The sequence below is a fragment of the Hymenobacter frigidus genome (genome assembly GCF_014640435.1).
In the GTDB taxonomy this organism is placed as follows: domain Bacteria; phylum Bacteroidota; class Bacteroidia; order Cytophagales; family Hymenobacteraceae; genus Hymenobacter; species Hymenobacter frigidus.
Window position 1 is genome coordinate 1 of sequence record NZ_BMGY01000019.1, and the last position, 83,896, is coordinate 83,896.

Sequence of the window (83,896 nt, forward strand, 5' to 3'; positions counted from 1 at the left end):
TCCGACTTTTTTGGGAGTCTTTTTGCTGCCCACTCTGCCCGCCGCCAAAAACCCTAAACAGGCTCGTTGCCAGCAGATTCGAGCATGGCGCGTTCTTCTTTCCAAAAAAGCTTGATGCCGGCGCGGCACAGCACCAGCCACGCGGCGCCACCGGCAAAGCCCGCGAGCACATCGGTGGCGTAATGGGCATGCAGATACACCCGCGTGATGCCGATGAGCCCCGCCCATAGCAGCAGCGGCACGGCCCAGCGCGCGTGGCCCAGGTGCCGCGCCAGTAGCCACGCCAGGCAGCCATAGAACGTGACCCCCAGCATGGCGTGGCCGCTGGGAAAGCTGAGTCCCAGCGTTTGGAGCAGCGCGTTGCTGGGCCGGGGACGGTTGAAATAAAACTTGAGCAGCTGGTTGAGGAGGATGCCACCGCCCATGGCCACCAGCAATTCCCAGCTTTCGCGCGGGTGGCTGGCCCGGCGCAGCAGCAGCACGCCCGCGACGCTGGCCGGCAGCAAAAATGGGAGCGCGGCGAAGAACGTCACGAAACGAACCGGCCCGGTAAGGCCCGGCTCTGCCGCCCGCCACCCGTCGACAACACCCGAAGCCCAGGTATCGAGGGCCAGCGAGTGGTGCACGAAAACCACCCGCGCCAAGTAGAAGAACACGCCAAAAGCGGCCACGAACAACACCATGGCCAGCACCACTTCCACGGTGAGCAGCCCTGCCAACGCCAGCAAACGAGCGGTGAAACGATTCATAAAGCACGGTCCGGGCAAGGGTGATTAACCATCGAAAACAAGTCAACCCCTGGTCCCAATACTTACAAACGAAAAAAGCCAGCCCGGGTGGGGCTGGCTTTTTAAAAACGTGCGCTCGGGGAGACTCGAACTCCCACACCTTGCGGAACTGCCGCCTGAAGACAGCGCGTCTACCAATTTCGCCACAAGCGCATCACTAGGTTAAAAGTTGCTTTTCTCGTTAGAACCGCGCCTTTTGGTCCTGCAAAGATACAGTCTCATTTTGCAGCGGCGCAATACCAAGGCCTTTTTTTTCGCAATTGGACCAGGCAGTAACCCTCCGAAGATTGTTTTTCAGTTACTTGCCACCATGTTTTTTTTCTATTTACCGCCCATTCTCACATGTCTAACCCGCTAGCGGCCCCATTTTCGCCCGTGGCAGCCGGCACGCGTCCCACCGGATTCGACCGCGTGGCGTGGTGCTACGATGTGTTGGCCGGGCTCGTGTTTGGGCCGGCGCAGCGGCGGGCGCAGCAGGCGGCGCTAGTGGGCTTGCCGGCGGGGGCCCCGCACGTGCTCATACTGGGCGGCGGCACCGGCTGGGTTTTGCTGGAAGTGCTGCGCTGCCGGCCTCAGGCCACGGTACTGTACCTGGAGGCTTCGCCAAAAATGCTGGCTCGTGCCCGCACACGGCTGGCGCGGGTCTGCCCCGCTGCCACCACCCAGGTTGAGTTTCGGCACGGCACCCAAGCCGCGCTCACCCCCACCGAGCAGTTTGATTCGGTGGTCACCTTTTTTGTACTCGATTGCCTTGCGCTGCCGGAGCTTGCCGGGGCATTAGCGCAGCTGCGGAAGGCCCAGCGGCCGGGGGCTACCTGGTTGCTAGCCGACTTTCGGCCCGCTCGGCGGGGCTGGCGGCGGGCGCTGCTCACGCTCATGTATACTTTTTTTCGGCTGACCACCGGGCTGCGGGCCACCGAGCTACCGGCCCTGCGCCCCGCCCTGGCGAGCCTGGGATTACAGGCGGTTGACCACGGCACTTTTTTTGGCGGAGCCATTGAGGCAGTGGTTTTCAGTGAAAATCCCACGAAGCCAAGCCTTTGATATTTAATAACAGGGCCTCACGCGGTCAAAACATAATTTTAACATTATTCACACCGTTGATTGGGGTAAAACTCCCCGTTTGGTTGTAAATTTCCCACATCTTTGTATTCCTGTTTACTCTGGAGGCTTCAGCCTGTTCCTTAATTTCTTTATTATTCTGCCCATGAAAAACATTGCTACTATTTTATTCGCGCTAGCCTTGGGCTCATTCGGTGCGCAAGCCCAAACCAAAGCCGATACGGGGCCGGCTGTTCGCTACGCCGTGTCGTTTCCAAATGCGGTGCACCACGAGGCGCGGGTTTCGGCCACTTTCTCGGGGCTGCCGGGCGGACCGCTGCACGTGCGCATGGCCCGCAGCTCGCCCGGCCGCTACGCCCTGCATGATTTTGCCAAAAACGTGTACTACGTAGTGGCTACCGACGGCGGCAACCATCCCCTGCCCCTCAACCGCCCCGACCCTTATGGCTGGGATGTGAACCCGGCCGCCGACGGCACGGTTATTTTCAGCTACACGCTCTACGGCGACCTGACCGATGGTACCAACGTGGGCATCGACCAACAGCATGCCCACCTCAACCTGCCCGCCGCCCTGTGCTACGCCACCGGCCTGGAGGGCCGCCAAACCGAGATAAAGTTTGACCTGCCGGCCAGCTGGAAAGCGGCCACGCAGCTGCGTCCGGGAGCCGAAAAAAACACGTTCACGGCGCCCAACATGCAGTACATGATGGACAGCCCGGTTTCGCTGGGTGCCCAGCAGGTGCGGAGCTGGACCGAGGGCGACCAGACCATTGAGCTGGCCACGCTGTATATGGGCCCGGCCGCCGAGCTCGACGGCTACGCCAAGAAAATTCAGAAAGTGGTGAAAGAGGAAAAAGCCATTTTCGGTGAGCTGCCCACTTTTGACTTTGCCCGCTATACGTTCATCGCCAATTACTTGTCGCAGGCCACGGCCGACGGCATGGAGCACCGCAACTCGACGTCGCTCACCAGCCCCCGCCCGCTGAAGGACGAGAGCGAGCTGCAAAACCTGGGCACGGTGGCCCACGAGTTCATTCACGCCTGGAACGTGGAGCGACTGCGCCCGAGCGACCTGGAGCCCTTCGATTTTCAGCGGGTGAACATGAGCGACGCGCTCTGGTTCGCCGAAGGCTTCACGCAGTACTATGGCCGTCTGGCCCTGCGCCGAGCCAAGCTGATTGATGACGAGGCGTTTTTCGAAGACATCAGCCGCTGGGTAAACCTGCGCCAGAACAGTCCCGGCGCCCGCTACGCCTCGGCCATCGACATGAGCCGCCAGGCCGCCTTCACCGACCATGCGGGCACCACTGCCCCCATGAACCTGGTAAACACCAACCTTTCGTACTACGACCAGGGGGCCGGCATTGCTCTGGTTCTCGATTTGCAGCTGCGCCAGCATCACCGCTCCTCGCTCGATAAGCTCATGCAGGCCATGTGGCAGCAGTACGGTAAAAAGCAGAACGGCTACGCCCCCGCCGCGCCCTACAACGTGCGCGATTTGCAGCGCGTGCTGGGCGAAGTGAGCAAAGACACCGTGTTTGCCAACCGCTTCTTCCGCCAGTATGTGTACGGCCGCGAGCAGCCCCGCTTCAGCGAAAACCTGACGGTGGCCGGACTGGCCGTGATTCCGACCCGGGCATTGGGCGCGGCCCTGCCGAGCCAGGTGGAGTTTGACGAGGAGGGCCGCTGCCTGGTGGCCTACAATACCCAAATTGGCTCGGGCCTGTACAAAGCCGGCATCGACCGGGGCGACCAGATTGTGGTGCTGGATGGCAAGGAAATCAAAAGCGCCGGCGACCTTGATGGCGTGTTGCGCAAGCATTCGCCCAGCGACGTGGTATTTGTGAAGGTAAAGACCCGGGGCGGCGTAGAAAAAACCACCCAGCTCATCCTCGCCGAAGACCCCAACGTGCAGGTGAAGCCCATGGAAAGCGTGGAGAAGATGGTGTACACTCCCGCCCAAAAGGTGCTGCGCGAGGCTTGGTTGGCCAGCCAGGCTTCGAACTAGGCAGCCTGGCTACGGCCTGACTCTAAGTCACGAAAAGTGAAAACCCTGCTGGTTGTTCCAGCGGGGTTTTTTTGGTGCGGCTGAAATAACCGCGACATTCCCTAATACCTTTACCTTTGAACGGTTGCGGGGTCGTTTTATAAACGATAAGCGCCCAGCCAACTTTGCTACCAGCTTCTTCTTCCGCCTTTTTTATCCTTTCCCATGGAAATTTTCGACAAGCTCACGAACGCGGCCAAGGATTTTTTTATTGAGCCCGAGGACGAGGCCAAAGCCCTCAATAACCCATCCACGGCCCAGTTTGGGGCATCTGGTCCCGGTGCCGTTTCCGCGGTGCCCTCCCCTTTTGCCGCGCCCGCCGTGACGCAGGCCGAACAGCGCCACCTCGACCACATTGCCAGCCTGCTGGCCGGCGACGGCAAGGATTTCGGAGCCTACATGAAAATGGTGAAGAGCATGACCGCCGCCGGCATGAGCGGCCCCTTGCTCTACCAAACGGCGTTTAATGCCTTTTCGGCGGTGAATGGCAGTACCGTGCCGGGCCTGCTGGCCTCAGCTTCGCAATTTGAGCAAGCCCTGACCACCGACCGCGACAAGGTGCTGGCCCGGCACCGCGAGAAAATGGGCGAAGCCAACGCTCCGGGAGGTACTCCGAGTGCTGTGGTGCAACTCACGGCCCAGGAGAAAAAACTGGCCGCCGACCTGGCCGACCTCACCCGCCAGCTCCAGACCAAGCAGCAGCTGCTGCTGCAAACCCAGCAGCAGCTGGCCGACGAGCGCCAAAAAACCCAGGCCGCGCTGAGTTCCTACGAGCTGGCCAACTCGGCGGCCCTGACCGACCTGCAAGCGCATTACAAGGCAGCGGAAGCTTTTCTGAGCACTGGCGGCGCAGCCAGATAGACTGGCTTGCCGCCGGTATTGCTAATTCGACCACCTGAACAACGCACCCTTTTTTTCTGCTTGATGAACACACCATTACTTGGACCGCCCTCGCCCGCTGATGGCCTGCCTTCGTGGCAAAAGCCCGAAAAAGCAGCCGCTTGGGCGTTCGTGGCACTGCTCGCCGGCATGGGCGTGTACTACTGGGGCCAGATACTGCCGTACCTGATTGATATTGTGTTTGATACCGTGAAGCTGGGCATTGGCCTGGGCGTGCTGTTCGTGCTGTTTTTGCTGGCTACCAACAAGCGGATTCAGGCGGGGCTGTGGTACCTGGGGCAACGCATTTTCCGGACTGCGGCGGGCCTGTTCGTCAATACCGACCCCATCGGCATCATGGAGGATTACATACGGAATACGGAAAAGGAAGCCCGCAACATGGAGGAAGAGGTGGGCCACATCGAAGGAGCCAACGAGCTGGTGAAGCGCAAGGTGGATGCCAACCGCACCCAGATGCAGGAGTATTTGGCCCTGGCCGATTCGGCCCTGCGCCAGGGCGAGAAAGACAGCGCCGACAACTACGCCAGTCGCGCCGCTCAGCTCGAAGACTACAACCGCCGCCTGCAACCCATGGCCACCACCACGGCCAACGTGAGCCTGGTAATGCGCCAGATTCTAAAGGCCGCCCTGCGCCAGATTGACAACAGCAAGTTCAAAGTCAGCTTGTTGAAGGATGAGTACGAGCTGGTGAAGCGCACCAGCTCGGGGATGCGCGCCGCCATGAACATCCTGCGCGGCGACCCCGACAAGAAGTACTTCTTCGACCTAGCCACCGACCGCGTGGCCCAGGATATGGCCCAGCAGCTCGGCCAAATCAAGCAGGCCATGCGCTACTCGCAGGAGTTCGTGAAGGAAATGGACATCCAGAACGGCGTGATGAGCGAGAAGGGCCAGCGCCTGCTCGACAAGTACCAAAAGGGTGAGTTTAGCGCCATTATGGACAATGAGCCGCCGGTACGCCTGAACGTGGCCGCTACCCGGCAAGCCACCGATGATGCCTACGGCAAGCTACTTGATTAATTGAAGCGCTGATTCCTGGGTGAGTTGGTGTGCTGATTATGAAGCATAGCTACCCTGGCACTCAACTAATCAGAATTTTATTTCCCAAGAACTTCGCCGGCCAACTCAGCAAAGCACATCAGCACATTCCAAAATCAACACATTACTAAATGACCACTCGCGGTAAAATTCTCATTGCCATCATTGTCCTGGCGGGCTTATACTTTGGCATTAATAAACTCACTTCCAGTAATCTGCTATTTAAAAAAGCCGCCACGGAATCCGTTCTGCTGAACTCGATTGAGCTGCCGGCCGCCACGGGTGGCAGTGGCGTAAACACGGTGGTGCCGCTGGCCGCGCTACCTGGCACGGCCCCAGCCGACAAGGGCACGCCCGTGGTGTGGGAGGTGATGGCCTGGAACAGCCAGATGGCCGGCATGCTGGCCAACGGCGGCCCCCGCACCACCACGGGCTCTGCCATGGCCAGCAACGGCCTGGACATGCAAATTGTGCGGCAGGACGACGTGAGCAAGATGCAGGCCGATTTGGTGAAAAACGCCGTCGACCTGGCCGCCAACCCCGCCACGCCGGGCCTGATTGTGAGCATCATGGGCGACGGCCTGCCCGGCTTCTCGGCGGTGCAGGAGCAGCTCAAAAAGGCCGGCACGCAGCTGCAAATCATCCCCTACAGCATGGGCAAATCCTTCGGCGAAGACAAGCTGATGGGCCCGAAAGAATGGCTGGATAACCCCAAGCTGGCCCTGGGCAAAACCGTGGCCTGCTACCTGCGCGACGGCGACCAGAACATCGCCCTGAAGTGGTGCGCCGACAACGGGCTGAAAGTCAACCCCGACGAAACCACTTACGACCCGCAGGCCGTAAACTTCATGGCCGCCAGCGACTTCCTGGTGGCCGCCGAAAAGTACATCCTGAGCAAGCCTGAAAGCCGCGACAAAATCGTGGACGGCAAAAACACCGGCGTGAAAGTGGACGTGGTGGCCGATGCCGTGGCCACCTGGACCCCCGGCGACGTGAACATCGCCAAGCAAAAAGGCGGTTTGGTGAGCATCGTGTCGACCAAAGAGTACTCGAACCAGATGCCCAACATTATGGTGACCACCAAGCGCTGGTACGATGCCCATCAGAAGGAAGTAGAAGGCATTATGCTAGCCCACGCCATGGCCGGCGACCAAGTGAAATCGCACCCCGAAGCGCTGGCCCGCGCCGCCGATATCTCGGCCGAAGTGTACGGCGACAAAGACAAGCCCGGCGCATACTGGCTGAAGTATTACAAAGGCGTGAGCGAGGCCGACCGCAACGGCGACGTGGTGGAGCTGGGCGGCAGCAAAGTCTTCAATTTCAGCGATAATTTGAGCCTGTTCGGTCTGAACGAAGGCGGCACCAACATTTATGCTTCGGTGTACAAGGCGTTTGGCGACGTGCAGAGCAAGCTCTACCCCAAGGAGCTGCCCAGCTATGTGCCCCTGAACGACATGCTGGACCTCACGCTGCTGCGCAACCTGCAGGTCCGCTACAAAGGCAAAACGGTGGCTCCGGCCGAAACTCAAAAATTTGCGGCGGGCGACGAAATTCGCCGCAACGTGAGCAAGCGGGCCTGGAACATCGAGTTCAATTCGGCCAAAAGCACGTTCACGCCTTCGGCAGAAAAAGAGCTAAACCAGCTATTTGATGACCTGGTGGTGGCTGGCAACCTGAAAGTGGCGGTGCACGGCCACACCGACAACGCCGGCGACCCGCAAGCCAACCAGCAGCTTTCGGAAGACCGCGCCATGGCCGTGCGCCAGTGGCTGGAACGCAAAAGCAGCAGTGCCTTCCCCAACGGCCGGATTCAGGTGTACGCCCATGGCCCTACCGAACCGGTGGCCAGCAACGGAACACTCGTCGGCAAAGCCAAAAACCGCCGCGTAGAAATTGTATTGGGCAACTAAGCAGTAGCGTGGACTCTGCGAGTCCGCGAAACGAGCGCAGCGAGTGTCGCCGCCTGGATTTCCGAACAACATTACCTTTAAAACAGGCGCAGCCGACGGTACTCGCTGCGCTCGTTACGCGAGGACTCGCAGAGTCCCCGCCACACGCCATGAAAGACTTATTCGTTCCCAACGCCAAGCCCCGGACCCCGGTTTTTCTGACCATGGTGGCGTGCCAGGTGCTACTGCTGCTGCTGCTGTGGCTGTTTTATCCCTTGCAGCTGTTCCCTACTTTGGGGGAAGTTCTGGCTTCTTTCAAAGACTTGGTGACGACGCAGGGGCTGATTCAAGAACTGTGGGCCAGCCTGACCACGGCACTCGGGGCGCTGGGTATTGCCACGGTGCTGGCGCTGGGGATTTCCTACCTCACGGCGCTGCCTTTTTTTCGGCCCATCGCCTACGCGGCCTCCAAGATGCGCTACCTCACCCTCACCGGCCTCACCTTTTTTATGGCCCTCATGGTGAGCTCCGGCCACCAGGTGAAGCTCTCGGTGCTCATTTTCGGGGCCACCGTGTACCTGGTCACGGGCATGACGAGCGTGATTCTGAGCACCTCGCAGGAAGAAATGGACCACGCCCGCACCCTGGGCATGAGCGAGTGGCGCAGCTTCTACGAGGTAGTGGTGCTGGGCAAGTTGGACGATATGCTCGAAGTCGTGCGCCAAAACTTCGCCATCATCTGGACCATGATTACGCTGGTCGAAACGCTGTATCAGTCCGAGGGCGGCATTGGCCTGCTGCTCTACAAGCAGAACCGGTATTTGCATTTGGATGGCGTTGTCGCTATTCAACTGGTGATTCTGACCACGGGCGCGGCGCAGGACTACTTGTTTGAATTGCTGCGCCGGGTATTCTTTCCTTACTCCGCGCTGAAGGCAGCAAAATAATGCCAGACCATTCCTACAATGAGCCCATTCTGACGCTGCGAGATATTTCGATGCAGTTCGGGGGCGAGGTCATCTTGCGCGACATCAGCCTCGACGTGCTCAACGTAGTACGCCCCGGCGTGCGACAGGGGCAAGTGGTGGGGTTTTATGGCCGCTCGGGCATCGGCAAGTCGGTGCTGTGCCGCATCATTGCGGGCTTGCTGCCGCCCAGCACCGGCACCGTGCAGGTGGCCAACCCTCAACGGCCCGTGTGCCCCGGCGACGTGGGCTTCGTGCAACAGCGCTACCCCTTGTTCGACCACCGCACGCTGCTTGACAACCTGCTGGTAGCCGCGCGCCGCAAACATGCCCTTGCCGATGCCATCGCCCGAACCGAAGACATGCTGAGTCGCTTCGATTTGGCCCCGCACCGCCGCAAGTACCCGGCTCAGCTTTCGGGGGGGCAGCGCCAGCGGGCGGCCATTGCCCAGCAGCTGCTGTGCTCGGAACACCTCATTATTCTGGATGAGCCGTTTTCCGGCCTCGACGTTTCGATGATTGACGAAGTGAAGAGGGTCATCATCGAAGTAACAACTTCGGACGAGCTGAATACCGTCGTCATCGTGTCGCACGACCTGGCCACTACCACGGCCCTTTCGGACACACTCTGGCTGCTGGGGCCCGAGCGCGATGCCGCCGGACTATGCCTTGCCGGTGCCACCATTAGCAAAAAGCACCAATACAACCTGGCCGAAATGGGCCTGGCCTGGCAGCATGGCATTCAGGCCAAACCGGAATTTGTGCAGCTGATTGAACACCTGAAAGACGAGATTCGGAAGACGTAGGCTACTGCTTGGCAAGGACAGTAACCGCGTCCAGTGGTAATGAATAGTGCCGTATTCGCAGACGGAGATGCCCCATCGGTTGTCGGTGGGGCGTTTTGAATGATGACGCGCTGCGATTATTCGGCGTCCAGCATTCCTTATCAATCGAAACAGTTCGCGGGTTCACCCGTTTCTCTGGGCTCTGTGGTTCCCAATTTTTGCTCATGGCCAAACGTATTTCCTTTCTTCGCAACGACGCCCTACCGACCGTGCGGCCCGGCTACCCTGGCAATAAGCTTTTCGGTAACGAATTCGCCAACGGCGAGGAGCTGTTCGCGCCCAACCTGGCGACGGTGCTCAAGTGGCAGCTCTCAGCCAACCCGCAGAAGGAGGAGAAGAAGCGCGATACCTGGGTGCCGAACGTGGTGGATGGCAGCGCCGCTTTCTCATCGACGGAGGACATGCTGGTCTGGCTGGGCCACTCCAGCTTTCTGCTGCGCGTGGCGGGCGTGTCGCTGCTCTTCGACCCCGTGCTGTTCAATTCGCTGGGCCTGCGCCGCCGCCACGCCCTCCCCTGCCCGCCCGAAGCCATTCGGAGCATCGATTATCTGCTGCTCTCGCACGGGCACCGCGACCATCTCGACGAGCAATCCATAAAGCTGCTGGCCCGGCAAAACCCGCAGCTGCGGGTGCTCTCGTCGCTCCGCATGGCACCGGTGCTGCGCGGCATGGCTCCCGGCTTGCCGGTGCAAGAGGCCGGCTGGTGGCAGCAGTACGACCTCGGCCCGGACTCCCCGCTGGAAATCACCTACCTGCCCGCCGCCCACTGGCACCGCCGGGGCGTGACCGATGCTAACCAGGTGCTGTGGGGCAGCTTCATGATTCGCACCGCCGGCAAGCTCATCTACTTCGCCGGTGATACGGCCTACGCCGACCATTTTGAGGCCATTGAAGCACGCTTCGGCCCGCTCGACATCGTGCTGATGCCCATCGGGGCGTATAAGCCGGCCTACATGATGGCCAAAAGCCACGTGAACCCGCACGAGGCCGCCAAGGCCGTGAACGTGCTGCGGGCCGGCCACATCGTGCCGATGCACTACGGCACTTTCGACTTAAGCGACGAGCCGGCGGCGGAGCCGCTACGGCAGCTGACGGAGGTGGCGGCCGGCGGCATGCTGCGCGGCGAGTTGCACACGCCCGCCGTGGGCGAGGTGCTGCGCTGGCAGGATTGGGAATAAGGGAATAGCGCACCAGTGACGGAGGCGCTACCTTTGCCCCCTATGTCGCCAACTTTAGTATTAAGCCTCGTTGCGGGTTACTTCGCTGTTCTCATCGTTATTGCCATCCTCACGTCGCGCGGGGCCACGAGTGAGAGCTTCTTCGTGGCCAACCGCAACGCGCCGTGGTACATGGTGGCCTTTGCCATGATTGGCACCTCGCTCTCGGGCGTCACGTTTATCTCGGTGCCGGGCAACGTGTACGGCAAAAGCTGGAGCTACCTGGCCGTGGCCCTGGGCTTCGTGGCCGGCTACGTGGTGATTGGCACCGTGCTGCTGCCGCTGTATTACCGGCTGCGGCTGGTAAGCATCTATTCGTACCTCGAGCAGCGGTTCGGCTATTGGAGCTACAAAACGGGCGCGCTGTTTTTCCTGATTTCGAGGTCGCTGGGCTCGGCCCTGCGGCTGTACCTGGTGGCGGGCGTGCTGCAGCTGGCGGTGTTCGACTCGATGGGCGTGCCCTTCACCGTGACGGTGATGGTCAGCATTTTCTTCATCTACCTCTACACCTTCAAGGGTGGGCTCAAGACTATTCTCTGGACCGATACGTTTCAGACGCTGGCCATGCTAACCTGCGTGGGCCTGAGCATATACTTCATGGCCGATGCGCTGAACTACTCGTTCAAGCAGCTGGTGAGCTCGGTGCAGGACAGCCCCATGTCGCAAATGTATTTTTCGGATTTCCGGGATGATAAGTTTTTCTGGAAGCAGTTCGCCTCGGGCATGTTCATCACCATCGTGATGACGGGCCTCGACCAGGACCTGATGCAGAAGAACCTGAGCTGCCGCAGCCTCGGCGAAGCCCAGAAGAACCTGTTCTGGTTCACCCCCGTTATCGTGAGCGTCAACATCCTGTTCCTGACCCTGGGCGTGCTGATGTACCAATACGCCACCGCCCGGGGCCTGACCCTGACCGAGCTGCCGCAGCTGCTCAAGCTCAACGGCACCCTCGACACCGACAAGGTATTCCCCTTTCTGGCCACCACGCAGTTCTCGCTCACGGCCGGCATCATCTTCATTCTGGGCATCATTGCCGTCACCTACGCCTCGGCCGATTCGGCCCTCACGGCCCTGACCACCTCGTTTTGCGTCGATTTCCTGAACATTCAGCAGTACCCCGAAGCCCGGCAGACGCGGCTGCGGCAGCTCACGCACCTGGGCTGGTCGGTGGTACTCATCGTCATCATCCTCATCTTCCGGGTGCTCAACGAGCAGAGCCTGATTGATGCCGTTTACAAGGCGGCAGGCTTCACCTACGGGCCGCTGCTGGGCCTGTTTGCCTTCGGTATTCTTACCAGGCGGCAGCTGCGCGACCGGCTGGTGCTGCCCACCTGCGTGGCGGCGGTGCTGCTCACGCTGCTCATCGTATCCAATTCGGTGGAGTGGCTGAACGGCTACAAGTTCGGCTTCGAAATCCTGCTGCTCAACGGCACGCTGGTGTACCTGGGCCTGCTCGCCATTTCGCGCCCCGCCGATGCGGCCCCCGCCAACGCTGCCTTGGCGCTGTAGCACGCGTTTGAGGCAAGTACCCCGCGGGAACGTCTGCGGGTTTATCGGCATTCTACTTGTCCGGGCGGCTGTCCGGGTCTTATCCGTTTATTCTATGAAAATCTTATTCCTTACCCTGGCCCTGCTGGGCCCGGCGGCCGGCTTTGCGCAGCAACCCACGCCCGCTCCAGGCACCGGCCAGCAACCCATCGTGCTGCGGCCGGGCCACATGCAGGTGCAGGCCCACCCCGATGCCAACCGCCCCGACCGCGCCCCCGTGTACCCGGGCGGGGCCGAAGGGCTGGGCTTGTTTTTTCTCGAACACATTAAGTACCCGGCTGCCGCCCAGGCCAAACAGCTGAGCGGCAGCGTCCTCGTTACGGCTACCCTGAACGCCGACGGCAGCGTGACCGACCCCAAAGTGGCCCGGTCGCTCTCGCCCGAGTGCGATGCCGAGGCCCTGCGCGTGGTGCCGCTGCTCACGGGCTGGCAGCCAGCCATGCGCCGGGGCCGGCCCATCGCCATGCTCATCCAGCTGCCCGTGCCTTTCGGTGGGGCTGGTGAAATTAAAGTGGAGCAGGTGCGCCGACAGCCCAAGCGCCGGTAAATTTTTCTGGCGCAGCCAAAGTAGCCAAACCGACAGCCCGTTTCGGTGCTTATTAAGCAAAGCTCCCCTTGTTACCCCGCTTCATGCGGCCCTCATGCCGGCAGGTGTTCTTGCCGCGTCACAATTAGCAGATTAGCCTACCCCCGATGGCCCGTAGTGGAATGAATACCAGCGGCTCCGACCTTGCGCCGGACGCCCCGAAACCTAAGCTTACCAAAGAAGCCTTTCAGCGCGGACTGCGGATTTTCCGCTACGTGCTGCCGTACCGCAGCAAGTTCATCGTCGGCATGGCGCTGCTGGCCCTGAGCAGCGCCACCTTCATGGCCTTTCCGTGGGTGGCCGGCAAGCTCGTGGACGCAGCCAATGGCAAGGACGTGCAGCTGCCCGGCGGGGTGGGGCTCAACATCAACCGGATTGCGCTGCTGCTCTTTGCCGTTATCGTGTTCCAGGGGTTCTTTTCGTTCGGCCGCATCTGGTTTTTCACGCAGGTGAGCGAGTTCACGGTGCGCGACATTCGCCAGGCGCTCTACGCCAAGTTCGTGAGCCTGCCGATTCCGTTTTTCGAGAAAAACCGGGTTGGAGCCATCACCTCACGCATCACCTCCGACGTGGGCATGATTCAGGACACGTTTTCGCTCACGCTAGCGGAGCTATTCCGGCAGGTTTTTACCCTGATTGTGAGCACGGTGCTCATCATGGTGACGTCGGTGAAGCTCTCGCTGTTCATGCTGGCCACGTTTCCGGTGCTGGTGCTGGCCGCATTTGTATTCGGCAAGAAGATTCGCAAGCAGTCGAAAATAACGCAGGAGGAGCTGGCCAAAACCAACGTCATTGTGGAGGAAACCCTGCAGGCCATCAACACGGTGAAGGCGTTTACCAACGAGCTGTTTGAAATCGGGCGCTACAATTTCTCCCTGAATAAGGCCGTGAGCGCTGCTCTCAAGAGTAATTTATACCGCGGCTCGTTCGTGTCGTTCGTGATTATCGGCTTGTTTGGCGGCATCATTCTGGTGCTGTGGCGCGGGGCCACGCTGGTCCACACGCCCATCACCGACCCCGACCACCTCGAAATCGGGCAGCTGGTTTCGTTCATCATCTACACGGCCTTCGTGGGCGCGTCGGTGGGCGGCCTGGGCGAGATGTACGGCAAAGTGCAAAGCACGCTGGGCGCCTCCGAGCGCATCCTCGAAATCCTGGACGAGCACACCGAGCCCACGCACCTGGCCCTCCCGGCCGGACAGGTGCCGCTGGCCATTCAGGGTAATATTGAGTACCGCAACGTGGTCTTCCGCTACCCCACCCGGCCCGATTTACCGGTGCTGCAGGACATTTCTTTCGACATCGCGGCCGGCGAGAAAATTGCGCTGGTGGGCCCCAGCGGCGCGGGCAAAAGCACTATTGTATCGTTGCTGATGCAGTTTTATGAGCTGAGCGGCGGCGAAATCCTCATCGACGGCCGCCCCATCACCAGCTACGACCTCACCGAATTGCGCCGCCACGTGGGCATTGTGCCGCAGGAAACGCTGCTCTTCGGCGGCAGCATCCGCGAGAACATCGCCTATGGCAAAATCACGGCCACCGACGAGGAAATCATCGCCGCCGCCCGCAAGGCCAACGCCTGGCAGTTCATCGCCTCCTTCCCCGAAGGCCTCGACACGGTGGTGGGCGAGCGCGGCATCAAGCTCTCGGGTGGGCAGCGCCAGCGTGTGGCCATTGCCCGCGCCATCCTGAAAAACCCGGCCATCCTGCTGCTCGACGAAGCCACTTCGGCCCTCGACAGCGAGAGCGAAAAGCTGGTGCAGGGCGCTATGGATGAGTTGATGAAAAACCGCACGTCCATCATCATCGCCCACCGCCTGAGCACGATTCGCAAAGTCGATAAAATCCTGGTCATTGACGGCGGCCGCATCGTGGAGCAAGGCTCGCACGAGCAACTGGCCGACAACGAGAACGGCCTGTACGCGAACCTGCTCAAGCTGCAGTTTGAGTTGAGCTAGGGAGCAAGCAAATCGTTTCCCGCCCCCCTCGCAGCAATCCCCGGCCTGACTAATGCGTTTCCCGACCTGACCAATGCATTTCCCGGCGCTAATTAGACCTTATTGAGCAAGCCGGACGCTTATTCGGACCTGCTGGCTGGCTGACTGACTGGCTGACTGACACGAAACCCGCGCTTCCAGTGCGGGTTTCGTATTTTTAGCCCTACCCCATCAGTTCCCGTACCCACATATACCAAAAAGTCTCAAGCAATGGACCTGCGCACCCTTATCACTACCGACCCCGACATTTTGGGCGGTCAGCCCGTATTTGCCGGCACTCGGGTTCCTATCGAGACCTTGTTCGACCACTTAGAAGCGGGTGTTTCATTGGATGAATTTCTGGCTGATTTCCCCACCGTCTCTAAAGCGCAGGCCGTCGCGCTGCTCGAAACCGCGAACAAGCTGCTTACCTCAACCAATGCAGCCCAACTCTGTGCGGCTGCTGCTTGACGAGAACCTGCCGAAACGCCTAAAACAGGACTTTCCGGCCCACGAAATTTTTACTGTTCGGGACAAGCTGTGGAACGGTATTAACAACGGCGAACTGCTGAAGCTGATGCTGGCTGAGGGTTTCCACGCCCTGTTGACATTTGATAAAAACCTGCAACACCAGCAGAATTTTGGCCGGTACACCCTGACCGTACTCGTACTCAATGCTCCGATAAACACTTACGCCGAACTGACGAAACTATCCAGCCAAATCAATGCATTTTTAGCAACTGGCCTTTTGTCCCCCGGCCCGGTCGTTATCAAAACCGCGTAATTACTCGCTCTGTTGGTTTCAAAATCTGCGTCCCCAGCGCGGGTTTCGTATTTTTAGCCCCACAATCACACCACCAACTTCTTCCCTTACTGATGAGCAAGCATTTGCTGAGTTTCTCCACGGTCGTTGCTACGGCCGTTGCCCTGCTGGCCGTCCCGGCCGCCCACGCCCAAATCTCCACGCCCCAGGCCAGCCCCAAAAGCACGGTCATGCAGCGCGTGGGCCTCACCGACATCACGGTAGTGTACTCGCGCCCCAGCGCAAAGACGCGCGCTATTTTCGGCACCGTGGTGCCGTTTGGCAAGCGCTGGCGCACGGGTGCCAACGCCACCACCAGCATCAAGTTCTCGGACGATGTGACGATTGAGGGCAAGAAAGTGCCGGCCGGCGAGTACGGCATCTACACCATCCCCAACAAGGCCGAATGGCTGGTGGTGCTGAACAAAAACACCAAGCTGGGAGCCGACGTGGACGGCTTCAAGGACGACCAGGACGTGGCCCGCTTCAGCGTGAAGCCCTACAAAGTGGCCAGCAAGGTGGAAACCTTCACCATCGGCTTCACCGACATCACCCCCGCCACCGCCAACGTGGCCATGGAGTGGGAAATGACCGGTGCCAAATTCAAGGTGACCGCCGATGTGGAAAGCAAGGTGATGGCCCAGATTGACGAGAAAATCACCAAAAACGCCACTCCCGCTTCCGGCGACCTCGCCTCGGCCGCCGTGTACTACTACGACAACAACAAGGACCTGAAGCAAGCCCTGGCCTGGATGGAAAAAGCCAACGCCGCCGAGCCTACCAAGTTCTGGAACCTGAACACGGAAGCCAAAATCCGCCTCAAGATGAAGGACTACGCCGGCGCCACCAAAGCCGCCGAAGCTTCGAAAAAAGCGGCCTTGGCCGCCACGCCGCCCAATGGCGAGTACGTGAAGATGAACGAGGAGCTGATGGCGGAAGCCAAAAAGATGGGCAAGTAGGGCGCGGCCGGCGGAACCTCACCCCCGGCCCCTCTCCAAAAGAGAGGGGAGCCTGACGAAACCAACGAAAAGTCCCGGCTCGAAACTGAGCCGGGACTTTTTTATTTCACCAGTAAGCACATCGCAATACCCGGTCGCCTTAGCTCCCCTCTCTTTTGGAGAGGGGCCGGGGGTGAGGTTCCGCCGTGGCCGAATCGTTAAGGCAGCACCTTCATCACCAGCTGCGAGGCCTGCGCCGGCGAGTGATACAGCCGGTGGGTAGCCGTTTGGAAATCCGCTTCGCTGGCTTCGTAGATGTTATCCACGTACTTCTGCGGGTTGCGGTCGACAAGCGGAAACCAGGTGCTTTGCACCTGCACCATGAGGCGGTGGCCGGGCCGAAAGGTGTGCATGAGGTCTTGCACGGTGAAGGGCACGGGCGTGACCTGGCCGGGCACGAACGGCTCGGGCTTGCTGAAGCTGTTGCGGAAGCGGCCGCGCATCACCTCGGAGCGCACCAGCTGCTGGTAGCCGCCGAGGCGCACGGCCGGGTTCAGGCGCGGGTTGTCGGGGGCATCGTCGGGGTACACGTCGATGATTTTCACCACCCAATCGGCATCCGAGCCGGTGGTAGCCACTTGCAGCAGGGCCTCAATGGGGCCGGCCAGGGTGAGCGGGGCGGTGAGGGCGTCGGTTTGGTAGGTGAGCACGTCGGGGCGGCGGCTGGCGAAGCGCTGGTCGTCGGTCATGTACTCGCGGGTCATGCCCGTGGCGGTGGCTTCGGTGAAGGGCACGGGATGAGCCGGGTCGCTCAGGAACTGGTCGAATTCGGTTCCGGAGGTGGGCTTCTCGAAGGAAATTTTGCCGCCGGGCTGGAAGTAGAGCACCTTGTCCTGGGCCGGCTTGGGGGGCCAGGCATCGAAGGTGCGCCACTGGTTGGTGCCACCTTCAAACACGGTGGCTTCGGGCAGGGCGGCGGGCTTGTTGTCTTTCAGGTAAGCCTTGAAGAACGGGGCTTCGATTTCCTGCTGGTAGTGGAGCGAGGGCGCGGGGCCGTAGGCCACGTTGCCCACCAGCTCGCCGGTGCCGCGCGCCCAGCCGCCGTGCACCCAGGGACCCATCACAAGGCCGTTGCGCAGGCCGGGGTTTTGCTTCTCGATGCTCTTATAGATGTTGAGCGCCCCGAACAGGTCCTCGGCGTCGTTGAAACCGCCCACGGTGAGCACGGCGGTGCCGCGTTGCAGGTTTTTGAGGTGGGGGCGCAGGTCGCGGGCCTTCCAGTAGTCGTCGTAGTTGGGGTGCTGCATCATCTCATTCCAGAGCGTGACCTGTCCTTTGTAGTAGCGGGCGTCAGCGTTTTTCAACGGGCCCATCTTCATAAAGAAATCGTAACCGTCGGGGGTGCCGTGCTTGAAGCTGGGGTTACCGGTGGGCGTGGGCTGCGGCCGGGGCAGGCCGAAGGAGGCCAGGAAGTTGAACGCGTGGGGCAGAAAAAACGCGCCGTTGTGGTGAAAGTCGTCCCAGAACCAGTCGGCAATAGGGGCCTGGGGCGAGGCCGCTTTCAGGGCCGGGTGGCGGGCCAGCAGGCCGGTGGCGGTGTAGTAGCCAGGGTAGCTGATACCCCACTGGCCGATGCGGCCATTGTTCTTGGGAGCCTGCTTATTCTTGAGCAGCCACTCGATGGTGTCGAAGGTGTCGGTGCTTTCGTCGATGTCGGTTTTACCGGTATGAGTGTCTTTTTCGGGGCGCACGTCCACAAACTGGCCTTCACTCATGTAGCGGCCGCGCACGTCCTGGTAGGCGAAGATGTAGCCTTCGTGCAGCATGGTGCTGCTCGGGCCCAGGTTCTTCTTCATCTTATCCGACTTGTACGGGCCGATGGCGTAGGGCGTGCGGTTCAGCATCACGGGGTAGCGCACCTTGTCCGCGTCAAGGGGCGCGTAAATGATGGTGTACAGCTTCACCCCATCACGCATGGCAATTTGAAACTCCGACTTTTTGTAGTGTTGCTGAATGTAGAGCGTATCGGCCATGGTGATGGCTAATTGCGCCCGGTCGGCTTCGGAGGGCAGCGGGTAGGATGCCGGAGTTTGGGCGTGGGCCGGGCTGGCCGCAGCAGCAGCACCCAGCAGCGCCGCCAGCAGTAAGGTTAATTTCATGGGGTTGATTAAGGGGCGGTTGTTCCGGCGAAGATATGCAGTGGGCACGAAGCGTTATTTGAGTTCATCATTAACTGCCGGTCATGCCGAGCGCAGCCGAGGCATCTCGCTCGGGGCAGTAATCATTACCGTTCAACGATTGAGTCACTACCCCACGCGAGATGCCTCGGCTGCGCTCGGCATGACCGTTTCTTTCTCATTTCCCACGGCCCTACTTCCCTCAACTCTACTTTCCCCGGCCCTGCATAATGAGCAGGCGCTTCACGTTATCGGCTTCAATCTCATCGGGTTGGCTGGCCAGTATTCGACGGATGTCCTTGGCTGAACGGCCGCCGAACACCACCACCGTGAGGCCGGCCGCGTGAGCCTGGGCTGTTTGCTCGGGCGTCACCCGGTCGGCATCGAGCACTACGGTGCGCACCCGCTCGGTTTTGGCCACTTTCAGGCCGAAGGCAAATTCATCGGAGGCGATTTCGAGGCCGATGCGCACGCCCGGCAGCGCGGCGCGGGCCAGGCGCACGGTGCTGGGCTCCTGGGTCACGAGCAGTACGTTGGAGGGTGGCACGCGGTAGCGGGCGAGGCTGCGGGCAATCTGGCGGATGAGCAGCGGCACCCGCTCGTGCTGGCGACCAACGGGCAGGCACTGGTCATCCTCGTGCAAGTCGAGGTGAATATTGGGGAAGTTGGGAAGGCGGCCGAAGCGGGCCAGCACCGTATCGAAGGTGATGGGCCGCTCCTTCTGAATCCAGTCGTAGGGCCAGCCGCCGCGGTAGCGCAGCGCAGTAAGCTCGGCGGCGGTGCGCTCGCTCACGCAACCGGTGCCGGTGCTGCTGTTTTCCAACTGCTGGTCGTGGTAGAGCATCACCACGCTGTCGCGGGCTAGCTGCAGGTCGATTTCAACGCCATCGGCCCCGCGCAATAATGCCCGCCGGATGCCGCGCCAGCTGCTCGGCGGCCGGAAATTGAAGGGGCTAATGGGCGTGAAAAACCCGGAGCCGGCGTGGCCCAGCACCAGCAGCTTGGGGTTGGCTACGGGTTTGGTGGCCGTGCAGGCCCCGATTAGAACAATGACGAACAGAGCCAACGCGGCCCGAAATAGTGAGGAGATTTTTCTCATAAAAAAGCAGAACGGGAAACGTTGGGCGGGGTTGAGCTGCCCGCTGTAGAGACGCAATATTTTACGTCTCTACAGCAGTATTTCGGCCTCTTTCAGCGGCCGAGGCCGGTCAAGCTGGCTGAACAGGAAGGTGAGCGCCACCACCAGCCAAAGCGAGAACCAGACGTCGCTCAGGTAGTGCATGCCCAGCACCAGCCGGCCCAGCGCAACCAGGCCCGGCAGCACCAGCAGCGGCACCCGCCAGCGCGGAAACGCCAGCGCCAGCGGCCAGCACAAGCTGAAATAGGTAGCGGTGTGCGACGACGGAAACGAGTCGTTGTGCGGCCCACTGGCCCACAGCCCCGTGCCCACGTAGCCGGTGCCGAACTGCACCTCGGGCCGCAGGCGGTGCACGCTGCCCTTCAATACATTGGCCAGCACCATGCTGAACTCGTGGGTGAGCAGCAGGATGAGAAACAGCGTGGCCCCGCGCCGTTTCAGGGCGTAGCGGCCGATGGCGAAGGCCAGCCCCAGGGCCAAAAAGATGACGGGCAGGCCCAGTACGTGCGTCATCAGGGCCTCGTGCGCGGCATCGGCGGCGGCGGTAAGGGCGGCAAAAAACGGCGCAGCCCCGCCGAAATGCCCATGGATGAACTGGGCCAGCGGATGGTCAAGAAACAGGATAAGCAGGGCGCAGGCCGGCAGCGTGAGGGCCGTGAAGTAGAGAAACTGGCGGAGCGTCATGGCTGTAGCGTGGACTCTGAGAGTCCGCGGGTAGGTTGTGTGAAATCAACTATTCAACGCACGGACTCTCAGAGTCCACGCTACATTCCGCGCTACGGCCCTAGCCCAGCGCCTGGTTCAGCGCCACGATGGCATCCTGGTAGTCCTCGCGCCCCACGATAAACTGAATGTTTACTTTACGCAGCGCAAAGCCCGCGCTGCGGATATTAATCCCGGCATCGGCCAAGGCGCTGGCGGCGCGGGCCAGCAAGCCGGGCTCGTCGATGTTGGAGCCGATGAGGCAGACCAGGGCGGCATCTTCCACGGTGATGTTCTCATACTTAGCCTCCAGCGCCACCATGAGCTGGGGCCGGAGGTCCTTGGCCCAGATGACCAGCGAAATGCTATTGGCGCTGGTGGCCTTGAAAATATAGCTCACGCCAAGGTCGTAAAACACCTGCATGAGGTGCAAATCGAAGCCGGCCGCGCCCACCATCAACGGGTCGTGAATGTCGATTATCACCACCTTATCGGTGCCAGTGATGATTTCGACGTGCTTGGTTTTCGCCACGAAGTCGCGGGTAATGAGCGTGCCGGGGTGCTTGGGCTCAAACGTGTTTTTGATGCGCAGGTCGATGGCGTTTATCTCCAGCGGCTTCGAGGCTTTAGGGTGAATGGCCTCCATGCCCACGTCGGCCAGCTGGTCAGCCACGTCGTAGTTGGTGAAGCCCACGGGGCGGCACTGGTCCACGCCCACCAGGTTGGGGTCGGCGGAGCAGAGGTGGTATTCTTTGTGAATAATGGCCTCCTGGGGCCGCACGGCCACGGCAATTTTGCTGAACGTGACTTCAGAGTAACCCCGGTCAAACTCGCGCATGATGCCCTCAGTACCCTTGGTGTAGCCGGTGGCGACGCAGATGGTATTGGCAAAATCAATATCGGTAAAGGCCTGCCGGATGCGCTCATCGATGGTGAGCGCGTGCGCGTCGTCGAAGCCGCTCAGGTCGATGAGGGTGGCATTCAAGCCCCGGTTTTGGAGGATGTTGACGGAGTTGAAAGCCGAGTGGGCCTCCCCTATCGAAGCCAGGATTTCGCGGGCCGCCTGCAGGATATTCGTGCTGTTGACGTAGCCGGAGGCCAGCACGGTGGTCAGACTTTGGAGGTAGGTCTGGGCCTGGTCGATGCGCTGCTGGATGAAGGCATCGGCCACGGCCAGGTCGAGGCCCAGGGGCGCGTAGTCCTGGTTTAGCTCCTGGAGCTTGGTGGCTACTTCCTGCAGCGGCTGCCGAAACTCCTGGTTCTGGGTGATGTGGTGGTAGACGCCGGGCGCGCCGGTTTTCTTGTTTTCGAGCAACCAGTTGGTGACGTTGGCGTAGGCCGACACCACGAAAATGCGGTTGTATAGTTCCCGGCCCTGGCGGCCGTGGAAAATGATGTTGTCCAGAACATCGGCGAAGGCGGTCATCGAGGTGCCGCCGATTTTTTCTACTGTGAGCACGGGTATTTTTGGGGTCGCCCTCCGTCAACCTCACCCCCCGGCCCCCTCTCCAAAAAAGAGGGGGAGCCACGGCGACAAGGATTGGGATAGTTTGATTTGTGGATAATTTAAGAAAGCTGCCGTGGCTCCCCCTCTTTTTTGGAGAGGGGGTTGGGGGGTGAGGTAACGCTACTGCGCTTTTTCCTTGCCGTAGGAAATCATGTTCGTAATCAGCCGGTATGCGCCGGGCACGCCGGCGGGCAGCTCCCGAAACAGCGACAGGCCAGTGTAGATGTAATGCCCCTTGCCGTAGTCGGCCACTAGAATTGCGCTTTCCTTGGCCTTCTCGCCGGGGTCGCTGCTGCTGATGACGGTTTGGTACTTGGGGTCCCAGGAGCTGGGGTAGTAGAGGCCCTGCTCCTGCACCCAACCCTGGAAATCCTGGGCCGTGATTTTGTTGGGCGCGTTCAGGAGCGGGTGCTTGGTGAGGGTGACAGGGGCGTCCTCCACGGTCACCCGGTCGTTGCTGAGCTTCATCGGGTACGGGCCGATTTCGGGCAGCACCATACCGCGGTTCACCACGTACTGCACCACCACGTTGCCGCCGGCTTCGATGTAGCGAAGGATTTCGGGCTGCTGGGTTTTGAGGCGGTCCACGATGTTGTAGGCGCGGATGCCCACCACCAGCGCGTCATATTTCTTCAGGCTGGCGGCGGTGAGGTCCTCAGGCTTCACCAGCGTCACGGTGTAGCCGATTTGGCGCAGGGCGTCGGGCACTTCGTCGCCGGCACCCATGAGGTAGGCCACGTTCTGGCCGCGCCGCTTCAACTCCAGCTTCACCAGCGGGGCCACGGCCTCGGGAAAAAGGAACTGCGTGGGGATGTGCGGGTACTCAATCTTCTGCAAGCCCCGGCTGTAGGCCTGACCGGCTACGGTGGCCGTGGCGCGCAGCTCGGAATGGCCGGCGGCGGCCCCGGCGCTGGGCTGCACCTGGAAGTTCACGGTTAGCTCCTCGTCTTTGGCGGCCAGGGCGAAAGGGACGGTGGCGGGCTCGCACTGCCAGCCGGTGGGCAGGGCTAGGGCCAGGCTGCCGCTCACCCCGGCGCGCCCGGCCCGCAGCGTGACGGGCACCGTCTTGGGCTGGACATCAGCGAAGACGTAGGAACGGGCGGGCGGCAGGTTCACCAGCACGGGCGGCACCACGGCCAGCGGCTGGTAGAGTTCGCCCAGCACGGGGTCGGTGTGCTTGTATTGAACGGGGACACCCATCGCCCAAGAGTCAGCACCAACTTTAAAAGTGAGTCTGATGGTTGCTACAGCTGGATTTTCGGGAATACCACTTAAGCTGCTTTGAGCAATTCCGGTTCCCGTTTTCGCGGTCGAGAATTCATCAATAGCCTGAATGAGGGCTATGCTTCCTGAACCAGCGGGAATGCTAGCCACTGGCAAAGACACCGGAATTGCATACATGCCAGTTGTGCCTGTTTCTCGCAACCAATACGGCTGTGTATTGATAACAAATTCAGGCATTTTCCAATTTCGAACAACTAGTCGAAACGGTTTATCGAGTGAATAAGCACTATTGAATACAGAGTCCCGTGCTATGCCATTTATTTGGCTTACGCTAACTATTTGAACAGGAATAGGAGTGCGCTTAACAGCCTCCAAGGTTATGTTCATCAACTGTCCAGAAGCCACCGAACTCTCGCTAGAAACAGCTTCTACATACAAGCCAAGCGCACTCTGAATCAGTTTATCTAATTGTCCTACCTTTTCATCTTTCCAATAATTCCCCCTTGCAGGTTGCAGCTTGTTGAGCTGTTCTCGCACCTTCAGCAGCCCCGCCACGCTGGCGCTCGGGTTGCTCGGGTCATACTTGCGAATCACCTCCTCGATGAGCTTGCCCACGGCCGCGCCGCCGGGTAACCGGTTCCAGGTCTGGTCCACGCCTTCGAACAGGTCCTTGGTGGCCTTATCGCCTTTCACGGGCTGGAAATACTCCAGCGCCTCGCCCCGCTGGGCGGCCGAGCCGAAACCCTGGCTGCGGTGGTTGCTGCGGCTGCGGGCCGCGATTTCGCCGTAGCTCTGGCCCAGCAGGGGGTTGTAGCCGCCGGCGTCGAGCTTGAGGTAGCCGTCCATGTTTTCGCCGGGCTTCACGAAGAAGCTGCCGGTGTTCCAGAGCAGGCGCTTGGGCTGCCAGGCCTGCACGTATTGCAGCTGCTCGGGGAAGCGCTTGGGGTCGCCGGCGGCGTCGAAGGCTTCGGCGGCCAGGATGGCGCTGGCGGTGTGGTGGCCGTGGCCGCCGCGGCCGTCGGTGGGGAAGCGGGTGATGAGTACATCGGGCCGGCGCTGACGGATGACCCACACCATGTCGGCCAGCACCTGCTCCTTGTCCCAGATGCGGAAGGTTTCCTCCGGCGTTTTGGAGAAGCCGAAGTCGTTGGCGCGGGTGAAGAACTGCCGGCCGCCGTCGGTGCGCCGGGCCGCGAGCAGCTCCTGCGTGCGAATCACGCCGAGGCCCTCGCGTAGCTCGGGGCCGACGAGGTTCTGGCCGCCGTCGCCGCGGGTGCAGCTCAGGTAGCCGGTTTCGAGCAGGCGCTCGTTGGCCATATAGGCGATGAGGCGGGTGTTTTCGTCGTCGGGATGGGCGGCGATGTAGAGCACCGAGCCCAGCACGTTGAGCTTCTTCAGGCCCAGCAGAATTTCAGAGGAAGTGTAGGTTTTGGGGGTTTGGGCTTTTGTTTCGGTTAACAGAAATCCGTTAACGATGAACAGCAGCAGGGCCGCGAAGAGCGGGCGGAGGAAACAAATCATGCGCGGGAAACCGGGATTGAGGCCGCGAAGTTACCAGCCGAAACCCCAGCCGGTGAGGCAGGCCCCAGCGGCCCTCTGCGTACCGGGCACGCCGCCTCTTCCGGTGGCCCAACCTTATGCTTGCGAACCACCCGGGGTGGGCAGACCAGCACACGGGGCGCAACATCGGGGCGGGGCGCACGTCTTTGGTCCGGGTGAAATTCATTTACCCAGATGTTGGTTTACTTCGCACACTGGTCGCAGCGTAGCGGCTACTTTTCTTGCTTATGACGATTTCCCCTTTCCGCCGCTGGTGGTTTTCACTGGCTTTGCTTACGCTGCCAACCCTGGGCCTGGCGCAATCGGTGGCCCCGCCCGCCCCCGCTCCGGCCGCTGACCAAAGCGCCGCCCAATGGTACCTCAAAGACCCACAGCTCGACAACGTGCCGGGCATCGGGGCCACCCGCGCTTACGCCGAGCTGCTGAAAAACCTGGTGCCCACGCCCGTTATCGTGGCCGTGATTGACTCGGGCATCGACACGGCGCACGTGGACCTGAAGCCCGTGCTGTGGGTGAACCGGGGCGAGATTCCCCGCAACGGCATCGACGACGACAAGAACGGCTACATCGACGACGTGCACGGCTGGAACTTTCTGGGCGGCAAAGACGGCCGAAACATCAACGCCGAAACCCTGGAAATGACGCGCATCGTGGCCGCCGGCCGCAAGCGTTTCAAGGGCACCACGGCCAAAACCGTGAAGGTGGCCGACAAGGCTGATTTCGCGCTGTATCAGAAAGCGGAGAAGGTGTACAAGACGCGCCTGGCCGAAGAAACCGAGCGCGCCGGGCAGGTCGAGAGCATGGCCGGCCCCATCACCGAGATGGTGGCCAAAATGAAGCAGGCCCTGGGCACCGACAAGCTCGACACCATCGCCCTGCGCAATGCCCGCCCCGAAGACCCCAACCTGAAGCGCGCCGTGGCCGGCATGCTGGAAATGATGCGCCAGACCGGCTCCGCCGACGCTGACGCCCTGCTCAAGGAGCTGAACGCCGGCCTGCAGCAGGAGCGCAGCCTACTCGATAACTCGCTGAACCTGAATTTCGACCCGCGCACCGACATCGTGAAGGACAACCCCAACGACCTGACCGACCGCAACTACGGCAACAACGACCTGCACGGCCCCGACCCGTTGCACGGCACCCACGTGGCCGGCATCATCGCGGCCGTGCGCGACAACAAAATCGGCGTGCAGGGCATCGCCGCCGACCCGGTAAGCATCATGGTGGTACGGGCCGTGCCCGACGGCGACGAACGCGACAAGGACATTGCCAACGCCATCCGCTACGCCGTGGACAACGGCGCGCAGATTATCAACATGAGCTTCGGCAAGGAATTCTCGCCCCAGCGCGCCGCCGTGGAAGCCGCCTACAAGTACGCCGCCACCAAAAACGTGCTGCTGGTGCACGCCGCCGGCAACGAAAATCACAACCTCGACGTGGCCGACAACTACCCGGCCTCGTTCTATATGAACAACACGACCGTGCCCAACCTGCTCACCGTGGGCGCGTCGGGCCCGAAAGACAACGCCGCCCTCACGGCCAACTTCTCAAACTACAGCAAAAAAGGGGTTGATGTGTTCGCGCCCGGCGTGGGCATTTTCAGCACCCTGCCCGGCAGCATCTACGGCAACGAGAGCGGCACCAGCATGGCCTCGCCCGTCACGGCCGGCGTAGCGGCGGTGCTCAAATCGTACTTCCCCAAGCTCACGGCCACCGATTTGAAGCGCATCATCATGCAGTCGGCCCGGGTGCACCACACCAAGGTAATGGTGCCCGGCGGCGAAAAAACGGTCGATTTCTCCACGCTGTCAGTCACCGGCGGCGTAGTGGATTTGTACGAAGCCGTGAAGCTGGCGCAGAAGGCTTCTTTGTAAGTTTTCGCACAGAGTTTAAAAAGGGAAAAAGGGAGTTTCACAGAGTTGGTATTCTCTGTGAAACTCCCTTTTTCCCTTTTTAAACTCTGTGCGAATTTTATAATACGCCCTTCTCTTCTTTGCGAAAGTGCCCTAGCACCAGCTTATCCGTAATCCCCGGAAACAGCTTGTTGAGCAACACCGTGAGCTTGCCCTGGCCGGTGAGTACCAGCGTGCGGCGCCGCTGCCGCACGGCTTTGAGGATTTCGTCGGCCACGGCTTCGCTACTCATCATTGCGCCCTCATCACGCGGCGACTCGCCCTGGGCCGAGCCATCGGCGGCCAGCGCCACCTGCCGGATATTGGAGGCCGTGAAACCGGGCGCGGCCGTGAGCACGTGCACGCCCTGGTCGAGCAATTCCGTGCGCAGGGCTTCGAGAAAGCCGTTCATGGCAAACTTAGAAGCCGAGTAGCCGGTGCGGCCCGGCAGGCCCCGGTAGCCGGCAATGCTGCTCACGCCCACGATGCTGCCCTTGCTTTTGAGCAGGTGCGGCAGGGCAAACTTGGTGGTGAAAACCGTACCGAAGAAATTGGTTTGCATGAGCTGCTTGATGACCTCCAGGTCGGCATCCTGAAAGCGGGCGCGCATGGAAATACCGGCGTTGTTGAGCAGCACATTGAGGCCCCCGAACCGAGCCACGGTTTCCTGCACCGCGCGCTCAGAAGCGGCCTCGTCGCCCACATCGGCCCGGATGGGCAGGTGGGCCACCCCCGCGGCGGCGAGCGCGGCGGCCGTGTCGGCGAGTTTGGCTTCATCGCGCCCGGTGAAGGCCACCTGGTAGCCGGCCCGGCCAAACGCCAGGGCGCAGGCCCGGCCAATACCCGAGGTGCCGCCGGTGATGAGAACGGTGGAAGTTGCCATGGCTTATCAACTAATAAAGAATATCCCAATTGAACCAATGGGATTCGAAGGGAAAATAATCCCGGCAAACTTACGGCTGGGTGGTGCGATTTTTGTGCCGCCGATTAAACCCTGGGGTTCGCCCCTGGCCCGCCAATCAGCGGGCTGGTTGAACGCAACGCCCGGCTTTCTAATGATGGGCAGGGCCGGTTGAAACCCGGCAACCGTTGATTTCACCCGTCCTGTCCCGGTTTTGTGCTTACATTTAACCACCAAATTCTATTGTTTCTCCTTTTCTTTTCTTATGCTTCCACTCCTACGTTTCTGGTCCCGGCTTGCCCCGGGTTTTGTGGCTGCCTTGCTGGCGTTGAGCGCGTCGTCGGCCCAGGCCCAGACTTGTCCCGTGGCGGCGGCCTGCACCCCCGGCCGGGCCAGTAGCGCCCAGGCCAGTGCCTTCAACATGGGCATTCTCAACGTGACGGTGGGCAACAACCTCATCAACCGGAATTCGGTGGGCCAGTCGGAAGGCTACCAGGACCTGAGCTGCACCACCAACGCGGCCCTGGTGGTGGGCCAGAGCTACGCCATCAGCGTGCGCACCAATGCCAGTACGCCCGAAAACGTACGGGTCTGGATTGACTACAACAACGACGGCGCTTTTACGGGTAACAACGAGCTGGCCTTCAGCTCCAACAACGCCACGCTGCACACGGGTACCATTACGGCGCCCGCCACGGCTGTGCTGGCAACCCGCCTGCGCCTGCGCGTTGCCGCTGATTACGGCCTGGGCACGGTGCCCACCTCGTGCTCCACGCCCGTGTACTCGCAGGATGAGGACTACAGCGTGACGCTTACTGCCAACGTGAGCCCGCCGGTAGCGGCCTTCACCACCAACGGCACTACCACCTGCTCGGGCTGCGTGCAATTCACCGATGCCAGCCAGAATCTGCCCACGGCCTGGCTCTGGACGTTTGGCGATGGCACCACCAGCACCCTGCAAAACCCCAACCGCTGCTACACCACGGCCGGCACCTACGCCGTGACGCTACGCGCCACCAACGCCGCCGGCGTGAACACCAGCGCCGCCACCAGCATTATTTATAGCACTACGGTGCCGGTAGCGGCCAGCTGCTCGCCGCCCACCATCAACTTCTTCGCCAACTACGGCATCACGCGCTTCCGGCTAGGCACCATCGACAACACGTCGGCCGATGGCAGCGCCGGCTACCAGGATTTCACCTGCCCGCAGCGCACCGACCTGACGGTAGGCGTGAACTACACCATGACCATCACCACGGGTGGCGTGAACCCGCACGACATTCGGGTGTACCTCGATAAGGACAATAACGGCATCCTGACCACCGCTGAGCAGGTATACCAGAGCCTGGGTACCCCCTCCCCCGGAGCCACCGCCACCCTGAATCTGCCCGCGGGTGCGGTGCTGAACCTGCCCTTACGCCTGCGCGTGGTGGCCGATGCCGTGGGTAACCCCCCCGGCCCCTGCACCAGCCCCGTGAGCGGCCAGGTGGAAGACTATACGGTGGTGCTGCGGCCCAACACCACGCCTCCCGTGGTCAGCTTCACGACCAATTACGTACCCGGCAACTGTGTGAACCCCATTCGGTTCACCGACACCAGCCAGAACCTGCCCACATCGTGGCTGTGGAACTTTGGTGATGGCACCACCAGTACCCTGCAAAACCCGCTGCACACGTACGCGGCCACGGGTACCTTTTCCATTACCCTCACGGCTAGCAATGCCAATGGCTCGGCCGCCATCACCCGGCTCAATGTGGTGAGCGTGACGGTACCCTGCCTTAGTTACTGCGCTTCGAACGGCACGGGCGGCATCGGGCCGGGCGGCACCCAACAGGCCAGCCCGTTCTTCATCACCAACGTGAGCGTATCCAATGGCCAACCGGCCTACAACAACTTCAGCAACGTGGCGGCTGGTGGCTACGCCAACTACACCACGCTGCCCGTTACCATCAACAGCGGCCAGCTGATAAACCTGACGGTCGTTTCGAACCTGAACATCGTGCACCGCACGGCCGTGTGGGTCGATGTTAACATAAACGGGGTGTTTGAAACCAGCGAGCTGCTGACCAACGGCGTGACGAATGCCGGACCGAACGCCGCTACGTTTGCCACCAGCTTCACGGTTCCCGCGGGCGCGGGGGGGCTCAATACCCGCATGCGCATCCTGGCCGTGGCCAACACCAATGCTGCGCCCTCGCCCTGCGCCGTGAACGTGCTAAATGCCGAGGTAGAGGACTACCAGCTGATTGTGCGCCCGCTGGCCACCCTGGCGGCCCAGGCGCTGCCCGCGCTCAGCCTGTTCCCCAACCCCACCCTGGACGGCCGGTTGCGCCTGCGCCTGCCCGACGCGGCCGCCGCGGGCACCTACCGCGCCGAAGTGCAAAACGTGTTGGGTGCCACCGTACTACGCACCATCCTGCGCCTGGGCCCCGCCGCCGATGCTGAGCTGGACCTGAGCGCCCTGGCCCCGGGCGTGTACGTGCTGCGCCTGCGCGACGCCAAGGGCCAACTGGCGCTGCGCCGCGTGGTGCGCGAATAAACCCCCGGTGTTTTCCAGCAGCAACGATAATGATTGGTGATTAAGCAGCAAACGGCCAACCCGCCTGGTGCTGCTTAATCACCAATTGAATTGTCCTTCGCCATTGGGTTAAAACTTAAACCTTCTGATTTCCACAACTGATAAATTCCTGCCCTTTACTTTTTTTATGTCACAACCCTTACTTCGACGCTTTTACGGGTCGCTTCTGCTGTTGGTCCTGCTGGTGCTGGGCGCACGGCCGGCGCAGGCATCCCACTTCCTCGGTGGCGAGATGAACTACCGGTACCTCGATGCCAATGGCCCGGTTGGCAATCCGTTCCGCTACGAAATCACGGTCACAGTTTACATCAACGCCCTGCCAGGTACGCCCGGCCAGCCGGTGCGGAACCAAAACATTTTCGTATTCAACCGCACCACCGGAGCACGCACGAACGTGAACCTGACCGGAACGATTTCGCCCGTCATCACCGGGCCAAAAATCCCGGCGGGCTGCAGCATTGTGCCCCCCAACCAACCCTTCGTCATCAATCGCTTCGTGGGCACGGTCAACCTGCCGGTTTCTTTTGATGGCTACTACGCCGTGTTTTCGGTGGCGGCACGCAACGCCGGCATTGCCAACCTCGCCAATTCGGACAGCCAACCCCTGACGCTGTACGTGAGCATGGCCCCGCCGCTGATTCCGAACCGCTCGCCGGTATTCTCCGATACGGCCGTGGCCATCGTGTGCCAGAACGACACCACCATTTCCCTCAACAACGCCTTCGACCCGGACGGCGACCGGCTGGTGTACTCGTTTGGGGCTCCCTTTGGCACCTCGCCCAATAACTTCACCGCCTTTCCTCCCCTACCCAACACCATTCCTTACCGGTCGACGAACTTCAGCGCGGCGGCTCCGTTTGGAACCGGGCCCGGCAACTTCGCTACCATCAATGCCAGTACCGGCATTGCCAAGTACGGGGCCACGTCCATCGGCCAGTACGTGGTGGCCGTAGATGTGTCCGAGTACCGCAACATCAACGGCAACGAGGTGCTTATTGGCACCACCCGCCGCGACTTGCAGCTGCTGGTTACGACCTGCCCGCCCACGCCGCCGCCCGTGCTGCCGCCGGCCCTGACCATGCCCCGCGACTACACCATAGAAGAAGGCCAGTCGCTGAGCATTGCACTATCGGCCTCCCAGGCCAGCGGCAACCACCCGCTGGTACTCACCCTGAACAGCGCCTTGCTGGACGGCAGCGGGCCATTCAACACTACTTTCAACGGCAGCACCGGCACCGTGCAGCCCGGCAACCTCACCGGTACGGCCTCGGTTTCAGGCGTGAACACGGTGTCGGGCACGTTCGTGTTCAACTCCGCCTGCGGCAATGCCCGCACCGCACCCTACGACCTGGGCGTGACCGTGAAGGACAACGGCTGCGGCGGCAAGCAGGTTTCCGACATCTTCCGCATCACCGTGCGGCGGGCTTTGGGGCCCAACGCCATCAATGGCCCGGCCCTGGTGTGCGACCCGGCCACGGTGCGCACCTACACGGCCGCCGGCCCGGTACCGGCCTCGTACAATTGGCGCGCAGTGGGCGGCGCCATCACCAGCGGCCAGGGCACCAGCACAGTGCAGGTAACCTGGGGCAATGCCAACACCACCGGCACGCTGGTCCTGAAAGGCATTTCGTCGCGCGGCTGCCCCACCGACTCGGTGCTGAAAACCGTTGACATCCGCCCCCTGCCCCCGCTCACCGTCACGCCCGCAGCCACCAGCATTTGCCAGGGCACGTCGACCACGCTGAGCGTGAGCGGCGGCCAGGCAGGCCTTACCTACGCCTGGACTGGCGGCGGCATCAGCTCGACCACCACGACGGTGACGGTATCGCCTACGACAACGACGACCTATACCATAACGGGCTCCGACGGCACCTGCACCACTTCGGCCACCGTAACCGTGACCGTGACGCCCCCGCCCGTGGCCAATGCCGGCCCCGACCGCAGCGTGTGTCCCGGCGTGACGTCCACACTCCTCGGCATGCCCCCGGTAGCCGGCCTCACCTACGCCTGGAGCCCGGCCACGGGCCTGAGCAGCACCACCGTGGCGCAGCCCACCGTGACCCTGCCCAACGCCACCGGAGCTCCCATTGTGCTGAAATACGCCCTCACGGCCAGCTCGGGCGTAAATTGCCTGAGCATTGATTCCGTATTCGTCACGGTGAATCCAGCGGCCATTGCCAATGCCGGCCCGGCCCGCGCAACCTGTGCGGGGGTGGCTTCAGTTGCCTTGGGCACGCCCGCCCTGCCGGGTTACACCTATAGCTGGAGCCCCGCCATCGGCTTGAGCAGCACCAACGCCGCCCAGCCCACCGCCACGCTGCCTAACACCACGGGCACGGACATCACCACTAGCTACACCCTGACCGCCACCAGCCCCCAAGGTTGCACGGCCACGTCGACGGTGATTCTCACGGTGAATCCGGCCGCCGTGGCCACGCCCGGCCCCGGCATCAGCTTCTGCTCGGGCACGGTTTCGGCCCCACTGGGCGGCACGGCCGTACCCGGCACCACGTATAGCTGGAGCCCGACTACTGGACTGAGCAACCCCACCATCCTGAACCCGACGGTGACCGGCACCAACACCACCGGCGCGCCCATCATCGTGACCTACACCCTCACGGCTACCACGGCCAACGGCTGCGTGGTCACCGCCACCGTGGACGTGACCATCAACCCGGCCGCCGTAGCCGATGCCGGCGCGGCGCGCGCCACCTGCTCGAACGTGGGCGTCGTTATCGGCGGCACGCCGGTAGCCGGCACCACCTACGCCTGGAGCCCGGCCCTCGGCCTGAGCAGCACCACTGGTCTGAACCCGACCCTGACGCTGCCCAACCTCACGGGCGCGCCCATCATCGTTACCTACACCCTGACGGCTACCACGGCCAACGGCTGCGTAGCCACTGGCACAGTCGCGGTGACCATCAACCCGGCGGCCGTAGCCCAGGCTGGTCCCGATAAAACGACTTGCTCGAACGTGGGCGTAGTCATTGGCTCGGGTACGCCGATAGCTGGCACCACCTACGCCTGGAGCCCAACCCTCGGCCTGAGCAGCAGCACGTCGCTGACTCCAACCGTGACGCTGTCCAACCTGACCAGCGCCGCCGTCACGCAGCAATACATTCTGCTGGCCACCACGGCCAACGGCTGCTTCCAGCGCGATACCGTAGTCGTGACCATCAACCCGGCCGCTGTGGCCGTGGCGGGTGCCAGCCGCGCCGTGTGCTCGGGCCTGAGCGTGATGCTGGGCGCGGCCCCGGTAACTGGCTACACCTATAGCTGGAGCCCGGCCACCGGCTTGAGCAGCGCCACCGTGGCCAACCCCACCTTCACGCTCACCAACACCACCGCCACGCCCAACCCCATCGTGTACACCCTCACGGCCACTACCGCCAACGGCTGCGTGAGCACCGGCACCGTGACCGTGACCGTGAATCCCGCCGCCGTGGCCGAAGCCGGCCCCGACCAAGCCGTTTGCGACCGCAAGCAGCTAACTCTGGGGGCTCCTATTCGCGCCGGCTACACCTACAGCTGGAGCCCCGCCACCAATCTGAGCAGCGCCAACGCCGCCCAGCCGGTCTTCACCGGCGTGAATGCCACGGCCGCCCCGCTCACCCTTATCTACACCCTCACGGCCACCACGGCCAGCGGCTGCGTGAGCACTGATGTCGTGACCGTGACCGTGAACCCGCGCCCGGCGGCGGAGGCCATCACCGGCCCGGCGTCGGTGTGCCCCACCGTTACGGGCCTCGCTTACTCGGTGCCTACGCCCGCAGCCGCAGCTTATACCTGGCTGATTAGCGGCGGCACCATTGTCAGCGGCCAGGGCACTCCGGCCATCACCGTGAACTGGGGCGTGGCCACCACCAGCGCGTTCATCAAGGTGTTCCGCCTCAATGCTCAGGGCTGTTCTTCGGATACTACCACGCTGCCCATCGTCATCAACCAGCGCCTGCAAACGGTGCGCCCCACCGGCCCCGGCGACATCTTGGCCGTGGCCCCCGTGCCCACCTCGGTGTGTCAGGCCGATGGTCCGTACATCTACCGCAGCGGCGTGTTCTCCAACGGGTCCAGCTACTCGTGGGTCATCAGCGGCGGCACGCAGGTGAGCTCCTTCCAGAACACGGTGACCGTGAACTGGGACCCGGTGACGGTCGCTACCACCCGTACCATTGTGGTGACGGAAACGAGCAACCCGGCCGGTGGTATCTGCCGCGGCACTTCCACTCCGCTGCAAGTACTGGTCAATCCTTCACCGCTCACCACCCTCGCCATCACCAGCCCGGTGCGCGTGTGCCAGGGCAGCGGCCCCGTCACGGTGAGCCTGCCCGGCGGCTTCGCCGGCTCCACTTACGTGTTTCAGCTGAACGGCACCCCGCTGGCCGGTACCGGCAACAGCCGCACCATTGCCACGCTGCCCGCCCCCGGCACCTACACCCTTACGGCGCAGGAAACCACGGCCGGCCCCGCCAGCTGCGTGGGCCCGGTGTATACCGTGCCCTTCACCGTGAACCCGCTGCCCACGGCCCCTACCATCACAGGCTCGGGCTTTGTGTGCAACACCGCCACGCCGCAGCAGTACGCCATTGCCAACCCCGCGCTGGGTGCCAGCTACCTCTGGACGGTGATGGGCGGCACCGTTACGGCCGGCGGCACCAGCAGCCAGGTCACGGTACTATTCAACGCCACCGGCCCCTACTCGGTGAGCGCCGCCGAAATCAGTGCCCCGCCGGCTTCGTGCACGGGCCCGGCCGCTACCCGCACCATCGTGTTGGATAACCCCACCATCGCCCTGACTAATGCTTCGGTGGATGCCACCAGCAACAACCGCGTTGTCCTCACCCTGACCGCTCCCAACAGCAGCAGCACCCCCAACCCCGTGCAGATTCAGCGGCGCGTGGCGGCCACTGGCAGCTTTGTGACAGTAGGCACGGTCGCCGCTTCGGCCACTACCTACACCGATAACAACGCGGTGGATGCCTCGGCCAACTCCTACGAGTACCGCCTGAACCTCACCAACGGCTGCGGCACGCTGCTGACCAGCAGCACTGCCCAGACCATCCGGCTGGTGGCTACCAACGCCGGCACCACCGGCACCGGCGGCTTCGACCAGGGCAAAACCACCCTCACCTGGAACGCCTACGTGGGCTTCCCGGTAGTCGAGTACCAAATCTTCCGCCGTACCGATGCCGGCACGCCGGAGCTGGTGGGCAAGGTATCTGCTGGCAGCCCCCTGCAAGCCGTGGTGAATAATGCCGCCACGGGCTCCGTCTCCGGCGCGGGCTTCAGCCAGAACTTCCGGGTAGTGGCGGTGGGCACCGGCACCACACCGCTGCGCTCGAACTCCAACGAAGCCAGCGTAAACTTTGCCAACGCCGTCCGGACCTACAACATCATCACGCCGAACAACGACGGCCGCAACGATGTACTGGTCATTGACAACATCCAGCTCTACCCCGGCAATGCCTTCACGGTGTTCAACCGCTGGGGCCGCGAGGTGTACAAAACCACCAACTACCAGAACAACTGGGGCGGCGACGCCAACACTGCCCCCGGCAACTACTTCTACCTGCTGACCGTGCCCAACGGCCCCAGCATCAAAAACTGGTTCGAGGTGGTGAAATAGCCCGCCTTCCCCATTCAAACAAAGGCCTCCCGGTACCGGGAGGCCTTTTTTGTTTCAAAAGTCCCTCCCCACCGCCACGCAGCCGCCCCCCATCCACGCCAGACCGGTGCCCCCTCTTTTTTGGAGAGGGGGTCAGGGGGTGAGGTGCCCCCGCCCTACCTTTGCTTCACATATGAGCCGAGCCAAAAATATCCCCGCCGAGTTACTCCGCAACGTTAAAATTCAGGACATGGTGGCCGAAGGCAAATGCCTCGTTCGCGTCGAAAATCTCGTCATCTTCGTGTCCCAGGTCGCCCCCGGCGACGTCGTAGACCTGCGCGTCACCAAAGCCAAGAAGAGCTTTCTCGAAGCCGTGCCCATCAAGTTTCACGAGTACTCCGAACTGCGCACCACACCGTTCTGCCAGCATTTTGGTACCTGCGGCGGCTGCAAGTGGCAGCACCTCACCTACGACGCCCAACTGCACTATAAGCAGCAGCAGGTAGTCGACCAGCTCACCCGCATCGGCAAAGTGGAGCTGCCCGAAATCCGCCAAATTCTGCCCTCTCCCCAGCGCACCTACTACCGCAACAAGCTCGAATACACGTTCAGTGACAACGGCTGGCTCACCACCGAGCAGATAAACGACGATACCACGCAGTACAACCGCGAAGTTGTCGGCTTCCACACCCCCGCCCGCTTCGACAAGATTATCGACGTGGAGCACTGCTGGCTCCAGGCCGAGCCGAGCAACGAAATCCGCCTCTTCATCCGCGCCTACGCCCACGAGCACAAGCTGGCTTTCAACAACCTCGTGCGCCAAACCGGCCTGCTCCGCAACCTCATCATCCGCACCGCTCAAAGCACCGGCGAAATCATGGTGATTCTGCAGTGCTACCACGCCGACGACGCCATCGCGCCCCTGCTCGACGCCCTGCTGGCCAAGTTCCCCGGCATCACCTCCCTCAACTACGTCCTCAACAACAAGGGCAACGAAACTTTCAACGACCTCGACGTGGTCACTTACCACGGCAAGCCCTACATCGAGGAAGATATGGAAGGCCTGCGCTTCCGCATCGGCCCCAAGTCCTTCTACCAAACCAACTCCGAAGGGGCCCACCAGCTCTACAAAGTCGCCCGCGACTTCGCCGGACTCACCGGCAACGAGCTAGTATACGACCTCTACACCGGGGCCGGCACCATCGCCAGCTTCGTGGCGGCCCAGGCGCGCAAAGTCATCGGCGTCGAATACGTGGACCAGGCCGTGGCCGACGCCCACGTCAACGCCGAAATCAACAATATCACCAACACCGAGTTCTACGCCGGCGACATGAAGGACGTGCTCACTGCCGAATTCACCGCCCACCACGGCCGCCCCGACGTCCTCATCACCGACCCGCCCCGCGCCGGCATGCACCCCGACGTAGTGGCCCGCCTCCTGGAGCTGCGCGCCCCCCGCATCGTCTACATCAGCTGCAACCCCGGCACCCAGGCCCGCGACCTAGAACTGCTCGACCCCGCGTATCGGGTGACGCGCGTGCAGCCCGTGGATATGTTCCCGCATACCCACCATGTGGAAAATGTGGTGCTGCTGGAGTTGAAGTAGCTTCTGAAATTATGGCTGAAGAAAATAGTTATAAACCGCAAATTATATGGCAAGGAATGCCTGTTGGCATATTTAATAATCCCCACCCCGACATGTGGTATTTAGAAGGACCTTGGATAAGCAATAATTCTAAAGCGGCTAATGATTTTGAATCTATGGCCAAAAGCCTCAATACTACAGCAGTTTTCAACGATTTGAGTAAAGGAATTATAGCCTTTTTAGTCAGCGAAAATGGCGAAAAACCTATCCGAGTTTCTGTTATCAGTTTATCTGATAATATGTTATTTACTCGCTATAACCTTGTTACTGAATCCTCACAATTGAAGCCAGAAATACCATCAAATTCTGCGGATTCACTGCTCTCAAAAATGCGCGCTATATGGCGTATAATCTTTAATAAGAAGTTTTGATAATGGACTACTTCAACGACCCCGAACTCAACGGCAAATACCTCGGCACCATCACCAAAGATTTTGTCGTCGTTTGCGATACCCTGCTCGAAGCCTCTTCCCAAATCCGCAAGGGCGACTTCAGCCAATACCCCATTTTCGTGTTTGCCAAGCAGGAAGTGCCGCTCGGCGGCCTACTCGTGAATGCCGATGACCTGAACCTGGACTGGCACGTCTTCGCCAGCTACCTGGAGCTGTTCGTGCAGCAAGGCATCGTAGAGCCCGATGGCGTGGCTTATTTCCAGGCGAACTACAAAGACCCCGACGAATTCTGCTGCCTCTTCGTGCTCGATAAGGAATTCACCAAATTCGTGTTTATCCCGTACCCGGAAGATTGAGGTCAGGCGGCGAATAAAAAGAACGTCATGCCGAGCGCAGCCGAGGCATCTCGCCCGGAGTAGTAACCCAATCGTTCAACGATTATAATTACTACCCCACGCGAGATGCCTCGGCTGCGCTCGGCATGACGTTCTTAAATTTGTAACGTTCTGCTTTTCTAATTCCGGCGCTGCACCGGCAAATCCTCCAGCTGCGCGTAGCTCAGCTTCCAGGTATTATCGGCGGCTTTTTTCCAGAGGAAAATGTAGTTGCCTTCGCCAAAGCCGGCGGGCTGGCCGGGGCCGGCCGGCAGCACATCCACCGAGAAAGTGCCCGCTTCATAGGCGCTATTCGTGTCCACGTTGCTGCTGATTACACTCGTTTTGAGGCTGCTGATGGTAGGCAGCGTTTCGCGCACCCACTTCTGCGATACTTCGTCTTTGCCTTTCCAATGGGCCGTGCCTTGCACAAAGCTCACATCATCGGCCAGCATGCCGGTAATCTTGCCGGAGTCGCGGCTATTCCAGGCGCCGACAAATTCCTGGTCCAGGGTTTGCACGTTCACGGCATCACCGGCTTTCGAACAAGAAGTGAGCGCCACGGCCACGAACAAACTGCAAAGGAGAGATTTCATAAGTCCAAAAGGTTGGTGAAGGGAAGGTAGCGGACCGCATCATCCGCCGTTACAATTAGCTGTAATAAACAAACCCCGAGCGCAAGCGCCCGGGGTTTGAATTAAGCATCTATTTCGGGATTACCAGCTCTTGCGACGAACTTCCTCGGTCGAATAAGGTTTCGACGGGTCACCGTAGTGGGCATTGGGCAAGTAAGCGGCGTTCGTCGTGGCGGGCATGGCGTTCACCTGGCCACTAACCATAGCGTCCGAAGCCGTGAGGCTGTTGGCGGGTACTGCGGCGGTTTGCGTGCGGGTGGTTACCACCGTTTCGCGGCGGTTGTTGCGGGCAATGGCCCGGCGGTACTCGGCTTCGCGGGCGGCAGTGGCCCGGTTGGCGGCGGCAATGCGCGCCCGCTCCTTACGCTTGTTATCAACGTGCTTGCCCACGCCATAGCCGATGGCCCCACCGGCCACGCCACCCACTACGCCACCCACGGCCCGGTTGCGCTTATTGATGATGGCACCGGCAGCAGCACCGCCCAAACCACCAATTACGGCACCTTTGGCCTGGGGGCTCCATTGAGCCCGGGCAGGAGTAGCGGTGCCAAATACAGTGCTAAGGAGCACCAGAAAGCTGAGGATATAGGGGAGCTTATTCATGACTAGCGAAGTAAAGTTGACAGGAAAAATCACGTACTTGAGAATGATGTTGACAATTAGCGTGCCATAGCGGCTTTTCTCCTTGCTTTTCCCTAACGGTGGAGCTTAGACAAAGGTTGACCCGGTCCCCAGGGCAAAGCTAAAAGCTAGTCCAGCCCTGAGCCTGCAGCGGCACGGCCTGGCCACTCTTGGTCACCAGGTTAGCGCCATCATCAGCAGTAGTCAAATGGCCGATTATAGTTATATCCGGGTGATTTTTGAGCTTTTCGTGGTCCGTTACGGGCACGGTAAACAGTAGTTCGTAGTCCTCGCCGCCGTTGAGGGCGCAGGTGATGGGGTCGAGGTTGAATTCGGCCGCTACTTCCAGCGTAGGGTTGGCCATGGGCAAAAACTCGGTGAATACCCGGGCTCCCGTACCACTGGCCGCGCACAGGTGCAGCACTTCGGAGGCCAGGCCGTCGGAAATATCAATCATGCTGGTGGGCCGCACGCCCAGCTCCCGCAGCTCGTGCACAATGTCGAGCCGGGCTTCGGCGCGCAGTTGGCGCTGCACTACATACTCGTAGTTTTCCAGCTCGGGCTGGGTGTCCGGGTCGGCCAGGAAAGCCTGCTTTTCGCGCTCCAGCACCTGCAAACCCAGAAATGCCGCGCCCAAGTCGCCACTCACGCAGAGCAGGTCGGTGGGCTTGCCACCGCTGCGGCGCACGGCCTGCCCGGCGGGCACTTCGCCCAGCACCGTCACGGCTAGGGTGAGGCCGCCGCCGCTGGCAGTGGTGTCGCCGCCCACCAGGTCCACGTTGTAGGCCTCGCAAGCCAAGCGCATGCCGGCATACAGCTCCTCAATAGCCTCCACCGTGAAGCGCGGACCGGCCGAAAGCGCTACCACCAGCTGCGTGGGCAGTGCATTCATAGCCGCTATGTCCGACACATTCACGGCCACGGCTTTATAGCCCAGGTGCCGCAACGGGCAGAAAGCCAGGTCAAAATGAATGCCTTCGACCAATAAATCGGTGGTCATGACAAGCTCGGTGCCGGGCGTGGGCGCGATAATAGCGGCATCGTCGCCAATACCCAGCACGGTGCCGGGCTGGCGGTTCGTGATGCCGGCTTGCAGGCGATTGATAAGGGCAAATTCGCCAATGGCGGTAAGGGGCGTCAGGTCGGCCATGTATTTTTTAATTATCAGTTGCGCGGTGTCGGTTCTTAGTTGTCGTTCTCCAAGCCCAAGGACAGGATGGCTGATAACTATGAACCGACAACAAAAGTCAAAAGTACGCCCATAAAAAAAGGAGGAAATTGCTTCCCTCCTTTCCTGTCAAATCAAGTGGCCGCTTATTGCACCACTAGCTCTTTGTAGATTTTGGTCTGGCCGTCGGCGCTCAGAATCTGCACGAAGTATAAGCCGAGCTTCAGGGCCGGGATGTTGAGGATGAGTTTTTCCTGGCCCTGGCCTTTGGCTTCGGCGCTGATGCGCTGGCCGAGGTTGTTGATTACAACCACGCTGCCAACCTTGGCATCCTTGATTTCGACCGTGGCAGTGCCGTGGGCGGGGTTAGGGTACACGCTGATGTTGGCATCGAACTTGACGAGTGTGCCGCTGATAACCGACTGGTAGGCTCCCTAAACACCCGTGTAATCGTTGTGGTCGCCGAGACGGTCATACAACTGGCCACCGGGGTTGGAGGTGCCGCCTGCGCCGTTAAAGGCGGTGGAATACATCATCCACTCATCGGAAATGTTGTAGCCACCGGCTTGGAGCACGGGCGGGCACACCACCGGCACGTTTTGAGCCGTGGGGTTGACCACAACACCCCACGAAACAGCATCCCGACGCACGAGCGACTGATTGGCCGAGGCAACGGACACCGCGTTGGCACCGGTGCCATCAGCGGCGTTGATGCCGCTCCAGTTGCCAGTGCTGGTGGGCTGCAGTTTTACGGCCGAGGCTGCTCACCAAGCACGCCAACAAGGTCCAACAACAACGCCTGTACCAGTGCCGGCCGTGCCGCCGGGGTAGCGCACCAACGCCACAGCGTCGTCGCCGTTAAAATAAACCGTGCCCCCGCCGACCAGAACAGTCGGGCCGGAAACGGGCGCGTGGCGGATAACCGGTAAGGTAGCTTCGCCGCTGGCCAGCACGAATGTGGTGCGCGAGTTCAGCACGTTCACCCCAACAGCTTGCTGGGTGGCGTTGCTGCGGAGCAACCGCTCCTCCTCGGTAGGGGTGACGCTGCCGTTGGAGTAACGACGCACCGAGTACGGGTTGAGATTTACCGGGTTCAGCGTTGGGTTGAAGATTTCGATGGCACGCTCGCTGCCGGTCAAATTCGATACGCCGCCATTATAGCTCACGCCCATCTGGTGCGCTCCTTCGTCGTATTCCGAAAAAAACAATTCGGTGCCCTGGGCATGAGCAGCTCCGGTTAGCAACAAGGCGGCTGAGAGCAAATAGCAATGTTTTTTCATAAAAAATTGGGAATGAGAACATCTATGCACCCGCAAAGACAAACGTTAAAGGCTGTTTAGCTTGCTACCAAATTATGACTTCGCAAACAGACTTTGCTTATCAACAACTTGATGTTCAACTACTCACAGCGTAAAAAAAACAGCTCAATATCACAAACCTTTGTTTGCTAACGAGCGTTAGCAAGTATACCTTTGTTGCCTACCATGACTCCCACTGTTCCCCTCCGCTCGCGCAAAGCCCAGATTGACCGCACGGCCACGGCCTTGTTTCGGGCAAGGGGCTTTGCAGCAACCAGCATGCGCGAGCTGGCCACGGAGCTCGGCTTGGAAGCGGGCAGCCTGTATTCGCACATCAAATCGAAGGAAGAAATATTGCACCGGGTGTGCTTTGGCTTGGCTGAGGATTTTTTTACTGATTTCGCGGTGGCCACGGCTGATGCCTCAACTCCCGTCGCGGAAAAGCTACGGCAGGCTATTGAGGGCCATGTCCGGGTTCTGACCCGCGACAGTGCTGCCTCAGCGGTGTTTTTGCACGAGTGGCGGCACTTGAGCGAGCCGGCCCGCACCGAGTTTCTGTCCCTGCGCGACCGGTACGAGGGCAGTTTTCGAGCGCTGATTGCGCGCGGCATTGCGGTGGGCGAACTGCATGCTCCGGATACTGCGTTTGCTACGCTCACCCTGTTGGCCAGCCTCAACTGGCTGCCCAGCTGGTACCGACCCGACGGTAAGTTGACTCCTGATGAAATAGCCCACCGCCTAGCCGAGCAGTTGCTGGGCGGGCTCTTGACCAACAAATAATACGACACGCAGTACCGCTTATTCTCTCGTTTCAACCTCAAATTCCCACTCTTATGTACGGTTCCGCCAGCACCCACGACCTGCCGACCACCGCCACCACCGGCCTGGAAAACGAAGACCCCATCCTGCTGGCCGAGTTTGAGGCCCGCATTGCGCGGGGCGAGAAAATTGAGCCCGGCGACTGGATGCCGGCGCTCTACCGCAAGCAGCTCACCCGCATGATTGAGCAGCACGCGCACTCCGAAATCATCGGCTCGCTGCCCGAAGGCACCTGGATTACCCGCGCACCCGGCTTCCGCCGCAAAATGGCCCAAATGGCCAAGGTGCAGGACGAGGTGGGCCACGCGCAGCTGCTGTATTCGGCCGCCGAAACGCTGGGCAAGACCCGCGAGCAGATGCTCATCGACCTTATCAACGGCAAGAGCAAGTACTCCAACGTATTCAATTACCCCACACCTACCTGGGCCGACTCGAACGTGATATCCTGGCTGATTGACGCCGGCGCGATTGTGAACCAGCTCGCCAATGCCAAGGGCAGCTACGGCCCTTACTGCCGCGCCCTCGACCGGATTTGTGCCGAGGAAGCCTTCCACCTGAAGTACGGACACGATGCTGTGGTGCACATGGCTACCGGCACGCCTATCCAGCGCGCTATGATGCAGGCGGCCCTGAACCGCTGGTGGCCGGCGATTATGACCTTTTTCGGGCCTTCGGATAAGATGTCGGTGCACACCGAAATTTTGATGCGCTGGAAGGTGAAGATGGCCAGCAACGACGAGTGCCGCAACCAGTTTCTGGACATGTACGTGCCCAAAATCTGGGAAATCGGCCTGACCCTGCCCGATGAGAAACTCGCCAAAAACGAGGAAACCGGCCGGTGGGAATTCACCGAGCCCGACTGGGAGGATTTTAAGCGCGTCATCAACGGCGACGGGCCCTGCAACGCCGAGCGCATTGCCGTGCGCCGGGCCGCAGAGGAAAATGGGGCTTGGGTTCGCCGGGCATTGCTCACGCCCAAGACGCAGTACGTGCGGCCGTTGGCGTAAACTCAATTAAAAATTAAAAATGAAGAATTAAAAATGCGCGTGTCCGTCACCACGCACCTACGCATTTTGCCTGATTTTTAATTTTTAATTCACCATTTTTAATTCAAATGATACAGTCATTCGACCCGCGCATGAACCGGCTGGGGCTGCCCGATGCGCCCGTGACTGCCGCCACCAAGACGGCCCTCGACCAGTTTGGCACCTACGAAGTCTTTCATCAAAAGAAGGATGGCGCCCCCTACGTGTATGTGGGCCCGGTGCACGCGCCGGAGGCCGATGTCGCATTTCTGTTTGCCAAGGAGCAGTTTAGCCGCCGCTTTGCCTGCACCGGCATGTGGGTGGTGCCCACGGCCGCCATTACGGTGACGGACTATGTTGGCGACCAGGAATCAGCCTACGACTTCCTGCCCCTGCTGCCGAAAAGCGTGGCCCCGGCTCCCGGCAACGCCGATGACACGGCCGGCGAAGCAGCAGCGTACGCGGCCGGCGAAGAAGACTACGACATTTTCCATCTCAAGAAGCGCGGTAAGGCGCACCAGCACGTGGGCAAGGTGCGCGCCAGCTCTCCGGCCGCTGCCCTGCAGGTAGCCAAGGCCGTGTTTGGTGAGCAACGCCCGGTGGTGAACGTGTGGACTACGCGTTCGGCCGATGTGCTGCGCTCCGACGAGGAGGACCGGGATATCTGGAGCACCACGCCGGAAAAAAAGTACCGCGATGCCATCTCCTACAAAGTGCAGGACCGCATCGAAAAATTTAAGGCCGAAAATAAGTAGCCCCATGGACCCCAAACTCGACCTGCTGTATCGCCTCGCCGACGACCAGCTGATTCTCGGCCACCGCAACTCGGAATGGAACGGCTTAGGACCCATTCTGGAAGAAGACATTGCTTTCTCGAGCATGGCGCAGGACAAGCTGGGCCACAGCCTGCAGCTCTACAACCTGCTGCACAACTTGGGCGAAGCCGAACCCGATACCGTGGCGTTCACCCGCAACGCGCCGCAATTTCACTGCTGCCAGCTGGTGGAGCTACCCATCGGCGAGTACGATTTCAGCCTGACCCGCCATTTCCTGTTCGACCACGCCGAACTACTCCGCTTTGAGGCGTTGGCTACCAGCAGCTACGAGCCGCTGGCCCAGGTGGCCCGCAAGCTGCGCGGCGAGCTCAAGTACCACGCGCTGCACGCCAACACCTGGATGAAGCGCCTCGGCACCGCCACTGAAGAAGCCATTGAGCGGATGCAGGGCGCGTTGAATTTCACGCTGCCGTATGCGCTGGGCATTTTTGAAACAACGGAGGCCGAACCGGAAATCATCAGCTCGGGCCTGTTTATTGGCGAAGCCGAGCTGAAAAGCCGCTGGTTGGAAAGCATCACGAAAATACTGGCCCAAACCGCGCTGGACATGCCCGACCTCAACCTGCTGACGCCGGTGAACGGTGGCCGCTACGGCCAGCACACCGAGCACCTGCAGCCGCTGCTGGATGAGATGGCCGAGGTATTCCGCCTCGACCCTACCGCCGATTGGTAACCGCCACACCCATGTACAAGGCCCAAATTCTCGACTGGCTCCAGGCCGTGAAAGACCCCGAAATCCCCACGATTTCGCTCATCGACCTGGGCGTGGTGCGCGGCGTGGAGATTGACGAAGTTACGGGCACGGTTTCGGTGCACCTTACGCCCACGTTTGCCGGCTGCCCAGCCATGGATTATATGAAGCGCGACGTGGAGCGCACGCTGCTAGCCCACGGCGTGCCGGCCGTGCACGTCGACATCAGCCTGCGCGAAGCCTGGACGTCGGACATGATTTCGGATGCGGGGCGGGAGGCGCTGCGGCGGCACAAGCTGTCGCCGCCGCCGGTGCTGGGCAATCAGGTGCTGGACCTCGATTTTCTGGAGTACGCGGAATGCCCAAATTGTCTCGGCAACAATACGGAGCTGCGCACGCCGTTTGGCGCTACGTTGTGCCGCGCCGTGCATTATTGCCACGACTGCCGCCAGCTGTTCGAGCAATTCAAGCCGGTGTAACTTTGGCGGGCCGGCGGCCACCTTCTCCCTGGGTTTTTCTCCATGCGTCATTCCATTCTTCTTTCTGCCAAGTCAGCAGTTGTTGCGTTACTGATTCTGACCGGCTGCGCGGCCTCCTGCAAGCGTGATGGCAGCAAAGCCGCCGTTCTTAACCCCGCCTCTGCCGCCGCCGCCAAAGTACAGTTCGACGTGCTGCGCGATTCGGTGGACGTGAAGTGGCGCAACATGACCGAGAGCGACGACCAGAAAATCAGCATCACGCGCCTGCTGCTGCGCGAGCTGAAGGGCCAGCCCGGCATCAACGCCGCCCAGCTGCAGGACCTTGAGCGTGCCAACAACCGCCTCAAAACCCGCCGCTACGACCAGCAAACCATGGCCACATCGGCCCTGATTGACCAGTACGACACTGCCCAGGACTCGCTGCTGAAGGCCGTTTACCCGGTAGCCGCGCCCAATGGCAACGCCCCCACTGAAAACGCCCGCAATTTCGTCGAAGGTATTCAGCAGCTCGATGCGGGGGTCGTGACTTTCCGGGTGCAGTACAACCAAGCCGCCAAGCAGTACAACGACTACCTCATGCTGCACCAAACCGAGTTGAAGTCGCTGGGTGGGAAGTATGCCAAGGTAAAGCCACTGCCGGTGTTTTGAGTGGCCAACGCGCCCCCAACGAAAAGAATGCGGTTCCAGCAAGTTGATTTTGTTTGAATAGTACTTATATTCAGGTACTGCAACTCACACTCACGCTTTTACCCCGTTCTCATGCACCCATCGGCTACTCTATTTCGGCGGCTTTTGCCTTTTTTTCTGTTAGTGGACTTGACTTTCAGCTCGTGCGAACACCGCAAAGCCCAGGACCCGCGCCCCAAGGGCAAGTGCGGCGCGGCACCGACAGCGCCCGGCGGTAACTCCTAACCAATAAAACTATCGGACTAAAAAGGTGGGCAGCGAATTTGCCGGCCATCTTTTTGGTATCAGGCAGCAGGTAAGCCAACGCCGCAGCTGTTGCCTTCCGCACAAAACCGGCCAACACGCACGGGCAGCTTCGTGCTGACAGGAGAACGGGTACCAACTACCGCCAGAATCGGACCGATGGGCGGCCCCAATGTACTAGCCTGCCCGTGATGATTCCCCAATCAGTTTCGCCTTGAGAAACAATTCGTTTGGCCTTGGGCTTTAAAAGGGTACATAATCTTTCGCGCGGCACCTAGCGTGATATCATCAGCAAAAAAAATCATGCTTAGAAAATTTCAGGCGTCAGAACTCGTCATTCTGTTCCTAGCCATCGCACTTATATTCGTATCAGAGTATTACTATATATTTCTGAAAGACCATGACCGGGCAATCTTCATTGGCCTGTGGCCCCCAACGATGCTGGTGTTGCTGGTTTATATAAACCTGAAAAAGCAACAATAACATGGATAACGCTGATATTTTCCTGTTCACACTGCTGGTAGTTCCCGCATTCATCTTTTTTGGCTTTCTAACCATCCGAGAATTCAGCCGGGCCGGCAACGAAGAATACAAGCCCAATTCTGACACCAGACTTAAATAATTTTCCTTTTTCGTTTTTTTGAACCGAAATTATCCGGCTTGATAAAGCATTATTTTCCGCAAAAAAGCCCCCCAAACTAGTGGTTTGGGGGGCTTTTTTGCGGAAAATAATGCTTTGGACTTCACCCTGCTATTACAGCGCGGCCATTTCCTCCCGCACAAAGTCAGTTAAGGTGCGCAAGTATTCGGTGCTGAAATCGAAACGGATGCCGGCCGCCGCGTAAATCTGACCAATGGGCGCGGTGTAGCCCAGCGCCAGCGCCCGCTTGTAGGCAGCCAGGCCCTCGGCAGGATTAAGGCGGTAGTTGCGCCACACGGCAATGGCCCCGAGCTGCGCCATGGCGTACTCGATGTAGTAAAACGGCACTTCGTAGAGGTGCAGCTGCTTCTGCCAAAGGTAGGGTTTGAAGGCATCCAGGCCGCGCCAGTCCACGGTGCGCTGGTTGAACTCGTCGAAAATCTCCACCCAGCGCTGGTGACGCTCGGTTTCGGTGTGGGCGGGATTTTCGTAAATCCAATGCTGAAACTTGTCGACGGTGGCCACCCACGGAAAAGTTTCGAGCACGCTTTCGAGGTGGGTTTTCTTGGCCCGGCGCAGGTCCTGGGGGTTGGGAAAGAATACGTGCCACTGGTCCATGCTCATGAGCTCCATGCTCATCGAGGCCAGCTCGGCTACTTCGGACGGCGGGTGCTTGTCGGCCCCCAGCGGCAGGGCACGGGTGAGGAAGGAATGGACCGCGTGGCCCCCTTCGTGCAGCATGGTCACCACGTCGCGCAAGGAGCTGGTGGCATTCATGAAGATGAACGGCACGCCGGTTTCGTCGAGCGGGTAGTTGTAGCCGCCCGGGGCTTTGCCCTTGCGGCTTTCCAGGTCGAGGTGGCCCATGTGGCGCATGGTGCGCAGGCAATCGCCGAGGTAGGAATCGAGGTTCTGGAAGACGGTAATGGTCTTTTCCAGCAGCTCTTCACCGGTGGCGAAGGGGCGCAGCGGCGGCTGGCCGCTGGGGTCTACGTCGAGGTCCCAGGGGCGCAGGGCGGGCTGGTTCAGGTCCTGGCGGCGCTCTAGGTCGAAGTCGTCAATCAGCGGCACCACCGTTTCGCGGATGGCGCGGTGAAAATCGAAGCAGTCCTGCGGGGTGTAGTCGAACCGGCCCAGGGCGGCAAACATATAGTCGCGGAAATTAGTAAAATCCGCGTTCAGAGCTACCTGGTGGCGCAGGCCCACCAGCTCCGTAAACAAGTGGTCGAGCGGCTGGGAATCCTGCAGGCGGCGCGCCTGAATGGCCCGGTACGCGGCTTCGCGCACGGCGCGGTCAGGATTCTTGAGGCGGTCGGCGGCCTGCGGCAGGGTCAGTTCCTGGCCATCGAGAGTCACGTTCATCGCGCCCACGGTGGCCGCATACTGCTGCTGCTTGGTGCTGATTTCGGTTTTGAGCGGAATGTTCTCGACCCGATAAATTTCCGAAGCCCGGCGCACGGAGCGCAGAAACACGCCATAGCGGTGCTCATCAAGACCGGCCAAATGTGGCGAAGCCAGCATTTTCTCATTCAGGGCGTGGTCGTGGGGCGCTACCTGGGGCTCCACTTCGTTCACAAAGTATTGGAAAGCTTCGGCGCGGGTGGCATCCTGGGTGTCGCAGGTCATGCGGATGTAACGCCAGGCCAGGTCCTCGCTGAGCACCGATTCCAGCTCGGACCGGTCGAGCAGCCAGCGCTCCAACTCGTCAGCCGAAGTCAGTTCGCGATTTTGTAGCTCTTGGAAAAAAGGCTCAATGTCGGACCAATCTTTTCCCAAGAAATCTTCGGGCAAGTAGTGGCGTGGCGGCCGGCTGGTGTCGGTAGCCGATTCGGCGGTAGGTTCAGCGAGAGGCATCATATTGCAATAATAGTCGACGGGAATGGGAAGCGGCTGCGGCAGCAGCCCTGTTACTTGCCTTTACGGGAACGAACACACGGCTGGTCTGAAAAGACGCCGCCCAGGTGAGCATGACGTTCTCCTCCAGCCCCATACCTACCCAATCTCAATCACCACGTCGTCCGTCATGGGGTGGCCCACGCAGGTGAGTACGTAGCCCTGCTTCAGCTCCGAATCGGACAGGCCTTCGCGCTCATCGAGGTGAACTTTACCGGTGAGGCACTTGCCGCGACAGGCCGTGCACAGGCCCGCCTGACAGGAATACGGCAGGTCAATGTCCTGTTCGAGCGCAGTTTCGAGGATGGTTTTGCCAGCGGGCACTTCGATGATGTACTCGCTGCCTTCGTACTGGATGGTCACCGAGCGGGTACTCTTGGTGTCGTCGGAAGTGCTGGTCGATACATCGCCGTGGCCGGTGGCCTGGGCGGCGGCGGCTTCGACCACATCGGCGCTGGCCACGAAACTCTCGCGACGGATGCGGGCCTCGGGCACGTTCAGCAGGTCGAGGGCGGCGCGGGCTTCGGCCATCAGGCCCTCGGGACCGCACATGAAGTACTCGGCCTGTTCGGCCGGAAACTGGTGGCGCTGCTCCAAAATGCGCAGCATCATGGTACGGTTCAGACGGCCCGTGTGCTGGTGGGCACCGCTGGGCTTCAGCGGCTGGCTATACACGTGCTCGACCTGTACGCGGCCATTGGTGCTGGTTTCGAGGGCCGCGAGCTGCTGCTGAAAAATCACCGATTCTTCGTTGCGGTTGCCGTAAATCAGCAATACGTGGCTGTTGGGCTCGGTATTGACCACCGCCTTGAGGATGGACATGAGCGGCGTAATGCCCGACCCGGCCCCGATGAGTACCAGCGAACGAGCCGCCTTGGGGCTGGGGCTGAGCGTGAAGTTGCCGAGCGGCTCCATTACCTCGATTTGCTGGCCCACTTGCACCGTATCAAGCAAATAATTGCTTACCAAACCGCCGGTTACGCGCTTCACCGTCACGGACAAGCGTGGTGCTTCGTGCGGGGTGCTGCTCAGCGAATAGGCGCGGCGCTCCTTTTTGCCATCGGGGCCGCAGGGCACAATCAGGGTCAGAAACTGGCCCGGCCGGCTGGCAATAGTGGCGCGGTCGGGTCGCTCAAGGTGAATGGTAACAGAATCAGCAGTTTCCTGGGTCAACTCAACAACGGTCAGGGTTTGATACATCGGGGGAATAAGCGAAGGAGTGAATGACGGAAAACGAGAGACGGGGAATGTTCGTCGCTTTTCCAGCAAATCGTTAACAAAAAAAGCCGCCAAAAGTGAAAACCAACTGGCCGATTTGCGTTGCAAAGGTAACTTGCCGGTCATGCTGCGGGCCTACTGCCGCCAGCGGTTTCGTTCACTCATTATTCCCTGCCTACTCGTCTTGCTCACTGCCCTACTCCAACGCCACAAGGTCAACTTCGGTCCCGTGCTGCCCGTCGACCTCAACAGCCCCGCCGTCACCCGCCTCGATTTCACGGCCAACAACCCGCGCGTAGCCACCGCCGACCTGCGCAACACGACCGATTTCGCCGTGCTGGTGGATGAATTACTGGCTGCCCAACACGCCACCATTGGCGTGGGCGGCTACCTCGAAAACCGCGTGATTTACCGCCGCAGTCAGCATTTCGGGCCGGGGACAGTGCCCGAAGCCCGCTCCCTGCACCTGGGCGTGGACGTGTGGCTACCCGCCGGCACGCCGGTGCTGGCCCCGCTGCCGGCCACCATCCACAGCTTGGCCGACAACGACAATTTCGGCGATTACGGCCCCACCGTCATCCTCCAGCACGAGCTGGAAGGCACGGTTTTCTACAGTCTCTACGGCCACCTCAGCCGCCAGGAGTGGCGGGAACTGCGCGTGGGTCAGCGTCTTGAAAAAGGCGAAGCGTTTGCTACCGTGGGTCCTTTTCCCGAAAACGGCGACTGGCCGGCGCACCTGCACTTTCAGCTAATGGCCGACATGCTAGGCCTGGTGGGCGACTTCCCCGGCGTGGCCCCGCCCAGCGAGCGGGAAAAGTGGGCAGCCCTGTGCCCCGACCCGAACCTAGTGTTGCAGTGCGGAGCTATTGGCTAGCGCTCAATACAAAGGAAAAGGAGTACGTCATGCTCATCTGGCGTCCGCGCAGCCGAAGCATCTTTACCGCAGCAGTAATCAACGCACTGCAACGATGCGAGCAAGATGCTTCGGCTGCGCTCAGCATGACGTTCTCTTTTATTATTTGATTCCGGCTACCCCGCCCTTAGTCGAACTTAATGGCCACCACGGGCTTAATCCGCGAAATCAGGTACGTGGGCACCAGCACAGCCAGCAGCGAGGCCCCGAACGTGGCCACGTTCAGCAGGATGAGCATGCGCGGGTCCCAGGAAATCGGCACGCGGTCCATGTAGTAGTTCTCGGGGTCGAGGGGAATGACGTGGAAGTAGTACTGTATGGCACAAAAGCCCACCGCAATGGCATTGCCGATGAGCATGCCCCGCACCGTGAGCGACAAACCACGGAAAAAGAACATCCGTCGAATCTGATTGTCCGTCGCGCCCAGCGCCTTCAGAATCCCAATCATGTTGGTGCGCTCCAGAATCATGATGAAGATGGTAGCCACCATGTTGAACGTGGCCACGAAAATTATCAGAATCAGGAAAATAATCACGTTGCGGTTCAGCAGCTGCAGCCAGTCGAAAAGCTGAGCGTACTGGTCCGTGATTTTGTCAATCTTGAGGTCGTAGGGCAGCTGCTCGTAGAAGTTGTCGGCGGTTTTATCAAGGGTGTTGAAATTGTTTAGCACCACTTCCATGCCGCCCACCAGCGAGTCGGCCCAGGCCGGCGAATTCAGCTCCCGAATCTGCCGGATATCGCCGATGACGTACACCTCATCAAACTCATCGAGGCCGGTAGAATAGATGCCGCTGACCCGAAACTGCCGGATGCGCGGCGGGTTCTGAATAAAGTAGAACAGCGCCTGGTCGCCTACGGAGAGCCGCAGCTTGTCGGCCACCTTGCGCGAAACCAGCACGTCGTCGCTCGCTGCCGAGTCGGGATAGCTCAGAAACTTGCCCGCCACCAGGTTCTCGCGCATGGGCGAAACGCCGTCGCCCTCCGAAATCCCCTTCAGCACCACGCCCAGCACCTCATCCTTGGTTTTGATGATGGCCGTTTTCACGGCAAAGGGCTGCGTCGATTTCACTTCCGGAAACTGGTGCAGCTGCTGCACCAGGCGCGGCCCGTTGATGGGCGCAACTTCCAGCGAGTTATTGGTATCGTAGCGCGAGATTTGCAGGTGGGCCCCAAACGAGAAAATCTTGTTCTGAATCTCGTTGCGAAACCCTTGCAGGATGGCAAACGACACCACCATCACCGCCAAGCCCATGGCAATGCTGATGATGGCTATTTTTGTAACCGAAGAGGTGAAGGAGCCGGAGTCGGCTCCCCCGTCAATCTTCTGCGAGATGTAGCGGGCGACATTCATTATTCAACCGTAAAGCTACGTTTTGCAGCGGTACCGGCCGCACTCCTGCGGCTACCGCCTGGGTTCGGGCTCCAAACACGCTTTGTCTCAGCTGCTTTCCTTCCCATTTATGATTGGCATTTCCGCAAAATTCACCTTATCGCTGCTGTTGGCCTTGCCGGCTTGCGGCACAGCCCGCCCGGCGCCAGCCGCAGCCCATACGTTGAACACCCCACCAGCCGTTGCGCGGGTGGTCGTCGGAGCCGAGCAAATGGCCAGCTACCTGCCCCAACTGAAAGGCAAGCGCGTGGGCCTGGTCATCAACCAAACCTCGCGCGTGGGCGCAACTTTCCTGGTGGATACCCTGCGGGCGCGGGGTGTGAACGTGACGGCCATCTTCGCGCCCGAGCACGGCTTTCGGGGCGAAGAAGCTGATGGAGCCACTATTAAGGACGGGCGCGATGCCCGCAGCGGCGTGGCCGTGCGCTCGGTGTACGGCAAAACGAAGAAGCCTACCCCCGAAATGCTGACCGACGTGGATGTGCTGGTATTCGACATTCAGGACGTGGGGGCACGGTTCTACACCTTCATCAGCACGCTGCACTACGTGATGGAAGCCGCCGCCGAGCAGAACAAGACCGTGCTGGTCCTTGACCGCCCCAATCCCAACGGCGACCTTGTGGACGGCCCCATCCTGGAGCCGGCCCACAAATCCTTCGTGGGCATGGACCCGCTGCCCATTGCCCACGGCCTTACGGTGGGCGAGCTGGCCACCATGCTGAACGGCGAAAAGTGGCTGGCGGGCGGCCGAAAATGCCGCCTCACGGTGGTGCCGCTGGCCAAGGGCTACACCCACGCCACGGCCTACCACCTGCCCGTGCGCCCCTCTCCCAACCTACCCACCGACCACGCCGTGGCGCTCTACCCCAGCATTTGCCTGTTTGAGGGCACCAACATCAGCGTAGGCCGCGGCACGGCCACGCCGTTTGAGGTGATTGGCGGACCCACCCAGCCGGCCACGCGGCCCTACTTGTTCACGCCCCAGCCCAACGCGGGCTCGCCCAGCCCGCCCCTGAAGGGCCAGCCGTGCTACGGCCTGAACCTGTCCAACGCCGCCACCCGCGACTCGGGAAGGCTGGTGCTGAAACACCTGCTCGATTTCTACCAGCAAAGCACTGACAAAGCGCATTTCTTCGGTAAATACTTCGAAGAATTATCGGGCACTAATGCCTTGCGCCAGCAGATTATCGCTGGTAAAACCGAAGCCGAAATCCGCGCCTCCTGGGAACCGGGCCTGGGCAAGTTCAGAGCCCTGCGTAAGAAATACCTGCTCTACCCGGAGCGGTAAAAAACTCTCAAGAGCAGTTTGCAGGTCGAGGGAAAGCCTGATTTTCAAAAATTAAGGCTGGAGGAGTTTTTCCACGTGCTGATGCGGGGTTAGCGGGTTCGGCGTTTTCTTTGTCCTATGAATGCTCCCCTGCGCCTGGTTTTCATGGGCACCCCTGATTTCGCTGTCTCCACCCTCGAAAGCCTGCTGGCCTGGCCGGGTGGGCAGGTGGTGGCCGTGGTCACGGCCCCCGACCGGCCTGCGGGGCGCGGCCGTCAGCTGCAGGCCTCGGCGGTGAAGGTGGCCGCGGAAGCGCATGGCCTACCCGTGCTGCAACCCACCAATCTGAAGTCGCCCGAGTTTCAGGCCGAGCTGAAAAGCTACGCCGCTGATTTGCAGGTGGTAGTAGCCTTCCGCATGCTGCCCGAGGCCGTATGGAACATGCCACGTCTGGGCTCGATAAACATTCATGCTTCGCTGCTGCCGCAGTACCGGGGCGCGGCCCCTATCAACTGGGCCCTGATGCACGGCGATGCCGAAACCGGGGTTACCTCTTTCTTCCTGCGGCACGAGATTGACACCGGCGACCTGATTTTTCAGGACCGGGTAGCCATTGCGCCCGAAGATGATTTCGGCAGCCTCTACGACAAGCTAAAAACGACTGGGGCCGCCCTGGCGCGCCGCTCGGTGGAGGCCATCGCGGCCGGCACCGCGCCCAGCATTCCGCAGGTTCAGCACGATGATTTGCGCCCGGCCCCCAAAATTCAGAAGGAAACCGGCCGGCTCGATTTCGCCCGCCCCGCCGCCGACCTCGTGCACTGGGTGCGGGGCCTCTCCCCCATTCCCACGGCCTTCGCCCCGCTCACGGATGGCCGCATCCTGAAAATATTCCGGGCCCAGGCCGTCGCGCCCGACGCGGCCACCGAGCCCCTGGCCGCTCCCGGCACCTGGGCTTCCGATGGCCGCCACTACCTGCGCGTAGCCGCCGCCGACGCCTGGCTCGACCTGCTCGATGTGCAGCTGGAAGGCAAGAAACGAATGCCTGTAGTCGAACTGCTGCGTGGCTTCAAGCTGCCGGCACAATGATGGTTTTCCGGCAGAATGCTCGACATGACGTTTGACTATGCTCAGCATAACCGTATTTCTCGCACAACACCCTATTTCCTACCATTCTTAACTTAATAAACATGGTTTCTTTCGTCGTCGCAGTTGCTGAAAACGGGGTTATTGGTCTGAAAGGAGAGTTGCCCTGGGGCCACCTGCCCGACGACCTGCAACACTTCAAACGCCTCACCCTGGGGCACCCCGTGGTGATGGGTCGCCGCACCTACGACAGCCTGGGTCGCGCCCTACCCAAGCGCCCCAATATCGTGGTGACGCGCCAGGCCGACTGGGCCGCGCCCGGCTGTGAAACGGCCGCCTCCGTGCTCAATGCCCTGGCCCGCGCCCACGAGCTGGACGAGGACGTATGCGTGATTGGGGGTGGCGAAATCTACCGCGAAGCGCTGCCCGCCGCCGACGTCATTTACCTCACCGAGGTACATCACGCCTTCGAAGGCGACGCTTATTTCCCAGACCTCAGCCCCAGCGACTGGCGCGAAGAAAACCGCGAACGCCACGAGGCCGACGACCGGCACGCGTACGCCTTCAGCTTCGTAACGCTACGCCGGCGCTAGCCCGGCAGAGTTCGTGTGGCTCCTAAACAGAAGAGGCCGCCCAAATGGGCGGCCTCTTCTGTTTAAAGATAATGCCCTTGCTAACGCATCAGCACCACTTTGCCCCAGTCATTTTTGAAGGCTTGGTCACCGGCTGTTTCGCGGCGGCCAAACTGCCCGTTGGGGTCGTCGAGCGATACGCGGTAGAGATAGGTACCGTTGGCCAGGCGGTCGCCGTAGCTGTCGGTGCCATTCCAGGCAAAATCGGTGATGTTGTTGCCGATGTGCAGCGGCCCGAGCTCGCTCATGAAAATTTCGCGCACCACCCGGCCCGTAAGGGTCATAATCTGAATTTTCATGTTGGTAGGCAGCGTCTGGCCAGTCACCGTGAACACGAAGCGGGCCTTGTCCACCACCGGGTTCGGGTACGGGTAGACGTTGGTGATTTTGGAGGCATTCACCACCTCAAACTTCACCTGTAACTCCTGCGAACCGGCGCTGGCGTTGCCAAGGTCGCGGCCCTGCACCCGCAGCGTGTATATGCCATCGGGCAGCGGCGCGTTTTTGCCCGGCTCGTATTTCAACGTGGCCACGCTGCCCTGCGTAGTCGCCACGCTGAACTGTACCTCGCTACTGTTGGTCAGGTCTACCAGCGTGGGCGTGCCGCCGGGGCGGGTCAAGGTCACGGTGAACACCGACCGGTCGGTGATGGGGCGGAGCCGGTCCTCATCGCTGAGCTGAATATTGATGATGGGCATGGGCGACACCAATTCCCCGTTAAGAATATGGCGGCCATCAAACGCGACATCCAGCGTAGGCGGCACGTTCGTGTCGTTCACCGAGAAGGGAGCCAGGGTCAGTTCGTTATTCGAATAAATCTGCTCGGGCTGCAAGCGCGGGTTCACCACTACTTCGGTCACGAAGGTGCCGAATTTACCCCTGATGTCTAAGTGCACGGGCAATGTGAGCGTAATTCCGGGCAGCAGGGCCGGCGAGGATAACAGGTCCGTGGCCACTACCGGCCGGCTGGGCTGGCTCACGTCACGCACATTAATGCGGGTGCGCAAGGGAGGCAGGAAAGCTTCATCCGACACGTTTTGGAACTTCACCGGGAAATCGAGGAAGCCGGTAGCTACCGCCACCTGGGCCAGCTTGGCGGGGTCATAGTCGGCGGCGGCCACCAGGTCGCGGCGCACCACGCCTTCGGGCAGGCCGCGCGAGGTTACCAGCCACTGGACCAGCTGCGGAGGCACGCGGGTCACGGTGTCTTCCAGGGCCAGCTCCAGGCGCAGATACGGGTAGCGCGTGGCCGAGACCAACGCCCCCAGCGGCTGCGCCGCCAGCGTAACACGGGGCAGTATCACGGTTTCGCGCCCCAGCGTATCAATGGCCACCACACTTAGTTTGTGCTTACCAGCGGGCGTAATGTTCTTAATGGTGCTGTACAGATTCAGCCATTCTTTGGCGGGGCCAATGCGCGTCGAAACAACCCGACCCGAACTACTAGGCCGCTGCAAAGTATCGCGCAGCTCAATGGTCTGGTTATAAGGCAGGATGGCCAGGTTGCTGCGGTCCGGGCCGCGCTCATGCAACAAACGGCCGGTGCTGGCACTCAGCTTCTGCCCTACCAGCGCCAGCGGCTCCCCATCATTCAGCTGGGTGATAAGCTGCGAGCCCAACAGGCTTTGCAGCCGGGCCTTCAGGGCTGCGGGCAGCAAGCTGTAGCGTAGGCGGTTAGTCGACACGGCCGCCACATAAGAGCCAGCAGGCACCGCCGTCAGAAAGGCATCCAATTGCTGCTGGCGTACGGCGCTGTAGTTCAGGTTATCGAGGGTATCCAGCGGGTTGGAAGTGTCGGCAGCCGAGAAGTAATAGAAATAGTCCGGAGCCAGCCGGCAACGCTGAAAGGTGGCCGGCATGGCTACCGGGTTCAACGAAGCAGGGTTGTAAACAGCAATCAGCAGGTTGGGCGAACGCACGCCACAACCAACTACCGAGGCTTGATTAGCAACGGTCTGAAGGGTAATTCCCGGCCCCACGATGGTACTAAACGTAGGCGCGCTGCGTGGTGCACCGCCCCCACGGGTGCGCAGCACCAGCGGCACCCGGGTGTTGGCAAACGCCCAACGGCCCGTTGGGGCATTCACCTCCACGCCCGTGCGCGCATCCCGCTTGAATTGCGTGTAGTGGCTCTGCGACCAGCCACCTGGGCTGTTCGGAATCACCCGTAACGACGACGTGGCCCAGCTGCCATCTTCCTGCGGGCCAGTAGTTTGAAATCGGGCGCGCCAGTACCAAACCAGGCTGTCGCGTTGGCCCAGAGTGGCCGGCAGCGTGGGCCGCCACTCGGCCACCACACCCGCTGTCACCGTGGTGCGCTGCACCGCCCGGTCGAACGTCGCAACGGTATCGATTTCAAATTCATAGACGCGTTGGGCACCCTGCGGGTCGTTGGACTGCACCACCAGCCGCGGCTGGTTGGTGGTGGCAATCGCGAATTCGGTGGGGTTAATTATCGTCAGGCCGCCTTGCAGAAAGGAGAAGTCAATTTGAGCCGAGTTGTTGGTTTCGCTTTTTTCCAGCACTTGGTTGTTCGGGTCCAGCACTACCTGAAACGTGCTGGTGCCGCCCACACCCACGGCGTTGGGCAGGGTCAGGGCATAGGTGGTGTCAGCTCCCCAAGCCTGCCGCTTGGTGAAGATTGGATACACCTGGTTGGGACGACCCGAGCCCGCCGGGAAAATCCGGGTTACCCGAATCTGAACTGGTTCATAGGTGATTTTCTCGGGGTTGGCTACCCCCACGTTCAGCACGAAATCTGCCGAAGCGGCCCGCACGGGCCCCTGCCCCGCCGATGGCGTAACCGAAAGCGTAGCGGAACTGGCGATAAAATCTGGGCGGGGTGGCGCAAACAGGGCCAGCGTGGGGTCGCCCTGCCAGCCCGTGCATAACAGTATCTCAATCCCCGCCGCGTTGTTGAAAGAAGTACTCCCCTGCAACCGCCGCACTGACTCGTCGTGTACCGCCGTAATCGGCTTGCCGTACCACTGGGGGTTGTTGAAGAGCAGTTTATAAAGCGAGTCCTGGGCAATACCCAGCTGGGCTGGGAAGCTAAAGCCAAATTCAGATAATGAACCCAAAGCCCCGCGCTGGTCAGCAAATAGCCAGTCCTCCACTACCGTAGGTGTCCGGGTAAATGTTGCGTTAGCAGCGCAGCCATTCAGATAAAGGAACGGATACTTTCCCGCATTGGTGTAGTTTGGGGCAGTCGAAGGAGAACCAAAATTGAGCGCAAATATGGTGGGTGCAGCATGGCCGAAATAAGTAATCAGCGAAAGACCGGCATTAAGTTGTGCAGAGATGTCGATGCTGACGGGAAATTGGTTAGGCGTAACGCGAAACTCGGTAGTGACGCGCCCGCCTAAAAATGGCCGTTCCACGCGGACTTTGCCGGCGTCCAGGTAGCTTTTAAATTCGGCCGTTTCTCGCGCATCATATCCCCCAACCAGGTGCAGGACGTTCTTACGCCAGGGCTCCGAACCCAGCAGCTCATGCGCCTTCAGCTTATTGAGGTAGTTCATTATCTGCAGCGGCGTGGTCACGGTGAGGCGACCCGTGTGCAGCTTGGCCACGTAATCGTCGTTTAAGTAATCGGCCGTCAGCAAATTATCCGATACCGCACGGGAACTGGTGGGCACCAAATCGAGTCCACCTTCTCCTCCGCGCGCGAAGTGGGAGCCATTCACGGGCTCACTGGGTACAATGCCCTTGCCCAACAGCAGCAAATAGCGGTTGCTGCCGGCTGGGCTGGCTGCCGCCAGCCATCGGGAAAAATGGCGCAGGGCCAACCACGATTTTTCGCCGTAGTTGAACTGGTCATAGAGCTGCTGCGCGGTCACCATCAGCGTGTCGTAGCTCCCGCCGGCCGTTGAGGCGCGGTAGTTGGCATAGGCCCGGGCAGCGTTGGGGGCGCCCGCAGCGGGGCCCATCACTTGCGGGTGGGTGATGATGGTGAATGTGGGCACGGCCGGGTTGATGATGCGGAAGCGCACCCGCCGAGCTGGCAGCAGTGGCACCGCCGGAAATGCTTCATCAGCCAACAATAGGCGGTGCGTAGCAGACGCATTGGCTCCCGGAAATACGAAGCGACGCCGGGTAACGGTGCTACCTGGTGTGCTTACTATCCGCTGCACGTTGGTGAAATCCTGAACATCAAAGCCAACCACGGTAGCGGGAATAGAATCGGCCTCAAACTCGTAGGTGGCAGGGCCCGCTAGCAGCGAGTCGTTTTGAAAGCTGACACTGCGCCGGTTCGGAAACCAGCGGCTGAGCTGTGGGGCCACCACGCGCAGGTACGCGGCGTAGTAGTTATCACCCGGCAGCGCGGAGGCATCCAACCGGTACATCACCCTAACCCGGCCGGCGGGGCTCACATCGGAGCGCAGCAGCTGAAACCGGCGGATGCCCCGGGTGCGGCCAGTCCACCGAATCACCCCCAGACTCCTTTGCACACCGGCTGGCGTTACCACTAGTACTTCGGTGGCATGGGCCAGCGTATTGGCCCCAAACATGGCCACTTCCAGCAAGGGAGCCGGACCGGTTGGTGCCACGTTTCGGATGATGGAGTCGCAGTCAACAGTGGCCGTTCCGCGTCCAAAAAAGCCTTCGCCGGGTTCTATCCACGGCAGAAAAGTGAATTGAACTAGCGGGTTATCAAGAAAGAGATTAACCTTGGGATTGACTTGGCTGGTCAGCCGATGCGGGTGAATGGTGCCGCCTGCCGCCGTGGGCTGTACCATCGGCCGACCAGGCCGGGAAGTACTGCCCACTGACCACGTGATAAAGTAGCTGGCTGTATCAGTGTAAAAACTATAAAACTGGTGCGGCTGCGCAGACGGGTCCTTGTACAGCTCGGCATCTAGCCGGCCATCGTTGCGTAAGGCATAAAACTCCAGGAACGTAGTCGGGTCGAGCACAGCGGCATTCCCACCCACGTAGCGGGCCAGCTCACGGCCGCGCCGCCAGATTTGCAACTGGCTGGGCGCTACACCGGCGATACCTGCTTGTGTTATATACTGATAGTCAATTTTATACAGCCCATCGTGGACTATCTTCACTTTGTAGTACTGCTGCCCCGGCACAATCCATTCGTTACCCACCGGGCCGGACTGCGCCCGCACAGCCGAGCCACTCAGCAACAGCCCCAAGAGCACTGCTACAAAAGCCCAGCTGCTAGCCGATTGCTTGTATTTTTTATCCATAACATTCGTTTTCAACTGTTTCTGATTAGTCCCAGCCTGAGGCTGAAGGCTTCTTATTCTTTGATTCAGTCTTCTATTTGAAGCCGTAGCCCAGCGATACTATCAGCGAATTGGTCTGCGAGGCACTACCCAGCTTCTCAACGGCTAGCCGCGAGAGTGCCAAATCGACGCGCAGGCCGCTGACAGCCACGCCGGCCCCAAGGGTGTACTGGCCTTTCCAGCTGCTGTTGTACGTGCCGTTGCTATTGACTGCGAAGTCCTGAATTTTCTGGTAGTTGCCAGCGCCGCCGCGCAGAAACACCAGGTTTTTATAGCCCAGTTCCAGGCCCACGCGCGGGTCCACGCTCACGCCTTTGGTGGAGATGGGCGTGTTGCGCCGCCCATCGGTGGTGGCTTCCAGGTCCACGGCCAGCAAGGCGGAGAACTGCTTGGGCAAGTTGAAGCGACGGCCCGCGCCTAGCACGAAGCGCGGCAGCGTGATTTCGGTGCTGTTTTTCGGGATGGAGTCCTTGCCGATGGCTATCCGGCTGTTGATGCCTTTCAGGTATTCGGTCGAATTGATGTTCCAGGCATTAAAGGTGGTGGTGATGTCGCGGGCCATCAGGCCCAGGTTCCAGCCCTTGTGGTTGTACTGCACGCCGGCATCGATGCCAAAGCCGTAGCCGGTGGCAAACTTGCCAATGTTGCGGTAGATGATTTTACCGTTGGCCCCCACGCTCAGACCCTCTACGCTGCTCACTTTGCGGGCGTAGGACAGCAGCAGCGCATAATCGGCCACCGAGAAATACTCAATCTTGCTGTAATCGATGTAGCCGTACTCGTTGATGAGGTTGCGGGTATCGGCAATGTTATCCACGCCTAGCCGGAGCACGCTCACCCCGATGGCACTTTTGTCGTCGAGCGGCATCGAAAAAGCCGCATAGTCGTTTTTCACCACGCCCGAAAACAGCTCGGAGTGCATCAGCACGCCGTCGTACTTATGGGTTTGGTTGGCCAGGCCGGCCGGGTTCCAGTAGCCGGCGGTGGCATCATCGGCCAAGCTCACCTGTACTTTACCCATGCCCAGGGCCCGGGCCCCCACGCCCAGGTTCAAGAATTCGTTGCTGTATTTGGGAGTCTTGGTCGACTGTGCCGCGGCGGGCAGCGCCAACGCAACAGAAACACCCAAAAGAAGCAGCCCACGGGCGGCAGAGGAAAACTGAGGCATAGAAGGAAAAGAAAGTAGATGTGTTTTGCGCGGACGGAACGCAAGTTACTTCATTATAGTGCGCTGGGTCCAGCCAATTTCGGGCCAATCATCCTTTTCAGGCAGGGAAAAATGCTTTTAATCAATTCAGCACGGCTGGCAAGTGGATTCGATTGGCAGCGCCAGCCAGTAGCTCGCGCCGGGCCAGCACCTTCGCAGGCTGAACGTCGCTAAAGCACCTCTGCCCTACGAATGAATAAGCATTCCCGCAGCTGAGATGCTTTGGCGGCACGGACACCAGACGAATATGGCAAATTATGCATTTTCGATAAAAAATTTTCTCGCTGATTATCAGTAACAAATGAAATATTTTGTCAGTAACCCATGAATTATTCATCCAGTACCTTGCGTTACAAAGTACCTACCATACATTTGTACTGTTTCTCACCCACTAGTCATCCAACTCGCCCATGAAACTCGAGAACACCCAGGTTCAGATGCGCAAGGGAATCCTTGAATTCTGCATCCTGGAAATCATCGCCCGCGGCGAAGCCTACGCCTCCGATATGCTGGAGGAACTGACTTCGGCCCGCATGATAGTGGTGGAGGGCACGCTCTACCCGCTGCTAACCCGCCTCAAAAACGCCGCCTTGCTGGACTATGTCTGGAAGGAAAGCACCAGCGGCCCGCCCCGCAAATACTACACCCTGACCGAGGCCGGCCGCCAGTTCCTCGGCGAGCTGCGCGATACCTGGGAGGAAATGGCCGCTTCGGTGGGCATCATCCGCCACAGCCGGCCGCCGGGCGACAGCCGCTAGCACCATTCCTTCTTTTCTGCTTCACTCACCAGCATTCAATCGGCCCGTTCGGCCTTCTTTCACATGAAAAAGAACATCAGCATCAATTTGCAGGGTATCATCTTCCACATCGAGGAAGATGGCTTCGACGTCCTCAGCCGCTACTTGGCCGAGGTGAAAGCCCACTTTGCCAACTATCGCGGCCACGAAGACATCGTAGCCGACATTGAGGGCCGCATCGCCGAGCTGTTTTCGGCCCGCATATCCCCCGTGCAGCAAGTCATCACGCTGGAAGATGTGAACGCCATGACGGCTAAAATGGGCCGGGTGAGCGACTTCGCTCCCGATGCCGACGAGGACGACGAGGCCACCACGGAGGCTACCAACGCCTCGGCAGGTTTCGGTAGCCCGGCCGGCAGCTTCGGCAGCGCCACCGCGGCTCCCGCAGCCGCAATGGCAGCCGCTGCTACTGAACCCAAGCGGCTGTACCGCGACATGGCCAACCGCAAGATTGCGGGCGTAGCCGCCGGCATTGCCCAATACTTCGCCGTGAACCCGCTCTGGATTCGCTTGGCCTTTGTGGTGCTAGCCCTACTTTCGCCCGCCGTATGGCGCGTGTTCGACGGGTTCGGAGACACTCGCTTCAACCTGCAGTTGGGCAGTTGGGCTGTACTAGGCTACATCGTGCTCTGGATTGTACTTCCCAAGCGCTACGATGCCCCCGCTCACCCGGAAGCCCTGCTGAACTCGGGCCCGCTGGCTGGCCGTCGCCTGTTTCGCGACACCGGCATGGGCAAGGTAGCGGGTGTGGCCGCTGGCCTAGCAGCCTACTTCAACATCGATGTGACCCTGGTGCGGGTGCTATTGCTGGCCGGCCTCTTCGCGGGTGGCTTCACCTTCCTGCTCTACATCATTCTCTGGATAGTCTTGCCCGAGGCCAAAACGGTCTCGGACAAGCTGCGAATGCGCGGCGACGCCATGACCCTGGAAAGCTTTGATAGCAGCGTACGAAACAACGCTTTAGCCGACGGCCCGGCTACGACTAACCGCCCCGTGGGTGCCTTTGTGGAGGATGCCGCCCGGGGCCTGCAGCCGCTGGTGAACTTCGTGGGCTCGGCCATCCGGATAGCGGCTGGCGCACTGCTCACCATTGGTGGCTTCTCGCTGCTGCTGGGGCTGGCCATTCTGCTGGGCGCGGGCATTGGCCTGATTCCGAACTCGGAGAATATTGTGGCCGGCGACGTGCCCGCCCACGTGCTCCTCAACGGCATTCCGGCCTGGGGGCTGCTGGCCGGTTTCCTGGCCGCGGGCATTCCGGCCCTGTGGATGCTGCTGGGCGGGCTCAACCTGCTCTTCAAGCGCACCTTGCTGCCCCGCACCGTGAGCTTATCGCTGCTGGGCCTGTGGCTGCTGAGCGTCGTTGGCCTGACCATGACCATTGCCCGCCAGAGCCGCCAGTACCAATACAACGCCGAAGTAGAACAGCTGGAACGCTACCCTGCCCTCATCACGCCCGTGCTGATGCTGGACTCCCGCCACGTAGACCGCGAGTCGGCCCAGCACGTGGATGTGCGCCTGGCCGCCGCCGACAGCGGCAAAACCGTGGAGGTACTGCGCACGCTGGGCGCTAAAGGCCCCAACGAAGTCGAGGCCCGCCGCACGGCCCTCACCACCATCGACTATACGGTGCGCCCCAGCGGCGACTCTTCACTGGTGTTCGACGACCATTTCTCCTTCCTGCCGGGCGCTTCGTTCCGCAAGCAGGAGCTGGCCCTCACCCTGCGCCTGCCCCGCGACCGCACCTTCCGCCTGAGCCAGGGCTTCGCCTATAGCTTGCTGGATGACGACGACTTTGTGGGCAACCGCCGCCCCACCGACCCCGAGCAGCACCGCTACCGCCTGCGTGGCAACAAGCTGGAGTGCATCGGCTGCACCGCCGAACAGCTGGGTCGCGACAACGAAAACGATGGCGATGTGAACATCAATATTGATACTGACGAGGACGACGACAATGCCGACATCGATAACAGCGATGAGGGTGGCGATGGCAATGACAACGCCAGTAGCGGCCTCTCGCTCAACTACGGCGGGGCCCCGTCCTTCGATACCGACCTGGGCAGCTACGGCAGCGCCCGGCGCACATTTGAGGAAACCGGATTCTCACGGGTCAGCGTGGTCGGCGGCTACCGGGTGGTGGTACGCCGCGGCGACACCTTTAAAGTAGAAGCCGGCGGCGACGACAAAGCCCTGAAAGACATGCGTGTGGAGCGCAATGGCGACGAACTGCAGATTCGCCCCCGCACCAGCACCAGTTTCTTTGGTGGCGACTGGAACCGCAAGCAGAGCCGGGTGCTCATCCGCATCGAGATGCCCAGCGTGAGTCACCTGGAGCTGGCCGGGGCCGTGCACGCCGACCTCGGCGGCTTCGAACGCCAAGACAATCTGAACGTGGAGCAAGCCGGAGCCAGCCACCTGCGCCTCAACGGCAACTACGGCACCCTGAAGCTGGAGCAAGCCGGTGCCTGCCGCACCACCGCCACCGGCAACGCCGACAACCTCGACCTGGACGCCGCCGGGGCCTGCGAGCTGGCCGGAGCCAACCTCAAAACCCGCAACAGCAAGGTGTCTATTGCCGGCGTGTGCAAGGCCCGCCTCAACGTGACCGAGAGCCTGGAAGGCGATGCCGTGGGGGCCAGCGAAGTAGCATATAGCGGCCAGCCCAGCCGCGTGAAGCTAGACGCTACCGGCCCTTCGAGCATCAAGCGGCTCTAAAAAACGATGCGTAAAAGCGGCCGATAAGTGCCTGACAGATAGCCCTGCTACTTGTGCCTCATTTCCGCCTTCTTATTTATCAGATTATTAATCGGCGGGCAGCTTTCTTCGTATACCTTCATCTATCAGCCCGAAAATAAAAAGAAGACAGGCTTAGTTTGGTGAGTGAACGAAGCCTCCTTCCGGAGCCAGTCCCATGGTCCCCCCCTGCTGCAACAGGAAGGCCAAGGCTGGCTCCATTTCGTTTTTAATGGTGCCGTCCAGAATGGCCTCCATCAGGGCTTCCTTCAACTCGCCCACTTGGCGCGAGGGTTTCAGCCCAAAGGTTTCCATAATGATTTCGCCAGTAATAACGGGACGGAAGCTGCGCAGGTGGTCCTTTTCCTCCACCTCCTTCAGCTTTTCTTCCACCTCGCCAAAGTTGCGCAGGTAGCGGGCCTTACGCTCGTGGTCCTTGCTGGTGATGTCGGCCCGGCAGAGCAGCATGAGCCGGTCAATGTCCTCACCGGCCTCAAAGAGCAGGCGGCGCACGGCCGAGTCGGTCACGGTTTCCTTAACCAGCGCAATGGGGCGCAAGTGCAGCTTCACCAGCTTCTGCACCATGCGCATCTCCTCGCCCAGCGGCAGTTTCAGTTCGGTGAAGATGCCCGGCACCCAGCGCGCGCCTTTATCCTCGTGGCCGTGAAACGTCCAGCCCACTTTGGGGAAGTAGCGCTTGGTGGCGGGCTTGGCAATATCGTGCAGCACGGCGGCCCAGCGCAGCCACAGGTCGCCGCCGGCCGCCGCCACATTGTCCAGCACTTGCAGGGTGTGGTAAAAATTGTCCTTGTGGGCGTGCGCACCCACTTTTTCTACGCCGTGCAGCAGCGCCATCTTTGGGAAGATGAGGTGCAGCAGCCCGGTTTGGAACAGCAGCTTGAACCCGTAGCTCGGCGTGGGCGATTCGATAATCTTGTTCAGCTCGACGGTAATCCGCTCCTGCGACACGATTTTTATCCGGTCCTTATTCCGGATAATGGCATCGAACGTATCCGGCTCAATGTCAAAGCCCAGCTGCGCGGCGAAGCGCACGGCGCGCATCATGCGCAACGGGTCGTCCGAAAACGTCACATCCGGCCCCAGCGGCGTGCGGATGGTTTTGCTCGCCAGGTCCTTCATACCCTCGTACCGGTCCACGAGCGCCCCAAAGTCTTCGGGATTTAGGCTCAGTCCGAGGGCATTGATAGTGAAGTCGCGGCGGGCCAAATCCTCCTCCAGCGTGCCGGCCTGCACCTCCGGCTTGCGGCTGTCGGCGCGGTAGCTTTCCTTGCGGGCCCCCACAAACTCAATGTCGCCGGCTTCCTTAGTTGGCAGCATGGCCGTGCCGAAGTTTTTGAACACCTGCACCCGGCCGCGGCCCGGCAGCTTCGTGCCCACGGCCTGCGCCAGGGTAATGCCGTCGCCCACGGTCACCACGTCGATGTCCTTGCTCTCGCGACCCAGCGCCAAATCACGCACGTAGCCGCCAATCACATAGGCAGGCTGCTTCAGCTCGGCCGCCGCTTCGGCGATAGTACGAAAAATGGGCAATTCGGGCAGTTGAGGCGTGTTCATGCCCGCAAAGGTCGTAACTCCGGCTTTTAGTTTTACTCACGCACCACTTCGAGCTGGCCATCGGCTCCCAGCCGCACTACCCGCGAGGGGGCCGCCCGCGCGGCATCGTCCTGCCGCCAGTTCGCCACGTGGTCGGCCCCGCGCAGAATGGCGGGGTCGATTTCCGAGTATACCGCCGGGGTCGGCTCACCCGTCTTGTTGGCCGAGGTGGACACCAGCCCGTGCCCCAGCCGGCGCACTACCTTAAAGCAGAACTCGTCCTTCACCACGCGCAGGCCCACCGTGCCATCGGGCGCTACCAAGTCGGGGGCTACGGCGCGGCTGGCCGGCAAAATGTAGGTGGTGGGTCGCGTATCAGCGGCCAGCAGTGCTTCTAGCTCCTCGGGCACCTGGGCGGCGTAGCGCTTCAGCATGGCCAAATCGGCCACCAGCACAATGCTGGGCTGGCCTTCAGGCCGTCCCTTTAGCTTATAAAGCTCCTTCACGGCGGGCAGCGCTTCGGCGTCGCAGCCCAGGCCCCACACGGTATCGGTGGGGTAAAGAATGACTTGCTGAAGCAGCAGGGCATCCACGGCGGCATCTACTTCTTGGCGGAGGAATTTCATATCGCTGATTAACACTGATTAACCGTGATTTCGCCGATTTTTTTGCTGGGCGACACGGTTTATGAATTATTGAGTTGAGAGGTGCTGGGTAACGCTTCGTTTAGCGGGACTGCCAATCTTCCACCAGTACAGACGATACTGGGGTTAATGAAAAATCAGCGAAATCACGGTTAATCAGCGTCAATCAGCGATTGGCAGAGCTCCACCAATACACCGGCGGCGCTTTTGGGGTGCACAAAGCAAACAAGCTTATTGTCGGCCCCGCGCTTGGGCTCTTCATTTAATAGTACAAAGCCCTCGCCTCTTAGTCGCGCCATCTCGGCCCGGATGTCATCCACCTCAAATGCAACGTGATGAATACCCTCGGGTTTCTTGGCCAGGAACTTCGTGATGGCACTATCCGGCGAAGTACCGGCCAGCAGCTCAATCTTGGAGCCGCCGACCTGAAAGAAAACTGTGTCCACGGCTTCGCTGGCCACGTGTTCTTTCTTGTAAGGAGCCGCGCCGAGCAGCGTGGTGTAAAGCGCCGTGGCGGCTTCGAGGTCGTGCACGGCCAGGCCGAGGTGTTCGATGTTGATGAGCATTGGGTGGAATGGGCAGGCGAAAATGCTACTGAACGGGCAAAAAACCGGATTTAGCGGGTATTTTGGGCCGTTGCTGACGGACGGGACATATCCTTATTTAGATTGTGTCTACTTTTGTAAGGTCAAAGAAAACTGATTGCCCCCGAACCGTGTTCTATGGGCCAATTAGTCTTTCATTGGTTCATCTATTTGCTATCCCGCTGCGCGCAATGCTGAAGCTCCCTATTTACCTCGACAACAACTCCACCACGCCCCTCGACCCGCGCGTGTTAGAGGCCATGATGCCTTACCTGACCGACGTATTCGGCAACGCGGCATCGCGCAACCACCCGTTCGGCTGGGCCGCCGAAGAAGGTGTCGACTATGCCCGCGAGCAAATCGGCAAGCTCATCAACTGCGACGCCAAGGAAATCATCTTCACGTCGGGCGCTACCGAATCGGACAACCTCGGCATCAAGGGCGTGTTTGAGATGTATAGCCAGAAAGGCAACCACGTCATCACCGCCACCACCGAGCACAAGGCCATTCTCGACACCTGCAAGCACCTCGAAAAGCAGGGCGGCCGCGTCACCTACCTGCCGGTAGATGAAAAGGGCCTCATCAGCCTCGAAGAGCTCGAAGCCGCCATGACGCCGGAAACCATTCTGGTTAGCATCATGTACGGCAACAACGAAACGGGTACGATTAACAACATCCGTGAAATTGCCCGAATTGCCCACAGCCACGGCGCACTGTTCATGACTGACGGCACGCAGGCCGTAGGTAAAATCCCGGTCGACGTCATTGCCGATGGCATTGATATCATGGCCTTCACGGCCCACAAAATGTATGGCCCCAAGGGCGTGGGTGCGCTGTATGTGCGCCGCAAGAACCCCCGGGTGAAGGTAACCTCCCAGATGGACGGGGGCGGCCATGAGCGCGGCATGCGCTCGGGCACCCTCAACGTGCCCGGCATAGTAGGCCTGGGTAAGGCTTGCGAGCTGGCCCGCCTCGAAATGGCTGCCGACACCGCCCGCCTGAGCGTGATGCGTGACCGCCTCGAAAAGGAGTTGATGACGATGGAGGAGACGTACGTGAATGGCTCCATTGAGCACCGTTTGCCCCACGTCACCAACATCAGCTTCAAGTACGTGGAAGGTGAAGGCCTGATGATGGGCGTAAAAGACCTGGCGGTTTCGTCGGGTTCGGCCTGTACCTCGGCTTCGTTGGAGCCCAGCTACGTGCTCAAGGCCTTGGGCCTGAGCGATGACCTGGCCCACAGTAGCCTACGCTTCGGCCTGAGCCGATTCACTACCGACGAGCAAATCGATTATGCCATCGGCCACGTAAAAGAGGCCGTAACTAAACTCCGCGAAATGTCGCCCCTGTGGGAGATGTTCCAGGAAGGCATCGACTTGAGCAAAATCGAGTGGGCCGAGCACTAGGAATTAATTAAAAATTGAGAATTAAAAAGGACGTGCCTGAGCCGTCGCTTAATTTCAAGCTCAATTTTTAATTCATAATTTTTAATTCATAATTCAAGCGAAGCAAAATGGCTTATTCCGATAAAGTAATTGACCACTACAGCAACCCCCGCAACGTGGGCACGCTGGACAAAAGCAAGAAGAACGTAGGCACCGGCTTGGTGGGAGCGCCTGAGTGCGGCGACGTAATGCGCCTGCAAATCGAGGTGGATGAAGCCACCAATACCATCATCGACGCCAAGTTTAAGACCTTCGGCTGCGGCTCGGCTATTGCGTCGTCCTCGCTGGCGACGGAGTGGCTGAAGGGCAAATCCATCGACGAGGCCCTGGCCATCGACAACATGGAGATTGTGGAAGAGCTGGCCCTGCCGCCCGTGAAAATCCACTGCTCGGTATTGGCTGAGGATGCCATCAAGTCGGCCATTTCGGACTACCGCGTGAAAAACGGCCTGCCCGCGCTGGAATTGGCGCACCACTAGTCGCTTGACAGCGGTCATCCTGAGCGAAGCGAAGGACCTTATCACGTTGCAACGGTAATCGTTCAGTCGTGGTAGGGTCTTTCGCTTTGCTCAGGATGACCTTTTTTTACCCAAACCTAACCTGCTCTCACAAGTGGACGAATTTGAAAGCGCGCGCCTGGAACGCGAGATTCAACAGTATCTGGGCCTGGAATTTGAGCAGCTGCGCTTTGAGTTTCGGCAACTGGACGGGCTAACCAGACTGGACCTCATCACAGTGAATCCGCGGCACCAACAGAGCTTTTTGTTTCACTACGAAACCGGCCGCGACGAGACAGAATGCCTGGAGAAGATGTTGACCTACGTGCGTGGCTACCGCGACAACGAAAGCCCTTACACCGTGCAATGGCACGCTCACGGCGACAAGGAGTTACACACTTCCTACTTCCGGGCTCACAATGTGTATGAGGCGCTGGACAAGCTGTACTTCGGCCGCGACTTGAATACGATTACCGTGTTCAGCGTGGTCTTAAACCCAAGCTCGTAGCGGCATCAATCCGGCGCGTGAACCTTGCCGAACACGCGCTTGTTTATAATGTGTCTAAATTGCGGACTCATTGACCCATTTGCCGGGTAAGCCAGCACCACTCCTACCGCCATGATTACCGTTTCGGATAAAGCCAAAGAAAAAGTATCGCGTCTGATTCAGGACGCCAACCTCGACGACACCTTCCGCCTGCGTGCCTCGGTGGCTGGCGGCGGCTGCTCGGGCCTAAGCTACAAGCTGGACTTTGACAACGAAGTGCGGCCCATGGACCAGGAATTTGAGGACAAGGGCGTGCGCGTGGTGGTCGACATGAAGAGTTTCCTTTACCTGGCCGGCACCGAACTGGACTTCTCCGACGGCCTCAACGGTAAGGGCTTCCAGTTCAACAACCCCAACGCTTCGCGCGAGTGCGGCTGCGGCGAAAGCTTCTCGGTCTAAATAGCAGACATATCCGGATTATATGAATTCTGTAATCTGACCTTAAATGGTAACGCACAAAAAAGGCTGCCCGATTGGGCAGCCTTTTTTGTGCGTTACCATTTAAGAGGGCTTCTATTCCTTTTCGAACTTCTGCACTACGCGGCCGGTAGCGGTTTGCAGTTCCAGGAAGTAGAAACCAACGGCCAGCGTTTCGATGACGATGCTGGGATTACCGGCTTCGGTGGTGCCACTCAGCAGGAGCTGGCCCAGCTGGTTGAGCACGCGGTAGGGTGTGGACGCATCGGCCAGGAAGCTGATGCGACTGTGCGCCGGGTTGGGGTAAAGCGGTACTTTGCCCACTCTACACCACCAACCACCTCACCCTACCCGTGTCGGCGTGGGGTGCACCGGTTTGCATTCCGGAATTCCCAACGCGAAACCTCAATCAGCAAAAAAAGCCCCAACTGCCGTAGGAGCTCTTCGGGTAGTGCCAGCCAGTCTGGGTGCCAGTCTGGGTGGCTGCGCAGGAGCCTTGGCAGCCCGCAGGACCGTGGCATTGGCATCGCTGCCACAACGGTGCTCAGCACGGCGTTCTTCTTTGTTCGGCGGCCGCTGAGCGCTGGCGCATCAAGCCCTCAGCTCCAGCGGCTGAGGAACTGCAGAAACGAGTCTTTGTACTGGTCGCCCACGGGGATTGTGACGGCCCCAATCTGGACGGTGAGGCGGCGCACAGCCTCAATCTTATCGAGCGCCACGATGAACGAACGGTGGATGCGCATGAAGCGCCGAGCGGGCAGTTTTTCCTCCATCGTCTTGAGGCTCATGAGCGAAAGCAGGGCGCGGGGCGAGCTTTTGAGGTGAACTTTAACGTAGTCCTTGAGGCCCTCTACGTAGAGGACGTCGCTGAGGGCCACGCGCACGAGCTGGTATTCGGCTTTCAGGAAAAGGAATTCTTCTTCCTCGGGGCCGGTGGCAACGGAGGCACTGGCGTGCTGGTTGGTGAGCTCGGCGTAGGCGCGGGCTTTGCCGGCGGCGCGCAGAAACTCCTCGTAGTTGAAGGGCTTGACGAGGTAATCGAGGGCATCGACGCGGTAGCCCTCGAGGGCGTACTGACTGAAGGCGGTGGTGAAAACGATGCGCGGCCCGGCCGGACCCAGCACCCGGGCCAGCTCCAGGCCGTTGAGCTCCTGCATCTGGATATCGAGAAAGGCCAAATCGACGGTGCCGGGGTAGGCGTGCAGGTATTTCAGCGCCTCCACGGCACTCCCGAACTTGCCCACCAGCTCCAGAAACGGTGTTTTCTGCACGAAGGACGCCACCAAACCCAGGGCCAGCGGCTCGTCATCAACGGCAATGGTTTTGAGGGGCGGCGAGGCGGAACTGGCGGTGCTCATGCGACGTGCAAGGTGAGGTGAACCCGGAATTCGTTGGCGGGCGTGTGGTCATCGACCAGCAGCGTGAACTGGCCGGGGTAGAGCAAATCGAGGCGGCGGCGGGTGTTGGCCAAGCCAATGCCGTTGCTGCCGGCCAGGTCGGTACCGGGCTGCGGGAGCAACGAATTGCGCACTTCCAGCTCCACCACATCGGGCGTGGGCTGGCTGATGGCCACGAAAATGCGGCTGGCCTCGGTGGCCGCCACGCCGTGCTTAAACGCATTTTCGAGGAAGGGCAGCAGCAGCATGGGCGCCACGGGTACGTCGTGGCCAGGCGCGGGCCGCTCGAAGGTGACAGTCACCCGGTCGTCGAGCCGCAGCTGCACCAGGTTAATGTAGTCCTGCACGAAGGCGATTTCCTGGCTGAGCAGCGTGGGGCCGCTGGCCGTGTCATACAGCACGTAGCGCATCATGCGCGACAGCCGGTGGATGGCCTCGCGGGCCTGCTCGCCGTCGAGCAGCGTGAGGGCGTAAATATTGTTGAGGGTATTGAAGAAGAAATGCGGGTTGATTTGGGCCTTGAGCACCGATAGCTCGGACGAGACGCGCTGCTGCTCCAGGGTCTGGCGGAGCTGCGCGTCCTTTTGCCACTTTTGCACCACCGTGATGCTGGTGCTGATGCCCAGCACAAACATGGTGGTGAGCAGGCCCATGGTATCGATGCGGAAGCCGGTGCGGGGCAGCCGGGGCCGCCCGGCCGCGGCCATAAAGGCCTTGTCAATCAGCGCGGGCAGGTTCAGCGTCGCATCCAGAAACTTGCTGAACAGCAGCACGGCCACGGTGGTCCCGACCAGCATCAGCACAAACTGCGCGTTGCGGCCCTGAAACAGCAGCCGCGGCACGCTCACCCGCGCCGTGAGGTAAAACACCGAAATCCAGGCCATAAACATCAGCCCTTGCTTCAGCCAGAACTGCGGCGGCATGGTGAGCCGCCCCGTAAGCGGCTGAAACAGCAAGAACGTAAGCCCGAATAGTCCCCACACCAGCACATGAATCAGCAGCGTGAGGTAGCGACGGGGCGTGGTCAAAGTCATGGGCAAGAAACGGTTTTAAACAAACTTAACCCCGCCTGCCAGCCCGCCCGCTTCCAAACCGACCGTCTGGGGAATTGTATCGACAGCGAGCGGGGTTTTATCGGTTGGAACGGCTGCTTCATTGCCAGGAAAGCGCAGCGTTACATTAAGCTCCGCTGGCAATGACGGTATTGCGCCCGACCTTTGCGCTCATGATTCGCCCGCTTCTGCTGCTGCTTGTGCTGCTTGCTCCCCTGCCCACCCCGGCGGCCCCGCCCCTGCCCGATTTTTCCACTTATCCCACCTACCTCGGGCCGGATTTGGGGCTGACCTGGCGCGGCCCCCAGGCCACCCTGCGCGTGTGGGCCCCCACCGCCGAGGCCCTGCGCTTACGCCTTTATGGGGTGGGCACCGGCGGCGCGCCCATTGCCAGCCATGCCATGACCAAGGCCGAAGGCGGCACCTGGACCTACGCCCTGCCCGCGGGCACCACCGGCTTCTACACCGTGCAGGCCACCATCGGCGGCAAAGCCCTGGCCGAAGTGGCCGACCCCTACGCCCACGCCGTGGGCCTCAACGGGGTGCGCGGGGCCGTACTCAACCCCGCCCTGGTGCAGCCCCCCGGCTGGCCCGAGGACCTGCGCCCGGCCCTAAAGCAAGCCACCGACATTGTGATTGGCGAAGTGCACCTGCGCGACCTCAGCATGCACCCGCAGTCGGGCATTCGGGAGAAAGGCAAGTACCTGGGCCTGGCCCAAACCAGCACCCGCGGCCCCGGCGGCGTGCGAAGCACCGGCCTCGACCACTTGGTGGAGCTGGGCCTGACCCACGTACACCTGCTGCCCACCAACGACTTTGCCTCCATCGACGAAGCCGCGCCCGCCCGCGCCAACCGCTACAACTGGGGCTACGACCCGCTCCACTACTCGGTGCCCGAGGGCAGCTACGCCACCAACGCCGCCGACCCGGCCGCCCGCATCCGCGAGTTCAAGCAGATGGTGGAAAACCTGCACGGCGCGGGCCTGCGCGTGGTGCTCGACGTGGTGTATAACCACACCGCCGATGCCGCCCGCAGCAATTTCGAGCAGCTGGTGCCCGGTTATTACTACCGCCACAACCCCGACGGCACCCTAAGCAACGCCACCGCCTGCGGCAACGAAATCGCCTCGGAGCGGCCCATGGTGCGCAAGCTCATCGTGGAATCAGTAGCGTACTGGGCCCGTGAATACCACGCCGACGGCTTCCGCTTCGACCTGATGGGCGTGCTCGATATCGAAACCATGCGTGCCGTACGCGTCGCCCTCGACCAGCAGGACCACAGCATTTTCGTGTATGGCGAAGGCTGGACCGCCGGCCCTTCGCCCCTGCCCGAAGCCCGCCGCGCCCTCAAGGCCAATATGGGCCGATTGGACCGCATCGCAGCTTTCGGCGACGAGCTGCGCGACGGCGTGAAGGGCCACTACGCCCACCAAACCGAGCCCGGCTTCGCCAGCGGCCAGCCCGGCCTGGAAGAGAGCGTAAAGTTTGGCATCGTGGCCGCCACCCAGCACCCGCAGATTGATTACACCAGGGTGAATTACTCGAAAGCGCCCTGGGCCAACTCACCGGCCCAGGCCATCAACTACGTGGCCTGCCACGACGATATGGTGCTCTGGGACAAGCTGGCCGTGGCCAGTCCCGGCACCACCGAGGCCGAACGCATCAAGATGGATTTGCTCAGCAACACCATTGTATTTACCTCGCAGGGCATTCCGTTTTTGCCGGTCGGCGATGAGTTTCTGCGCACCAAGGGCGGCGCGCACAACTCCTACAACCTGCCCGACAGCGTGAACCAGATTGACTGGAGCCGCAAGGCAAAGTACGCGTCGGTCTATGATTTTTACCGGCGGCTCATCGCCCTGCGCCGCACCCATCCCGCCTTCCGCTTGCCGTCGGCCGAGCTCATTCGGCAGCATCTTGAGTTCCTGCCCACACGGCCGGGCGCTATTGCCTATCAATTGAAAAACAACGCTGGCGGCGATGCCTGGGGCAACATCATCGTCCTCTTCAATGGGAGCCGCTCGGCTACTGGGGTTTCCTTGCCTCGTGGAACGTATAAAGTAGTGTTGCGCGGCGACCAGCTCAACGAAGACGGCCTCGACGTGCTGGAAGTAACCAGTGGCGTGCAGCTGTCCGGCAATTCGGCAATGATTTTGGTGCAACTATCGGAGTAGAGACGCACTATTTTGCATCTCGTCGTTGAACGAGTACATCTGGCGGTGCGGCTCCGAACGTTCAACGACGAACCGCAAAATAGTGCGTCTCTACATTCGCTCCCTTCCCTGATACCATCCATGAAAACCGTCGTTACCCTCACCCTGAACCCGGCCATCGACAAAAGTACGTCCGTGCCCAAACTAGTACCCGAGCAAAAACTAAAGTGCGACCCGCCCAAGGTGGAGCCCGGCGGCGGCGGCATCAACGTAGCGCGGGGCCTGCAGCGGCTGGGCCTCGATGCGCAAGCCGTGTTCACGGCCGGCGGCCCGCCCGGCGAAGCGCTGCAACAGTTGGTGGCCCGCGAGGGCATCGCCTGCTGCCCCGTGCCCACGGCCGACTGGACCCGTGAAAACTTCACCGTGGTAGAGGCCGCCAGCAACCAGCAATACCGCTTCGGCATGCCCGGCACCACCCTCACCGCCACCGAGCAGGCGCAGGTGCTCGCCACCCTGGCCGCCCTCAGTCCCGTGCCCGATGTGCTGGTGGCCAGCGGCAGTCTGCCGCAAGGTGTACCGCCCGAATTCATGGGTGAAATCGCCCGCTGGGCCCGCCAGGCCGGGGCCAAACTGGTAATTGACACCTCCGACGAAGCCCTGCGCTGCGCCGTGGAAGAAGGCGCCTACCTCATCAAACCAAACCTGGGCGAGCTGAGCAAGCTGGCCGGCGTAGAGGCACTGGACAGTGAATCCGCCACCGCCGCCGCGCAGGCCATCATCGCGCGGGGCAAGTGCGAAATCGTGGTGGTGTCGCTGGGCGCGGCCGGAGCCTGCCTCGTCACCCGCGATGTGGTGGAACACATATCGGCCCCCGCCGTGAAAAAACACAGCACCGTGGGAGCCGGCGACAGCATGGTGGCCGGTATGGTGTTCGCGCTCTGCCAGGGCTGGCCCGTGCGCGAGGCCGTGCGCATGGGCGTGGCCTGCGGCACGGCCGCCACCATGAATTTTGGCACCGAGCTATTTCATAAAGCCGATGCCGAACGGCTGTTTCAGTGGCTATTACGGACGATGCCACGGGAGGTGGCGACGGAATAACCTCACCCCCTGACGGTCACCTCACCCCCCGGCCCCCTCTCCCGTGGAGAGGGGGAGCCGGACGATTTCACAGCATGAACAGAGCCGGTGTCCCCTCTCCACGGGAGAGGGGGTCAGGGGGTCAGGTTGACGGCCAACGCTTTTCCCTTACTAATTTGGGAAATCACCCTTTCCATTCTGAAAAAAACCCATCCTCGCCCGGCCTTGTGCCAGGCGGGGATTTTTTATTAATGTGCTATCAATCAAATAACTATATGCATTAAGCATTAATAACTGCCGAATCGGCACTGGTATTGGCATTGGGTATCCGTCACCAAACACCCGCTGCCATGGCCATTCTCGATAACCTTACCAAAGCCGCCAAAGGCTTCTTCATTGAAGAAGACGAGGCGGCTGCCGCTCCCGACGCCGCCCCCGCGCCGGGCCTGACGCCCACCGCCCCTGCGGCCCCGCACATCACCCAGACCGAGCCGCGCCACCTCGAACACATTGCCAAGCTGCTAGCCGGCGACGGCAAAGATTTCGGGGCATACACCAAAATGGTGGCCAGCATGGCCGGCAGCGGCCTCACCGGTCCGCTGCTCTACCAAACGGCCTTCAATGCCTTCGCGGCCCTCACCGGCGTGGACCAGCCCGCCCTGCTGGCCTCGGCCGATGCCCTGGCCCAGAAGCTGACCGACGACCGCGCCCAGGTGCTGCAGCGCCACCGCGAGAAGCTGGGCGAAAGCGCCAACCCGCAAGGCCCAACTAGCCCGCTGGTGCAGCTGCAAAAGCAGGAAAGCCAGCTGCAGGCCGACGTGGCCGCCCTCACCGGGCAGTTGACAACGAAGAGCCAGCAGTTGCGCGACATCCAGCAGCAAGCCCAGGCCGAGCGCCAGAAAACGCAGGGCGCACTGGCATCCTACGAGCTGGCCAACGCCGCTGCGGCCGCCGAGCTGCAGGCGCACCGCCAGGCAGCCCAATCATTCCTGGCCCCCACTCCTACCCGCTAACTATTTCCAAAACCCTACGCCCATGAAAACCTTGATGTCTCTTAATTCCGACACGGAGCTGCCCAAGTGGCAGCAGCCCGAAAAAGTGGCCGGCTGGCTCGTACTGGCTGGCTTGGCCGGCACGGCGGTCTATTTCTGGGGCCGCATCCTGCCCTTTCTCGTCGACATGGTGTTCGACACCGTGAAGCTGGGCATTGGCCTGGGCGGGCTGTTCATGCTGTTTTTACTGGTCACGAACAAGCGCATTCACGCCGGGCTGTGGTACGCCGGGCAGCGCATTTTGCGCACCATGGCGGGCCTGTTCGTCAACACCGACCCCATCGGCATCATGGAGGACTACATCTTGAACACCGAGAAGGAAGCCCGCAAGATGGACGCCGAAGTCGGCCACATCGAAGGCGCGCACGAGCTGGTGAAACGCAAGCTGACTGACAACACCGCCCAGATGAAGGAGTACCTGGCCCTGGCCGATTCGGCCACCCGCCAGGGTGAGAAAGATGCCGCCGAAGCCTACGCCTCGCGCGCGGCCCAGCTCGAAGACTACAACCGCCGCCTGCAGCCCATGGCCACCACCACGGCCAACGTGACGGTAGTGATGCGCCAGATTCTGAAAGCCGCCCTGCGCCAGATTGACGGCAGCAAGTTCAAAGTGGGCCTGCTCAAGGACGAGTACCAGCTGGTGAAGCGCACCAGCTCGGGCATGCGCGCCGCCATGAACATCCTGCGCGGCGACCCCGACAAGAAGTACTTCTTCGACCTGGCCACCGACCGCGTGGCCCAGGACATGGCCCAGCAGCTCGGCCAAATCAAGCAGGCCATGCGCTACTCGCAAGAGTTCGTGAAGGAAATGGACATTCAGAACGGCGTGATGAGCGAGAAGGGCCAGCGCCTGCTGGAGAAGTACCAGAAGGGCGATTTCAACGCCGTACTCAACGAAAAGCCGCAAGCCCAGCAAAGTATTCTCGCCACCAAAAAAGCCTCCGACGATGCCTATTCTAGCCTGCTTGATTAGCTTTTTGCTGGCCTGGGCCGTGGTCAGTACCGTGGACTCTGCGAGTCCGCGAATGCCGCGGCCGACTGGCACCGCGCCGCTCAGGAGCCCGCGAAAGGCCACTGCCCAACTTCTTTTTAACCAACATTTTAACCCCCTCGCGGACTCACAGAGTCCGCGGTACTACTCCCATGACAACTCGCGGTAAAATTCTCATTGGCCTCATTCTGGTGGCCGTCCTGTACTTCGGCATCAACAAGCTGGTTTCCAGCGGGGCCGTATTTAAAAAAGCCGACACGCAGTCGGTGCTGCTCAACTCGATTGAGCTGCCCGCCACCACCGGCGGCAACCGGGCCAACATCGTGGTACCGCTGGCCCCCATGCCCGGCACCGCCCCAGCCGACAAGGGTACGCCCGTGGTGTGGGAAGTAATGGCCTGGAACAGCCAGATGGCCGGTATGCTGGCCAACGGCGGCCCCCGCAGCACCATGGGCTCCAGCATGGCCGCCAACGGCCTCGACCTGCAGATAGTGCGGCAGGACGATGTAAGCAAGATGCAGGCCGATTTGGTGAAAAACGCCGTCGACCTGGCCGCCAACCCCGAAACGCCAGGCTTGATTGTGAGCATTATGGGCGACGGCCTGCCCGGCTTCTCGGCGGTGCAGACGCAGCTCAAAAAGGCCGGCACGCAGTTGCAAATCATCCCCTACAGCATGGGCAAGAGCTTCGGCGAAGACAAGCTGATGGGCCCGAAAGAGTGGCTCGATAACCCCAAGCTGGCCCTGGGTAAAACGGTGGCCTGCTACCTGCGCGACGGCGACCAGAACATCGCCCTGAAATGGTGCGCCGACAACGGCCTGAAAGTCAACCCCGACGAAACCACCTACGACCCCGAAGCCGTGAACTTCATGGCCGCCAGCGACTTCCTGGTGGCTGCCGAAAAGTACATCCTCGGCAAGCCCGAAGCCCGCACCAAAGTGGTAGCCGGCAAGAACACCGGCGTGAAAGTAGACGTGGTGGCCGATGCCGTGGCCACCTGGACCCCCGGCGACGTGAATATCGCCAAGCAGCGCGGCGGCCTCGTCAACATCGTGAGCACCAAGGACTACTCGAACCAGATGCCCAACATTATGGTGACTACCAAGCGCTGGTATGATGCCCACCCCAAGGAGGTGCTGGGCCTGATGACGGCCCTGGCCGTAGCCGGCGACCAGGTGAAATCGCACCCTGCAGCCCTGGCCCGCGCCGCCGATATCTCGGCGGCCGTGTACGGCGACCAGGACAAACCCGGCGCGTACTGGCTGAAGTACTACAAGGGCGTGAGCGAGGCCGACCGCAACGGCGACGTGGTGGAGCTGGGCGGCAGCAAAGCCTTCAACTTCAGCGACAACCTGAGCCTGTTCGGCCTCGACGAAGGCGGCACCAACATCTACGCCGCCGTGTACAAAACCTTCGGCGACGTGCAAAGCAAGCTCTACCCCAAAGAGCTGCCCAGCTACGTGCCCCTCACCGAAATGCTGGACCTCGCGCCCCTGAAGCAGCTTCAGCAGCAGTACAAAGGCAAAGCCGTGGCCCCGGCCGAAACCCAGCAGTTTGCCGCCGGCGATGAAATCCGCCAAAGCGTGAGCAAGCGGGCCTGGAACATCGAGTTCAACAGCGGCCGGAGCAGCTTCACACCCTTGGCGGAAAAGGAGCTGAAGCAGCTGTTCGATGACCTAGTGGTGGCCGGCCGCCTCAAAGTAGCCGTGCACGGCCACACCGACAACGCCGGCGACCCGCAAGCCAACCAGCAGCTGAGTGAAGACCGCGCCATGGCCGTGCAGCGCTGGCTCGAAACCAAAAGCCGCAGCGCCTTCCCCGACGGCCGCGTGCAGGTGTACGCCCACGGCGCCAGCGAGCCCGTGGCCAGCAACACCACCCCAGTCGGCAAAGCCAAAAACCGCCGCGTGGAGGTGATACTGGGCAATTAATGCCTTCTGACTGCTGAACTAAAAGGCCGTCATGCTGAGCGGAGTCGAAGCATCTCTACCTCAGTAGTAATCAATACTGGCACAACGAGGCGGTAGAGATGCTTCGACTCCGCTCAGCATGACGGCCTTTTTTTGTCTCTCTCAAAATGAAAACTCTATTCTCCCCCAACGCCCAGCCGCGCCGCCTCGTGTTCACCACCATGGTAGTGGCGCAAGTGGCTCTGTTACTGCTGCTGTGGCTGTTTTACCCCATGCAGCTGTTCCCGAGCCTGGGCGAAGTCGTTCGTTCGCTCGGTGACCTTATCACCACGCAGGGCCTCATCCAGGAGCTGTGGGCCAGTATGACCACGGCGCTGCAAGCCCTGGCCGTGGCCACGGTGCTGGCGCTGGGCATCTCGTACCTCACGGCGCTGCCGTTCTTCCGGCCCATTGCCTACGCGGCCTCCAAGATGCGCTACCTCACCCTCACCGGCCTCACCTTTTTCATGGCTTTGATGGTCAGCTCAGGCCACCAGGTGAAGCTCTCGGTGCTGATTTTCGGGGCCACGGTGTACCTGGTTACGGGCATGACGAGCGTGATTCTGACCACCACGCAGGAGGAAATGGACCACGCCCGCACTTTGGGCATGGGCGAGTGGCGCAGCTTCTACGAGGTAGTGGTGCTGGGCAAATTGGATGAAATGCTCGAAGTGGTGCGTCAGAACTTCGCCATCATCTGGACCATGATTACGCTGGTCGAAACGCTGTATCAGTCCGAGGGCGGCATCGGCCTGCTGCTGTATAAGCAAAACCGGTATCTGCACCTGGATGGCGTATTGGCCATTCAGCTGGTGATTCTGGCGACGGGCGCAGCGCAGGACTACGTGTTTGTGCTGCTGCGGCGCGTGTTTTTCCCTTATTCAAGCCTGGGGACCGCCTGAATGCACCGTGGACTCTGTGAGTCCGCGAATAAACCATCAAGCCTTTTCCCCCTTTCACGCGCGGACTCGCAGAGTCCGCGCTACTCATCCGCCATGACTGCCCACACTTACGCTTACGAATCCCCCATCCTCACCCTGCAAAACGTGTCGATGTCCTTCCACAACGAGCCCGTCCTGCGCGACATCAACGCCCAGGTCCTAGACGTGACGCGCCCCGGCATGAACCAGGGCCAGGTCGTGGGCTTCTACGGCCGCTCGGGCATCGGCAAGTCGGTGCTGTGCCGCATCATGGCGGGCCTCATCGCCCCCACGGCCGGCACCGTGGAAGTGGGTCTGGCCCAGCAGGCCGTGGCGCCCGGCATGGTGGGCTTCGTGCAGCAGCGCTACCCGCTGTTCGACCACCGCACGCTACTCGATAACCTGCTGGTGGCTGCCGAGCGCAAATACGCCCCGGCCGAGGCACGCCAGCACGTCGACGCCTACCTGGAGCGGTTCTGCCTCGCGCCGCACCGCAAAAAGTATCCGGCCCACCTCTCGGGCGGGCAGCGCCAGCGGGCGGCCATCGCCCAGCAGCTGCTCTGCTCCGACCACCTCATCCTGCTCGATGAGCCCTTCTCCGGCCTCGACGTGGCGATGATTGACGAGCTGAAACAAATAATCGTCGAAGTGACGACCATGGACGAGCTAAACACCGTCATCATCATCTCGCACGATATCGTGACCACCACCGCCCTGGCCGACCGCCTCTGGCTCCTCGGCTACGAGCACGACGCGGCCGGGGCCCTCGTGCCGGGCGCCACTATCAGCCCCCAGCACCAATACAACCTGGCCGAAATGGGCCTCGCCTGGCACGAAAACGTGGAAGCCGAACCCGAATTCGCCCAGTTCGTGGAGCACATCAAGAATGAAATTCGGGGGAGTTAGGCCCAATATCTATTTCTCCAGACATTTGCTTCAACCAACTAGAAATTACAGGGATTCAGTCTATGGAAACTGACAAGATTTTTGAAGACAAAGAGCGCACAGACTTGAATTTCGCAAGTCATCTTGATGACCTGTTCGATTTCTACGACAGAAATGCAAAACCCGAGTTTGCTAAAGTCAGAATGACTATCAATGAGTGGTTTACTAATTATCCTGACAGTGAAAAGAGTGAACTCAAATCCAGGTTTAGAAAGGCCTTTTCGCCTGCCTTCTTCGAATTATTCATTTATCAATTATTCACAAAGCAAGGATTCACACTCACGCCTCATCCTCAAATACAAAGCACTTTAAAAGCTCCGGATTTCCTCGCAGAGAAAGGAGAACTGAGCTTTTACATCGAAGCGAAAGAAGTAGCAGATGCATCTGAGGCTGAAGCAGCATTCTATAAGAGGATTAATACCATTTATGATGCTTTATCAAAACTAATTATTCCTGGTTATTGGCTGATTATAGAAAAATTAAAGGTCAAGAGTATTCAGCAGCCAAGTGGCAAAAAAATAATTAAGCATTTGGAAAGAGAATTACCTGAGTACATTTCTAGAAATGCTGCAGCAAATATTGAGCGAACAGATTGGGGCTATATTGCTCCACTCACAATTGACAGGGATGATATCAAGCTGGTCGTAAGACTTTTTCCAAAATCGTTAAAGCAAATCAAAAATGAATCAATGTCAACCATTGCCAGCTATCCAGCAAAAAGTAGTTGGGGTTATCCCGAAGAGGCTTTAATAAGGGGCGCGGTGCATGAGAAGGCTTCTCGCTATGGTGAATTGGATAGGCCTGAGGTGGTCGGGTAATACAGGAGATACTGTGTTAAAAAGCAAGGAAGTGAGCAAGTTTTTTTAC

The 83,896-nt window shown here is 60.5% G+C and carries 68 protein-coding genes and 1 tRNA gene; 44 read left to right on the plus strand and 25 right to left on the minus strand.

The window, feature by feature from the left end; genetic code table 11:
* Nucleotides 1-53 precede the first annotated feature (53 nt).
* Nucleotides 54-749, minus strand: coding sequence for a phosphatase PAP2 family protein (locus IEW17_RS11320; RefSeq protein ID WP_188562158.1), 696 nt, complete (start codon nucleotides 747-749; stop codon nucleotides 54-56).
* Between the two features lie 110 nt (nucleotides 750-859).
* Nucleotides 860-941 (minus strand) — tRNA-Leu (locus IEW17_RS11325).
* A 189-nt stretch (nucleotides 942-1,130) separates the two neighbouring features.
* On the opposite strand from IEW17_RS11325, the gene IEW17_RS11330 reads away from it, so the two are divergent.
* The 14 genes from IEW17_RS11330 (at nucleotide 1,131) to IEW17_RS11395 (ending at nucleotide 16,622) form a co-directional block, all read left to right on the plus strand.
* Nucleotides 1,131-1,832: a class I SAM-dependent methyltransferase gene (locus IEW17_RS11330; RefSeq protein WP_188562159.1), complete on the plus strand. Its 702-nt coding sequence runs from the start codon at nucleotides 1,131-1,133 to the stop codon at nucleotides 1,830-1,832.
* 163 nt (nucleotides 1,833-1,995) lie between these two features.
* A complete protein-coding gene (locus IEW17_RS11335) occupies nucleotides 1,996-3,858 on the plus strand; it encodes a M61 family metallopeptidase (RefSeq protein ID WP_188562160.1) in 1,863 nt (620 codons plus the stop codon).
* Between the two features lie 204 nt (nucleotides 3,859-4,062).
* Nucleotides 4,063-4,758 carry a hypothetical protein gene (locus IEW17_RS11340; RefSeq protein ID WP_188562161.1) on the plus strand — a complete coding sequence of 232 codons (696 nt, stop codon included), beginning with the start codon at nucleotides 4,063-4,065 and terminating at the stop codon, nucleotides 4,756-4,758.
* A 63-nt stretch (nucleotides 4,759-4,821) separates the two neighbouring features.
* A complete protein-coding gene (locus tag IEW17_RS11345) occupies nucleotides 4,822-5,817 on the plus strand; it encodes a PspA/IM30 family protein (RefSeq protein WP_188562162.1) in 996 nt (331 codons plus the stop codon).
* 149 nt (nucleotides 5,818-5,966) lie between these two features.
* Nucleotides 5,967-7,745 carry an OmpA family protein gene (locus tag IEW17_RS11350; protein ID WP_188562163.1) on the plus strand — a complete coding sequence of 593 codons (1,779 nt, stop codon included), beginning with the start codon at nucleotides 5,967-5,969 and terminating at the stop codon, nucleotides 7,743-7,745.
* A gap of 149 nt (nucleotides 7,746-7,894) precedes the next feature.
* Nucleotides 7,895-8,671 carry an ABC transporter permease gene (locus IEW17_RS11355; protein WP_188562164.1) on the plus strand — a complete coding sequence of 259 codons (777 nt, stop codon included), beginning with the start codon at nucleotides 7,895-7,897 and terminating at the stop codon, nucleotides 8,669-8,671.
* Complete coding sequence (locus IEW17_RS11360; RefSeq protein ID WP_188562165.1) at nucleotides 8,671-9,495, plus strand: ATP-binding cassette domain-containing protein; 825 nt, start codon at nucleotides 8,671-8,673, stop codon at nucleotides 9,493-9,495. Before IEW17_RS11355 ends, IEW17_RS11360 begins: the two co-directional genes overlap by 1 nt.
* Before the next feature lie 203 nt (nucleotides 9,496-9,698).
* Nucleotides 9,699-10,712, plus strand: coding sequence for an MBL fold metallo-hydrolase (locus IEW17_RS11365; RefSeq protein ID WP_188562166.1), 1,014 nt, complete (start codon nucleotides 9,699-9,701; stop codon nucleotides 10,710-10,712).
* A gap of 42 nt (nucleotides 10,713-10,754) precedes the next feature.
* Nucleotides 10,755-12,260 carry a sodium:solute symporter gene (locus tag IEW17_RS11370; protein WP_188562167.1) on the plus strand — a complete coding sequence of 502 codons (1,506 nt, stop codon included), beginning with the start codon at nucleotides 10,755-10,757 and terminating at the stop codon, nucleotides 12,258-12,260.
* A 94-nt stretch (nucleotides 12,261-12,354) separates the two neighbouring features.
* A complete protein-coding gene (locus IEW17_RS11375; RefSeq protein ID WP_188562168.1) occupies nucleotides 12,355-12,846 on the plus strand; it encodes an energy transducer TonB in 492 nt (163 codons plus the stop codon).
* 146 nt (nucleotides 12,847-12,992) lie between these two features.
* Nucleotides 12,993-14,843: an ABC transporter ATP-binding protein gene (locus IEW17_RS11380; protein WP_229748960.1), complete on the plus strand. Its 1,851-nt coding sequence runs from the start codon at nucleotides 12,993-12,995 to the stop codon at nucleotides 14,841-14,843.
* Between the two features lie 249 nt (nucleotides 14,844-15,092).
* Nucleotides 15,093-15,332 (plus strand): DUF433 domain-containing protein, encoded by a 240-nt coding sequence (locus IEW17_RS11385; protein WP_188562169.1) that lies wholly within the window; start codon nucleotides 15,093-15,095, stop codon nucleotides 15,330-15,332.
* Entirely contained in the window at nucleotides 15,316-15,645 is a 330-nt protein-coding gene (locus IEW17_RS11390) for a DUF5615 family PIN-like protein (RefSeq protein ID WP_188562170.1), read from the plus strand. The genes IEW17_RS11385 and IEW17_RS11390 overlap by 17 nt, the downstream gene beginning before the upstream one ends.
* A gap of 92 nt (nucleotides 15,646-15,737) precedes the next feature.
* The gene (locus IEW17_RS11395) at nucleotides 15,738-16,622 is read left to right on the plus strand and encodes a DUF2911 domain-containing protein (RefSeq protein ID WP_188562171.1); all 885 of its coding nucleotides are present in this window, start codon (nucleotides 15,738-15,740) and stop codon (nucleotides 16,620-16,622) included.
* Between the two features lie 197 nt (nucleotides 16,623-16,819).
* Here IEW17_RS11395 and IEW17_RS11400 read toward each other — a convergent pair whose 3' ends face one another.
* From IEW17_RS11400 to IEW17_RS11420, 5 genes are all read right to left on the minus strand, one after another.
* Entirely contained in the window at nucleotides 16,820-18,760 is a 1,941-nt protein-coding gene (locus tag IEW17_RS11400; protein ID WP_188562172.1) for a CocE/NonD family hydrolase, read from the minus strand.
* Nucleotides 18,761-18,986: 226 nt separating this feature from the next.
* On the minus strand, nucleotides 18,987-19,877 hold the full coding sequence (locus IEW17_RS11405; RefSeq protein WP_188562173.1) for a glycerophosphodiester phosphodiesterase: 891 nt from the start codon (nucleotides 19,875-19,877) through the stop codon (nucleotides 18,987-18,989).
* 69 nt (nucleotides 19,878-19,946) lie between these two features.
* Nucleotides 19,947-20,600, minus strand: coding sequence for a phosphatase PAP2 family protein (locus tag IEW17_RS11410; protein ID WP_188562174.1), 654 nt, complete (start codon nucleotides 20,598-20,600; stop codon nucleotides 19,947-19,949).
* Nucleotides 20,601-20,700: 100 nt separating this feature from the next.
* On the minus strand, nucleotides 20,701-22,077 hold the full coding sequence (locus tag IEW17_RS11415) for an aspartate kinase (protein ID WP_188562175.1): 1,377 nt from the start codon (nucleotides 22,075-22,077) through the stop codon (nucleotides 20,701-20,703).
* Nucleotides 22,078-22,245: 168 nt separating this feature from the next.
* Complete coding sequence (locus tag IEW17_RS11420) at nucleotides 22,246-24,870, minus strand: PIG-L family deacetylase (RefSeq protein ID WP_188562176.1); 2,625 nt, start codon at nucleotides 24,868-24,870, stop codon at nucleotides 22,246-22,248.
* A gap of 266 nt (nucleotides 24,871-25,136) precedes the next feature.
* Between IEW17_RS11420 and IEW17_RS11425 the strand changes: the two genes are divergently transcribed.
* Nucleotides 25,137-26,783 carry a S8 family peptidase gene (locus IEW17_RS11425; protein WP_188562177.1) on the plus strand — a complete coding sequence of 549 codons (1,647 nt, stop codon included), beginning with the start codon at nucleotides 25,137-25,139 and terminating at the stop codon, nucleotides 26,781-26,783.
* A 97-nt stretch (nucleotides 26,784-26,880) separates the two neighbouring features.
* On the opposite strand, the gene IEW17_RS11430 is transcribed toward IEW17_RS11425, so the two are convergent.
* Entirely contained in the window at nucleotides 26,881-27,684 is an 804-nt protein-coding gene (locus tag IEW17_RS11430) for an SDR family oxidoreductase (RefSeq protein ID WP_188562178.1), read from the minus strand.
* Between the two features lie 283 nt (nucleotides 27,685-27,967).
* Here IEW17_RS11430 and IEW17_RS11435 point away from each other — a divergent pair, with 283 nt between their 5' ends.
* The 5 genes from IEW17_RS11435 to IEW17_RS11455 all read left to right on the plus strand — a co-directional run bounded on the left by IEW17_RS11435 (nucleotide 27,968) and on the right by IEW17_RS11455 (nucleotide 38,275).
* Nucleotides 27,968-30,241: a GEVED domain-containing protein gene (locus tag IEW17_RS11435; RefSeq protein ID WP_188562179.1), complete on the plus strand. Its 2,274-nt coding sequence runs from the start codon at nucleotides 27,968-27,970 to the stop codon at nucleotides 30,239-30,241.
* Nucleotides 30,242-30,407: 166 nt separating this feature from the next.
* A complete protein-coding gene (locus IEW17_RS11440; RefSeq protein WP_188562180.1) occupies nucleotides 30,408-35,903 on the plus strand; it encodes a PKD-like domain-containing protein in 5,496 nt (1,831 codons plus the stop codon).
* Nucleotides 35,904-36,075: 172 nt separating this feature from the next.
* On the plus strand, nucleotides 36,076-37,488 hold the full coding sequence (gene rlmD, locus IEW17_RS11445) for a 23S rRNA (uracil(1939)-C(5))-methyltransferase RlmD (protein WP_188562181.1): 1,413 nt from the start codon (nucleotides 36,076-36,078) through the stop codon (nucleotides 37,486-37,488).
* Nucleotides 37,489-37,499: 11 nt separating this feature from the next.
* Nucleotides 37,500-37,898, plus strand: a complete 399-nt coding sequence (locus IEW17_RS11450) for a hypothetical protein (RefSeq protein WP_188562182.1) — start codon at nucleotides 37,500-37,502, stop codon at nucleotides 37,896-37,898.
* Between the two features lie 2 nt (nucleotides 37,899-37,900).
* Nucleotides 37,901-38,275 carry a hypothetical protein gene (locus IEW17_RS11455; protein ID WP_188562183.1) on the plus strand — a complete coding sequence of 125 codons (375 nt, stop codon included), beginning with the start codon at nucleotides 37,901-37,903 and terminating at the stop codon, nucleotides 38,273-38,275.
* Nucleotides 38,276-38,433: 158 nt separating this feature from the next.
* Here the strand turns inward: IEW17_RS11455 and IEW17_RS11460 are convergent, their stop codons facing one another.
* The 6 genes from IEW17_RS11460 to IEW17_RS11485 all read right to left on the minus strand — a co-directional run bounded on the left by IEW17_RS11460 (nucleotide 38,434) and on the right by IEW17_RS11485 (nucleotide 41,997).
* Nucleotides 38,434-38,889: a YybH family protein gene (locus tag IEW17_RS11460; RefSeq protein WP_188562184.1), complete on the minus strand. Its 456-nt coding sequence runs from the start codon at nucleotides 38,887-38,889 to the stop codon at nucleotides 38,434-38,436.
* Nucleotides 38,890-39,009: 120 nt separating this feature from the next.
* Entirely contained in the window at nucleotides 39,010-39,531 is a 522-nt protein-coding gene (locus IEW17_RS11465; RefSeq protein ID WP_188562185.1) for a YMGG-like glycine zipper-containing protein, read from the minus strand.
* Nucleotides 39,532-39,670: 139 nt separating this feature from the next.
* Entirely contained in the window at nucleotides 39,671-40,699 is a 1,029-nt protein-coding gene (gene thiL / locus IEW17_RS11470; protein WP_188562186.1) for a thiamine-phosphate kinase, read from the minus strand.
* Between the two features lie 164 nt (nucleotides 40,700-40,863).
* Nucleotides 40,864-41,094 carry a T9SS type A sorting domain-containing protein gene (locus tag IEW17_RS11475; protein ID WP_188562187.1) on the minus strand — a complete coding sequence of 77 codons (231 nt, stop codon included), beginning with the start codon at nucleotides 41,092-41,094 and terminating at the stop codon, nucleotides 40,864-40,866.
* Between the two features lie 57 nt (nucleotides 41,095-41,151).
* Nucleotides 41,152-41,397: a hypothetical protein gene (locus IEW17_RS11480; protein ID WP_188562188.1), complete on the minus strand. Its 246-nt coding sequence runs from the start codon at nucleotides 41,395-41,397 to the stop codon at nucleotides 41,152-41,154.
* A gap of 84 nt (nucleotides 41,398-41,481) precedes the next feature.
* A complete protein-coding gene (locus IEW17_RS11485; RefSeq protein ID WP_188562189.1) occupies nucleotides 41,482-41,997 on the minus strand; it encodes a lamin tail domain-containing protein in 516 nt (171 codons plus the stop codon).
* A gap of 204 nt (nucleotides 41,998-42,201) precedes the next feature.
* Between IEW17_RS11485 and IEW17_RS11490 the strand changes: the two genes are divergently transcribed.
* The 6 genes from IEW17_RS11490 to IEW17_RS11515 all read left to right on the plus strand — a co-directional run bounded on the left by IEW17_RS11490 (nucleotide 42,202) and on the right by IEW17_RS11515 (nucleotide 46,513).
* Nucleotides 42,202-42,795, plus strand: coding sequence for a TetR/AcrR family transcriptional regulator (locus tag IEW17_RS11490; protein WP_188562190.1), 594 nt, complete (start codon nucleotides 42,202-42,204; stop codon nucleotides 42,793-42,795).
* Between the two features lie 53 nt (nucleotides 42,796-42,848).
* Complete coding sequence (paaA, locus tag IEW17_RS11495) at nucleotides 42,849-43,841, plus strand: 1,2-phenylacetyl-CoA epoxidase subunit PaaA (RefSeq protein WP_188562191.1); 993 nt, start codon at nucleotides 42,849-42,851, stop codon at nucleotides 43,839-43,841.
* A 107-nt stretch (nucleotides 43,842-43,948) separates the two neighbouring features.
* Nucleotides 43,949-44,614, plus strand: a complete 666-nt coding sequence (locus IEW17_RS11500; protein WP_188562192.1) for a phenylacetic acid degradation b — start codon at nucleotides 43,949-43,951, stop codon at nucleotides 44,612-44,614.
* Between the two features lie 4 nt (nucleotides 44,615-44,618).
* Nucleotides 44,619-45,368 carry a 1,2-phenylacetyl-CoA epoxidase subunit PaaC gene (gene paaC / locus IEW17_RS11505; RefSeq protein WP_188562193.1) on the plus strand — a complete coding sequence of 250 codons (750 nt, stop codon included), beginning with the start codon at nucleotides 44,619-44,621 and terminating at the stop codon, nucleotides 45,366-45,368.
* Nucleotides 45,369-45,379: 11 nt separating this feature from the next.
* Nucleotides 45,380-45,865: a 1,2-phenylacetyl-CoA epoxidase subunit PaaD gene (gene paaD, locus IEW17_RS11510; RefSeq protein WP_188562194.1), complete on the plus strand. Its 486-nt coding sequence runs from the start codon at nucleotides 45,380-45,382 to the stop codon at nucleotides 45,863-45,865.
* 42 nt (nucleotides 45,866-45,907) lie between these two features.
* Nucleotides 45,908-46,513 carry a hypothetical protein gene (locus IEW17_RS11515; protein WP_188562195.1) on the plus strand — a complete coding sequence of 202 codons (606 nt, stop codon included), beginning with the start codon at nucleotides 45,908-45,910 and terminating at the stop codon, nucleotides 46,511-46,513.
* A 1,036-nt stretch (nucleotides 46,514-47,549) separates the two neighbouring features.
* Here IEW17_RS11515 and IEW17_RS11520 read toward each other — a convergent pair.
* Both IEW17_RS11520 and IEW17_RS11525 read right to left on the minus strand, forming a co-directional pair.
* Nucleotides 47,550-49,292 carry a M3 family oligoendopeptidase gene (locus IEW17_RS11520; protein WP_229748961.1) on the minus strand — a complete coding sequence of 581 codons (1,743 nt, stop codon included), beginning with the start codon at nucleotides 49,290-49,292 and terminating at the stop codon, nucleotides 47,550-47,552.
* Between the two features lie 135 nt (nucleotides 49,293-49,427).
* Nucleotides 49,428-50,528: a ferredoxin--NADP reductase gene (locus IEW17_RS11525; protein ID WP_308420615.1), complete on the minus strand. Its 1,101-nt coding sequence runs from the start codon at nucleotides 50,526-50,528 to the stop codon at nucleotides 49,428-49,430.
* A 202-nt stretch (nucleotides 50,529-50,730) separates the two neighbouring features.
* Between IEW17_RS11525 and IEW17_RS11530 the strand changes: the two genes are divergently transcribed.
* Complete coding sequence (locus tag IEW17_RS11530) at nucleotides 50,731-51,420, plus strand: peptidoglycan DD-metalloendopeptidase family protein (RefSeq protein ID WP_229748962.1); 690 nt, start codon at nucleotides 50,731-50,733, stop codon at nucleotides 51,418-51,420.
* 166 nt (nucleotides 51,421-51,586) lie between these two features.
* Here the strand turns inward: IEW17_RS11530 and IEW17_RS11535 are convergent, their stop codons facing one another.
* Nucleotides 51,587-52,810, minus strand: a complete 1,224-nt coding sequence (locus IEW17_RS11535) for an ABC transporter permease (protein WP_188562197.1) — start codon at nucleotides 52,808-52,810, stop codon at nucleotides 51,587-51,589.
* A gap of 109 nt (nucleotides 52,811-52,919) precedes the next feature.
* On the opposite strand from IEW17_RS11535, the gene IEW17_RS11540 reads away from it, so the two are divergent.
* The 3 genes from IEW17_RS11540 to IEW17_RS11550 all read left to right on the plus strand — a co-directional run bounded on the left by IEW17_RS11540 (nucleotide 52,920) and on the right by IEW17_RS11550 (nucleotide 55,792).
* Nucleotides 52,920-54,137, plus strand: coding sequence for an exo-beta-N-acetylmuramidase NamZ family protein (locus IEW17_RS11540; protein ID WP_188562198.1), 1,218 nt, complete (start codon nucleotides 52,920-52,922; stop codon nucleotides 54,135-54,137).
* A gap of 117 nt (nucleotides 54,138-54,254) precedes the next feature.
* Nucleotides 54,255-55,202, plus strand: coding sequence for a methionyl-tRNA formyltransferase (gene fmt / locus IEW17_RS11545; RefSeq protein WP_188562199.1), 948 nt, complete (start codon nucleotides 54,255-54,257; stop codon nucleotides 55,200-55,202).
* Between the two features lie 101 nt (nucleotides 55,203-55,303).
* Complete coding sequence (locus tag IEW17_RS11550; RefSeq protein ID WP_188562200.1) at nucleotides 55,304-55,792, plus strand: dihydrofolate reductase; 489 nt, start codon at nucleotides 55,304-55,306, stop codon at nucleotides 55,790-55,792.
* A gap of 80 nt (nucleotides 55,793-55,872) precedes the next feature.
* Here the strand turns inward: IEW17_RS11550 and porU2 are convergent, their stop codons facing one another.
* Both porU2 and IEW17_RS11560 read right to left on the minus strand, forming a co-directional pair.
* The gene (porU2, locus tag IEW17_RS11555; RefSeq protein ID WP_188562201.1) at nucleotides 55,873-61,032 is read right to left on the minus strand and encodes a putative type IX secretion system sortase PorU2; all 5,160 of its coding nucleotides are present in this window, start codon (nucleotides 61,030-61,032) and stop codon (nucleotides 55,873-55,875) included.
* A 73-nt stretch (nucleotides 61,033-61,105) separates the two neighbouring features.
* Nucleotides 61,106-62,239: a putative type IX sorting system protein PorV2 gene (locus IEW17_RS11560; RefSeq protein ID WP_188562202.1), complete on the minus strand. Its 1,134-nt coding sequence runs from the start codon at nucleotides 62,237-62,239 to the stop codon at nucleotides 61,106-61,108.
* A gap of 449 nt (nucleotides 62,240-62,688) precedes the next feature.
* Here IEW17_RS11560 and IEW17_RS11565 point away from each other — a divergent pair, with 449 nt between their 5' ends.
* Complete coding sequence (locus IEW17_RS11565) at nucleotides 62,689-63,036, plus strand: PadR family transcriptional regulator (protein ID WP_188562203.1); 348 nt, start codon at nucleotides 62,689-62,691, stop codon at nucleotides 63,034-63,036.
* Nucleotides 63,037-63,099: 63 nt separating this feature from the next.
* Nucleotides 63,100-65,787, plus strand: a complete 2,688-nt coding sequence (locus IEW17_RS11570) for a PspC domain-containing protein (protein ID WP_188562204.1) — start codon at nucleotides 63,100-63,102, stop codon at nucleotides 65,785-65,787.
* 153 nt (nucleotides 65,788-65,940) lie between these two features.
* Here IEW17_RS11570 and IEW17_RS11575 read toward each other — a convergent pair whose 3' ends face one another.
* The 3 genes from IEW17_RS11575 to mce all read right to left on the minus strand — a co-directional run bounded on the left by IEW17_RS11575 (nucleotide 65,941) and on the right by mce (nucleotide 68,569).
* The gene (locus IEW17_RS11575; protein WP_188562205.1) at nucleotides 65,941-67,380 is read right to left on the minus strand and encodes a CCA tRNA nucleotidyltransferase; all 1,440 of its coding nucleotides are present in this window, start codon (nucleotides 67,378-67,380) and stop codon (nucleotides 65,941-65,943) included.
* Nucleotides 67,381-67,412: 32 nt separating this feature from the next.
* Entirely contained in the window at nucleotides 67,413-67,985 is a 573-nt protein-coding gene (locus tag IEW17_RS11580) for an L-threonylcarbamoyladenylate synthase (protein ID WP_188562206.1), read from the minus strand.
* A 170-nt stretch (nucleotides 67,986-68,155) separates the two neighbouring features.
* The gene (gene mce, locus IEW17_RS11585; protein WP_188562207.1) at nucleotides 68,156-68,569 is read right to left on the minus strand and encodes a methylmalonyl-CoA epimerase; all 414 of its coding nucleotides are present in this window, start codon (nucleotides 68,567-68,569) and stop codon (nucleotides 68,156-68,158) included.
* A 209-nt stretch (nucleotides 68,570-68,778) separates the two neighbouring features.
* Between mce and IEW17_RS11590 the strand changes: the two genes are divergently transcribed.
* The 4 genes from IEW17_RS11590 (at nucleotide 68,779) to IEW17_RS11605 (ending at nucleotide 71,475) form a co-directional block, all read left to right on the plus strand.
* Nucleotides 68,779-69,993, plus strand: coding sequence for an IscS subfamily cysteine desulfurase (locus IEW17_RS11590; protein ID WP_308420616.1), 1,215 nt, complete (start codon nucleotides 68,779-68,781; stop codon nucleotides 69,991-69,993).
* 107 nt (nucleotides 69,994-70,100) lie between these two features.
* A complete protein-coding gene (gene iscU, locus IEW17_RS11595) occupies nucleotides 70,101-70,511 on the plus strand; it encodes a Fe-S cluster assembly scaffold IscU (protein ID WP_188562208.1) in 411 nt (136 codons plus the stop codon).
* Nucleotides 70,512-70,644: 133 nt separating this feature from the next.
* Nucleotides 70,645-71,037: a hypothetical protein gene (locus tag IEW17_RS11600; RefSeq protein WP_229748963.1), complete on the plus strand. Its 393-nt coding sequence runs from the start codon at nucleotides 70,645-70,647 to the stop codon at nucleotides 71,035-71,037.
* 111 nt (nucleotides 71,038-71,148) lie between these two features.
* The gene (locus IEW17_RS11605; protein ID WP_188562209.1) at nucleotides 71,149-71,475 is read left to right on the plus strand and encodes a HesB/IscA family protein; all 327 of its coding nucleotides are present in this window, start codon (nucleotides 71,149-71,151) and stop codon (nucleotides 71,473-71,475) included.
* Nucleotides 71,476-71,589: 114 nt separating this feature from the next.
* Here IEW17_RS11605 and IEW17_RS11610 read toward each other — a convergent pair whose 3' ends face one another.
* The 3 genes from IEW17_RS11610 to IEW17_RS11620 form a co-directional block, all read right to left on the minus strand.
* Nucleotides 71,590-71,817 (minus strand): T9SS type A sorting domain-containing protein, encoded by a 228-nt coding sequence (locus tag IEW17_RS11610; RefSeq protein ID WP_188562210.1) that lies wholly within the window; start codon nucleotides 71,815-71,817, stop codon nucleotides 71,590-71,592.
* Between the two features lie 275 nt (nucleotides 71,818-72,092).
* Entirely contained in the window at nucleotides 72,093-72,851 is a 759-nt protein-coding gene (locus IEW17_RS11615) for a LytR/AlgR family response regulator transcription factor (RefSeq protein WP_188562211.1), read from the minus strand.
* Complete coding sequence (locus IEW17_RS11620) at nucleotides 72,848-73,924, minus strand: sensor histidine kinase (RefSeq protein WP_188562212.1); 1,077 nt, start codon at nucleotides 73,922-73,924, stop codon at nucleotides 72,848-72,850. Before IEW17_RS11620 ends, IEW17_RS11615 begins: the two co-directional genes overlap by 4 nt.
* Nucleotides 73,925-74,115: 191 nt before the next feature.
* Here IEW17_RS11620 and pulA point away from each other — a divergent pair, with 191 nt between their 5' ends.
* The 8 genes from pulA (at nucleotide 74,116) to IEW17_RS11660 (ending at nucleotide 83,847) form a co-directional block, all read left to right on the plus strand.
* A complete protein-coding gene (pulA, locus tag IEW17_RS11625) occupies nucleotides 74,116-76,116 on the plus strand; it encodes a type I pullulanase (protein WP_188562213.1) in 2,001 nt (666 codons plus the stop codon).
* 120 nt (nucleotides 76,117-76,236) lie between these two features.
* A complete protein-coding gene (locus IEW17_RS11630) occupies nucleotides 76,237-77,193 on the plus strand; it encodes a 1-phosphofructokinase family hexose kinase (protein ID WP_188562214.1) in 957 nt (318 codons plus the stop codon).
* 329 nt (nucleotides 77,194-77,522) lie between these two features.
* On the plus strand, nucleotides 77,523-78,185 hold the full coding sequence (locus IEW17_RS11635; protein WP_188562215.1) for a hypothetical protein: 663 nt from the start codon (nucleotides 77,523-77,525) through the stop codon (nucleotides 78,183-78,185).
* A gap of 22 nt (nucleotides 78,186-78,207) precedes the next feature.
* The gene (locus IEW17_RS11640; protein WP_188562216.1) at nucleotides 78,208-79,197 is read left to right on the plus strand and encodes a hypothetical protein; all 990 of its coding nucleotides are present in this window, start codon (nucleotides 78,208-78,210) and stop codon (nucleotides 79,195-79,197) included.
* A 170-nt stretch (nucleotides 79,198-79,367) separates the two neighbouring features.
* Nucleotides 79,368-81,146 (plus strand): OmpA family protein, encoded by a 1,779-nt coding sequence (locus tag IEW17_RS11645; protein WP_188562217.1) that lies wholly within the window; start codon nucleotides 79,368-79,370, stop codon nucleotides 81,144-81,146.
* A 146-nt stretch (nucleotides 81,147-81,292) separates the two neighbouring features.
* Nucleotides 81,293-82,066: an ABC transporter permease gene (locus IEW17_RS11650; RefSeq protein ID WP_188562218.1), complete on the plus strand. Its 774-nt coding sequence runs from the start codon at nucleotides 81,293-81,295 to the stop codon at nucleotides 82,064-82,066.
* A gap of 93 nt (nucleotides 82,067-82,159) precedes the next feature.
* Nucleotides 82,160-82,990, plus strand: coding sequence for an ATP-binding cassette domain-containing protein (locus IEW17_RS11655; RefSeq protein WP_188562219.1), 831 nt, complete (start codon nucleotides 82,160-82,162; stop codon nucleotides 82,988-82,990).
* Between the two features lie 62 nt (nucleotides 82,991-83,052).
* Nucleotides 83,053-83,847 (plus strand): hypothetical protein, encoded by a 795-nt coding sequence (locus IEW17_RS11660; protein ID WP_188562220.1) that lies wholly within the window; start codon nucleotides 83,053-83,055, stop codon nucleotides 83,845-83,847.
* The last annotated feature ends 49 nt before the right edge of the window (nucleotides 83,848-83,896 follow it).

Excerpts from the sequence above, each read along its gene's own strand:
- mce (WP_188562207.1), bottom strand. The coding sequence starts at position 68,569 with ATGCTCATCAACATCGAACACCTCGGCCTGGCCGTGCACGACCTCGAA.
- IEW17_RS11605 (WP_188562209.1), top strand. The coding sequence starts at position 71,149 with ATGATTACCGTTTCGGATAAAGCCAAAGAAAAAGTATCGCGTCTGATT.
- paaA (WP_188562191.1), top strand. The coding sequence starts at position 42,849 with ATGTACGGTTCCGCCAGCACCCACGACCTGCCGACCACCGCCACCACC.
- thiL (WP_188562186.1), bottom strand. The coding sequence starts at position 40,699 with ATGGCCGACCTGACGCCCCTTACCGCCATTGGCGAATTTGCCCTTATC.
- paaD (WP_188562194.1), top strand. The coding sequence starts at position 45,380 with ATGTACAAGGCCCAAATTCTCGACTGGCTCCAGGCCGTGAAAGACCCC.
- IEW17_RS11525 (WP_308420615.1), bottom strand. The coding sequence starts at position 50,528 with ATGTATCAAACCCTGACCGTTGTTGAGTTGACCCAGGAAACTGCTGAT.
- pulA (WP_188562213.1), top strand. The coding sequence starts at position 74,116 with ATGATTCGCCCGCTTCTGCTGCTGCTTGTGCTGCTTGCTCCCCTGCCC.
- IEW17_RS11535 (WP_188562197.1), bottom strand. The coding sequence starts at position 52,810 with ATGAATGTCGCCCGCTACATCTCGCAGAAGATTGACGGGGGAGCCGAC.
- IEW17_RS11460 (WP_188562184.1), bottom strand. The coding sequence starts at position 38,889 with ATGAAATCTCTCCTTTGCAGTTTGTTCGTGGCCGTGGCGCTCACTTCT.
- IEW17_RS11425 (WP_188562177.1), top strand. The coding sequence starts at position 25,137 with ATGACGATTTCCCCTTTCCGCCGCTGGTGGTTTTCACTGGCTTTGCTT.
- iscU (WP_188562208.1), top strand. The coding sequence starts at position 70,101 with ATGGCTTATTCCGATAAAGTAATTGACCACTACAGCAACCCCCGCAAC.
- IEW17_RS11560 (WP_188562202.1), bottom strand. The coding sequence starts at position 62,239 with ATGCCTCAGTTTTCCTCTGCCGCCCGTGGGCTGCTTCTTTTGGGTGTT.
- IEW17_RS11590 (WP_308420616.1), top strand. The coding sequence starts at position 68,779 with ATGCTGAAGCTCCCTATTTACCTCGACAACAACTCCACCACGCCCCTC.
- IEW17_RS11630 (WP_188562214.1), top strand. The coding sequence starts at position 76,237 with ATGAAAACCGTCGTTACCCTCACCCTGAACCCGGCCATCGACAAAAGT.
- IEW17_RS11430 (WP_188562178.1), bottom strand. The coding sequence starts at position 27,684 with ATGGCAACTTCCACCGTTCTCATCACCGGCGGCACCTCGGGTATTGGC.
- porU2 (WP_188562201.1), bottom strand. The coding sequence starts at position 61,032 with ATGGATAAAAAATACAAGCAATCGGCTAGCAGCTGGGCTTTTGTAGCA.
- IEW17_RS11400 (WP_188562172.1), bottom strand. The coding sequence starts at position 18,760 with ATGAAATTAACCTTACTGCTGGCGGCGCTGCTGGGTGCTGCTGCTGCG.
- paaC (WP_188562193.1), top strand. The coding sequence starts at position 44,619 with ATGGACCCCAAACTCGACCTGCTGTATCGCCTCGCCGACGACCAGCTG.
- IEW17_RS11450 (WP_188562182.1), top strand. The coding sequence starts at position 37,500 with ATGGCTGAAGAAAATAGTTATAAACCGCAAATTATATGGCAAGGAATG.
- IEW17_RS11640 (WP_188562216.1), top strand. The coding sequence starts at position 78,208 with ATGAAAACCTTGATGTCTCTTAATTCCGACACGGAGCTGCCCAAGTGG.
- rlmD (WP_188562181.1), top strand. The coding sequence starts at position 36,076 with ATGAGCCGAGCCAAAAATATCCCCGCCGAGTTACTCCGCAACGTTAAA.
- IEW17_RS11360 (WP_188562165.1), top strand. The coding sequence starts at position 8,671 with ATGCCAGACCATTCCTACAATGAGCCCATTCTGACGCTGCGAGATATT.
- IEW17_RS11635 (WP_188562215.1), top strand. The coding sequence starts at position 77,523 with ATGGCCATTCTCGATAACCTTACCAAAGCCGCCAAAGGCTTCTTCATT.
- IEW17_RS11515 (WP_188562195.1), top strand. The coding sequence starts at position 45,908 with ATGCGTCATTCCATTCTTCTTTCTGCCAAGTCAGCAGTTGTTGCGTTA.
- IEW17_RS11520 (WP_229748961.1), bottom strand. The coding sequence starts at position 49,292 with ATGATGCCTCTCGCTGAACCTACCGCCGAATCGGCTACCGACACCAGC.
- IEW17_RS11490 (WP_188562190.1), top strand. The coding sequence starts at position 42,202 with ATGACTCCCACTGTTCCCCTCCGCTCGCGCAAAGCCCAGATTGACCGC.
- IEW17_RS11385 (WP_188562169.1), top strand. The coding sequence starts at position 15,093 with ATGGACCTGCGCACCCTTATCACTACCGACCCCGACATTTTGGGCGGT.
- IEW17_RS11320 (WP_188562158.1), bottom strand. The coding sequence starts at position 749 with ATGAATCGTTTCACCGCTCGTTTGCTGGCGTTGGCAGGGCTGCTCACC.
- IEW17_RS11455 (WP_188562183.1), top strand. The coding sequence starts at position 37,901 with ATGGACTACTTCAACGACCCCGAACTCAACGGCAAATACCTCGGCACC.
- fmt (WP_188562199.1), top strand. The coding sequence starts at position 54,255 with ATGAATGCTCCCCTGCGCCTGGTTTTCATGGGCACCCCTGATTTCGCT.
- IEW17_RS11440 (WP_188562180.1), top strand. The coding sequence starts at position 30,408 with ATGTCACAACCCTTACTTCGACGCTTTTACGGGTCGCTTCTGCTGTTG.
- IEW17_RS11465 (WP_188562185.1), bottom strand. The coding sequence starts at position 39,531 with ATGAATAAGCTCCCCTATATCCTCAGCTTTCTGGTGCTCCTTAGCACT.
- IEW17_RS11420 (WP_188562176.1), bottom strand. The coding sequence starts at position 24,870 with ATGATTTGTTTCCTCCGCCCGCTCTTCGCGGCCCTGCTGCTGTTCATC.
- IEW17_RS11435 (WP_188562179.1), top strand. The coding sequence starts at position 27,968 with ATGCTTCCACTCCTACGTTTCTGGTCCCGGCTTGCCCCGGGTTTTGTG.
- IEW17_RS11365 (WP_188562166.1), top strand. The coding sequence starts at position 9,699 with ATGGCCAAACGTATTTCCTTTCTTCGCAACGACGCCCTACCGACCGTG.
- IEW17_RS11500 (WP_188562192.1), top strand. The coding sequence starts at position 43,949 with ATGATACAGTCATTCGACCCGCGCATGAACCGGCTGGGGCTGCCCGAT.
- IEW17_RS11485 (WP_188562189.1), bottom strand. The coding sequence starts at position 41,997 with ATGAAAAAACATTGCTATTTGCTCTCAGCCGCCTTGTTGCTAACCGGA.
- IEW17_RS11375 (WP_188562168.1), top strand. The coding sequence starts at position 12,355 with ATGAAAATCTTATTCCTTACCCTGGCCCTGCTGGGCCCGGCGGCCGGC.
- IEW17_RS11355 (WP_188562164.1), top strand. The coding sequence starts at position 7,895 with ATGAAAGACTTATTCGTTCCCAACGCCAAGCCCCGGACCCCGGTTTTT.
- IEW17_RS11650 (WP_188562218.1), top strand. The coding sequence starts at position 81,293 with ATGAAAACTCTATTCTCCCCCAACGCCCAGCCGCGCCGCCTCGTGTTC.
- IEW17_RS11335 (WP_188562160.1), top strand. The coding sequence starts at position 1,996 with ATGAAAAACATTGCTACTATTTTATTCGCGCTAGCCTTGGGCTCATTC.
- IEW17_RS11620 (WP_188562212.1), bottom strand. The coding sequence starts at position 73,924 with ATGACTTTGACCACGCCCCGTCGCTACCTCACGCTGCTGATTCATGTG.
- IEW17_RS11340 (WP_188562161.1), top strand. The coding sequence starts at position 4,063 with ATGGAAATTTTCGACAAGCTCACGAACGCGGCCAAGGATTTTTTTATT.
- IEW17_RS11345 (WP_188562162.1), top strand. The coding sequence starts at position 4,822 with ATGAACACACCATTACTTGGACCGCCCTCGCCCGCTGATGGCCTGCCT.
- IEW17_RS11580 (WP_188562206.1), bottom strand. The coding sequence starts at position 67,985 with ATGAAATTCCTCCGCCAAGAAGTAGATGCCGCCGTGGATGCCCTGCTG.
- IEW17_RS11540 (WP_188562198.1), top strand. The coding sequence starts at position 52,920 with ATGATTGGCATTTCCGCAAAATTCACCTTATCGCTGCTGTTGGCCTTG.
- IEW17_RS11380 (WP_229748960.1), top strand. The coding sequence starts at position 12,993 with ATGGCCCGTAGTGGAATGAATACCAGCGGCTCCGACCTTGCGCCGGAC.
- IEW17_RS11405 (WP_188562173.1), bottom strand. The coding sequence starts at position 19,877 with ATGAGAAAAATCTCCTCACTATTTCGGGCCGCGTTGGCTCTGTTCGTC.
- IEW17_RS11395 (WP_188562171.1), top strand. The coding sequence starts at position 15,738 with ATGAGCAAGCATTTGCTGAGTTTCTCCACGGTCGTTGCTACGGCCGTT.
- IEW17_RS11575 (WP_188562205.1), bottom strand. The coding sequence starts at position 67,380 with ATGAACACGCCTCAACTGCCCGAATTGCCCATTTTTCGTACTATCGCC.
- IEW17_RS11350 (WP_188562163.1), top strand. The coding sequence starts at position 5,967 with ATGACCACTCGCGGTAAAATTCTCATTGCCATCATTGTCCTGGCGGGC.
- IEW17_RS11410 (WP_188562174.1), bottom strand. The coding sequence starts at position 20,600 with ATGACGCTCCGCCAGTTTCTCTACTTCACGGCCCTCACGCTGCCGGCC.
- IEW17_RS11660 (WP_188562220.1), top strand. The coding sequence starts at position 83,053 with ATGGAAACTGACAAGATTTTTGAAGACAAAGAGCGCACAGACTTGAAT.
- IEW17_RS11550 (WP_188562200.1), top strand. The coding sequence starts at position 55,304 with ATGGTTTCTTTCGTCGTCGCAGTTGCTGAAAACGGGGTTATTGGTCTG.
- IEW17_RS11565 (WP_188562203.1), top strand. The coding sequence starts at position 62,689 with ATGAAACTCGAGAACACCCAGGTTCAGATGCGCAAGGGAATCCTTGAA.
- IEW17_RS11570 (WP_188562204.1), top strand. The coding sequence starts at position 63,100 with ATGAAAAAGAACATCAGCATCAATTTGCAGGGTATCATCTTCCACATC.
- IEW17_RS11370 (WP_188562167.1), top strand. The coding sequence starts at position 10,755 with ATGTCGCCAACTTTAGTATTAAGCCTCGTTGCGGGTTACTTCGCTGTT.
- IEW17_RS11330 (WP_188562159.1), top strand. The coding sequence starts at position 1,131 with ATGTCTAACCCGCTAGCGGCCCCATTTTCGCCCGTGGCAGCCGGCACG.
- IEW17_RS11655 (WP_188562219.1), top strand. The coding sequence starts at position 82,160 with ATGACTGCCCACACTTACGCTTACGAATCCCCCATCCTCACCCTGCAA.
- IEW17_RS11645 (WP_188562217.1), top strand. The coding sequence starts at position 79,368 with ATGACAACTCGCGGTAAAATTCTCATTGGCCTCATTCTGGTGGCCGTC.
- IEW17_RS11615 (WP_188562211.1), bottom strand. The coding sequence starts at position 72,851 with ATGAGCACCGCCAGTTCCGCCTCGCCGCCCCTCAAAACCATTGCCGTT.